We start from the raw sequence: 115,343 nt of genomic DNA, 5'->3' as shown, positions 1-115,343 counted from the left end.
ATTTTACAACCCACCAGTCTTGTAAACACTAAAATCGGAGAACAATATGCAGGTATTCGCGGGGCAGCAGGTAACCATTTAACCTATCGCGCACGACTTTCATTTATGCGAACCAATAATCAACCACTGTTCCCAACTTCAAGGTCTTCTTTAGAAGGTAGGTTCTTTGATGTCTTTGTAGAGCCTGAGATGGATATCGTACAGTTACATGGTGAGATCGGTTATACTTTACAAGAGAAATTATCTTTAGTGGGTGGGCTGACGTATCGTCAATTCACGTCACTTCAAAAAGCGGAAAAAGCATGGGGATTATTGCCTTTGGAGGTAACAGGTGCTTTACGCTGGAAAATGTTCAAAGATTTGCAACTGAAAGCCGATATCTTTTTGTGGGATGGAAGCCATTACCGAAACGTAAATCAAACCACATTAAAGTTAGATCCTGCTGCTGATCTCAATATCGGTGCTGAATTCTCAGTGATGCCTAAATTGAATCTGTGGATACAACTGAACAATGTATTGAATAATAGATATCAACGCTGGAATCAATATGAAGTTCTGGGCTTGAATGTTTTGGGGGGAGTTGTATATTCGTTCCGGTAAATAGGCATCATGATACAACAGATACTGATCAAATACCTGATACAACATGGCCGATTGGGCATACCGGAGATCGGTATGTTTCAAGTTAAGCGTATTCCTGCTCAAGTCATCGCCGATGGCTCAGCGATCAAAGGTCCTGAATCTGTAATCACCTATCAATCCGAACCTGTTGCTGCGGATAAACATTTGTTTGAGTTTTTGTCCATGGAAACGTCCACTGATGAAGTCACAGTGATCGGACAATTCAATGAATGGACACAGGAATTAAAACATAAGATATTCAATCATCAAACTGTTGAATTACCCTTCATTGGTAAGCTTTTGTTAGATGAGGAGGGTAATATCTCACATATAGCTCCGGAATCAGCGATTGGATACAACACTGTCTCATTGCCGGAAGGAGTCGTATTTGATTCAACATTGACGGGAGAAAGGGAAGGAGCTGAGCAGTCTGATGCTTCCTGGTGGATCTATGCTATTATTTTATTTTTATTAGGTGCGGCTGCCATCGCCTATTATTATTTATAAAGTTTTGACCGCATGAGCGCAAGCCTCATTTATTATCAGGATTGTCCTTTTTGTCATAGTCAGGATATTCACCCTTTACTGGTCGCCAAAGATCATACAGTGAGTAAAGAAAACTTTGAGATATGGCATTGCGGTCAATGTACCAATCGATTCACACAATCCATTCCGGATCTACATCATATAGGACCTTATTATCATGCAGAAGCGTATGTCTCGCATACAGATACAAATAAAGGGTTGATCAATCAACTCTATCATTGGGTTCGTTCCTATACATTGGGTAATAAACGCAGGCTGATCAAAAGTATCAGTGGACTGCAAGCCGGAAGTTTGTTGGACATCGGTGCGGGTACCGGTGCTTTTGCGCATACGATGTCGGTCGCGGGATGGAATGTAACGGCCTTGGAACCGGATGCGGTTGCACGAGAGAATGCAGCCAATAAATATGGATTAAAACTTCAAGCTGCTGATGAGATCTATACCTTGCCGGAAAACGCTTTTGATGTGATCACTCTCTGGCATGTATTGGAACATGTACATGATATCCATGGATATTTCGAACGTTTTCGGAAATTATTAAAGCCTCATGGTAAATTGGTCATAGCAGTTCCTAATTATACCAGTAAAGATGCAACTGTGTATGGTCAACATTGGGCAGCATGGGATGTGCCCAGACATTTATATCATTTTTCACCTGCCGGTATGCAGCATTTGGCACACTTGAAAGGATTCAATGTAACGGAAATGTATCCGATGTGGTTTGATGCTTTTTATGTGTCCATGTTGAGTGAACAATACAAAACTGGTAGTTCTCAGCTTGTATCTGCCTTTTGGAATGGACTTAGATCTAATATTCGAGCACTGGGTGATAAGCGTAAGTGTAGTTCCGTGATCTATATCATGAGCCGCAACTCATAGTCGTATTACATTAATTCAGTTTGATCTCGTACAATGCTGGCCATCTTTTACCGGTAACATAAAAACTATTGTTCGCCGGGTTGAAGGCAATACCATTCAATACATCCGTGTTTTCAGTTATTGGCTGTCCGGTTTTCTGTAAGATAGAAGTGAGGTCAATTCGGCCTTCAACCAGACCTGTTTCAGGATTGATCTTCGCGATATAGTCTTTTAAATAAACATTGGCGTAAATAGTTCCATTCACAAATTCAAGTTCATTCAAATTAGATAGATAACCGTTGTTGTCATATACACCCAATGTTTTCTCAATGGCAAAGGTTTCAGGATTTACAAAGTAAATATTGCTATCACCTGTGCTGATCAGTAATTGTTTACCGTTATGCGAAATGCCCCATCCTTGTAAATTCCAATCAAACTCTTTGATCTTTTTGAAAGTGGCAAGATCATAGACAAAGACTTTATGGTCTTCCCAGGTTAGTTGATAAATTTTATCATTGAGGATGGTAATTCCTTCTCCAAAATATTCACTTGGAATATCTATTTTTTGTGTTGACTTTCCGGTTTCGATATCAATTTTCATTAATCGACTTTCTCCCTCAAGTCCTGTTCCTTCATACAAGGTATTGTTGAACCAGATCAATCCTTGTGTATAGGAGGTGACATCATGCGGATAGACCTTTACGATATTATATCCAATATTCGCCGGTGTAGGAATAGCAGCTGTTGTATTATCAGATGTTGATTCTTCTTTTGTGTCATTACAAGCCAGCATCAAAACCGGCAAAAGGAGCAGGGATATTTTTTTCATATCAATAGGTTCACTTCAAAAATAGAATAACAAACAATAGCAGTAAGTTAAAAATCCTGCAAAACGCTGTTGGCTACTTGTTCAGCCATCATAGGTGTCAATGCCACACCCATTCCATTGCAAGCCAAAGCCAAATAAACACCTTTATTGGTACGTCCGCAATAGGGTTTTTTGTCTTTTGTAAAACCCATGATCCCGCTCCACGAATCTGCGATCTCAAACTGAATAGAAGGATGGAGGTGTTTTCTGAGGAAAGCCAGTAGTGCATTTTTTATAGTGGCAGACCCTTCCATCGATAAAGTGTTTTCCCCTTCAAAATCCATATTTCTGGCGCCTCCTAACAATATACGATCACCTATATGACGCCAATAGTAGAATCCTTCATCAAAATGAAAAGTGCCCTTCATGGTAAGATGGGGGATGGGTGTGGTTAGAATGATCTGACCTCTACCGGGTTCCACTATAGACTCTTGTAAAAGCGTATCTGTAAACGCATTGGTGCAAAAGATCAATCGTTTTGCTGAAAGACTTATGCCTTCTGTATTGGTTACCACGGCCTGATCATGATCTGCTTCCCAATACCCCACACTAAAACCATCCAGTATCGTAACCCCTAATGAACGCACCAATGCTGTTAATGCCTGTACCAGTTTACCGCTATGTAATGCAGCTTCAGAACTGTTTTCGATCAATAGATCAAAACCTACCAATCCTAAGCCAGACATTTTTTGTCCTGCATATTTGAAGATGGATCTTTGTCCAGTGATATCCTTTAGTAATTTATTCAATTGACTCACCCTGTCATCAAAAGCATACCAGTACCTTGAGTCTTGATTGATGCATTCATACCCACCGCAGTGCTCATAACCAATGGCGCCCTCACTGAAATGTGATTTGATCTTTTCAATACCCTTGAAACGCATTTCAACAATACGCAGCATTTCCTCATTTCCCATAGATTCCATATCACTCATTAGTTCCGTGGGACTCCCAAAACAAGCGAAACCTGCATTACGGGTCGATGCTCCCAATGGGGTGGTGTTTCTTTCTACAATAGTGATATTTAGTTGGGGACTTTTTTTCTTGAGTTCATAGGCTGTCCAAAGACCCATGAGTCCTGCGCCAATGATGATGATATCCTGTGGAGCATAAAAGGATTCTTTCTCCCAAATAGACAAGCTGATCATGTCACGAAGTTAGTGGGTCTCTGATAAAAAAAGGCACGGACAATGATGCCGTGCCTTTCATAGATCGATGGATATCATTAAACGTTGAATCGGAAATGCATCACATCTCCGTCTTTCACGATGTATTCTTTTCCTTCAATTCTTAATCGACCATTATCACGACAAGCAGCTTCACTGCCGTACTTGATAAAATCATCGTAAGCAATTACTTCTGCTTTGATGAACCCTTTTTCAAAATCTGTGTGGATCACACTGGCAGCTTGTGGTGCTTTCCAGCCTTTATGAATGGTCCAGGCCCTAACTTCCTGAACACCTGCGGTAAAATAGGTGTCGAGGTTCAATAATTTATAAGCGCTGCGAATCAATCTGTTCAAAGCAGGTTCGGTCATTTTGTATTCTTCCATGAACATCTGCTTGTCTTCTTCTGATTCCATTTCAGCGATCTGGGCTTCGATATTATTACACATCACGATCACTTCAGCACCTTCATTTTTTACTGCTTCTTTCAATTGCTCAGAAAACTTATTGCCGGTATGCATACTTGCTTCATCTACATTGGCAACATACAATACAGGTTTATCTGTTAGTAAGAAAAGATCAGCAACTGCTACTTTTTCTTCTTTGGATAATCCAAGCGAATAAATACTCTTACCGGTTTCTAAATGTGCTTTACAGCGGGAGAGAATCTCAAACTCTGCTTTTGCCTTTGCATCGGTTCCTACACGTGCCATTTTCTCTACACGCTGCATTTTCTTTTCAACACTTTCCAGATCCTTCAGTTGTAATTCAGTATCGATGATCTCTTTATCACTTACCGGATTAATGGCACCTTCTTCACGCAAAACATTTTCATCTTCAAAACAACGGATCACATGAATGATCGCATCTACTTCACGGATATTACCCAGGAATTTATTACCCAGTCCTTCGCCCTTACTGGCACCTTTTACCAGTCCTGCAATATCCACGATCTCCATTTGAGTAGGAACGATCCTGTTCGGAACCACCAATTCTGCAAGTTTGGCCAAACGTTCATCTGGAACATCAACCAATCCCACATTTGGTTCAATGGTACAGAAACGATAGTTACTCGCCTGAGCCTTTGCACTATTACTCACCGCATTAAAAAGGGTTGATTTCCCCACATTGGGCAATCCCACGATACCTGCTTGTAAAGCCATACATGTTTTTTTCGAGCCGCAAATATAGGGCATTGTCCATAGTCCATGGCCGATAGCCTATAGTTAATACGAGATATTCTTCCTATCGACTATGGACCATCGGCCATGGACTAACCCCCTTTTCTCCCTATATTCACCCCATAATTCATTGTCATGGCACTCAATATTGTATGGATCGCTTTTTTTGTCATTGCATTCGTTATTGCGTTGTATAAATTCATTTTTTTGAATGATACTGAGATCTTTAAAACCCTGGTGGATGGGATGTTTGATAGTGCCAAAAGTTCTGTGGTGGATGTCGCTTTTCCGTTGACAGGAGCTATGGTGTTCTTTTTAGGGTTAATGAGTATCGCAGAAAAAGCCGGCGCCATCAATTGGCTCGCACGGATACTGAATCCATTTATGAAGAGATTGTTTCCGGGTGTTCCGGAAAAACACCCTGCTATGGGACAAATGGTCATGAATTTCAGTGCGAATATGTTGGGGCTCGATAATGCAGCCACTCCATTCGGATTGAAAGCAATGGAAAGTCTGCAGTCTATCAATCCTGAAAAAGAGAAGGCTTCCAATGCGCAGATCATGTTTTTGGTCTTGCATACGAGTGGACTTACACTCATTCCGCTAACGATCATTTCATACCGTTTGGCATCCGGATCCAAAGAATCTGCGAGTGTATTCATTCCATTGGTATTAGCTACTATTTGTACAACGCTTGCGTCAATTTTTATTGTAGGATTTTGGCAGAAACTAAAATGGGATAAAGTACTCTTTGGATGGATCGGAGCCTTGTTAGCATTGGTTGCGATGATGTTGTACTGGGTGCAATCCATGGGGCCTGCAGAAAAAGAAATATTTAGTCGCATAACCGGTAATCTATTGTTATTGGTGATCGTTGTTGCGATCATACTCGGAGGGGTTTGGAAAAAAGTAAATGTGTTTGATGCTTTTATTGATGGAGCAAAGGGTGGCTTCGATGTGATCCTGAAAATTGTACCTTATTTGGTTGGTATGTTGGTAGCTATTCGCATTTTTCGTGATAGCGGTGCATTGGGATATATCGTAGAAGGAATATCCTGGGTACTGATGCAAACGGGTATGAATACTGAATTCACTCCGGCATTACCGGTAGCTATTATGAAACCCTTTAGTGGCAGTGGTGCCCGCGGCTTGATGCTGGATGTTATGCAGGTATATGGGCCAGACTCATTTGCTGGTAAACTTGCGTCTACATTCCAAGGCTCTGCTGATACTACTTTTTATATTATCGCACTGTATTTTGGAAGTGTAGGAATCAAAAAAGTACGTTACGCTATCTGGGCAGGAATGCTTGCTGATCTGCTAGGAGTGGTGATGGCGATTGTGATTGGTTACATCTTTTTTAAATAAGAAATAGGAAACAAAAAATAAAAAACACGAAATAGGTAAGTAAGTGAAATATACTTTCTCATTTCTTATTTTCCAGCAACAGCCGCTGCAGTGTTTTCACCCCTTCTGATGCAGTTGTTTCAATGGGTGTGATAAAATTTGTATCTACAGCCGGTATTTTTTTGTCGATGATATATTTGGGTATAGATCGATGTACATAGTCCAATAATCCGGCGGCGGGATAAACTACGAGTGAAGTTCCTATAACCACAAAAATATCTGCTGTTCGGGCGATATCGATGGCTTCTGCAATTTTGGGAACCGGTTCTTCAAACCAAACAATGAATGGACGTAGCTGGTGACCATCTTCTGCAGTGTCACCTGGTTTTATATCGTTGCGAATAGGATAGATCAGTGATTCATCCAGCTCACTGCGCATTTTAAAGATCTCGCCATGTAAGTGTAGTACATGGGTGCTGCCACCTCTTTCATGTAGATCATCAATATTTTGAGTGATGATCTGAACATCGAAATATTGTTCTAGTTCAGCGAGTCCTTTGTGTGCATCATTGGGTAGGGCATTGGCAATATCTCTGCGTCTCTGGTTATAAAATTCCAAGACAAGTGCAGGATCTTTTTTCCATCCGCGAGGAGAAGCTACTTCATAAACATCATGTCCTTCCCATAATCCATCACTGTCACGAAAAGTCTTGATACCACTCTCTGCACTGATGCCAGCGCCTGTAAGTACCACCAATTTCTGTTTCTTTCCCATGCTTCACTGAATTTACTATCGCTGCGTCTTTCTTTCTCAGCGACAAAATCGCCGCATCGAACAAGAGAAAAGAAGGTGCACAGCGTATTTATTTTGTACCGGAAAGTTCCATCACGATCTTCCATTCCTCTTCTGTGACCGGCTGTACGGATAATCTTCCTAAACGCACCAGCGCCATATTCGACAATCGCTTATCGGTTTTGATTTGAGCAAGTCCAACCGGCTTTTTTAATTTCTTAAAAGGAGCGAAGTCAACAGCCGACCAGGTTTCATCATCAATGGTAGGGTCGGGGTATGCTTCTTTGATTACTTTAGCAATACCAACGATCTCAAGACCTTCATTGCTATGGTACCAGAAAGCGAGATCTCCTTTTTTCATGGCACGTAAATTATTTCGGGCAGCATAGTTTCTAACGCCGTCCCAAAAAGTACTACCATCTTTTTCAAATTGTTCCCAGCTGTATTTGAAGGGTTCTGATTTAATAAGCCAGTAAGCCATAGTAGGATGAATATTTTATGATCAATCAAATGATGCTAATACATCTGCTAAGTGTAAAACTTTTAATCCGGATCCTTTGTGTTTGATACATCCATCAATATGCATCAAACAACTCATATCGGTACTAATGATATAGTCTGCTTCAGTTGCTGAAGCATTGGTGATCTTCTGGTCACCCATTGCAATACTGATGGGTTCAAACTTTACCGCAAAGCTGCCTCCAAAACCACAGCAGGTTTCATTGTCAGCCATTTCCACCAGTTCAAGTCCTTTTACGTGTCGTAACAGCTTTCTAGGTTCTTCTTTGATCTTACACTCGCGTAAAGCAGCACAACTATCGTGATAGGTTACTTTGCCCTTAAAGGAAGCGCCAAGATCTTCTACTTTCAGCACATTCACCAGGAAATCAGATAATTCAAAAATGCGTTCGCTTGTTTTTTTGGCTGCCTGTTGCAGTGCCGATGTTTCAAATAATTTTTGATAGTAGTTTCTTACAAAACCAACACAACTAGCACTGGGAGCGACGATGTATGCTGATCCATTAAAATCTTCAATGAATTTGGTACAAACATCTTTGGCCTCACCCCAGAATCCTGCGTTGAATGCAGGCTGACCACAGCAAGTTTGATTGGGATTATAGGTAACTGTACAACCTGCTTTTTCCAACACTTTCACCATATTAAAAGCAACTGTTGGATATAATTGATCTACAAAACAGGGTACAAATAACTGAACTTGCATCTTTTATTTTTGGTTCATCAATTTACGATTCAGGGCGATCATTTTAATAGCCGTGATAGCCGCTTCTTCACCTTTATGCCCATGGTTACCACCTATTCTTTCAATGGCTTGTAATTCGTTATCAACGGTCAATACACCAAATACAACAGGTACATCCAGTGTAAGGTTCAGTTGAACAACGCCATCGGTCACTGCTTTACACACATAATCAAAATGTGGGGTATCCCCACGAATGACTGTGCCTAGTGTGATATAGGCATCTGGGGGTGTTTCACTATATGCATAATGATTTTTTACAGCGAATGGAATTTCAAAAGCACCCGGTACTACCAGTGTTTTGAAACCAACACCTTGCGCTTTCAATATTTTTTTGACACCTGCTTCCAGCTTATTGATGATATGCGCGTTCCACTCGGTTTTCACGATAACAACAAAGGCATCCTTTATAACGGGGATGCCTTTGTTTAATGAAGTATTTCCTTTTGTTGCCATTAGTTAGCTCCCAGGTCGTTTTTTTCAATGCTTAAACGATAAATATATCTGTCTGCCTGAAAACCTTTGTCGGTTTTAGGGAATTTCGTTTGAATTTCTTTGAAGATTTCCAATGCTTCTGCTGTTTTACCTTTTGTCTCCAGTAAAAGAGCAGCACGGAAAAGATATTCAGCAGAGTTGTTGTCATCTTTTTCGAAGATCGATCCGGCTTTTTTATAATAGCTTACTGCATCATCTGTTTTGCCTTGTTCTGCATATGCATCACCCAAAGCACCATAAGCCAATAATTGAATCTGCTGTGCATCTGTTGAGAAGTCTTTCAAATACTTCACAGCGTTGTTGAAATCGCCCAATTTCAGGTAGCTGATACCGGCATAGTAATGAGCCAGGTTCGCTGCTTTGGTACCGCCAAAATTTTTGATCACGTACAATGCACCGCGGGTTTGACCATCACCATTCAATACAAGATTCGAAGAATCCATTCTGAAATATTCTTCTGCTTTGAAAAGGGCTTCAGCAGCTTTTTCTTCTTTAGGCTTCACAATAAATTCGCCGTATGCAAACCAGCCACCAAAACCGATCACCACAGCGGCAATACCACCGATGATGATTTTCTGGTACTGTTTCCAAAATCCTTGTGCTTTTGCGAGGGCCTGATTGTCTTGCATCACTTCATGCTTATCACTCATGTTAGTTAGTTGTTCGTTTTTGAATGGGATATATTTCTAAAAAAAAATTAATCAACAATGAAAGGGTAGTTCTGATCGATATACACATCTTTCAATACTTCGCTGTCATCCGGCCATGGGCTTTCTTCTGCAAAGCGTACGCTTTCTTCTACAACAGCGTCAATGCGTTTATCGATATCATTGAGGAACTCTTCAGTAGCAAAACCATTTTCTAGAATGGTATTACGCACTTTTGTGATCGGGTCTTGCTCTTTGTACTCATCAACTTCTTCCTTCGAACGATATTTCTGAGGATCTGAGATAGAGTGTCCTTTGTAGCGATAGGTTTTCATTTCCAACAATGTTGGACCTTCACCTTCGCGCGCTCTTTTCACAGCTCTTGCGATACCTTCATGTACTGCTTCCGCTGTCATGCCATCTACTTTATCAGCAGGCATATCGTATGCATCAGCCAGTTTATAGATGTCAGTTACGTTACTGGTACGTTCGATAGAAGTACCCATCGCGTAGTTATTGTTCTCACAAATAAAGATCACAGGTAATTTCCAAGTCATGGCCAGGTTGAAGGTCTCATGTAGCATACCTTGTCTTGCGGCACCATCACCAAAATAACAAAGCACAACATTTTGTGTACCTCTGTATTTTTCTGCGAATGCAAGTCCTGCGCCTGTTCCGATCTGTGCACCTACGATACCATGTCCACCAAAGAATTTATGTTCCAGACTAAAGAAGTGCATACTACCGCCTTTTCCTTTCGCACAACCTGTTGCTTTACCATAGAGCTCAGCCATACATGCGTTAGCGCTGACACCCTTAGCTAAAGCCAGACCATGATCACGGTAGGCAGTAATGAATGGATCATCTGGTTGCGTAGCGGTCATACATCCTGCAGCAATAGCTTCCTGTCCAACATAGGCATGGAAGAAACCGCGGATCTTTCCCGCCATTTTATACATTTCCTCGGCTTTCAATTCAAACTGGCGGATCAGCTGCATCAGCTCATACCAGTAGAGATAGGTTTCTTTTGAGAATTTAGTCGGCACTTGGTCAAATTTTGAGCAGCAAATATAGGGGTTAAAACCCAAAAATGTCAGCAGGGTGGGTAAGAGCTTAGGAGGGTCAGAAACAGGGGGAATTCATTGAAACTCAGGACCTGTATCACAAAATAAACCCGGTCACCTCTTTTGGATAACCGGGTTTAGCATATTTAATAGACTTCCGCAGGTAATGGTACTTGTTTTTGGTCAAATGCCGGTAAGGGGATCTGTTCGATCAACTGCTCCTCCAATACATCAGCATAGGTTCTGAAGTAAAGAATCACATCTTCCCGTTTATTTCTTTTCAACCAGCGGAATCCTCCCGGTAATGCCTGTAAAACGGTTTTGTCTTCCAAGTATTCCAGATTGTGAATATCGGTAGGGGTTAGACCGGTCTCCTGTAATTTTTTCAATAACAAACTTACGGGCGCATCTGTAACACCACAATATTCTTCTGCCAATTCTGTCCATTCACCGATGCCAGTATGTGCATAGGTCAATATTTCTTCTTTCGACAGATCAGTGATCACCTGTAATAAATTTCCACAATTGCAGGAGCCATGATTACCCCATGCGTAATGTGCTCCGTCTTCTAAACGCTTAGCCGTTTCGCGAAGCGCTCCGATCAATGCTAAACTTGGATAGGCCATCTGAGTTATTTTTTCTAAGATAACATTTTTGAGAGAAGAATGGTTGAGCGGTGGGGGTGTTAGGTGTTAGGTGCTGGGTGCTAGGTACTGGGTTTTAGGTGAAATATTTATTTGACGTGTTGCACAATGATCATTAACACCTCAAAGCTTTACCTATCACCTAGTACCTAGTGCCCAGCACCCATGTTTAACCTAACTCTCTAAAAAATACCAAAGCTTCAACAGCAGTGTTAAAAAATTAAAAAAGAAAATTTTAATCGAACTGTTTGAAGATGCTACCTGTAATCATTCACAAACTATAAAAACTCAAAACATGAAAATGAAATTTTTCTCTTTTGCCATCGCTTTATTGATGGGTGCATTTGTTACCGTATCTGCTCAGAAAACTGTTGTTGATGTAGCTGTTGGTTCTAAAGCTCACACTACACTGGTTGCTGCTGTAAAAGCTGCAGGATTGGTTGAGACATTACAGGGAGCTGGTCCATTCACAGTATTTGCTCCTGTTAATGAAGCATTCGGTAAACTTCCTGCCGGTACTGTTGATAATTTATTGAAGCCTGAAAACAAAGCTCAGTTGGTTAAGATCCTGACTTACCATGTTGTTGCTGGTAACTTGGATGCTGCAGCTGTTGTAAAAGCAATCAAAGATGGTAAAGGTAAAGTAGTAGTAAAAACAGTAAGCGGTGGTTCTTTAACTGCTTCTTTGAAAGATGGAAAAGTAATTCTTACTGATGAGAATGGTGGTGTATCTACTGTAACTGCTACAGATCTGAAAGCTGGTAACGGTGTGATCCACGTGATTGATAGTGTTGTGTTGCCAAAATAGTTTTTTGCAGACAGTTGATAGTTGACAGAAGGAAGGCGTTATTTTGATTGATGATTTGTATTAGCGGCAATATCGGAATATAGGATTGTTATTTATAACGCTCAATTTTCAATAAAAGAAAGAGGCGAACAAATACTTTGTTCGCCTCTTTCTTTTATCTGTCAACTGTTAACTATCATCTGTCAACTCTCAACTCTCTTATTGTTCTCCCATAAACGGATACGTATAATCCACCGGTGGGTTATAGGTTTCCTTAATGGTTCTTGCACTTAACCAACGATACAGATTCAACATACTACCTGCTTTATCATTGGTACCTGAAGCTCTTGCGCCACCGAATGGTTGTTGACCTACTACGGCTCCTGTTGGTTTGTCGTTGATGTAGAAGTTGCCCGCTGCATTACGCAGTTTGTTGGTGGCTAATTCTACAGCAGCTCTGTCTTGTGATAAAACAGCACCTGTCAATGCATATGCAGAAGTATTGTTGACAAGATCCAATGTTTTTTCAAATTCATTGGCTTTGTAAGTATAGATGGTCAATACCGGTCCAAAGATCTCTTCACACATGGTTCTGTATTTCGGATCAGTGGTTTCAATGACAGTTGGTTCAATGAAGTATCCGTCTTTTTTGCTGTAATTACCACCTACCAGGATCTTTGCTTTTTTATCTTTTTTTGCACCATCAATATATTTTGTGATGCTGTTGAAAGCTTTCTCATCGATCACTGCATTGATGAAGTTGGTAAAGTCTTCTACCGTACCCATTTTCATGCTCTTTACAGTGGCTACTAATTTCTGTTTTACTTCTGCAGCAATATTATCCGGTAAATATGCACGTGATGCAGCAGAACATTTTTGTCCCTGGTATTCGAAAGCACCTCTTGCCAACGCTGTTACAACAGCATCAACATTTGCACTTGCATGTGCAATCACAAAATCTTTACCACCGGTTTCACCAACGATGCGTGGATAAGAACGATACTTGCTGATATTCTCACCGATCACTTTCCACATATTGTTAAAGACACCTGTTGAACCGGTGAAGTGAACACCTGCAAATTCAGGGTGATTGAAACATACTTTTCCGATGGTAGGGCCATCCACATAGATGAGGTTGATCACACCATCCGGTAAGCCTGCTTCTTTCAGGATACGCATGAACAATTGTGCCGAATAGATCTGTGTATTCGCTGGTTTCCATACTACCACATTGCCACACATTGCAGCAGAAGTAGGAAGGTTGCCGCCAATAGCAGTGAAGTTAAATGGCGTAACAGCCAGCACAAATCCTTCCAATGCACGCCATTCCATGCGGTTATGCATACCGGGCGCAGATACGGGCTGTTGCTTATAGATCTCACTTAAGAAGTGAACATTGAAACGTAAGAAGTCGATCAACTCACAAGTACTATCGATCTCAGACTGATATGCATTTTTACTTTGCCCAAGCATCGTACTTGCATTCATTACATAACGATATTTGGTAGCGAGCAGATCAGCCGCTTTTAAAAAGATATGAGCTCTGTTCTCCCAGCTCATAGATGTCCAGGCATCTTTGGCTTTTAAAGCAGCATCGATCGCTTGGTTCACGTGTTTTTCTTCACCTGCATGAAAATGACCCAATGTATGTGCAATTTCATGTGGAGGATGGATCGCCACTTTTTTACCGGTCTTCACAGATTTACCGCCGATATACATCGGAATATCCAATGTTTTCTTTTTGAGATCTGCGATCGCTTTTTTCAAAGCCGCTTTTTCGGGAGTCCCCGGAGCATAACTATTAACAGGCTCATTGGCCGGACTAGGATAAGAGAAAGTTCCAAAACTCATATGAATAGATTTTGAGGCTGCAAGGTACGGGAAAAGTGAAAAGTTAAAAGTCAAAAGTGAAAAGGGGAGATGCCGCTGAACACTTTTTGCTTTTGTTCTTGAAAACAGTTGGTAGATTAGGTCTAAATACCACCCTTATGATACGATTCCTCTGCCTTTTATTGGGCATCTCTGTTTCGGTCATTGCATTTACCAAACCCAATCCTGTACCCGTTTTAGTAGAAGCCCAGTGGTTGAAAGAACATCAGGCGGATAAAGATCTGGTTATTTTGCAAACCAATTTTATCCGGCTCGATTTTGAAAGAGAACATATTGCTGGCGCCCGCTTTTTATGGCCTGATTGGCTGGCCGCCCATTCGCCGGAAGGGAACTTCAATGCTCCTGGTATTGAAGCTGCCAATCGTGTGTTACAATCATTAGGGATCAATAAAGAATCTCATGTAGTGCTGGTATTTACCAAAGCAGATATTACAGTCACGGCCAGAATGTTCCTCACCCTCGAACATTTGGGGTTATATGGACAGGTAAGTTTATTGAACGGTGGATTAGAAGCATGGAAATATTTTGGTTTCGAAGTGATAGCAGGGGCTTCTCCCGTTGTGAAGAATGGCAACTTCACTGCTGCCTATCAACAGTTATTGGTTGATAAGAACTATGTGCAAAATGCCTTACTCAAAAAAGATAAACTTGTGGTAGATGCCCGATTGAAAAGATTTTATGATGGTGATCCAACAGGCAATCCCCGCGACGGACATATCACTGGTGCACTCAACTTGCCTTTCCCGGATCTGATCGATAGCTTCACCTGTATCAAACCTATTGCTGAGTTACAAGTGTATTTTGATAAAGTAAATACAGATAAGCATAAAGAAATGATCGGGTATTGTTTTATCGGACAAACCGCCAGTGTCGTGTATTTAGCCGGACGTTTATTAGGTTATCCGATGCGCATCTATGACGGATCTTTACAAGAATGGAGCAGGTTGCCGGAATTGCCGATGGAGAAGAGTAAGCAGTAATATTTTTATTTATTGCCACAGAGGACACAGAGAAACACAGAAATTTTTTCAGTGGTTTGCAGTGTCCTCTGTGGCAAAAAAAAGTCCTTGAACGAAAGCTCAAGGACTTTTTCACAAAGAGTTTGTTTTATTCTTCAGGTAACAAAACCAACTTCACCATATTATTCTCATTAAATAATTTATTTGCCAATTCTTTGGTCTTATCCACGGTGATCAGTTTGATCTTATCTGCTGTTTGCAAGATCTGAGTAGGGTCTGTACCACGGAAGAAGTTCTGTTCCAATCTAAAACGCCAGAAATTATTCTCTTTGATATCATTTTCTAAACTCCTGGTTTGTTCTGCTACTACTTTCTCAATGTTCACAGCCGGCACACCGTTGGCTTTGGTGTTTTTGATCTCTTCCATGACCAGCGCTACCAGTTTGTCTACATTCTCCGGAGCACAACCAAACTGAATCGTGATACCATAACTGTTGATAGGTTCACGGTTGAAACCACCGCCAACACCTACACCATATACGCCACCGGCATCTTCGCGTAATACTTCTCTTAGTTTGATCGCTAGTGCTTTGGTCAATTGTCCTACCTGCATTTCATCGAGATCACTGATCTCATTCACTTCTCCTGTGAATGCCAAGCGAACACTGGCTTTGGGTTCTTTTCCTTTTCTGATCACTTTATTGATCACTCCTTTCGGATAACGGATGCCTACATCTTTCCACTGTTCTTTTTGAGGGGTGGATGGGAGAGAAGCAATATATTTTTCGACCAATGATTTGATATTCTCCAGCTCAAAATTTCCAACAAAAGTGAATGTGAATTGTCCGGCATTACTGAATCGCTCTTTGTAAATAGCGAATGCACGATCGAGTTCCAACTGTTGCATGGTTTCTGTGGAGAATGGCTTTCTTCTTGGGTGATAGTTGCCCATGATATAGTTCACAGAATCAGCAAAAACAGATGCAGGGTCTTTGTCTTTATTCGCCAATTGCACTTTCATTTGTTGTTTGATCACTTCAAACATGTTGGCATCTTTTCTGGGAGCCACAAAATAACCATGCAATAACTGGAAAGCAGTTTCCAGATCTTTGGTAGTACTGTTTCCATTCAATCCCTGCATATAATTGGCAACCGAAGGCGACACAAAACAATTCTTACCTGCCAGCTCTTTTTGTAATGCTTGTATATCAAATTCGCCGATACCGCCAATCGAAGCGATCACCGAAGAGTTTGCGGCATTCACATAATCTTTATCACTGTACAAAGAAGATCCTCCCCAGCTGATCGCAGAAAACTGAACTTCATCATTTTTGAATTGCGTTGGTTTTAAGATCACTCTGGCACCATTGGATAATGTCCATTCAGTGGTTTCAATGGAAGGATATTTTTTTTCACTCACCACTTTTCCTGCAACAGGTTCAACCGGTAACAAAGCGCCTTTGGTTACTTTGTCTACATAAGCATCCAGTTTACCAATTGGTTTGTTCAGTAATGCGGTAACCTGATCGGCTGTCATCAGATCTGCTTTTTCTTTTTCAGGCGCAGTGATCACAACTGATCTGTTCTGGGTGGTGATCCAATCTTTGATCAATGCATTCACTTCTGCCAGTTGAATCGTAGGCAGGTATTTTTGGTGCATTTCGAATTCTTTTTCAATACCCGGAATCGATTCTTGTTTTAAATAATTTCTTACATACTCCTGTAAGAGCTCAACTGATTTGGTTTTGTCTCTTTCATTGTACATATTCTCCATGCGCGACAATGTACTTTTCACCGCACGGTCTAATTCTGTTTGTGCAAAACCATATTGTTTGACTCTTTCATTCTCTGTCAGTAATGTTTTGATCGATGCTTCTATGTCTTTGGCTGTTTTGGCAACAGCGATCAAACTAAAAGCATCTTTATCTCCAATGAATGAACCATAGCTGCTGCTTCCAAACAGGAATGGAGCTTCCGGTTTTTGAGCAATCTCTTCCAGACGGCTACTGATCATCTGGTTGAACAGGTTTCTGACCATACTAGCCCTGTATTCTTTTTCAGTTTTAGAAGCAGGGATCTCCGGACGTAAATAATATACCTGTACTACATTATACGGTTGTTCTGCATCAGTAAGAATGGATGCTCTCGTTTCAGGGAAGGCAGGTACGCCGAATTTGGTTCTGGGCTTAGGTGTTTTCGAAGCCGGTATCTTACCAAAATGTTCTTTGATCATTTTTTCAGTCTCTGCGATATCAATATCACCCACAATGATCACAGCCTGCAGATCCGGACGATACCAGTCTTTATAAAATTTGGTCAGTTCACTGTAAGGAGATTTCTCAATACTTTCTTTGGTACCAATGGGTAAACGTTTGGCATATTGAGAACCTTTGAGGATCACCGGAAAGAATTTATCACGCAGTCTGGCATCCGCACCTCTTCCCAGTCTCCACTCTTCAACGATCACACCTCTTTCTTTATCGATCTCGATCGGTTCAAAACTTACCTGATGCGCCCAGTCTTCGAGTATTTGCATGGCTTTTTTAAAAATTTGAATACTATCCGTAGGGACTTGTAATTCATACACTGTTTCATCAAAGCTGGTATATGCATTCAGATCTGCGCCGAAGTTGACGCCGCTTTTCTCAAGGAAATCAACCAGTTCTTGTTTCTTGAAATTCTTTGTGCCATTGAATGCCATATGTTCCACAAAATGCGCCAGCCCTAATTGCTTGTCTGACTCAAGTATTGATCCCGCATTCACCACCAGTCTTAGTTCAGCACGATTTTTTGGTTCGATGTTCTTTCGGAGATAATAGGTAAGTCCATTATTCAGTTTGCCAATTTTGACTTTCGGATCGATACCTAGTTTGGCATCAAGTCCTGTTTGGGCTTGCACCATAAGGGTTACAAGCAGTAAGAGCAGTGTTTGTCTGATACGCAACATGACAAAGGGTTTAAAATGATCAATGATATTCAGGAACAATATCCTGAATCAATAGTGCATTATACAATCGTGTTGAACGATTGGGAGGGATAACTAAGATAGGGATTTTATTGCCACTGAGGGCACTGAGGTCCACTGAAATTTTTCTGTGTATTTCTGTGCCTTCAGCGGCAATTCCTTACAACTGAAACCCCAGATTACGGATCAAAGCTTCCGGTAATGCAGGTAGTTTTTTTCTTTCGATCAAATAGGTGGATAAACCGGAAAGATCTCTATAAACATAATGTTTGTTCAAAGCACCTTCCAGATAACCGGCGCCGGAAGTATTGCCGGTTCCTACACGCATACCGATCATACGGCGCACCATGATGAGGTGTTTATGACGCCAGTTACTCATCAGGTGGTCGATCTCGATCAACGCATCCAATACTTGATAGGAAGTCTGGAACAGCGGAAAATCACGATACAACATAATGAACAATGCAGAACGTAAAGCGGTAGGAGAGAAACTGGTCTTCAAAGCACTGATTTGTTCTTCAGAAAAACCGGATGCATTGTCTTCAAAGAATACAAGATCAAACTCATGGATCTTATTCTTTTCTCGCTCGGTTAATCCTGCTGCGTATACTGCACGATAATCGTTCCAAAAAGGATGGTGTTTGCCATTCGAGCTTTTTGAAACATAACCTTGCCAGAAATCTTCTCTGAAAAAAGGAATACGCTCTAACCAGTTATTGACCAGTGTCAGCAAATGTGGTTTTTCTTCGGTATCAGTAATATGCTGATAATCGTTTTGCGTAAAACCACCTTCATTGGTACGTTTATAATAATCTTTATGATGACGATTGTCCAATTCCAATCCCAATCTCGCTTCGATCAATCTGAATTGTTTGCTTTGAAAGCCCGATGATGGTGTCAACAGGTTCCTGAATTCCAAGAAATCAAGTGGGGTCATGGTATCCAATACTTCAACCTGCTTATTCAATAATTGAAGAATATGAATGATACGATGCAGTCTGTGACGCACCAGATTCATATCTTCAGAATTGTCATTGATCTTCTCTTTGCTGAAAACACCGGTGATATAATCCAGTTCAAATAGTATTTGTTTGAACCACAACTCATAGGCCTGATGAATAATAATGAACAACATCTCATCATGTGCAGGTTCATTCCCGGGCTGAAAACTTACGGGATGTTGCGCATCTAATACCTTATCCAATCCCAGATAAGTGCCATAATACATCGGTTGTTTTTCCATTCTGAAGGGTTTAGGTGCAAGATATGAAACATGAAATAAGGAATGAGAAATAAGAAATAAGGGCCAAACCCTAAATGATCTTATGTCAGCCTTTCTGATTTCTTATTTCTCATTTCTTATTTCTTATTTTTGTGCATGACCCGCCAAGAACTCGTCGAACAAATACGTTCCAAGCAATCTTATCTCTGTGTTGGACTCGATACTGACCCGTTGAAAATCCCCAAACATTTGCAAGGACATCCTGATGGGGTGTTATCATTCAATAAGGCCATTATTGATGCTACGAAAGACCATTGTGTTTCTTATAAGATCAATACTGCTTTTTATGAATCGCAAGGAATCAAAGGCTGGGAGATCATGCAAGAAACATTGGCGTATATCCCATCTACACATTTCACCATCGCTGATGCTAAACGTGGAGATATCGGTAATACTTCTTCTCAATACGCAAAGACCTTCTTTGAGATATTACCTTTTGATGCGGTAACCGTTGCTCCTTATATGGGAGAAGATAGTGTTCGTCCGTTCTTAGAATACAAAGACAAATGGACGATCGTTCTTGGGCTCACTTCCAATGCCGGTAGTTTTGATTTTCAACGTTTATCATTAGCAGCACAACAAGGGAAGCAATTGTACGAGCAAGTATTGGAAACCACTTGTAAATGGGGCAGTCCGGATAATCTCATGTTTGTAGTAGGTGCTACTAGAGCCAGTGATCTGGCTGATATCCGTAAAATCATTCCTGATCATTTTTTACTGGTACCCGGTGTTGGAGCGCAAGGAGGGAGTTTGGAAGATGTATCCAAATACGGATTAAACACAGATGCAGGATTATTGGTCAATGCCAGCAGGGCCATCATTTTTGCAGATGGCGGAGAAGATTTTGCTGAAGCAGCGACCAAAGTAGCGGCTGGTTATCAGCAGGAGATGGCTAGTTATTTGCAATAATTTTTTCTATTACTACAGACTATTATAATTGCGTTAGTCTTATCGATCACTCTGATATTTTAAATGCTTTTACTCCCGGGCCGAATGGCCCCGTCCCAGTTTCCGGGCTGCATTGGCCTCTGATCAGATCTGCTGCGCTAGATCTGATCTGTCTTCGCTGCGCTTGACACCGAACCCAATGAGGCCCGTCCACCGGGACTGATGAAAAATATCTACCCTAACAGGTTCCATGTTTTGAATTTATATTTTGATAACCGATCAGTTAACAGCTCATGAATTGATTTTGTAACTTTCCAATTCAATTCTTTTCATGAATAGAAGAAGCTTTCTCCAACAATCAGCGTTATCAGCTGCAGCAGTTTCCGCTTTGCCTTTGACCGGATTGGCTTCCACCAATGCCAAACCCTCTATTCGTTTTGCTTTTATGTCGGATGTGCATATCAAAGCAGGCGCTATTCCGGAGCAGGGAATGCAGCGAGCATTTCGACACGTGAATGCATTCAAACCTAAAGTTGATTTTATTCTCAATGGTGGCGATGCCATCATGGATGCGATGAAAGCCACCAAAGCCAAAGTAGAAGAACAATGGGCTTTGTGGAATAAGATACTGGCAGAGGAAAATAAACTACCGATCTACCATTGTATCGGTAACCATGATGCATGGGGTTGGCAGATGACGGAGCCTGAGATCAAAGCAGATCCTTTATACAACAAAACATGGGCAGTACAACAACACCAAATGCCTAATCGCTATTATAGCTTCATCAAAGAAAACTGGAAATTCATCGTGCTGGATAGTGCGCATGAAAACAATGGAGGATACATTGCCAAAGTAGACCCGGAACAAATGCAATGGTTGCAAAAAGAATTGACTGCTACGGATAAGGAGATGCATATCTGTATCGCTTCGCATATTCCGATTGTTTCTTTTGTATCGGGTTTCTTTTTTGATAAGACAGAAGACAATGGGGATCGCAAAATTTCAAGAGCATTGCTGCATACCGATTCTTTCACCTTAACAGAATTATTCCGCAATCATCCAAATATTCGCTGCTGTTTAAGCGGACATATCCACTTACAAGATATCGTTGAATACCGCGGTATCCACTATTACTGCAATGGCGCTATCAGCGGTAACTGGTGGGGCGGAGCCTTCAAAGGATTCAATCCAGCCTATGCAATCTTCGAATTCTACAAAGACGGATCGGTAAAGCGAGAAATGATCGAGTATGATCTTTATCTCTGATTTTTTGATCTTTGATTTTTTGATTTCTTGATTTTTTTTGACTTTTTACTTTTGAATTTTGATTTTCTTCAATCAAGAAATCACAGATCAAAAAATCAAAGATTCCTCTCAATAGTGCTTGCTACTTTCTCTGCCCAAACTGCATGAGATTTCGCGGAGTAGTGGAGTTTGTCGGATGCCAGTAGCTGCTCATCATTCTTCGCCAATCTTGTTTGTGTAGTGATATTGATAAAGTGTCCGCCTAGTTTTTTTACTTTGTCTTCACATACTTTATTGAAGGCATCGATCTCAGAACTGATTTTATTACCATCTCTTTCAGCTGCAAAAGGAGTGACGCCCCAATCTGGAATCGATAACACGATCACTCTTTCAGGTTTATTGCCCGCGAAATAGATGGCTTTCTTCAGCAGGTATTCAAAATCATTTTCAAATTCTGTGATCGATAATCCTCTGTATTGATTATTCACTCCAATCAGCAAGCTCACGAAATCATAGTGTTCATTGAGTGAGGTATGAAGGATATGATCGGCTAATTCAAAACTGGTCCAGCCGGTCTTTGCTACTACTTCCGGCGCATGAAAATGCAATCCCTTTTTTCGCAACAGCTGTACAACTTGATAAGGGAACCCTTCATGCAATGGCACTGATTCGCCAATGGTATATGAATCGCCTAAAGCGAGATAGCTGAAATAGTGTTTTGTCATACCTGTTTTTTTTCTGTGTTCTTCAGTGCCTTCAGTGGCATTTATTTGCCACTGAAGGCACTGAGATACACTGAAGTTAGAAATTGGTCTTTAGAATTTCATAAAAACGATATACATCTTCAAAGCTGCAATACATCGGAGCGGGGGCAACGCGGATCACGCCGGGTTCACGATAGTCTACGATGATGCCACTACTGATCATCTTATCATGGATCTCTTTTCCTCTTTCTCTGAAATACAAACACAACTGTGCGCCTCTCTGTTCCGGATCGGATGGTGTAATGATCTCAAAATTCAAATGCGGTAACTGTTGTAATAAATATTCCAGGTATGCAGTTAAATGCAAACTCTTCTTTCGTAGGTTTTCTATACCCGCTTTTTCAAATAATTCCAGGGAAGCTTTCAATGCGGCTGTATTGAATACCTGTGAAGTACTGATATTCCATCCGCTGGCATCTGTTTTGGGGATGAAACCTTTTTCCATTTTAAAACGTGTCTTTTCATCATTGCCCCACCAGCCGGCAAGTCTGGGCGTGTCTGCATTACCTGCATGTTTTTCATGCACGAACACACCACCGATCGCACCCGGACCTGCATTCAAATATTTATAAGAACACCATACTGCGAAGTCTACCTTCCAGTCATGCAATTGCATCGGTACGTTACCAGCCACATGGGCCAGGTCGAAACCGGCGATGGCGCCAACAGCATGTGCCGACTTTGTGATGGCGGCGAGATCAAAAAGTTGTCCGGTATAATAATTAATACCACCAAACAATACCATGGCTAAAGAGTCGCCGGTGGAATGGATCGTCGTAAGAATATCTTCTGTGCGTACTATTTTTTCACCTGCTCTTGGTGCGATCTCAATGATCGCATCATCAGGATCAAAGCCAAAATGTTTCACCAATGTTTCTACTGCATACTGATCAGAAGGGAAAGCGCCCGCTTCCATGATCACTTTATAACGGGAGGGGGTAGGTTTATAAAAACTCAGCATTAATAAATGCAGGTTCACCGTTAATGCATTCATCACCGTGATCTCATTGTCTTTAGCACCCATCATTTTTGCAAGGGTAGGAATACAATACTGGTGATAATACAACCAAGGATTTTTACCGTTGAAATAGCCACCCACCGCCAGCTCACGCCAGGTGTTCAGTTCTGTTTCAATAGCTGCTTGTACGGAATGCGGTTGTAACCCGAGCGAGTTACCGCAGAAATAGATCACTTCACGACCATCCTTTACGGGAAAATGAAATTCTTTTTTATATCCGGCCAATCTATCTGCAGCATCAGCTTGTTGTGCATATGCGGGTTCTGTGGTAAAAGCAAACATCGTCTTGAATTTGGGCGTAAAATAGTGTTTTTGGGTGATCGGGTGATTGGGGTATCGGGTGATTGGGTGATCGGGTTATCAGGTGATCGGGGGATCGGGTGGTTTTGTATAGGATAGTACTCATACCTTTTCGCAACCACCCGATATCCCGATATCCCAATTACCCGATCACCCAATCACCCGATAACCTGATTCCCCGCCCCCTTCACCGAATTTTCATACATCTGATTGGGTTGTTTAATGGGTTTCGCCTAATTTTCAGCTCCTCAAAAACGTAATAACTGTATGAGAAAGTTCCTGCTGTTGTCAGTATGGCTGCTATTAGCTTTTGCCGTAACTGCACAACAAACCCCCGTTACCAAGGCCAATTATGCAATGGCGGCCCGTTTTTCACCAAAGAAATTGAGTAAGATGATCTTCAGTACCGCTGTTGATCCGCATTGGCTCAAGAATTCTGACAAATTCTGGTATATGTATGAGACCACTGAAGGTAAGAAGTGGTACATCGTTGATCCGGTAAAAGGTGAGAAAAAAGAGTTGTTCAACAATGCTGATCTGGCTGCTAAGATCACCCGTATCGTGAAAGATCCTTTCGATGCGCAAAACCTTGGATTAGACAGTATGCGTTTTGTGCGCGATGAAAACTGGATCCAGTTTGAAGTGAAGAGCACACAGGATGAGACAAAGAAAGATACCGCCACAACCGGTCGCCGCGGCGCTGCCGGTGCAGCTGCAACACCTGCCAAGAAAGTATTCTATTTTGAATACAACCTGCAGACAGGTGAGTTGATCGAATTGCCTGATTTCAAAAAACCAAAAAGAAAACCCAACTGGGCGAATATCTCTCCTGATGGAAACGTGATCATTTTTGGAAAGAATTATAACGTTTACTGGATGGACAAAGCCAATTATGAAAAGGCTTTGAAAAATGAAAATGATTCTACCATTGTTGAATATGCATTGACAAAAGATGGTAATGATGATTATGGTTATTACAACGACGGAAATCTTTCCGGAAGTGGTATGACCGATGATGAAAAAGAAAAAGAGTCTAAAAGAAGAAGACCCATTTTTGCACTCTGGTCGCCTGATTCAAAATATTTCACACTGCGTCGTGTAGACAACCGCAAAGTGAAAAATCTTTGGGTGATCAATAGCGTGGCGAATCCTCGTCCAACACTAGAGACCTACAAATATTGGATGCCGGGTGAAAAAGAATCACCTGTAGATCATTTATACCTCTTCGATGTTGTTAACAAAAGCAGCAAAGAACTGAATGTGTCAATGTTCAAAGACCAGGCGGTTGCGGTATGGTCTGATCCGGGAAAAGTAAATACCCGTGATGATGACTGGAGACCTTCTGTATGGTTAGGTACTAAAGATAAATTCTACTTCACACGTACCAGTCGCGATCAGAAGCGTATTGATGTATGTGTAGCTGATGTGGCTACCGGTACAGTGAAACCTGTAGTAGAAGAGCGTTTCAATACCTATATCGAGATCAACCGTATCGGATTGATCAATGGCGGTAAAGAATTCATTCACTGGAGTGAGCGTGATGGCTGGGCTCATTTTTATCTGTATGATGAAAATGGTAAGCTGAAAAATCAGATCACATCCGGTGCTTTCCATTGTGAAGACATCCTGGGTATCGATGAAACCAAGCGTGTGCTGTATTTCTCTGCGAATGGAAAAGAAGCAGGAGAAGATCCTTACTACTTACATGCATACCGTGTCAACTTTGATGGTACCGGTCTGAAACTCCTGAATGCAGGTGATTTCGATCATGCGATGCGTATGAACGATGGCAATAGTTTCTTTATCGATAACTATTCTCGCGTAAACACTGTTCCTAAATCTGTATTGTACAATGCAGAGGGTAAGAAGATCATGGATCTTGAAACGGCTGATTTCAGCTCGCTGTTTGCATCCGGATACAAATTCCCTGAGATCTTTAAAGCAAAAGCGGATGATGGTATCACTGATATTTATGGTGTGATGTACAAACCATTTGATTTCGATAGCACCAAGAAATATCCTTTGATCGAGTACGTATATCCGGGCCCTCAAACAGAAGCAGTGAATAAAGCTTTTGGTCGTGGTTTTGATAGAACAGATCGCCTCGCACAAATGGGTTTTGTGGTGATCACTTTGGGTAACCGTGGTGGACACCCTGCTCGCAGCAAATGGTACCACAACTATGGTTATGGTAACCTGCGCGATTATGGTTTAGCAGATAAAAAAGCCGTTGCAGAACAATTGGCTGATCGTTATAAGTACATTGATATCGATAGAGTAGGTATCCATGGTCACTCAGGTGGTGGCTTTATGAGTACGGCTGCGATGTTGGTATATCCTGATTTCTTTAAAGTAGCAGTATCTTCTGCAGGTAACCATGATAACTCCGTATACAACCGTTGGTGGAGTGAACAACACCATGGTGTGAAAGAAGTGATCAGCGATAAAGGCGATACTTCTTTCTTATACAGCATCGAAAAAAATCCTGATCTGGCTAAAAACCTGAAAGGTAAACTGATGTTGTCTCATGGTGATATCGATAACAACGTACACCCTGCGAATACCATTCGTATGGCCAATGCATTGATCCGTGCCAACAAACGTTTTGACCTGGTGATCTTACCCGGACAACGCCATGGTTATGGTGATATGACCGAATATTTCTTCTGGAGACAAGCAGACTATTTTGCTGAACACCTCTTAGGAGATAAAACCGGACGTTCTGAAACAGATATTGAAGAGATGAATAAAGAAGTGGAGCAGAATGGACGTAGTGGTGGTAGGAGGAATTAGGTGCTAGGTACTGGGTACTAGGTATATTTTTTTGCTGTGGCTCTCTTTGAGGGGGCCACAGTTTTTTTTGGAGGGGGTGTGGATAATTTCTGTTGATACTTGGTTTTGTGTTGTTGGGTTGATTTTTTTATTCAATTGAACAGGGTAGTTGTTGTGTAAGTTTTTGGTGGTGGATGTGAGGGATGGTTTGATTTTGTAATGCTCTATTTTAGTTGCATCGTCATCATTCTATTCATCAATCGTATACTCATCATGAGCCATTCAGTCAGGAAAAGAATCCTTGTTTATTTTATTTGTTTGCTTTTTCTTTCGTTCAGTAGTCAAGCCCAATCTCAATTATTGGATAGCCTGATCCGTGCCAACAGATCATATTTCTCTTATGATCAAACTTTTTCCGGTATGGGTTGGACGCAACTCATGGAGCGGGTGAATCAGTCGCATTATGTATTGATCGGAGAAGATCATTTTATTCGTGAAATACCCTTGTTCACCCAAGCATTGATCCGTGCATCTTCGTTTCAGAATTATGTTGCAGAACTGGATCCTTGGATGATGCAGCTCTTTCAAGACAAGATCACAAGATTAAGCAATGCTGAGTTGCAACGATGGATCGACAGCAACTACAATTGTTTTTCTTTCTTTCAAAAACAGCCCGACTTCGATCTGCTAAAGACCTTGGTTCAAAAGAAGATCCGGTTATTGGGATTGGAGCAAATTTGTTTGACCTCTACCAGTGTCATCTTTCAATATTTGTATGAAACAGGTAGTCCACAAAATCGAAAACAATACGCAGCTCTCAGAGATTCTTCTTCAGCAGTGAACGAAGTGTTTTTTAAAGATCTTGCTAAACCCTACTTTTTCAAATCGCCCTCTTTTGCCAAACAGATGGCGGGATTGGATCGCAGTAGCATGCAAAAGGATGAAAAGGAAGTGGTTGATGCATTGATGATCAGTCAAAAGATCTATCAAACAGGAAGCCATAGTCAGCGCATCAAACTGATGCAGCAAAATTTTCTGCAATACTATACGCCCTATATGAAAGGGAAAAGAAGTTTGTTCAGATTTGGTGCGAATCATGCGATGAAAGGGGAGAGCTATCTGCCGGTCTATGATATTGGAACAACGGCACATGTGCTGGCGCAAAGTGAGCAGGTAGAATCGTATCATATCCTCGTATTGCCGAAATCAGGACTCAAGGCCGGCTTTTTGAATGGAACAGAGCCGGTAGACCTGAGTGATGATCTGTTCAAATCCTTATCACCCTTTTTTACAGCGGCTTCTGATACAGCATGGACCTTCATTACATTGGATAAGATTCGAAGAGTGCTAAATAACAAAAGCTATCATATACCTGATGCCAACTTGGAGAAAACCATCAAAGGATATGATGCCATCATCATTATTCCGGTAGCAACACCTGCGCCCGCATTGAGGTGACGTGCGTGTCATGCCGACGAAGGAGGCATCTCCCACCGCTAGGATATACGCTAATCGTTTTGTTTTGTTCATAACTGCTAGAGGTGGGAGACCCCTCCTGACGTCGGGGTGACGAACGCGTCATGCCGACGAAGGAGGCATCTCCCACCGCTAGGGTGTATGTTCATCGTTTTGTTTTTTGCTTACCTGTTGGAGGTGGGAGACCCCTCCTGACGTCGGGGTGACGAACGCGTCATGCCGACGAAGGAGGCATCTCCCACCGCTAGGATATACGCTAATCGTTTTGTTTTGTTCATAACTGCTAGAGGTGGGAGACCCCTCCTGACGTCGGGGTGACGAACGCGTCATGCCGACGAAGGAGGCATCTCCCACCGCTCGGATGTACGTTAATCGTTTTGTTTTTTGCTTACCTGTTGGAGGTGGGAGACCCCTCCTGACGTCGAGGTGACGAACGCGTCATGCCGACGAAGGAGGCATCTCCCACCGCTAGGGTGTATGTTCATCGTTTTGTTTTTTGCTTACCTGTTGGAGGTGGGAGACCCCTCCTGACGTCGAGGTGACGAACGCGTCATGCCGACGAAGGAGGCATCTCCCACCGCTAGGGTGTATGTTCATTGTTTTGTTTTACGCATAATTGTTGCAGGTGTGAGACCTCTCCTTCGTCGAGGTGCCCTTCGCTGCGCTCAGGGTGACAAGGGTCATGCCGACGTCAGGAGGCATCTCTCACCGCTGGGGTGTATGTTCATTGTTTTGTTTTACGCATAATTGTTGCATGTGTGAGACCTTACCGATGCTTCGATCGGCATCCTGCGGACTCCTTACGTCGAGGTGACGGGGGGGGGCTATTCTTAGGATCCCTAGCTATTAAAAATGACCTGCAACAATTCCTCATCCAAAGGTTTGTGCAGTATTGATATAATATGTGGATTTTCTTCTGCTCTTTTCTTATCATTCTCATCAATACTCGAAGTGAGTAAATGAATATGAACATGCGAGAAGACTTCGGGTTTTGTGTTTTCTATTTTCTGTATGAGATCCCATCCTGAGATCAAAGGCATATTGATATCCAGTAAGATCAATGTTTTGTCATCAGCGTTATCGATGTGATCTGAGAGCAAATATCCGATTGCCTTTTCAGGATCCGAAAAAGGTACGATCGTTAAACTGGCATCAAAAAATGATAATATCTCACTATTCAGAAAATTGGTGATATTATCATCATCAATTAAAATGACTTTAGAACATTTCATTTGATTAGGGTTGTATGATGGGGAAACAAATGATAATGTGCGTGCCTTCGCCTACACGGCTTTTTAATTCGATCGTTCCATTCAAAGTCTCTACCTGGTTCTTCACCATAAATAATCCAACACCTCTTCCTTCGGATTGCAGATTGAATCTTTTATACAAACCAAAAAGCTGATCCTGATAACGATCGGTATCAATGCCTTCTCCGTTATCGATACAGTGGATCACGATCGTCTGATCTCTTTTTTCTGTCCATATGCGAATTTCAGGTTGAACATTGGGTCTGCTGAATTTGATACTGTTTCGAATGATTTGTGTAAAGATGTTCAGCAAATAAGGTCGTACACTATAGATTCTGTCTACCTGACTGAAGTCTGCTGAGAACATGACTTTTTTCTCTTGTATGATCGCTTCTTTTACTTTCAGGATATCTCTGATGATGTCTTCAAATAAGATCCACTCAAATTTATCTGTGATCTGTCTTCTGATCCTAAGGGTTTCATCCAGGTCAATGATCACATCATCGAGTTTTTTTGCGGAATCGATCAACCCGTCTATTACCCTTGGTAAAGAAGAAGCATTGAACCGGTCAGATTTGAATAAATAGGTCAACCCCAAAATATTTGTAACAGGCGCTCGTAAATTATGTGATACGATATAAGCGAACTGTTCCAGATCACGGTTGCGCTGCATGAGATCCGTGATCAATTTATGACGCTCTAATTCATTCAATTTTTTATCTGTGATATCAATGGCTGCTATGATAAAACCGATGATGGTATTTTCTTCAAGAACAGGGGAGATGTTGACAGTGAAATACTCTTTGCTTCCTTGATGCTCATATTCCGATTCATAGATCACAGATCTTTTTTCTGCTCTGACACGATTGATCACATCTTCCAGTCTGAGTTTTTTATTGTAGATCAGCAACTCATTCCAGTTAAGTCCTTTCTTCAGATCAAAACCCGTAAGTCTTTTATATCCATTGGCAATGGCTTTGTTGAATTCAAGGATGGAAAGATCGTTGTCTACCAATGAGTATCCGATATCTGTATTGTTGAACACCGTTAACAAGTTGGCTTGTGTCTTCTTAAGGGTATTAAAAATGTAGTTTTTATTGTAATGCACCGTTAAGAGATCGGCGATCGTACGAAGCAGCTGAATTTCCTCTGCCAAAAAGGGAATGCTTTGGGTACTGTCGTAACAGATCTCAATACTTCCTTTTTTTTGATTGAGGGTTGTAAAAGTTTCTTCTATTCTATTCTGAGAATGGCGATAATTTGGAGACTTGTATTCTGCTCCATCAAAACGAACGCAAGCATGACAGATCGTATCATATTGCCAGCCTTTCGGCAATAGGGCCGCCAGCTTTTCCAGTACTTCATCGATCGTCAGGGAATCATTTTTCAGAACCAATTCAAAATCATGTAAAGTGCGCATTTCTTTCACTCGCTCATTCAAATCATAGAGTGCTTTGTCTTTTTCCAATCGATGATTGATACTGATGATCGATTTGGTAATGGTTTTTACGATCTGTTCCAGGATCTCTACTTCTGCTTCATCAAAAGCATTGATATCATGCGAATAAATATTCAGACACGCTCTTTTATCATTGATGAGCAATGGCAATACCAATGATGAACAGATACCATGTTTGGATGCAATGGCAAGCCAGGGTTGAAAGTAATCGGATATGGTAACATTATTGGTCACCACTGTTTTGCCTGTTCTCAAACAGGTAATGGTAGGGCCACGCTGTTGTTGTTCATTTGCCATGGAGATACTGATCTCTTGTAAGTATCGTAATTCTCCAAAAGCATATTGGGGATGAATTGTTTGATCGGGATGATGACTGTCCGGTTCTTGACCGATCCATGCCAGTTTATATTCTCCATCTTCAACGATGGAGGTACAAACTTTTCTCAGCATGCTACCTATCGTATTCTCTTCATTGACGATGGTGTTGATCTTATGGAGCAGTAATAATTTATGGTTCGCCTTTTTAAGCTTGATCTCCGTTTTCTTTTGGGTATTGATATCTCTTGCTGCTAACAGCACTCCGATACAAGACTGCTGTGTATCATATACGGGATTCACTTTGTAGCGGTACCAATTCGAGAAGGTTTCATTGGTGGTCTCATGTTCTACTTCAATGGTTTCTCCATTCAATGCCCTGGTATAGGATGCGGTGAAGAGTTCCATACTTTGAGGAACCACAAAAGCCCTGTAATCATCACCCGGTTGAATGGTTCTGCCAAAAAAAGAAAATAGAGATCGGGTCATTTCGTTATTGCAATACAGCACACGAAAATCCTTATCCAGCAGTACCATGTTCTCTTGGATGCTGTCAAGAATAGCAGGAAATATCTCAGGGTTGATGGTCATGGGGTTATTTCAATAGGAAATTAAGGAATAAAAGGATATGGTGGTAGTGGGTGCTGGGTGCTAGGTACTAGGTATTAGGTATTAGGTGTGTCATGCCGACGTAAGGAGGCATCTCCCACCGCTGGGGTGTATGTTCATCGTTTTGTTTTTGGCAAACCTGTTGTAGGTGAGAGCCCTACCGATGCTTTGATCGGCATCCTGCGGACACCTTACGTCGAGGTGATGCTAAGACAGGTGCCTGACAAGGTACTGACTACTCCCTGACACTACTACGAGCATCCTAAGGAAAAGATACGAGGGGGTTACGAGCGTCATAAGAGAACCATAAGAGAATGATAGTGATTTCATAGGGAAACCATAGTGAAAGCATAGTGAAATGATAAGGTGTTAGGTGCTGGGTACTAGGTACTAGGTACTAGGTTATGGGTAATTGGGGGGAATGGGGCTTTAAATGCGTTTTGATTTTTTAGTCATAGGAAGGATGAAACCCAGATTTTTGATGATGATGATGTTGATCTGCGAGCAAAGGCTAAGAATATTCGTTGATTTTGCATTTTGCTAAAATTGCTAAAAGAGATAAGGACTACAATACCGTATGTATACGGTATCCCCTCCGTATCCCCTGGGTATCCCCTTTGTATGGGTTGGGTATCATTGGGTGAAGTGTACTATATCGCTAAGAAAAGATGCCTGCATGTATAAAGCCAAGGGTAGTTTTATCGAATAAAAATCGAGGATCTTTTCGTTTTTGAGGGTTGCTGTGTTTTTGAAAATACAGCGGCTCTATGGGTTTTAAATGCGTTTTGATTTTTTTTAAGTGCCAGTAATTGTTGGATGGCAGCTATCGGATCTCTAATTGAGTCCCCTTCATCCTGAGCGTAGCGAAGGATGGTACACTGATATTCTTAGCAGTTTCGAAATTTTTTCGAAGAAAGTAGACCAACATATCAAAAAAGAACTATATTAGTATTCCCCATCTTTTTTTCCCTCCCCATAGAGAAAATTGCATTGTTGATTTCAATACTTGTGTATGAAACTATTCAAACAACAGGAAGCGCAATCTATTGTAGTGCATGGCAAAAACCTGGTATGTCCGCATTGCAATCATGACCGTTTTTGGACCAAAAAAGTGTTACTCAACAGCTCTATCAGTACCTTTTTTGGTTTTGATTGGGCAGACCGTGCTGCAAACTGCTTCGCTTGTGAAGAGTGTGGGAGATTGGAGTGGTTTGTGAGGCAGTGAGGTTGTATTTACGAAGCAGGGTAGTAGGGTTGTATATTTTATAACATACTGATTCATTAAACTTTAATTCAGATTGTGAAATTGGTCAAGAGTTTTAGAGGTGCGTATATTAATTAGTTAGCTGCGATTTTAACAACAATAACAACACACATAATATTATGAAGATTGACAGAATTTGTATTTTGAACTATAAAACGCTTGAGAATATTGATATTCCTATCAACACCTATTACACAGCTATTTGTGGAAAAAATAACGCAGGGAAGTCTAGTCTAATCCAAGCAATACGGACAATTTTAGGTTCAGAAAGTTCTGACCCATTTGACTATAGCTCTGACTTTGAAGTAACTCATAAGACTGATTTTACTAAATGGAAGGCTGAGAAAATTGACCCTATTTCATTTTGTTTATACTTAAGTTTAGACAAGAGTTTAGATACTGGTCTTATAAAATTCATTGAAAAGTTCTTGAAGAAGAACGAGGGTGAAATTGTCGAAGAAAAAGATCATTACATACTTCAAATTTCTATCAAGTTTCACCAAGATAAAAGCAATCCAGAAATTGGCGTCCAGTTCGATGAAGATATCTTGGATGATTTTGGTTCTCGAGAAGTACTTTCAAAAATCAGAACATCAAAAGCCTTAATATTTCATAACTCAACCGAAGTCGCAAGAAGATACAGTCCCTATCATGGATGGTTTGACGATTTCACAGAAAACGAAAGAATTTCAGTAAAAAGTAAAAGAGAAATTCTGCAAAAAGAATTCAAGAAAATCTCTGACCGTCATAAGAAAGACTTGACAGATCTTTTAGGAAGACTTAGTGAAAAATATGATATAAATCTTACTGTTCCTGGTTTTAGTTTTGAGAAGGTTCCTTACGAAATCTCCTTGGGCGAAAAAGACTTTGATATACCCCTAGATAATTGGGGTAGCGGTACAAAAAATAGAACACTCATCTTAAAAAGCCTGTTTAATGCAAAAAAGTTTCTTGAGACTTCTGAAAGCTCAAGAAAAATAGCTCCAATTGTTTTAATTGAAGAGCCAGAAAGCTTCCTTCATCCATCAGCGCAAGCAGAATTTGGCAAACTTCTTCAAGACTTGGCTACTGAATTTAAAATTCAAATAATCACTACAACACACAGCCCATTTATTCTTTCAAATTTAGATGACCCGACTGCAAATATTTTATTAGATCGTCAATTTGATAAAAAGAAACCAAGAGCTACAATTAAAGTTGAAACTACTGGTAAGGACTGGAAAAAACCATTTGCATTAGCTTTAGGAATTGACAGTCCTGAGTTTGACAATATCAGAAGTGTTTTCTTTAGTACATCTAACTCTATTCTTTTGGTTGAAGGTGAAACAGACAAAGAATATCTTGAGTTACTTAAAGATGAACGTCATGGAAAACATAAGTTGGATTTTGATGGAGAGATTTATTCTTACGGAGGATTTGGCACTTTGAATAGTACAGTAATGCTAAAGTTTTTAATAGAAAAGTATAATAAACTTGTAATAACATTTGACTTGGACGCTTTCAGGCATGTTAGGAAAAGTTTGGAGTCTCTAAGATTACAAGACGAAAAAGATTTCTTTAAGGTGGGAATTGATAGTGGTGGAAAAAGAGCAATTGAAGGGCTGTTACCAGGCAATATTTTTAACAAAGTTTGGTCAGCAAATACTGAATTAGTTCAACAATCTCAATCTGATAATAAAGAAGAAGCTGAGAGTGCAAAAGATAGACTTAAAAAGCTTTATCTAGATGAGTTTAAACAAAATGCACAGCCGGGTGAGGAATATTACGGTCAATTCTACAAGTTAACAGCTAAACTTAATAAAGCATTTAAAAACAAATAAAACCGTAGCTAACAAAAGGTTTGGCAATATTGGGGGGACGGAATAAACTTAAACTTTTGTAATATTATTTTCCTGTCGTCACCAACTCGACAGAACGCTTTTCAGCTTTTGTAATCACAATCAACATTAGTAAGTATATTTAATTTTAGTTCAAGCGTTACGAAACGCTGTTGCCTCAACATCGCCAAGCCCAGAACGTTATGCAAAATGCTAAAGAGTTCACCAAACTAACTATAGACAACTTGACAAAAAAAGGTTTAAAATACGAACGAAGACTAATTGCTTTTATTGACATTCTTGGTTTCAAAGATATTGTCAAGCAATCCGAGACAGACTCTTCCAAAATTGAGTTAATCTATTTGGTACTTGAATATTTGAAGGACTGGGAAAAGACAGAAAAGTGGGATTTAAAGTTTTTGGAAATTGAAGAAGATGCTCAAAAGAAAGGTGTAAGCAATTTTGACCTTCGTGGAAAGACAAATATAACTTCCTTTTCGGACAGTATCGTTGTTTCTGTTAGTGTTGACTCGAACATTAATGAAATGGCTTCAACGTTAATTGTAAATCTGGCATACATTGGGACAGTGTTATTGGAAAAAGGCATTCTTTTTCGTGGAGGACTAACAATTGGAAATATCATTCATATTGACAACGGGACTGTATTCGGACAAGGATTAATAGACGCTTTCATGCTAGAAACAAGAAGTGCAAAATATCCAAGAATTATACTTTCTGACAAATTATTGAAGGAATTAAACTATCCATTAGAAACAAAGAGAAGTCGGTATCCATACCACCAGTACTTAGATAGATTTGAGGACGGTTGTGTTGGCTTTCACCAATTAATATATTATCAGGTGATTGAAAGTTGGACTGAAATCACTCCTGAATTACTAGCTGAATCGTTAAGGAAAGTTCGTAAGGTTATAATTAATGGACTTGATGTAAGTTTTGAAAATGTAGAAGTGTTCGAAAAATACAAGTGGCTTAAAGACCAATATAATAAATTGATAATTCTGAGCGACTATGATTTCGAAACAAAAACAGAAGAACACATAAAGCAAAAAATAAGGGACCTGAATGATGGAATTTCTGAACACAATATTCACTTCTCTTATACAGATAATTTTTATGAAAGTCGACGACTGAAAAATGACTGATTCTTTCTTCGCAATGTCTCCGAGGTACGAGGGGACGTTGCGTGTTACACACCCAGAGTGATTGTGTTTAGTAGTACGTTTAGAAATGCTACATCAAAGTGCGAATGAACTTTTGGAAAGTTTCGAAACTTTCCAAAAGTTTTTTATGATCGTCGGAATAGATCATGAACAATCATGAGAATCATCAAAATCTGTGTTCCATCCTTCTTTCATGAAGCCGATGCTGGGAAAATACCGATCTTTATTCATCTTAAATGAACCTTATGAAAAAGGCATACTTGTTTTTACTGTCGCTAATTGTCTTTACGTCTATTAAAGCAACTCCGAACACCGATACAACATCCACTCCTTTCAACCTCACCACACCAACAGGCAACATCATGGGTACCTTACTCATGCCCGGTGCTTCCTCAAAAGTACCTGTGGTGCTCATCATTGCCGGCTCCGGGCCAACAGACCGCAATGGCAATAACCCGATGATGAAGAATGAAAGTCTGCACATGTTGGCGCAGGGATTGGCTGCAAAAGGAATTGCCAGTGTTCGTTTTGATAAAAGAGGGATTGCTGCCAGTGCATCAGCCGGAAAAAAAGAAGCTGATCTTCGCTTTGATGATTATATACAAGATGCCATTGCATGGATCGAGCTGCTGAAAAAAGATTCCCGTTTTTCAAAAGTGATTGTTGCCGGTCATAGTGAAGGTTCATTGATCGGTATGGTTGCAGCCAATGGGAGAGCGGATGGATTTGTTTCGATCGCCGGTGCGGGTAAAGCTGCAGATCGTATTCTTAAAGACCAATTGGCTACACAGCCTGCAATGGTGAAAGATCCTTCTTATCGTATCATCGATAGTCTGGTGCAGGGGAAAACAGTGACTGATGTATCGCCTATGTTGTTCTCTTTGTTTCGTCCCAGTGTACAGCCTTATATGATCTCCTGGTTTCAATATGATCCTATCAAAGAAATTACAAAACTGAATATCCCGGTATTGATCGTGCAAGGCACCCATGATCTGCAGATCACCACTGCAGATGCGGATGCATTGGCAGTGGCAAAACCCAACGCTAAGAAAGTAGTGATTCAAAAAATGAATCACGTATTGAAGATCGTAGAAGGAGGACAAGCAGAGAATATCGCCTCGTATAGTAATCCTTCTTTACCGGTGAGTGAAGCGTTGGTGGCGGAGGTGGTGAGTTTTGTGTTAGGTATCTAGTAGGATAGTACGCAGATTTTTATGATTGATTATGATCGATAATAAAAATCATAACCCATCATAAAAATCTGCGTTCTATCCTTCGCTTTGCTCATCCTTCGCTGCGCTCAGGATGACGGGGTTGGTCCAATCATCAGACATCCGACAATTGTCATCTGCGATCTGTCATTTATTTATCTCTTAAAAGATGCGCTAAGAATTTCAATAAGTTATCTTGGTGGTTCTTTATAGCAGCACCTATATATTATACGCTTATATCCTTTTGAAGTTAAAGTGATGATTATTTCATTTATCATAACGTAATTTCATTACAATATCTTTACAGTTGGTTACATTGATAAACTCTTCTTCGAATTGAGTCCACTCTGCATTGCTGATGCCTGATTTTAATGCGCATTGTTTGAAATATTCGTAATCTGTCTTTGTATTTCTTTCATTGAGTATTACTTGTAAGAACGAATATATTTTATTAATACCAACGATCTTTTCAAGACCAACAATCAAAAATGGGGCATATGTATATCTATAGAATGCTGATATTTGTTCAGGATGAGTGATCTTATTTAGTGGGATCACTCTCGAATTTGCAAAAGTTTCTTCTGGTATTTTCATATATGCTCTTCGATAGGAGTTTCCATAAAAATGTTCTGTTGCTTTAAATGACATATATTCTGCTAGTGATTCGGAGAAAAACCAAAATAAATTATCATTAGGCATTAGAACAGTTCCGAAATAATAGTGAGCTAGTTCATGCGCATATAACTTGTGCGTTGCTGTGTCATTAAATCTGTTTGTTTTAGTATCAATTTGACTATTGAAACCTTTGCCTGCAATTGCAAAAGTTGGGTATGTTACAAAACCCCATGTTGCCTTCGGATGCATGGGTTTAATAGGTTGGTGTTCTAGGAAAACAAGATTTTGCGTATATGGTAAGTTTAGTTTCTTAACATAAAATTCCTGTATTGATTTTATAATACTTGTAAAAACTTTTTGTTCGGCACTTGAAATGTTGGTATTGAGAAGTGTTAATCCACTCTCTTTTTTTACTGAATAATCACCAATAAATAATAAAAGAGGTGTTGGGATAGATGAACTAACCTGTGCGGTATTCGAAGTGACCGGGTCTGATCCATTCATAAAAATATTTGAACAATCTGTACATTTAACATGTAAATCATAGGTTACATTAGCAAGCATTCTATCATTGATTTTGTCATAGATTACAGGATACCAAAGTGATTGTTCTGCTGCTCTTAAAGTTTTTCCATTAAAGGCAATTAACCCTTTGAAATCAAATGAATGCAATGTGTCTGTGTATACTGGAAACCCTCCTGTGTAGGAGACATAAAATTTTGATGGTAACGGTAAGGTGTCTGCATACATTCCCAGTTTGTAGATTTGACCATCACGTCTCATTTTGCCATCGTACCAACCGGAGTAAGTTAATACTTTGCCTGTGCTGTCTTTGAAGAATTTAATATTCATGCCTTTGTTGAGCAGAATTTCATATTGATGTTTAATATCTGGTAATTGGGATATAGTGAGGTTACATGTTAGTTGTCCTGTTTTAGTTGAGATGAGCACATCGCCAGTTATATGAGGTGATTGTTGCGCAATTGAAGAAATATTTGAACAGAAGAAGGACACAAAAAGGGCAAATAATAAAACACGGTTTTTATTTCTCTTTCGTTGCTTTTTAAGTTGAATAGGCATCATTAAAATTTTGATTAGACATTATTATCTAATCGACTTCTCTTGATAATTGTTACACTGTAATGAATTGTTTTTATGAAATTTAAGTGATTGTATAAGACCGTGTTGAATTGTAAAGTCTACTAATGACGTGTTTGGTGTGTTGAATGTATGCTTTTGATGTTTAGATGCTTAATTGTATTTTTTTTCCGCAGAGTCCTCTCTCACCTCTGGCGTGTTTGCGAATTGTTTTGATTTAAACATGCCTGTTAGCGGTGTGAGACCCCTCCTTCGTCGGGGTGACTTTTCGAGACACTTTTATATTAGAGATCCTTGCTTCGTTCATCCTTCGCTGCGCCCATCCTTTGCTGCGCTCAGGATGACAGGGTAGTTGAATGTGCTATTAATCTATCCGCCTTCTGACTCCTTCAAACGTCATCTTCACACGGCGAATACTTCCATCTTCATTGAAGTACAATCGATCGATACAAGTTACCCGATGATCTCTATCCAAATTGGGAATGGGTCTGCGATGATATACGATGTACCATTCATCGGTTCCGGGAATATTGAGTACAGAATGATGTCCGGCGCCGGTGGCAATGCTGCTATCGGCTTCTAGTATCGTAGCTTCTCTTTCAAAGGGACCAAAGATGGAATTAGATTTGGCATAGGCTACTTTGTAGGTGCCATTTGTCCATCCACCTTCAGACCACATGAGATAGTATGTTCCTTTTCGAATAAAAGCGGTAGGACCTTCTACATATCCTTTGGGTGTGATCTCCTGCACCAATGATCCATTGGGGAAGGGCACTAGTGCGGTAAAGTCTGCATTGAGTTTACCGATATTACAACGTCCCCATCCACCGTAGATAATGTAGTATTGTCCGTCAGTGTCTTTAAAAACATATTGATCGATCGGCTGTGCATCATTGTAAAATTGATTGATCAATGGTTTGCCTAAATGATCTTTATAAGGGCCTTCGGGTTTGTCAGCAACAGCAATACCAATTCCGCCATTGTGATCATCATTCTTGCCGTTTCTTTTTTTGCTTTGGATATCATTCGCAGAGAAGAATACATAATAGCGATGGTCTTTCTCAACAATTGACGGCGCCCACATGGCCATATACGCCCATTTGATGATAGACGTATCCAGTACGCGGGGATGTTTTGTCCAGTTCACAAGATCTTTGGAGGAGAAGGCATCGAGGAAAACCTGGTCTTTGTATTTGGCAGAGAAAGTAGGGAAGATCCAATATTGTTTATTGAGGATCACTCCTTCAGGATCAGCGTACCAACCTTCGATGACAGGATTGCCGGGGGCTTTCTGTTGAGCATTGAGTGTGGTGGCTAAGAATAGACAGAGTAGGGAGTAGCAGATGAGTTGTTTCATGGGTGTGTTGATGGTTAACAAATATAAGGATGTAGGATGGCAGATGGCAGATGTGGGATAGCCTTCGTCGCTTTGATCAAATATTTCTCTCATCCTCTGTTGTGATTTTGTGCTGATATTAACCGCTGAGAATAAGCGAGTAGGATGGAACGCAGATTTTTATGATGTGTTATGATCATAACCTATCATGAAAATCTGCGTTCCATCCTTCGTTTGGTCAACAATAATTTTAGTATCTTAAATGCAAAATACATCTATGCATCCCGATATCCATTCTTATAACCAACAACAGTTACCCGCTGAACAATCTATCTGTGAATTGCTAGCGAAAGAAATTGATGGCGTATTGAAAAAAGCAGAGAGTAAGATCTGGCATGCACATCCAGTTTGGTTCCTGGAGGGGAATCCGATTGTAGGGTATAGTAAATTGAAGGATGGGATACGCTTGTTGTTCTGGAGTGGACAATCATTCGATGAAGAGGGGTTGCAAAAAGAAGGGAAATTCAAAGCGGCAGAAAAAAGATATGCCACCGTGGCAGATATCAATACCAAAGACCTAAAGCGTTGGCTTAAAAAAGCAATCGATATTCAGTGGGATTATAAAAATCTGGTGAAGCGAAAAGGGGTATTAGAAAGACTATATTGACTCTTCGCTTTGATCAAAAGAATATCAGGTTATTATAAGGAATCATAGCATGCTAGTGGTGCATCTCCTTCGTCGCAGTTTCTGACTTCGTCAGAAAGCGACTCAGGGTGACAAGATGGGAACGTAAAGGAATAAGAGCGTAGGATAGGACGCAGATTTTTATGATTGATTATGATCGATTAGTAAAATCATAACCTATCATAAAAATCTGCGTACCATCCTTCGCGGTGCTCAGGATGACGGGGTAGTCTAATCAGACATTCTTTATCAGCAATCTGACATCTGTCATCAAACAATTTCCTCCACATATTCCTTCTCACTCTTCGCGATCACTAAGGTGGCTACACCATTGCCGATGATATTGGTGATGGCCCTTGCTTCGCTCATGAATTTGTCTACACCTAGTAGGAATGCAAGTCCTTCAAGTGGAATGGTTTTGATGGCCGCGAGAGTAGAAGCCAATACGATAAAGCCACTGCCTGTAACACCTGCCGCACCTTTTGAAGTGAGCATCAGTACCAGTAAGATGGTGAGTAATTCACCCGGACTTAAATGGATATTGTATAGTTGCGCCAGAAAAATAGCGGCCATGGATAAGTAAATGGAAGTGCCGTCCAGGTTAAAAGAATAGCCGGTGGGGATGACGAGTCCAACAACAGATTTACTGCATCCCATTTTTTCCATCTTGCGCATAATGGAAGGAAGTGCTGCTTCAGAAGAGGATGTTCCCAACACGATCAATAATTCTTCTTTGATGGATTTTAAAAAGGAAACGATGCTGAATCCATAATAACGCATGATACTTCCCAGAATAAAGAAGATGAAAAGAAACATGGTCAGGTATACACAGGCCATCAGTTTTCCCAATGGCACCAATGTTTGTAAACCAAATTTTCCGATCGTATATGCCATACCACCGAAAGCGCCGAGTGGTGCCAGGTACATGACATATTTCAATGCAAGGAAAACGTAGTGAGCTGCGCGCCCCAGCCAGTGAATGATCTTAAGACGGTGTTTGGAATAATTGAGAATGATACCTATGATAATCGCTACTGCCAGTACTTGTAAAGTGAGATTGGATTTGAAAAATGCTGTCCAGCTGAAACTACTCCCGGCTTGGTTGGTATACTTGCTTGCGTCCTGCAATTGTAATCCGGTTCTATCGATATTACCCGGCTGAACAATCAATGCCACAACGATACCAATACCCAATGCCAAAGTGGTGACGATCTCAAAATAGATCAATGATTTGATTCCGATGCGTCCTACTTTCTTCAGGTTACCAATACTACTAATACCGAGTACGATGGTTAAGAAAATGATCGGAGCGATGAATAGTTTGATGATGTCAACAAATGTCTTTCCAATCCATTCTGTCTTCATTGCTGTGGTCGGAAAGTAATGTCCAATCAGTATTCCGGTAATGATGGCGATCAACACATAAAATGTGAGATTGGTAAATAAACTATGTTGCCAGCTTTTCTTAATATAGGGTGATTGCTCGTTCAATTTTTTTGTTCTTGGCGATGAAGGTAAGGAAAGGAGTTGGGTGCTAGGTGCTAGGTGCTGGGTACTAGGTACTGGGTTTTTATGGGTGTTTGGAGAAAGTAAGTTGTTACATGGTAATTACCAATCCCCAATTCGCAATGCTTCCTTCATACCTTGCACCTAGTACCTAGTACCCAGTACCTAAGACTTTGGTTTACCCGGTACAAAGCTTCCGGTTGGTGCAGTGTACCAGGGTCTGATATCAGCGATCAATCTGCCTGCTGCAATCGCAGGATCTGTTTTTAATAAATTTTCTACTTCTTCCTTTGTAGCACAATCAAAAATGAAAATGCCTTGCCAATCTTTACCATCACCAAATGGACCGGCCACTTTCAATTTGCCATCGTAATACATTTTATCCATGTTGTCTAAATGTCCTCGCTGGATCTTTGCAGCGGTAGCGGAATCCTGGTTACGTACCGGACCTTTCAATAATAGCACAAACCAGTATTTTCTGATTTGCTCTTCAGGTTTTGGATTGTTTTGGGCGTTAGCGATACTGCATATAGCTGCCAGAAAAACAAGTAAGAGGACTTTTTTCATAAACGTAGATTTCTATTGTAAGATAAGAAATCTGTTTGTGATGGGTGCTGGGTACTGGGTGCTAGGTATTAGGTAATAGGTGATGGGTGACAGGGTTGGAGTGCTTTGAGTTCCATACTCACTCCTGATACCCAATACCCAGTACCTAGCACCTAGCACCCAGCACCTAATACCCCGCACCTCACATCAACCGTACCGAACCAAAATTACTTTTGATCTGGATGTTCATGCCTGCACCATTTCCGATCTTACCTACATAATGTCTGTTGGAACGGAAACTGATTCTTTGTCCGGGTGAACTGGGGTTTTCTTCTTCCAGTACAATATCTCCTTTACCTGTAGCGGTGGCATTGTTTGTAGTGATATCATAACTGATGCCATTGCCTTTTGGTAATAAGAGATACAGGCTTGTATGGTTGTTCTTCAAATCAATATTCTTCACACTGCCGTTGATCGGGAGATCAATACTGTTGCAAAAATTGATCGTGCCTTTTAAGTCGCCGGTCACTTCATCGATATCGATCTTTGTATGATTGAACGTTACTTCTGTATTACCCAATTTGGCAATTCTTGCCTTGCCAAAATTTACTTTTAATGATTTCAGGTTGGATAGATGTCCGGCCGTAAGTGTACCATGACTACTGGTGATATTTGCTTCACCACTGTAATCACCCAGTTCCATGGGGCCAAAGCTATTGCTGGCATTTAGTTTTGCTTTAGCAGGAACATATACCGTATAGTCGATATTCATTTTACTGCTTTGGTTGCTGCTCCATCCTTTTTTTTCATCGCCGATCTGTGTTTTGAAACGGATCTCCTCCGTTGTTTTTTCGTCTTTCACTTGAATGGCATCCAATAGACTGCTGGCAAAAGCTTCTTCCTGGGTGGAGACAACGATCTTGACATCTACTTTGATCTCATTTTTATCCCAGGTTTTGATCTCCATTTTTCCGAATTGATTGCTCAGTGAAATGGTTTCATTTCCAATAGGATAGGATTTGCTGTAATCCTTTTGTTTGGTTACGGCCCATTTATAATTATCCTGAGCTTGTGTGGAGTTGTTGTTGATCAGGACTGTGAAAATGATCATGCACAGTGCCGAACGGAATGATGATTTCATACTGCGGGTTGTTTTTTCAGGAATAAGAGTAGGATCCCCGAAAAAGGTTGGAAATAGTGGCTTTCTGTGAATGTTAAAAACTTGAAAACAAATAAAAGTGCCACAAAAACGGACTTAGAAGGCACATCCCTGTAAATTTGCCGCGTTAACAGGCGACCGAACCTAACGAACGAAATAAAAATTACAACACATGGCTGCCAGAACCGATCTATTCCAATCGCCCGATTATTATCAATTGGATGAATTATTATCAGAAGAGCATAAACTTATCCGTGAATCTGTTCGGAATTATGTGAAGAAGGAAATATCTCCGATCATCGAAGACTATGCGCAACGTGCAGAATTCCCGGAACATATCGTGAAGCAATTGGGTGAACTGGGATGTTTTGGTCCAACAGTACCTGTTGAATATGGCGGTGGTGGATTGGATTATATCAGTTATGGTTTGATGATGCAGGAATTGGAGCGTGGTGATAGTGGTGTTCGCAGTACAGCCAGCGTACAGGGAAGTCTGGTGATGTTTCCGATCTATGCATATGGTAATGAAGCGCAGCGTCATAAATATTTACCTAAACTGGCGAGTGGTGAGTGGTTGGGTTGTTTTGGTTTAACAGAGCCTGATCATGGAAGTAATCCGGCGGGCATGTTGACCAATATCAAAGATGCAGGCGATCATGTGATCCTGAATGGTGCCAAGATGTGGATCAGTAATGCACCTTTTGCGCAAGTGGCGGTGGTATGGGCAAAAAATGAAGAGGGGGATATTCAAGGTGTGATCGTTGAGCGTGGAATGGAAGGCTTCAGTACACCTACTACACATGGTAAATGGAGTTTGCGCGCTTCTGCTACCGGAGAGCTGGTGTTTGACAATGTAAAAGTTCCGAAAGAAAATATTCTACCCAATGTCAAAGGATTAAAAGGTCCATTGGGCTGTTTAACCAAAGCCCGTTATGGTATTGCATGGGGAGCATTGGGAGCTGCGATGGATTGTTATGATACCGCCTTGCGTTACAGCAAAGAAAGAGTGCAGTTCGATCGTCCGATCGGCGGTTTCCAGTTACAGCAAAAGAAATTGGCAGAAATGGTGACAGAGATCACCAAAGCGCAGTTAATGGTATGGCGATTGGGGGTATTGATGAATGAAGGGAAAGCCACTCCACAACAGGTAAGTATGGCCAAAAGAAATAGTTGTGAGATCGCAACCAATATCGCCAGAGATGCACGTCAGATGTTAGGTGGAATGGGCATCACCGGCGAATACAGTATCATGCGTCACATGATGAATCTAGAAAGTGTCATCACCTACGAAGGCACCCACGACATCCATTTGCTGATCACAGGGATGGATGTTACGGGGTTGAATGCGTTTAAATAGTGAATTGTGAATTGTCAATTGTGAATAAATAGCAGAATGCTAATCATCGGTATTGGGTTCTTATTTACCATTCTCAATTGACAATTGACAATTCCCCATTGACAATTCACAATTGACAATTCACCATTCACAATGAAAATATTCCTCATAGGTATGATGGGCTCCGGTAAGTCTTTTTGGAGCAAGCATTTGGCGAAGAAGCTGAAGACGGGAGGCTATGATCTTGATTTCTTGATCGAATCTCATGAAGAAAAAACCATCCCTGAAATATTTGCTGAGGATGGGGAAGATTATTTCAGAAAATCAGAGGGTAAGATCTTGCGTTGGTTCAAAGAAAAGAAAACCTTTGTTCTCGCCACAGGCGGTGGAACGCCCTGTTTTGATGATAATATGGATTGGATGAATCAACACGGCATCACGATATGGTTGGATGAACCGGTTACAACATTGGTGGAAAGATTATTGCCGGAAAAAGAACATCGTCCATTGATCCGTTCTTTATCGGAACCCGAATTGGTGCAATTCCTTACCCATAAATTAAAAGAGCGGGAGCCTTTTTATACAAAAGCCAAACATCGATTGACCGGTAAGGAGATCAACGATCTTTCATTCAAAAAAATCATTCAACAATATGCATAAAGGATATTTGGTCATCGCATCATTTTTAGGGGCATTCTCAGTGGTACTGGGTGCTTTTGGTGCACATGGCTTAAAGAAAATTGTATCTGCTGAAGCGCTCGTTACTTATGAAACAGCTGTACGTTATCAATTCTATCATGTATTTGCTTTGGCATTGACGGGACTGGTATTCGCATCCGGACAACCCTCTTTCATGAAAGCCGCGGGTGTGTTGTTTATGGTGGGCATGTTGTTGTTCAGCGGATCGCTCTATCTCCTCACGTATAAATCAGCAGCCCAAATACAGGGACTATCATGGGTTGGCCCTGTAACACCACTTGGCGGAACATTGCTGGTGGCAGGGTGGATCTGTCTGGCATTGGGTATCAGCAAAGGTGCCTGATGAAAAGTGGAAAACTCTGGGGCTGTATACCAGTTTTGCACATAGGTGGGTAGTAAGGTTGGGTAGGCATTGCCTTGACTTATATTTGTTTTCATGGCAAACCGCTTGAAGAAAAAAACACCACCGCCTCCTAATCCGGAAGAACTAACACCTGATAAAGAGCCTGAAGTCACGGTTACGGAAGTCGTGAAAGATGAACGTACTACCAAGATCATTGGTGCTTCCAGTTTATTGTTGACCATCTTCTTGTTCGTAGCCTTCACATCCTATTTATTTACCTGGCAGGAAGATCAGGATAAAGTGCATCAATTCGGTATTCGGATCTTTGCTACCGATGATGTGAAAGTGAATAACCTGCTCGGAGTTTTGGGAGCTTATGTAGCACATACACTTTTCTATAAAGGTTTTGGACTTGCTTCTTATCTGTTCTGTACTTTCTTTTTTGTACTCGGTGTGAATTTATTGTTCGGTAAGAAATTATTCAGCCTTGTGCGTAACCTCCGTTATGTGATCGTAGGATTGGTGGTACTGAGCATGGCATTTGCATTTGTATCACGTGCCAGTGCTTTTTCATGGGGTGGAGGTGTTGGGGAGTTACTCAATGCGTGGTTTGTAAAATGGATCGGTAATGTAGGAACAGGGGCATTATTGTTTTTATCTGTATTCAGTTATGTGATCTGGCGTTTCAATCCCACTTTCAAATGGCCGGAATGGAATTTTTCATCTCCGACAGTCAATAAATCTCATGAAGATGATTTCAAATTATCAATCGATGATGAAATAGCTGTGAAGCAAGAGTGGGATGAAACAGGTGCGATACAGGATGAGCCGGAAGAAGCTTTACCGGTAAGTCAAAATAAACTCAAATCAGATGCAGCAGGTGTAGTGGTCATCATGCCCAAAGAAGAGGAAGCAGTAGAGGATCCGCTGAATGAATTTGATGTAGTAGAGAAAGGAGAAGAGGAAGAGGAAATCGAAGAGGAAGAGGAGGAAGAAGAAGAAGATACCATTGTTGACATGGAAGAGGAAGTGATCACAAAGCCTGAACCACTGATCAATGTGATTCCTCCTAAAAAAGTAAATGTAGATACTGAAGGACTCGAACTGGAGATCAAAGAAACACCTGAGGAAGAAGAAGAGTTAGAAGTGGCGCCGGTTGCAACACCCGGTAAGTTGAATACCAAATACGATGCAACACTGGATCTAAAAGATTACAAATATCCGGGATTGGATCTACTAGAGACCCATGGTAGTGAGAAGATCGTTCATGACCCAACAGAACTGGAAACCAATAAAAACCAGATCATTGCTACACTCAAAAACTACGATATCGCGATCCAGCGTATTGCAGCAACTGTGGGTCCTACCGTTACCTTATACGAAATAGTACCAGCACCGGGTGTGCGTATCAGTCGGATCAAAAACCTGGAAGATGATATTGCATTGAGTCTTGCAGCCCTTGGTATTCGTATCATTGCGCCCATTCCGGGTAAGGGTACCATTGGTATCGAAGTACCGAATGTGAGAAAGACGGTTGTGAGTATGAAAACATTGTTGGCGAGTGACAAATTCCAAAACAGTGCTTTTTCATTACCGATCGCCATTGGTAAAAAGATCGATAATGAGAATTTCATCGTGGATCTGGCCAGTATGCCTCACTTATTGATGGCGGGTGCGACCGGACAAGGTAAGTCTGTTGGATTGAATGCGATCCTTGTTTCTTTATTGTATAAAAAGCATCCATCACAACTCAAATTCGTTCTTGTAGATCCCAAAAAAGTAGAACTGAGTTTGTACCGTGTCATTGAAAAACATTTTCTGGCAAAATTGCCGGGCGAAGAAGAGTCGATCATTACAGATACCAAAAAAGTGGTGCATACACTGAATGCATTGTGTATCGAAATGGATAATCGATATGATCTGTTGAAAGAAGCAGGATGTAGAAATATTCGTGAGTACAATGAGAAGTTCACGGCCCGAAAACTGAATCCTGAAAAAGGACATCAATATCTGCCATTCATCGTATTGGTAGTGGATGAGTTTGCAGATCTGATCATGACAGCGGGTAAGGAAGTAGAAATGCCGATCGCCCGATTAGCACAGCTGGCACGAGCCATCGGTATCCACTTGATCATTGCGACGCAGCGTCCGTCGGTGAATATCATCACCGGTACCATCAAAGCGAATTTCCCTGCACGTATTGCATTCAAGGTTTCCAGTAAGATCGATAGTAGAACCATTCTGGATGCAGGTGGTGCAGAACAACTGATCGGAAAAGGGGATATGTTGGTGAGTTACAATGGTGAGATCACCCGTTTACAATGTGCGTTTGTAGATACGCCTGAAGTAGAGAATGTTTGTGAATTCATTGGTGATCAGCGTGGCTATCCGCAAGCATTCCTGTTACCGGAATATGTGGATGAGAAGGAGATGGAAGGCAAGGATTTTGATGCGAGTGAAAGAGATCCACTGTTTGAAGATGCAGCCCGACTCATTGTGCAAAGTCAGATGGGCTCTACCTCTTTGATACAAAGAAGAATGAAACTCGGCTATAACCGTGCAGGCCGATTGATGGATCAATTGGAAGCTGCCGGTGTTGTTGGACCTAATCAAGGTAGTAAAGCCCGAGAAGTATTATTCAAAACAGATATGGAGCTTCAGGAATTCCTGGATACTATGTCATAATTCTGCCATTTCACCGATTTATTATAGCATCTTAACCTCTTGCCTGTAAACTAATTGGCATGCTTTCTGTCATACAAGGCAGTAAAACTTATATTTGCGCCCTCAAATGAAACGAATGAAGAAATTATACGCGATTGTATTGCTGCCATTGGCTATGATGTTACAGGTTCAGGCCCAGAATGATCCCAATGCAAAAAAGATACTCGATGCGGTGAGCAATACCGTAAAAACCTATAAAACCATTTCAGCAGGATTTACCATTACTTCCGTTACCAGTAAAGGAAAAAATAATGGCACGAAGAAAGGTACCATTGTTACCAAAGGATCCAAATACGTGTTGAAAGAAGGTAAGAATGAGATTTTATGTGATGGTGCTAAAATTTACAACTATGATGGCGCCAAGACCATCACGGTTTCTAATGTGGAAGAGGGTGGACAAACATTGAGTCCACAAAAGATCCTGTCCGGTGCTTACGATAAAGACTTCACATATAAGCTGATCGCTACAAAAGGTAATTTTCATGAGATCGAAATGAAGCCGCTGGATAACAGAAAGAATTTTTCCAAAGTGAACGTATTTGTAGACAAGACAAAGAATATGATTGCCCGTGCAGTTATCTTGGATAAAGGAAATAATACTGTTCAGGTAAGTTTTACCAATATTGTTCCAAATAAAGCGGTGGCTGATAATGTATTCGTGTTCAGTGCAGCTAAATACCCTAAGGATGTAGAAATACTAGATTAAACCTTCGGTGGTGACTGAAATAAGCCACAGATGCACAGATTAGTTTAAAATAATCTGTGCATCTGTGGCTTATTTTTTAACTATTTCGATCTGATATACACACAAGAGTTTTGTATTTTCAAAACATGAAGCAACTGATTTTATTATTCGCTGTTCTCTTCGCAATGGAATCAAAAGCACAGTTCACGGTTCGTTTGATTGTGAATTCCGTTGCTACTAAAGAGAATGATGATATTTATGTCGCAGGCAATTTCAACAATTGGAATCCTAAAGATGAAAACTATAAGCTCAAACCTTTTGGAGGCTCCAGAAAAAGTGTGGTTTTGCGTGGGATGGCTGCCGGTACATATGCATTCAAATTTACACGCGGCGGATTCGATAAAGTAGAAACCACTGCTGATGGTAGAGATATTGCTGATCGTGTATTGGAAGTCAGTGACGACTTAACGCAGGAATTTTCCATACCGGGTTGGAAAGATGAATATCCGGAAAAACCCAAACGATATACTGCGAGTCCGCAAGTACGTATCATCGATACTGCTTTTAAAATTCCACAACTCAATCGCACACGGAGGATCTGGGTGTATTTACCCAAAGGGTATGCAACATCCAATAAAACTTATCCGGTGATCTATATGCAAGACGGACAAAACCTGTTCAATGAACAAACCGCTTTTATGGGTGAATGGGGAGTGGATGAATGTTTGGATACTTTGCAGCAGCAGTTAAAGAAAGAAGCTATCATCGTGGGTATTGATAATGGGGGAGAGAAAAGAATGCAGGAATACAATCCTTTTGATCACCCTCAATACGGTAAAGGCGAAGGAAAAGTATATGCAGAGTTCCTGGCAAAAACTTTAAAGCCTTACATCGATGCCAAGTACAGGACATACAAGTCGGCGGAGAATAATTATGTGGTGGGTAGTAGTATGGGTGGACTGATCAGTTTATATACCGTGTTGCAATATCCGGATGTGTTTGGCGCCGCGGGTGTTTTTTCTCCTTCTTTATGGATATCGAAAGACATTTATACACTCGCTGAAAATTTTAGTACACCGGGTATGCCTGCTTTTTATTTTTATACCGGTAGCAAAGAAGGCGGATCATCAGTGACCGATCTTCAAAAGATGAGTGATATCCTGCAGAAAAAACAACGTTATATCATTCGAACCGTTGTTAATCCGCTTGGACAACACAACGAAACATACTGGCGGCAAGAGTTTCGTGATTTTTATAAATGGATAGTTTCTATTGGAAGCCATTAATAGGCCGCAGATTTTTATGATCGGTTATGATCATAATCAATCATAAAAATCTGCGGTACATACTACGATTGAATGAAAAGTTTAAATCAAATAAGTCGTTCCTTCGATTGCGAGTTGTGTATTCGGAAATACAGATTGTGCTTCAGTGAGAAAGTCATCCAGTAGTTCATATTTGCTGCTGAAATGTCCGATCAATAATTTCTGGACCTCTGCTTGTTGTGCAATAGCAGCTGCTTGGATCGTAGTAGAATGGTATCGTGCTGCAGCTCTTTCTTCCAGGTCTTTCAAGTAAGTGGCTTCATGGTATAACACTGTGACGCCTTTTGTTTTTTCTGCGATTTGCGGATCATAGATCGTGTCTGCAGAGAATGCATAACTTCTGCCGGGTGTATTGGGAAAAGTGACCCATTCATTTTTGATGATCTTTCCATCTCTGGTTTCATAATCATCTCCGTTTTTCAAACGCTCATAATACACGGATGGAATTTCATAAGCTATTGCAGCATCTTTATTGATCTTTCTGGCTTTCTTCTTTTCACGAATAATAAAACCAAAGCAGGGGATGCGATGTTGGGTTTTGAAACATTCAACCGAAAACTTTGGATGATCAAGGATCAACCCTTCTTCTTCCAAACCATAAAAATGTAATGCATAGGGAAGGGTGGTGGCTGCCACATCCAATTGTAGTTGTATGATGTCCTTTAATTGAGGTGGTCCGTACACATGCAGATCTTGCTCACGGCCTAAGAGTCCCATACTCGTCAGTAGTCCGATCAGCCCAAAATAATGATCTCCATGGAGGTGTGAGATGAAAATATGGTTGATGCGGCCACGACGAACTTTGTATTTGGCGAGTTGCATTTGAGTGCCTTCTCCACAGTCGATCAGGAATAACTGTTCATTCAGGGTAATGGCCTGAGCAGTAGGATGCCTGTCATAGGCCGGTAGGGCAGAATTATTCCCAAGAATCGTGACTCCAAACATGAAAAAGACTTTGCTAGTACAACAAAATAAAAGATATTCTGTTGTAAATCAATAAATTAGTTACAATTTCCCCTGAAAGGGGGAGTTGGCAAACAACATTTTTCAGCCGATGAACAGTTACGGGGAGGATCCTGTGTACGCCGGACGACAAATCGGGTTAAAAATCAGGATTTAAAATTATCAAAATTCCATGATATTAACTACCTTTGCAGCCGATAAAAATAAAGAGGAAAACATTCCGGAGTCTATTAAACATTTTCAGATGTCTCATTTAACAACAGAAAAAAAAGCCAGCATTTTTGCTGAATTCGGTGGTAAAGCCACTAACACGGGTTCAATTGAAGGTCAGGTAGCATTGCTGACTGAGCGTATTGCCCACATTTCTAAGCACTTACAAGCCAACAAAAAAGATTATTCCACTCACCGTGGTTTGATGCAGATGGTAGGTCAGCGTAAGCGTTTGTTGACTTATATGCAGAAGAATAACCTGCAGGGCTATCGTGCACTCATCGAGAAACTGGGTCTGAGAAAATAATTTTTCAGTCTATGATACATGCTATTCCCAACTGATATTATTAACGGTTGGGAATAGTTATTTGTGTCTATACCTGTTTTTCGGTAAAATCCCTTTTAACCAAGATCCTTTCAGCACGATTTCCCGCCTTGTGTCTGATCGAGGTCTTCACAAATTTTGTTTATGTTATCACAACCATTAAGTGTAAGTTTCGATATCGGTGGTAACCGTATCGTTACCATAGAAACCGGTAAGTTGGCCCGTCAGGCTGATGGAGCCGTAACTGTTCGTCAGGGTAATTGCGTATTGCTTGCAACAGTTGTTGCCAATAAAGAACCTAAAGAAGGACAAGACTTCTTCCCATTGAGTGTAGACTATCAGGAGAAATTTGCTTCTGCCGGTCGTATCCCTGGTTCATTCTTCAAGCGTGAAGCACGTTTGAATGATTATGAGATCCTGACCAGCCGATTGATCGATCGTGCTTTGCGTCCATTGTTTCCTGAAGATTATCTCTGTGATGTACAGGTATTGGTGAGTTTGATCTCCAGCGATGATGAAGTAATGCCTGATTCACTTGCTTGTTTAGCAGCATCAGCGGCATTGGCTGTTTCTGATATTCCTATCAAAGAGATCATCAGTGAAGTTCGTGTTGGACGTATCAATGGTGAATATATCATCAACCCAACCCGTTCAGAATTAGAGAAGTCTGAATTGGAATTCATCGTAGCGGCTACCGATAAGAACCTGATGATGGTGGAAGGTGAAGCAAAAGAGTGTTCTGAAGCAGATCTGATCAAAGTATTGGAAATGGCTCATGATGCCATTCGTGTTCATATCAAAGCACAAGCTGAATTACGTGCGAAGAAAGGTATCACTACCGTTCGCGATTACAAAAAGCCTGAGCAGAATGAAGAACTTCGTGAGAAAGTATATGCATTTGCTAAACAGCGTGTATATGAGATCTCTCGTAAAGGATCGGCCAAACATGAACGCAGCGATGCTTACAGTGCATTGAAAGATGAACTGATCGCTAGTCTGGGTGAAGAAGCAACTGATCTCGATAAAAAATTAGCAAAAAAATACTACGAAGACCTGAAGTGGGAAGTAGTGCGTAGCATGATCATCGATGATCGTTTCCGCTTGGATGGCCGTAAATTGGATGAAGTTCGTCCATTGGCAATGGAAGTAGATCCATTACCAACCCCACACGGTTCTGCATTGTTCACCCGTGGTGAAACGCAGTCTTTAACTACGGTTACTTTTGGTACAGCATTGGATGAATTGCTGGTAGAGAGTGCAGCGAAATCTGTAGAGTCTAAGTTTTTCTTACACTATAATTTCCCTCCATTCAGTACGGGTGAAGTGAAAATGATGCGTGGACAAAGCCGTCGTGAAGTTGGACATGGTAACCTGGCACAACGTTCATTGAAGCAGATGATGCCGGATACCAGTACGTATGCTTACACGGTTCGTGTGGTGAGTGATATTTTAGAAAGTAATGGTTCCTCTTCAATGGCTACAGTATGTGCCGGTTCATTGGCGCTGATGGATGCAGGTGTACCTGTTCCTAAACACGTGAGTGGTGTAGCAATGGGATTGATCACCCGTGAAGATGGTAAATATGCGATCTTGACCGATATCCTGGGTGATGAAGATCATCTGGGTGATATGGATTTCAAAGTAACCGGTACCCGTGATGGTATTTGTGGTGTGCAGATGGATATTAAAGTAGACGGATTGAGCATGGAAGTAATGCGTGAAGCATTGGAGCAAGCGAGAAAAGGACGTTTACATATCCTGGATGCGATGTATGAATGTATTCCGGCACATCGTCCGGATGTGAAGCCGCATGCACCGCGTATGGTGAAATTGGTGATAGACAAAGAATTCATCGGTGCGGTGATCGGACCGGGTGGTAAAGTGATCCAGGAGATCCAGCGTGAGACAGGCACTACCATCAATATCGAAGAAGTAGGTAATACCGGTGAGGTAAGTATCTTCTCTGCGAATAAAGAATCTGTAGAAAAAGCAGTTAGATGGGTACGTGGTATCACGGCAGTTCCTCAGATCGGAGAAGTATATGAAGGACCTGTAAAAGGGATCAAAGAATTCGGCGCTTTTGTAGAATTCATGCCGGGTAAACAAGGCTTGTTGCACATCAGTGAGATCAGCTGGAAACGTTTGGAAAGCATGGAAGGCTTATTCAATGAAGGTGATATGGTGAAAGTGAAATTGGTAGGACTTGATCCAAAGACCGGAAAGTTCAAATTGAGCCGTAAGGTATTGATGCCAAGACCAGAAGGGCAGAAGCCAAGAGAGGATCAGGCTGCTGAACCAAAAGGAGAATAATTCAAAAAAATCATATGGTCAAGAGGCATTCCCCAAAAAGAATGCCTCTTTTCTTTATTAAAAATGGAGCGGTTATGAGCGATAATGTATCTGTTGAAGTTGCCATTCAAGTAGCGGATCCTGCTATCCGAGAAGCGTTGATCGCAGCATTGTCTGCAAACGGATTTGATGGATTTGAGGAACTGGATGATGCTTTGAAAGCATATGCTCAGGAAGGAAATATTGATTGGAATAATATTGAATTAATATTGAATCAATATTCATTAACTTATTCAAAATCAATTATTGAAAAGCAAAATTGGAATGCACTTTGGGAATCCAACTTTGAGCCTGTTCAGGTAGCTGATTTTGTGGGAGTCAGGGCCGGGTTTCATCCGCCCATGACAGGTGTGCGGCATGAGATCATCATAACACCCAAGATGAGTTTCGGGACCGGTCACCACGGAACCACTTTTTCCGTCATGAAATTGATGGAATCCATTGATTTTCAAGGGAAGTCGGTCTTTGATTTTGGCACAGGTACGGGTATTCTGGCTATTCTGGCTGAGCGGTTAGGGGCTACTGAGATACTGGCCGTGGATAACGATCCCTGGTGTATTGAAAATGCTTCAGAAAATAGTTTAATTAATCAATGTAAAAACATTGGTATTCAACTATTTGATACTGCTAAAACAAATCAACAGTACGATATTGTGATAGCCAATATTAACAAGAATATCATACTTGATAACCTGAGCCTGTTGGGCAAAGCAGTGAAGCCGGGAGGTGATATCTTACTCAGTGGATTACTGGTGATGGACGAATCCGACATACTAACTGCTTGTAAAACATTGGGTTGGTCGCATCAGCAGACCCTCACCAAAGAGGGGTGGATAGCTTTACACCTGAAGAACTGATTTTCCCCATTCGGTCTGTTAAGAAATCATTATCTTCATTTTAGCTATATTTGTAGCTCCAAACTTCAACCACCCCCCGATGAACGAATTATTGCTCATTGTACTGGCATATTTAATTGGATCGGTTCCCACCGCTATTTGGGTCAGCAAACGTTTTTTTGGTATTGATATCAGAGATTACGGAAGCGGCAATGCAGGCGCTACGAACACTTTTCGTGTGTTAGGTTCTAAATGGGGCAGTTTCGTGATGATGGTAGATGTAATCAAAGGTGTGGTCGCTACTTCTCTGTATATCCTCCTTCCTTATTATTTAACCAATGAATGGGATAGAACCAATCTGATGATCGGATTGGGCCTTGCCTCTGTTTTAGGTCATATTTTCCCGATCTGGGCAAATTTCCGTGGAGGTAAAGGCGTGGCAACTTTGCTGGGTATGGCTGTGGCCATTCAACCTGTTGTAGCACTCTGTTGTATCGGCGTATTCCTGATCGTTCTTTACCTGACCCGTTTTGTTTCCTTAAGTTCTATTCTGGCAGGTATCTCTTTTATGGTTTTTATTCTATTCATCTTCAATGAAGAAGAAACCCTATATCGCATTTTCGCAGTTCTCGTTGCCTTGATGGTGGTATTGACCCATCAAAAGAATATTTCTCGTATCCTCAAAGGCACAGAAAGCAAAGTCCCCATCCTTCGCTACCGCGACAAACGTAGATTGAGAAGAGATCGGTTTAAGCAATAGTCCATAGTCGATAGTCCATGGACCATGGTCTATCAACTATGGTCTACCACTATCTTTGGCAAGATTTTTTCTTACTTATGACTAAATGATGTCCTATGCAGAAGTGTATCACATCGCTATTCGTTATGGCTTTGGTTTTCTCGGCTTGTCATCGTAATGCGATCACCGGTCGTAACCAATTGAATTTGATCCCCGAATCAGAAGTACAGGCGATGGCTTTTACGCAGTACAAAGAGTTTATGACTGCGAATCCTGCTGTGCCCCTGAATACCAATAAAGATGCAGTGATGGTGAAGAATGTAGGCGATCGCATCATCAGCGCCATCAAAAAATATTACACCGAAAAAGGACTTGAAAAAGAACTCGAAAATTTCCAGTGGGAAGTCAATCTGGTCAATAACAAAGAACCCAATGCCTGGTGTATGCCGGGTGGAAAAATTGTTGTGTATACCGGTATCCTTCCTTATACCTTGAATGAGGCGGGACTGGCAGTGGTGATGGGGCATGAAGTTGCGCATGCATTGGCCAGACATGGAAATGAGCGCATGAGTCAGGGTATGTTCCAGCAGTTAGGCGGGATGGCTTTGTCGGCAGCACTCGCTTCGAAACCTGCAGAGACGCAGAATTTGTTTATGATGTCCTATGGAATTGGGTCAAACGTAGGTGTGATGTTGCCTTTCAGTCGTAAAAATGAATTAGAAGCAGATAGATTAGGTCTCATGTTCTCCGCATTGGCAGGTTATGACCCTCGTGAGTCCATCGCTTTCTGGAAAAGAATGGCTGCAGCATCCGGAGGGAATAAACCACCCGAGTTCCTAAGCACACACCCGGCAGACGAGACACGTATAAACGAACTCCAAAAGATCATGGATCAGACAGTGATGCAATATTATCGGAAGTAGTGAATGGTGAATGGTCAATGATGAATTTAACATAGGTTACCTATTGACAATTCACCATTCACTTGACAATACGCACTCACATTGTAATTTTCAAATATATCTCAGTTAAATCAGCCTTTTTGTGTTAAAAAATAGGCGACAACACAAAATACCCGCCATTTGTTTGCGGAAAGCGGTAACATTTTTTTAACTTTGCACTTCTTTTGTTCATCCTCGTAAATTTCTCTTTAGGCATGTCAAATCAGACTATGTTGGAAAAATTACAGCTGAAGGATGAGAAGAACCTCCTAATCCAGGGTCTTCCTTCAGCGATCGAAAAACAGTTTGCTAAATTAACCTACGCTAAAAATGTTACCCCACTACTGAGAAGTAAAAAGGTAGACTTTGCATTGGTTTTTGCGATCAGTCAACAACAACTGAATACTGTTTTGTGTGAAGTGATACCGGCCTTACATGAAGACAGCAAATTATGGGTGGCATATCCCAAAACAACCAGCAAAATTGTTAGCGATCTGAATCGTGATTGCAGCTGGGATTGTTTGACCAAAAAAGAATATGAATCTGTTCGTCAGGTGGCATTGGACCATGTGTGGAGCGCAATCCGCTTCAAGAAAACAGATAAGATTCCTAACCGTTCAAGAGCTTTTTCGGAAGTGAAGAGTCAGGAAATGGGGGTGGATTTTGAAAAACGCCTGGTGGTAGCTCCGGTAGAACTGGAAAGACTGTTCACCAAGCATGAAGAAGCAAAAGAATTTTTCAGCTCTTTATCTTTTACCAACCAGAAGGAATACGTAACCTGGATCCAGGGCGCTAAAAAAGAGGAGACCCGTAAAAGAAGACTGGAAACTGCATTAGAAAAATTACTGGCAGGGAAGAAGAACCCTTCGGAGAAATAATCAACATCCAAACCTGGAATAAAAAATGTCGAACATAGCCATATGTTCGACATTTTTTTACGATGATCTTTAGTCTATTGCGCTTGATTAAAAGCTTTTTCGATCTTCTTTTTTTGGTCTTCCGTCAATGTCTCATCACTGTGCATATGTTTGGCATGCTTAGTGATGAATCTAGATTGTTGCTCGAATAACCTGCATAAACTACAAATCGTCATATGCGTGCGCAACTGGATACTTTCGATCCAGTTCAACTTACCTTCTTCCTTTTTAGAAACCAGATAAGTAGCTTTTTTACAACTGATAGTAAATAGTCCCATGTTGATCAGGTTATTATTTCAGGTTGATCCAGTTTTTCTCCAGACAGGCCCTCAGTCCTAATTTGGCTCTGTGTATCAATACCCAATAGTTAGACGGTGTAATGTTCAATGCCTTACAGATATCCGCTGCATCTAGGTCTTCCATGTATTTCATGACAAATACGGCCTGCTGCAGATGCTGCAATTTTTTCTTACATCCTTCCAATACCGTAAAAAATTCTTTTTGTTGCAGTGAGTCCAATCCATCTACTCCCCAGCTTAAAGGCTGGTCCTTGTCAGTCCAGTGGTCTGCCTGGTTAAAGAAGTCATCCGTTGCATCCTTTTCTGATGCAGACTGAATGATCTCCTTACTTTTTTTACGATAATGGTCAATGATCTTATTTTTCAAGATCGTGAATAACCAACTTTTCTCCGAAGCTTCCCCTTTAAATCCATCTCTCGCTTTCCATGCACTTAAAAATGTTTCCTGCACCAGATCTTCAGCTAACTGTGCATCATTCACCCTTGGCTTTGCATACGCATACAATGCATCAGCGTAATTCGATATCCAGTCAGAGGGGGAGAGGTTCATTTTGATCTATGAATTTTTGATGTTTGATTTCTTGATTTGTTTTTTTGACTCCCTTTCATTTCTCACTTTTGACTTTTGACTTTTCAAATTAAATCAATAAATCAAAGATTCCCCAACGCTTTCACCAATGCATCCAGTTCATCCAGTGTTGTATATACATTGGGCGTGATTCGACAACCCTGCACATTGGCAGTTGGATTATCAATAGCGACGGTATAGATCTTATATTGATTCAAGAGTGTAGCTGCCAGGTCTGCCGGTTTCATTCCCTTGATACCTACATTAGCGATCGCACAACAGCGATCAGGATCTTCCGGTGTATTCATGATCACTTTCGGCAACTTACGAACTTTTGTGGTCCAATACTGCTGCAGGTATTTCAGTCTTGCTTCTTTTCTTTCTCTTCCGATCATCTGATAATGCTGAATCGCATATGGAATGGTAATGTCGGTTGCAACAGGATGGGTACCGGTATGATTCAATCTTGCAATGCTTGTTTCTTCTCCTTCTGAAGGTCCGAGTAATGGCCAATTCTGATGTATCAGGTCTTTCTTCACATACAAAATACCCGCACCCAATGGCACGCTTAACCATTTGTGTAAACTGGCGCCGTAATAGTCGCAATGCAGATCCGGTATTTTAAAATTCAGTTGTGCAAATGCATGCGCACCATCAACCAATACCTGAACACCTTTACTGTGTGCCATATCACTGATCTTACGAACCGGCATCACTTGTCCGGTGATATTGATGACATGACAAACCATCAACAATTTGGTCTTGGGTGTAATGGCATTGGCATAAAGTTGAACGATCTCTTCATCAGACTGTGGGTTATTGGGAACAGAAATGATCTTATTTACCACGCCATGTCTTTTTGCAACCAGACGAAACATATCCAGCATGGCGCCATAGTCCTGATAAGCCATCACAGCTTCATCACCCGGTTGCCAGGGATAACCGCCAATGATGGTATCTAACGATTCGGTGGTATTTCTTGTGATGATCAATTCCTCGGCACTACATCCAGCCAATTCAGCAAGTTGTGCTGCACTTTTCTTTTTGTTATCACCCTGCACCGTACGCATGTAAAATGCCCCTTGCTTGTTCACCTCTCTGATATTATTGATATAGGCTTCCAGAATATTCTGGGGTAGGAAATTATAATAGCCGTTTTCCAAATTGATATAATCAGATTTCAATACATACCCGGAACGGATTACCGACCAGAAATCTTCTTCAGTAGCCAATTGATCAGCAGACATGGCTTCATATTTGTTCGCCCACTGTTCCATAGCGAGTCCACTAAAAGGTAAAGCAATACCTGCCAATGAAAGGGATTTCAGGAAATCGCGCTTGTGCATAGATTTGTTTTTACCAAGGTATTGAATCTTGGATTATCTTTTACATGGAATGATGTGTAATATCCTTAAAATAGCATCTATATCAAAAATAGGGATGATGAAAGTGTATTTCACCATGATACTGATCTGTGTGGTTGCTTTTACAGATGCCCAGGATACCACTTTTATCAAAAGAACGGTAGCCGATACGCCATATGCATTTTATCATGCCATCTTTATTGATAAAAGTGATACTTCTCTATTTAGAAAACACATCACCGAGTATCAATTTGATCATTTTGATTCCAGTACTTATTTTGATGGGTTACGTTGTCTGGAAAGACCTGTACAAAAAGTTTACGGTAAGCCGAGTAAAGAATTGCCCCGAAATTGGGTGCAGCTTTATCGCTATAAAGGGCGATACTATACCTACCATGCTTCAGATGGGTGTTGTATTTTTCGATTTCGTATTACCGATACCACCACCATCGATCATACAGTAGAAGGACCGGAGCCTTCCTGGATTAAACGCATAAAGTATCATGGGAGAGATACATTTACCATCGAGCGGAATAGTCGTTATGGTGGGGATAAAGTAACTATTCAAATCATTCAAAAGAAACATGGGATCGCTATGATCCATTTCACGCCATCAAGATATGGTAGTGGTAGAAAAATATTAATGGTTGATGCGGCAAAAGCGCATTTGTTTCCTACGATTGTTAATTATTGTCCAACAGAGAGGGTGGAGGAATTTGAATTTGAAGAGATTGATTTTCCTAAAATAAAAAAGTAATTCATTTAAAATGCCGATGCTCATATATAAATCACAAAAAATCCAATCAAAATCAGATTGCAGTAATCAGGTTTGATTGGATTTTTTGTGGGCTCTTTTTTTAAACAGCTGAGCTGCTAACTTCCGAAAAATAAATACTTCAATGGTTACTTCTTTTGTACCCTAAAGTTAAGTGTTCCACTATAAGAAGAAAGCTCTAGTCGTATTTTCCAAATGCCGGATACTCCCACATTGGTTGTCTCATCACCCGTAACTTTTAAATCTGATGTTAATACAGTCGTTCCGTTTTTGTCGATGATCGTAACTTTTGCAGTTCCGGCATTGAGTACCCCTGATTTATTGATGGTAGCCATTGAGCCTGAATTTGTCCAGTTGTAATCAATAGTAGTAGTTGTTGATGTAACATTTGTAGTTTGTAATTGAAAATTATCTGCTGCATTTGTTATCTCAGGTTGAAAGGCTGCTAAACTATTATTGTCTTTAGCGCAACCTGAAAGGAGTATGAGGCAAATCATGCCTAAGCATACGAACTGATGGAGTTTGTTTTTCATAAAAGGATTTTAGATGATTGGATTTAATAAATAAATTTCGACATGAAATTTGAAATGTAAAATTACGACTGATTAATATTGCAATAAGTTAAAGTGTCTTTGTATCTAGTTGGTAACTGATGCTTGGTCATTTTTAACATTCCTACTACTGTTAGCAGCAAGTATAAATGCCTAATAACCCTGGTCAATAGATGTAATCTGCTGTAATAATATGATAAACTAAACTGGTCTCTTGTAGTAAATATTCCTTTGTATGATACACTTGGTACTACAAGAATTCTTGTAAAGTCTATTCGCACAACTGCAAAAAAAAAGCAGCAAATGAATTGCTGCTTTTGTGCCCAGAACAGGAATCGAACCTGCACTACCTTGCGATAACCAGATTTTGAGTCTAGCGCGTCTACCAGTTCCGCCATCTGGGCTTTTTATCGGGCTGCAATGATACGATAAAATTTGAAAATTTTACACTTTTCAAATTTTATCCAAATACTTCTTTTTAAAATAGTACTCCTTTACTTGCAACAACTCTTTTTCGGTAGTAATACCCTCCTGATAATTTGTAATAATCGCTTCCACGGGTTCATAGATCTGTGTTTTCAATTGATCAATAGTAGCAGTAATATTGTCAGTATCACCCTCTTCCCGGAGCTCATTCAGCTCCATTACTTCCATTAAAAAATCGGGGGATAACTGGTATTTTTCCTCCTCTTCCAATAATCCCTTCAATTGTAATACATATTTGATGGTCTCATCACGGTCTTTCAGCGTTTTAAATGCTTTATTGATCTGTGCCGAGACCTGCAACGCTTCTTCCTGCTCCTCCTCCGTAGCCTGTACATAACGATCCGGATGATACTTTCGCTGTAACTCAAAATATTGCTTCGACAGCTGACTCGTATCAGGTTGCAGGGTAATGGGCAGGTTGAATAATTCGAAATGGTTCATATAAGTAGTGAGTGGTGAGTAGCGAGTAATCAATGGTGAGTGGAGTACTTTTCATAAAATACTCACTATTGACTACTCACTACTCACTATCTTGCCCAAAATTACTCCAATGCTCGTTATCGGACTTATCAGAGAGGGAAAAATTCCGGCGGATAATCGTGTGGCGCTGACGCCCGGACAATGCAAGTGGTTGCAGAAGAACATTCCTGATTTGAAGATAAGGGTACAGCAGTCGCCTAATCGCTGCTTTACGGATCAGGAGTATATCGATGCCGGTATTGAAGTGACCGAAGACCTGTCTGACTGTTCAATTCTGCTGGGTATCAAAGAAGTACCCGTGAACATGCTGATCCCTAATAAAACCTACCTGTTCTTTTCACATACCAAGAAAAAACAACCCTACAATCAGGCTTTATTACATGCGATGATGGATCAAAACATCACATTGGTAGATTATGAGTGCCTGGAACATACCGATGGACAACGCATCATTGGTTTTGGGTTTTTTGCCGGAATCGTAGGAGCGCATAATGGTATCCTATGTTATGGGAATAGAACAGGAGCCTATCATTTGAACAGGGTAGTGGAAGTAAAAGACTATCGTGAACTGATCCATACTTATTTTGGTCTCAAGCTACCCAATATCAAAATTGCAGTTACGGGTAGTGGGCGTGTAGCACATGGTATCTTAGAGATCATGAATTTGATGGATGTTCAGGAAGTAGAACCTGATGAATACCTGAATCGTTCTTTTACCTATCCGGTCTATGTACACCTTAAGGGAAGTGATCTGTACAGACATAAGATCAATCGAACGTATCAGCGGGATCATTTTCATCATCATCCGGAAGAATATGAGTGCATCTTCAAACAATATTGTGCGGATACAGATATTCTGATGAACGGGATTTATTGGGATCATCATATTCCTCGTTTGTTTGAAATGGATGATTTACGTGCAGCTGATTTTCGTATTCAAACCATAGCAGATATCACTGATGATAAAGGTGGGAGTGTTCCTTGTAATTTAGGGGATGGTAGTATTGAAGATCCTGTTTATGGCGTGGATCGATCTTCATTTGAAAAAACGGCACCTTATTTATCTAACAGTATAGATGTAATGGCAGTGGGCAATTTGCCGAATGAATTGCCTCGCGATGCCAGTAAATATTTTGGTGAACAACTGATCAAATATGTGTTGGAAGACATCAGAAAAGGCGGCAGTGAAACCATTGATCGTGCTACGATTCTTGCAAAAGGGAAACTGACTGCGCATTTTGATTATTTAGCGGATTATGCGGCGCATTGATTTTTTATTGCCACTGAAAACACAGAAGCGCACTGAATCGTTTCTGTGTTTTCAGTGGCAACTAAAATGCCAAATAATAATCTTTCAGCAGCTCAATAAAAGCCTCTGTATACGTTCCATTCTCTTTGATGCGAATGTTCTTCGCTTCACCGACAGTCTTAGCTTTTTCAAACCAAAACATTACCCTAAACGCAGTATGTTTTTCTGTCTGACAAACCTGCATCGTTTCCGTGGCGGTGAGTCCCCATTGTTTTGCTAAGTCAATAGCTTCCTTACCTCGGAATGCGGGTAGAAGCAATGCGAATTTGCCATTGGGTTTGAGTAATCGAATTACATTTTCGAATAAGGATAGCAGGGTTAATCCGGTATCGTGTAAAGCAAGATTTCGTTGACTATCCGGACTTTTTAAATCATGCTCATAAAAAGGAGGATTGGATAAAATGAGATCATAAGCTTCCGCCTGCCATTCTGTAAGATCTGCATGATGTATATGCAGATGGTTGCTCCACGGTGAATTACCGGCATTCTCGGAAGCCTGTTGTGCGGCATCCGGTTGAATATCGATGGCATCGATGGTACCATCAAATTTTTGCGCCAGCATAAGTGCCAATAAGCCAGTACCTGTTCCAATATCCAAAGCCCTACGATCACTCTTACTGTCATCTGTCAACGGTCTACTTCCCATTTTCCTTGCCACCCATGCACCAAACAAACAAGCATCGGTACAAACCTTCATCGCACACTGATCCTGATGAATGGTGAATTGCTTGAATTGGAAATAGGAGTTAGGCATCATGCAAAGGTAATGTTGCAAGGTTTTGAAAAGGACTTATTATCTTAGAGAAGATGAAAGCAACGTTTTTCGGTAGATACAAGACGGTGGGATTGTATGGTCTGGCACTCGCTATTCTTTTATTGTTATTGAGGTGGCTGGAATTGAAGTTCCTCATCTATCAACATTCTTTTGAGATCTATGCGGGCATGATCGCTCTTTTTTTTACCGGACTGGGTATCTGGCTTTCCAGAAAACTGACCCAACCCAAAACCGAAACCCGCATCATTGAAAGAACCATCTATCGTGATCCATCGCTGCCTTTTGAAGTGAATAAAAAAGAAATGGAAAGCTTAGGGATCAGTGAACGGGAATTGGAAGTGCTGCAGTTAATGTCGCGGGGGATGAGTAATCAGGAAATTGGTGCCACTTTGTTTGTCTCTCTCAACACAGTAAAGACCCATGCAGCCCGAATCTTTGAGAAGCTGGATGTACAAAGAAGAACACAGGCCGTTGAAAAGGCTAAAAAGATCGGTTTGATCGCATGATCCTTCATGCTTTTGGATGATTCCAACAGAATAGCGGCAAAATCACCCGAAAGTATGAATGAAAAAAAGGACCGGTATCCGATTTTAGCACTTCATTTTTCACCCTAAACCCACACAATATGAAAAAAGTTGTTCTTGTCAATGGAATCATCGCCGGATTGATCGTAAGTGTCTTGATGGTTGCATCGACCATGTATTTTAAGTCTTCCGGCGATCATGAAAATGGAATGATCTATGGGTATGCATCCATGATCCTGGCTTTTGCTTTTATTTTCGTAGGAATTAAAAGTTTCCGTGACCGATACAACAATGGTGTGATCAGTTTTGGAAAAGCATTTAAGATCGGTTTATTGATTGCGCTGATCGCCTCTACTTTTTATGTTGTCACCTGGCTGATAGAATATTTTTATTTTTTCCCTGATTTCGCTGAGAAATATGCTGCAATAGAACTTGCCAAAGCGAAAGCGGCAGGAGCGACCGAGGCTGAGCTGGCCAAACAAACAGCCGAAATGGCCAGTTTCGCAAAATGGTATAAAAATCCTCTTTTTAATGCCCTGATGACCTATGCAGAAATCTTACCGGTAGGATTGCTTGTTTCTTTAATTAGTGCTTTGTTGTTGAAGAGAAAGTAGAGGTGCAAGCTGTAAGCTACAAGCTGCAAGCGCCAAGCTGCAAGTGTATGTTGATAGATCTTTCTTATGAATATAATAAAAGAAGAGCGCATCTGGTATTCAGATGCGCTCTTCTTTTATTACTTGCAGCTTGAAGCTAGCAGCTGTTTACTCCGCTGTCAAACTCGCCATCAAATATTCCTGATTCAAGCGAGCGATATTGCTGATGGAAATTTCTTTTGGACAGGTAGCTTCACAAGCACCAGTATTGGTACATGCGCCAAAACCTTCTTTATCCATTTGAGCAACCATGTTCATTACACGAGTTTTGCGTTCAGGAGCGCCTTGTGGCAATAGTGCCAGGTGTGATACCTTAGCGCTGAGGAACAACATCGCTGAACTGTTCTTACATGCAGCAACACATGCTCCACAACCAATACACATGGCAGCAGCAAATGCGTTGTCAGCTTTATCTTTTTCAATAGGTAAGGCGTTGCCGTCAACGGCGTTACCGGTATTTACACTGATATATCCACCTGCTTGAATGATACGATCGAATGCAGAACGGTCTACCATCAGGTCTTTGATCACAGGGAATGCATTGGCTCTCCATGGCTCAACAACGATGGTATCACCATCTTTAAAAGCACGCATGTGCAATTGACAAGTGGTATTTGCTTGCCATGGACCATGTGGTTTTCCGTTGATGTACATCGAACAAGCACCACAGATACCTTCACGGCAATCATGGTCAAACGTAACCGGATCTTCTCCGTCACGGATCAATTGCTCGTTCAGCACATCGAACATTTCCAGAAAACTCATTTCTGAAGAAATGTTTTCAACTCTGTACAGTTTAAACTCTCCTTTGCTGGCATTATTTTTTTGCCTCCATACTTTGAGATTCAGATTCATGTGATAATGTTCCATATGCCGATGTTATAAGTGTTTCTTGTATTTATTACTGAAGACCTTTCTCTTAAACTGGGGTGTTTTCCCAAAGTTAAGCAAGAGTCCGACTTCAATGTTAGTTGCTTTCAAATAATTGATCAATTGCGCTTCGTGTATCTCAATCAATCCTTCCGCGGTTTTGACCTCAATGATAACTTCATTCTCAACAATTATATCCGCAAAATAATCACCTACTTCTATTTGATTATAAAACACTTTCAATTGAGTTTGTCTGGTGGCACTTAAGCCTTCTTTTCTAAGTTCAATTAAAAGTGATTTTTCATAAACCTTCTCTAAAAAACCAAATCCCAGTTGATTATAAACTGTATAAAAGCATCTTATAATTTTATTTGTAAGAGCTGTGTGCTTAAAATTATCATCCATTGATCAGAAATTTATGGTAAGTAATAGATTACTACCCTTTTCTTTCTTATGGACTATTTATTAACCGCAGATTTTTATGATTGATTATGATTTTTTACCATCATAATCAATCATAAAAATCTGCGGTCTCATTCTACTTGTAATTACGCTGACTTGGCTTAATTACATCATAATTCAATGCCTCTTTATGTAATTCCCACTGGTGTTCGGCTTTGAACTCCCATGCAGCTACATACATATAGTTAGCATCGTCACGTAAAGCTTCACCTTCTTCTGTTTGAGATTCTTCACGGAAGTGACCGCCACAGCTTTCATTACGATTCAATGCATCGATACACATCAATTCTCCTAACTCAATAAAATCGGCGACACGATTGGCTTTATCCAGCTCCGGATTCATTTGTTCAATTTCACCAGGGATACGAACATCGCTCCAGAATTCTTTTTTCAATGCCTGGATCTCAGCGATCGCTTGTTTCAAGCCTTGCTCATTTCTAGCCATACCGCATTTATCCCACATGATCTTACCCAAACGCTTATGGAAACTTTCTACAGATTGTTTTCCTTTAATGTTCATCAACTGATGAATACGATCGTTCACTGCTTTTTCAGCTTCTGCAAACGCAGGATGATCTGTAGAGATGGCTTTGCTGTAGATCTCATCAGCAAGATAGTTACCGATGGTATATGGAATTACAAAGTAACCGTCTGCCAATCCCTGCATCAGGGCAGAAGCACCTAAACGGTTGGCTCCATGATCACTAAAGTTCGCTTCACCCAAAGCATATAATCCAGGAACAGTGGTTTGCAGTTCATAGTCTACCCATAATCCACCCATGGTATAGTGAACAGCAGGGTAGATGCGCATGGGTACTTCGTATGGATTTTCACCGGTGATCTTTTCATACATATCAAACAGGTTGCCATACTTTTCCTTTACCACTTCTTTACCCATGGCAATGATCTCGTCCATGCTGGCATTGTTCTTACCTTGTTTATTGGCTTCGGTACGTCCATATCTTTCAATCGCAGAAGCATAATCAAGATAAACCGCCTGTTTAGAAGAACCTACACCATAGCCTGCATCACATCTTTCTTTAGCAGCACGTGATGCTACATCTCTTGGTACAAGGTTACCGAAAGCCGGATATCTTCTTTCCAGATAGTAATCACGCTCTTCCTCTGGAATATCGGTTGCTTTTCTGGTATCGTTTTGTTTTTTAGGAACCCAGATACGTCCGTCATTACGGAGTGACTCTGACATCAATGTCAATTTAGACTGATGGTCTCCACTTACTGGGATACAGGTAGGGTGAATTTGTGTAAAGCAAGGGTTGCCGAACAGAGCACCTTGTTTGTGTGCTTTCCATGCAGCCGTTACATTGCTACCCATCGCATTGGTGGATAAGTAGAATACGTTACCGTAACCACCTGAGCAAAGCAATACAGCATGACCGAAATGGCGTTCCAATTTACCATTCACGAGATCACGTGCAATGATACCACGAGCCTTACCATCGATCTTAACGATCTCAAGCATTTCATGGCGGCTATACATTTTCACATTACCCAAAGCCACCTGACGCTCTAAAGCCTGGTATGCACCTATCAATAATTGCTGTCCGGTTTGTCCGGCAGCATAGAATGTTCTTTGTACTTGTGTACCACCGAAAGAGCGGTTACTCAATAATCCACCATATTCACGTGCAAAGGGAACACCTTGTGCCACGCACTGGTCAATGATATTCGCACTCACTTCAGCCAAACGGTGAACGTTTGCTTCACGTGCACGGTAGTCACCACCTTTAATAGTATCATAGAAGAGACGGAAAACGCTGTCGCCATCGTTTTGATAGTTCTTAGCAGCATTGATACCTCCTTGTGCAGCAATAGAGTGAGCACGGCGAGGTGAATCCTGAAAGCAAAATGCTTTCACTTTATAACCCAGTTCTCCCAGGGATGCTGCGGCAGATGCGCCGGCAAGACCGGTACCTACAACAATCACTTCCAGCTTACGCTTGTTGGCAGGATTCACCAACTTACAATGTCCTTTGTAATCTGTCCATTTACTTTCTAGAGGTCCTGCGGGAATTTTCGCATTCAGCATACGAGACGATTTTTGAAGTGAAAAAGTGAGTGGTGAATTGTCAATTGTGAATTGTGAAAATTATTACTACTCTATTCACAATTGACCATTCACCTATTGAATCCATTTAAAATAAAAACTGATAGGCATCATTGCGAAAACCAGTGGTACGATCACTGAGAATCCGTATCCAATGCTTACCAGCATTCTATTGTATTTTTTATTGTGTACTCCTAAAGTTTTGAACGCACTCTGAAAACCGTGTGCCAGGTGATAAGCCAATGAGATGCAACCGATCACATATACGATCACAACCCACAGAACACTGAATTCAGTTTTCATTTTTTCATACAGGTTGATCTCTGGGCCTAATAGAAATCCTTGGTTAGATCTGTTTGGAAACCAGAAATGAGACATGTGCATGATCAGGAATAACAGGATCAGTGTGCCCAGTAATCCCATGCTGCGGCTATACCATTTGCTGCCATCACTGTATGCTACTGCGTAACCAACAGAACGTTTCTTTCTGTTTTCAAGGGTCAGGAGATAGCCTTGGTAGATATGCAGGATAAAACCTACAAAAAGACCGATCTCAAGAATGCGGGGAACCCAGTTGCCACCCATGAAGTGGGCTGCATGTAAAAACATTTCACCACCGTCATTGGCCCAGATACAGGCATTCAATCCGGCATGAACGATCAGAAAGAGGATCAGGAAAATACCGGTTAGTCCCATGACCAACTTCTTTCCAACTGATGAAATAAATACTTGTTTCCAGGTCATATCGCAAGTTTATGTTTTAAGAAATCGCTGCAAAAATAGCACAGAAGGTGATAGCTATTTCTCAAACGAAAAACTTTTTTCATGCATATTGTTGATAAACAACATGAAATGAGCAATTGTTCTCGCTTTTAAGCCAGTTTTTTATGTTGTTGAACTTGGAATAGCCTTGTTCTCCTCCTCTTTGAACATTTCCTTCATTACCTGTGGGATACGTCCTGATTTATCCATCATTCCACCCATAAAATTCTCTCGATCGATTCCTGTTGACACCTTACATTTGGATATGTTTAAACTGCTTAGCATATTATGGAATAGTTTCCGAATGGCGCTTCAGGAGTTGAGGGTCAATAAACTACGTACCTTCTTGTCGCTGTTTGGGATCACCATTGGCATTTTCTGTATCATCGGCGTTCTGGCTACCGTTGATAGCTTGGAAAGGAAAGTACAGAACGATATCAAAGCATTTGGCAGTAATACCATTTATATCGATAAATGGGATTATAGTGGCGGTGGACCTGATTATCCCTGGTGGAAGTTTGTAAAGCGCCCACCCATGAAAGAATCAGAAATGAGTTTCATTAAAACAAAAAGTCAGCTCGCCAGCAATATTGCTTTTTTTGTCAACACTACTTCCAATATCAGCTATAAAGACAATATCCTCAGCAATATCAATCTTTATGGCATTACACAAGAATACAATGCTATTCAAACCATTGATATCGATCAGGGGCGTTATTTAAATGAGGCTGAATTTTTACGTGGCACCACATCGGCGGTCATTGGTTTTTTTGTAGCGGAACAATTATTCGGTTCACCTCAAAAGGCGGTCGGTAAGCAAATCAGTTATAATGGTAAACGATTGAATGTAGTAGGTGTTGTAAAAAAACAAGGTCAAAGTTTCATAGGAGGCTTTGATTATGACCAATCCGTATTGGTTTCTTATAATTATTTCGCAAGTGTATACAATCCGGATCTGAATAGTCCTGTGATCATGGTACAGGGCAAACCCAATATATCTTCCGCAGCGTTGGCAGATGAATTGACCGGCGTTATGCGACAACTCAGAAGACTTAGTCCTGCTGAGGAAAATAATTTCTCTTGTAATGATGTAGCACAATTCAGTGAACAGGTAAGTGGTTTCTTTGGTCAGGTGAGTGCCGGAGGATGGGCCATTGCCGGATTGAGTTTGATTGTTGGTGCATTCGGTGTGGCCAATATCATGTTCGTGACCGTTCGTGAACGAACCAGTCAGATCGGATTGAAAAAAGCCATCGGTGCAAAGAAGAGAACCATTTTAACTGAGTTCTTATTGGAAAGTGCATTTCTCTGTATCATCGGTGGATTGATCGGATTGGCCTTGGTATGGTTGATGTCGTTGGTCTTGAGTGCTGTACTTCCTTTCCCAATATATATCGCACCCAATATTATCATTCTCGCATTAAGCATTTGTATTGGATTGGGAATCATTTCCGGGATCATTCCAGCTTCTATTGCTGCAAGAATGGATCCGGTAGTGGCGATCAGAACAAAATAATAGGCCGCAACTCTTTTCTTAGCGTTAATTTTGCAGACTCATTTAAAGTATAGAGTCATCAGTTCATCAATTACCATATTAGCTATTGAATCATCCTGCGATGAAACCTCTGCATCGGTATGTAAGGATGGAAAGATAGCATCGAACTTCATCGCAAACCAATCAGTACATGAGCAGTATGGTGGTGTAGTGCCTGAATTGGCAAGTCGTGCTCACATGCAGAATATAGTTCCGGTGGTACAGCAAGCGCTGTCTGCTGCTAACTGTCAACTCTCAAGTATCAATGCTATTGCATTTACACAGGCTCCCGGTCTTATCGGAAGCTTGTTGGTAGGAGCTCAGTTTGCAAAATCAATGGCATTATCCTTACATGTTCCACTGATCGGCGTACATCATATGCAGGCACATGTTTTGGCTAACTTGATCATGGAACCGTCTCCATCCTTTCCTTTTTTATGCTTAACGGTAAGTGGTGGACATACACAGATCGTATTGGCCCGCTCGCCACTGGATCTGGAAGTGATTGGAGAAACGATCGATGATGCCGCTGGTGAAGCATTTGATAAAACCGCAAAATTATTGGGCTTGCCTTATCCCGGCGGACCTTTGATCGATCAGTATGCAAAAACAGGAAACCCCAAGGCGTTCAGTTTTGCAGAACCCAAGATCCCCGAACTGAATTTTAGTTTCAGTGGCTTGAAAACATCTGTATTGTATTTCTTACAGAAGCAACAGCCCGGATTCATCCAAGATCATCTTCCTGATCTCTGTGCTTCTATTCAGTTTACCATCGTGAATATTCTGATCAAAAAATTGAAGCTGGCGGTACAACAGACAGGCATTAAACAAGTATGCATTGCCGGTGGAGTGAGTGCAAACAGCGGCCTGAGACAAGCTTTAAAAGATGCAGGTCAAAAACATGGATGGCAAACCTATGTACCTTCTTTTGAATATTGTACGGATAATGCGGCGATGATCGCTATCACGGCATATCATAAATATTTACAGAAAGATTTTGTGGATTTAGATGCAGGACCCAGTGCCAGAGCAATATGGTAATACTCATTGTTTTTGTGTAATCTGCAGTGAAATTCCTCACAAGTAGTATTTATTGTTATCTTTTCATTTGAAAACTGACATGAGAAAATGACCTATGACATTTCATTGGGTGCTTATCATTTGCCCCGTCTAAAAGGACCTTCTTTTTTTGCGACCATTTTTTTCTTTTCTGATCTTAACTCCCATACATGCAAATGATCAGGTGTATTTTATTGATCACCTGTATCTGCTTTTCTGTTTTTGTTCCGGCACAACAAAAACGATTGGATAGTTTAATACAAGTGAACAAGTCTTATAAAGCGCAGGATTCACTTAAAGTGATCCACTACCGAAATATATTTCGCCAATATGGTGCCATGCGAAATTATCCAATGGCAGTGGTTTATGTAGACAGCGCAGTTGCGTTGGCGGAGCGATTAAAAAAGTATCCGCTCATGGTTGATTTGTATGAACGTTTGGGTCGACTGTTTCATGGCTCTTCTCAATATTTTGAAGCATTGAACTATTATCAGAAAGCGTATGAAACCTCACTCAAATATAATTATGCACGCGGGGAAGCCGGCATACTCCTGAATATCGGTGCGCTGTATATGGATGTTAAAGATTATGGTAAGTCACTTGAAACACTTCAACAGGCCATTCAATTAAATGAGCAATTAGGTGTGATGGGTAATGTGGTCAGTTCTTATATGAACATTGCGCTGGTTTATATAGAACTCAACCAAATTGTGCAGGCGCTGCCTTATTTGACAAAAGCACTCAATGCATTTGAAGCGGATGATCCGAAAGGTAGAGGTGTTGCAGTTGCTAGTCAGGCATTGGCCACAGCGTATATGAAGGCAACGGAAAAAGAATTGGTTGCCATGGGTATTACCCCCGTAAAACGGTACTCGCTGGCATTGAGTGCACTAAACAAAGCACTACCGATTGCCTTTAATGTAGATGATTTACCGTCAGCAGCAACCATCTATGCGGATATGGCAGATATCTATGAAGCTTCCGGCGAAAAAGAGAAAGCGAGGACCTATTTCAAGAAAGCTGTAGAAATCGATCAGCAGCATGAAACACATGCTGTAGCTGCAGATAATTTAGTGCGAATAGGGATGCATTATCTGAGAACAAAGGAGCAGGTGAATGGATTTTTATCAATTCAAAAGGGAATCCTGTTAGCAGAAGACTGTAAATCACTAACCACACTGCGAACAGGATATGAGCAATTAAGCCGTTTTTATGAAGAAGCGAATAACTATGATAGTTCCTTGGTTTACTATAAGAAATTCATAGTTATTCGGGATAGTATTTATGGTGTTGAAAAAGAAAAAGAGATCTCATTAAAACAAGTTTCGCTGAATTATGAATTAAAGGAAAGAGATTATGAGTATAGTAAGCAGCAAGTTGACAATGAATTAAAACAACAAGTGCTTTTGGCAGAACAAAGAAAGAATCAGCTGGCTTTGGCAGAAAAAGAAAAAAGTGTTCAACGATTGCTGTTTCTCCAACAAAGAGCCAAATTGGAGAATGAAGCGCTGCTTCAGTCAAATGCATTCCAACAACAAAAAGATAAGCTTGCCTATGAACAGGCTATTTCAAAAAAGCAGATCGATAATCAAACCCTCGAGATCAGGTTCAACAAGTATTTGAATTTATTCTTTCTGGCTTCTGTGATCGTATTGATCATTGGAGGTACTATTATTTTCTTTAGTCAACGCCGTACAAAAAAACTGAATCAGATCATTTCTGATCAAAAAGATTCACTTCAGGAATTGGTGCATGTGAAGGATCAGTTGTTAGGAACCATTAGCCATGACATGCGCACGCCGATCAATTCACTGATGGCGTTCACATACCTGCTCGAAAATCAAACACTGTCACAAGAAAAGCTGCGTGTATACACCCATCAGTTGAAAAATACGCTTGGTTATACTCAAGAATTATTGGATAATCTTCTTAAATGGGCCAGTACTCAAATGAAAGGATTTGCGCCACAACTGACCCCATTAGAACTCAACAGTATCTTGCAACATGCTCTTTCGGGCTTTTCGGATAGTATTACACAAAAACAACTGAAGATCGAACAGGATGTTGATGCAAACGTAAATGTATTGGCAGATCGGGAAATGTTGTTATCTGTTATCAGGAACCTGATCAGTAATGCGATAAAATTTAGTCATGTAAATGGTACGATCCATATTTGTATCGGTAAGGATTCGAATAGCAGCCATGTCATCATCGAAGATGATGGAATCGGTATTGCAGATGAGAAATTACAATTGATCAATGATCCTGTTGCAAAACTTGTCAACTCTTCTCTGGGAACCAGCCAGGAAAAAGGAAATGGGTTAGGAGTGCTATTGTGTAAATCCTTTGTACAACTGATGAATGGATCTATTCAATTCAGTAGTGAAGTAGGAAAGGGGACGCGGGCAAGGATCGAATTGGTCAGTGTCAATGATATCAGTCACCAAAACGTTTGAGTAATTTTTTTTCTAAAACAGACTCTACCAGATTTTGTCTATAAGAAACACTCAGCGGAATTACATTTTTATCATCCAATACGATCTCATTACCATTGATCGTATTCGCATGCAGGATATTGATGATAAACTGACGATGTATACGTTTGAATATTTTTTGAGATAGTTGCTTCTCTATGTTTTTCAGATTGACAAGAACAACAAATTTCTTTTGTCCGATGGTATGTATCCTAGAAAAGTCTCCCATACTTTCAATGAAAGTGATTTCCTGAATATTGAGTTTTGTATAATTATTGTTTTCGCGTATAAAGAAGAAACCGTCTGTTGAGATATGGCTTCCGATCTCATGAAGTTCCTGTCCGCTTGTTAAACGATCTGTATCAATATGAACGCGATTTTTTATTTCAATATATTCAATGGCTTTGTCAATTGATTTTTGTACACGCTCTAATGAGGCAGGTTTCACGATGTAATCAACCGCATCCAGATTATAGCTTTCCGCTGCATACTCTGTATACGATGAAATAAATATGAACACCGGGTGTTTTTTCAATTCTTTCATTAAACCAATTCCGCTGATACCCGGCATATCGATATCTGATAAAACGATATCAACAGTTGATTCTTTCAAGTATTTGAGGGCTTCTTCACCAGAGCTGCAAATTGCTACCACTTTTATTTTTTCAATGGAGGAAAGGTGCATGAAGAGAAGGTCTCTTTCAATGATATTATCGTCGGCAATCAAACATCGGTACATTGAAGGGATATTAGTCTTTTGTGTAAATATAGGTCACCGATAATCGAATGAAGCGAAAAAAATCTTGTTTTTACTTAAACCTAAGAACCTTAAATATCCATTTAAATTAGTATATCTCGTTTTTTTACAAGCTTAGAAAATTGCTCATCTACTTAAAAGGTCTATTCATCTACTATATGTCGACACTATTCGAATTGTCTACATACAAATAAAAATATTATTGATATTGTTCCTAAATCCATATCTGCCGCCAGATATGGATTTTTATTTATGCTATTCTGTTAATCGGTTCACCAGAGCAATTTTCAGAATGGATTTATTAACCTACTAACTAAACATCATGAGAAAATTGATGCTTCAGGCAATCAGCTTAGGTATGATTGTCTTTTTCCTTGCTACCAATGCCGGTGCCCAAACCGGAAGGGAGAGAACAAGGATCCCTGTTCCAGTTCAGGAAGGATTCGCTCCTCCGGGTAAACAAGAACAGATCAAAAATTTCCAAGAGAAAGTATTACCCCGAGTACAGCTTTCTCAAACTCAGAAAGTAAAAGTTGCAAAGATCTACGATGATTTTTTCAGCACGATTGACGCGCAAAAAAAATCAGGAGCCCGTATTTCTAAAGAGTTAATGGATAAGACCATTGCAGCAAAAGACGCACAATTAAAAGCTACACTGAATCCTGAGCAGATCAAAGATTTGGTCAGAGCTGAAAGAAGTCTTCCTGTTGCCAGACCTCATGAACAAATGCAGGAATACATGAAAAAGCAGGGAGCTCCTAAAAATGCGCAAATGCGTAAGCCTGTAAAAGGATAACGGGCGCCTGTTTATTTACAATTAAATCTTTTGCAATGAAAAAAATATTACACATAACCGCTTGTCTCATACTATTTATGATGCAGGCTCAACAAACCCTAGCCCAGGCTGGTACTTTGGATAACAGTTTCAATGGCAATGGAATAAAAGTTATACCAAGTAGCAGTTATGGTAATGCTACTGACGTAGCGGTACAGGCTGACGGAAAGTCTGTACTGGTGGGTCGTTTAGATGATAATTACAATTCGCAATACCCTTTTACGATCGTAAGATTAAATCAGGATGGAACCGAAGACCAAAGTTTCGGTACCAATGGTAGAGCAACTGTAAATATTTATGCCAATAACTATAACTATTATTACTACAACTACAGCGAAGCAAAATCTGTAGCTATACAAAGTGATGGTAAAATTGTAGTTGCAGGAAACGCATACTATCAGGATTACTATTACAACTATGGTTATTATGTTTTTACGGTTGTTAGATTGAACAGTAACGGAACCATCGACAATACTTTTGGTGGAGGTGATGGTATCGTTCAATTCAATCCGTCCAATAATAACTATGGATCAGATGTTGCAGATGTCGCCATTCAAAATGATGGAAGAATTTTAGTTGCTGGCTCTGCTTATGATTATACCTATAACTATTATGGATACTCAAGTTGGTCTTATGCCATGGTTCGATTCAATCCGGATGGTAGCCATGATAATACCTATAACAATGGTACAGGTGTTTTCAGACATTCTTTTGATCAGAATAATTATTATGATCCTTACTATGGTTATTACTATTCTCCATACGCATACTGTTACGATATTGCTATAGGTAATGATGGTAAAGTAGTGATGAATGGGGTAACACGTACCAGCAATAATCAGTACTACTATTATTACTATTACTATCGCTACTCTTATGGAGTTGTGAGGGTAAATACAGATGGAACATTGGATCAGTCTTTTAATGGAACAGGTTCTATTAAACTTGATGTTTTCCCGAATGATTACAACTATTACTACAGTTATGCTGAAGGACGCGGTATCGCTGTTCAGGCAGATAACAAAATTGTTGTTTCAGGTTACGGATATGATTACAACAATGGCGGAAATACGAGAGACTATTATGTAGCCGGTGTGTTCCGTTTGAATGTGAATGGTAGTTTGGACAATACTTTTGATGGTGATGGACAAAAGAACTTCAGTTTAAGAAGGGGTGAGTTGACAAATAACTATGATTACAATTCGTACACTTATAGTTATCCTTATGCAGTATTGATTCAAAACGATCAGAAGATATTGGTAGGGGGTAGTTCTGATGGTCAGCTGTATGACCCTCAATTTGGGTATACTTATCGTCAAGGATTTTCATTGGCCAGACTTAATGTTGATGGCTCACTGGATAATACTTTTGGCCCGAATCAGAATGGTGTAAATACCTATAATCTGCACCCAAATAATAATTATAACAATAGCTATTCATGGTCAGAGTCTATGGCAAAAGCACCTGATGGTCGTATTGTAATGGCCGGAAGATCGAATGATTATTCTACCGGAGAAAAAATGGGTGCTATTCGTGTGTTAGTGAATAATGATTGTCCTGCATCTGTTTCAGTAAATGCACCAGCAAATGCATGTTCAACAGTTGTGAACAATATTGCCTCTCATTTTGAGTTGAAAGAAGGAGAAGTATTAGGCTTGGTTACGTATGTGATCACTGGTGTAACAACCGGTTCAGGAGAAGGTGATGCCAGTGGTACCACCTTCAATTTGGGAACTTCTTATATCACTTATACAGCCAATATCATGGGAGCTGATGAGCAGTATTATCAGCGACAGTGTACGTTTAGTGTTACTGTAAAAGATGTTACACCTCCGGTTATGACCTGTCTCCCTGAAATTCGTGTTTCAGTTCAGCCTGGTTATAATTATGTGATGTTGTCAAGTCTGACTGCTCCTGTAGCCACTGATCTTTGTGGTACTGTAACTGTTAACAGCAATAATTATCCATATTTATACGCAGGTGATAATTACGTGAACTGGATAGCTACTGATGCAGCAGGTAATACAACCACTTGCACTCAAAAAGTAGTGGTGGTGCTGGATAATGAGCCTCCGGTTATTACATGTCCTGTACCTATTGTAGTGAATGCAGGTGAAGGTTGCGCCACCAATGTAACATATCAGGCTACTGCAACAGATAACAGCGGCTCTGTAAATCTTTCATACAGTATTGCTTCAGGTAGTTCGTTCTCTAAAGGCGTTACTACAGTTACCGTTACAGCTACTGATGCTGTAGGAAATCAGTCTACTTGTAGCTTTACCGTTACAGTGAATGATAATACTGCACCTGTATTTACAAGTACGCCAAGTGCGGTGACAGTATCAAACAATACAGGTCTGTGTGGAGCGACTGTTGCATTGACAGCGCCATCTGCATCCGATAATTGTGGAGTGGCATCAGTTACAAGCAATGCTCCTGCTACATTCCCAATCGGTACCACAGTGGTAACCTGGACTGCAACTGATGTGAATGGTAATACTAGTACCATTTCTCAATCAGTTACAGTGAATGATACAGAAGCACCTGTTGCTAAATGTCAGCCGGTAACTGTTAACCTGCAAAATGGTACTGCATCTATCACCGCTGCCGATATCAACAATGGAAGCACTGATAACTGTGGTATTGCAAGCATGACTATTTCTAAATCTAGTTTCAGTTGTGCAGAGATCGGAACACACAATGTGATCTTAACTGTAACTGATGTGAATGGTAATCAGTCTACCTGTACAACACAGGTAACAGTAACGGGTAGTATTCCAACTGCAACCATTACGGCTGTTCCATCATCGAATGTGTATACAGGTGGAGTGCCAACCACTATTTACTTGGGTTATGGTGCTCAGAGCGTGACCTTAGCTGTGAGTGCATCAAATGGGGCACCATACACTTACCAGTGGACAGGTAACGGTACTTTAAGTAATACCAATACTGCGAATCCGGTATTTGCACCAACTGCTGCGGGTAATTATACATTCACTGTTCTGGTAACCAATGCCAATGGTTGTGTAACAACTGCCACGATCCGCATTTGTGTGAAAGATATCCGCGTACCAGGTACGGCAGGTAAGAAAGTGTATGTATGCCATGTGCCTCCTGGTAACAGTGGTAATCCACAGACACTGGAGATCAGTGTGAATGCAGTTTCAGCACATATCGGAGCTCATTCTCTGGATAAGCTTGGTAGCTGTAGTGATCAGGGTTGTGCAGTGGTAACCAATGCACCTCAGTCGACTACTCCGAAAGCGCAGGCATTGACTGAAACCATTCAAAAAGCCGGTGAAGAAACGGAGTTGAAAGTGGTAGTTATGCCAAATCCAAGTTCAGATGCCTTCACGCTTAGATTAGAAAGCAAAATGCAGGCTCCGGTTCAAATGCGCATTACTGACGCATCTGGAAGAGCTGTAGAAAGCAGGGCTAATCTGGCTCCGAATAGTACGCTGAGAGTAGGTTCAAACTTCCTGAGTGGTACTTATTATGCAGAATTCATACAAGCCAATCAGCGTAAGGTGGTTCAGCTGATCAAGGTAAAACGATAATTTTCTCGTAACCCCTACATAAGGGCTGCCAGCAATGGTGGCCCTTTTTGTTATGTATACCCGTATTCATTGTATAGAAGATGGAAATACCGTTTAATCAGCGTAATTTTGCCGCCTGAAAAACATAGCAATCTAATGATCAGCGCAAGAAATATCACCCTGGCTTACGGTAAAAGGGTATTGTTCGATGAGGTAAATATCAATTTCGTAAAAGGAAATTGTTATGGTGTGATTGGAGCCAATGGTGCCGGTAAATCCACTTTTCTCAAAATCCTTAGCGGAGAAATAGAGCCGAATAAAGGATCTGTTGAAATTACGCCGGGAGAACGTATGTCATTCCTCAAGCAAAACCAGTTTGAGTTTGATGAATGTACCGTACTGAATACCGTATTGATGGGACACAAAAAAATGTGGGATATCATGCATGAGCGTGAAGCTATCTACGCGAAAGCTGATTTTTCTGAAGAAGATGGTATCCGTGCCGGTGAATTGGAAGCTGAATTTGGTGAAATGGGAGGCTATACTGCTGAGAGTGATGCCGCCACTTTATTGAGTAGTCTGGGGATCAAAGATGATATGCATACCAGTCTGATGAAAGATATTCCTTCCAATATGAAAGTACGTGTGCTCCTGGCACAGGCTTTATTTGGGAATCCGGATATCTTATTGTTGGATGAGCCTACCAACGGTCTGGATATCGAAACCATCGGTTGGTTAGAAAATTTTCTGGCTGATTATGAGAATATTGTATTGGTGGTGAGTCACGACCGACATTTTCTCGATACTGTTTGTACACACGTAGCGGATGTGGATCGCTCCAAGATCAAAGTATTTACCGGTAACTATACATTCTGGTATGAGTCATCGCAGTTGATGAGCAGACAGATCAATGATAAGAATAAGAAAGTAGAAGAAAAGCGTCAGGCATTATTAGACTTTATCGCCCGATTCTCTGCAAATGCATCGAAAAGTAAGCAGGCAACTTCCAGAAAGAAAGCGTTGGAAAAATTAACGATTGAAGAGATCGAACCATCGAACCGTAAATATCCGGGTATTATATTCCAGCCTTTGCGTGAAGTAGGTAATCAGATCTTGAATGTAGAGAACTTAAAGAAAGCAGTGGATGGACGTGTGTTGTTTGATAAAGTAAGTTTCAGTATCAACAAAGGAGAGAAGATCGCTTTTTTAAGCAAGGATCCATTGGCGGTGACCAGTTTCTTCGAGATCATTAATGAGAAAATGCAAGCAGATGCAGGTAAGTATGAGTGGGGTACTACCATCACAAAAGCCTATTTGCCTGTTGAGAATAGCGAATTTTTCACTGATGGATTCAATCTCATGGATTGGTTACGTCAATTTGTTCCCTCGCATGTAACAGATGCGGATGAACCATTCATTCGTGGATTTTTAGGTAAAATGTTATTCAGTGGTGATGATATCATGAAGAAGACCAATGTACTCAGTGGAGGAGAGAAAGTGCGTTGTATGGTGAGTAGAATGATGCTGCAGAATCCGAACCTGATTGTATTGGATCAACCTACCAACCACCTGGACCTCGAAAGCATTCAAAGCTTTAACGAAGGTTGTATCAGTTTTCCGGGTATCGTTTTGTTAACTTCTCATGACCACACGTTCATGCAAACAGTGGCCAATCGTATCATTGAACTCACGCCGAAGGGTATTATTGATCGATTGATGACATTTGATGAATACATGGAAGACAAGCGAGTGAAGGAATTGAGAGAAGAAATGTACGCCTAATTCGCCTCTCACGAATTACGTTACCGTATATCCCGCAAATCTTTTTGGAAGGGTTGTTTAGAAGTAAATACTATTTAGTTTAGCTTTCAAACAACCCTTTTATATGTCTGTTATAAAAATTCCATTACTGTTCACTGGATCACTAGGGGAAAAAAGAATATATACTTTGTTTGATAGTGGAGCCAACCTTTCTTGTATCCATCCTGATTTTGTATCCGGATTAGAAGTACCTACTGAATTAAGTGCAACTCGCAAGCTTTTGACTGCTAGTCAAGGTCACTATATCGAAGTTTCACAGCGTATTATTGTTGATTTCTGGATACATGATGTGTATGTAAGTGATGAGTTCTTAATAGTGCCTGGTTTAACAGAAGAAGCTGTGATAGGTGCGGTCACCATGCAGAAATGGCGTATGAAATTGGATTTTGATCATGATACGGTTCATGTTGATCCTAAAGTGATGATCATGCAATTGATCTGATTTCTTTTTGTATTCACCTAATTGGCCATTCGATTCAAGGATGGCTTTTTTGTTTTTACTATCTTAGGCAACTTAAATAGCCATCATGAGAAATTTGCTTTTAGCCTTTGCGCTGCTATGTACGGTTGGTTTACAGGCGCAAAATCTGGATTATTACTTGCCTAAAAATGTTCGTTACAACCCTTCTATTCCCACTCCTGCTTCAGTGATTGGACATGAAGTAGGAGAGTGGCATGTAACACATGATCGTTTGGTGAACTACATGAAAGCGATCGATGCTGCATCAGATCGTGTGACCTTACAACAATTGGGTACAACCTATGAGGGGCGCCCACAACTGGCGCTGATCATTACATCCCCCAAGAATCATCAGAACTTAGAACAGATCCGTCAGCAACATGTTCAACTGACGCAGGCAAATCAATCTGCTAATTTGAATGTAAATGATATGCCTTCGGTTGTTTGGATCGGACATAGCATTCACGGTAATGAAAGCAGCGGTTCCAATGCATCACTATTGACCACCTATTATTTGGCCGCCGCACAAGGCCCTGAGATCGATGCTTTATTAGATAAAACAGTGATCCTGCTTGATCCATCTTTCAATCCCGACGGATTGAATCGCTTTGCAACATGGGCCAATATGCATAAAAGTCAAACATTGGTATCAGATCCTCAGGCAAGAGAGTTCAATGAAGTTTGGCCGGGCGGAAGATTCAATCATTATTGGTTTGATTTGAATCGTGATTGGTTGCCTGCACAGCATAGAGAAAGTCAGAATCGTTTGCAGTTGTTCCATCAATGGAAACCCAATATTCTTACAGATCATCATGAAATGGGAAGTAATGCGACTTTCTTTTTTCAGCCCGGTGTGCCATCAAGAGTGAATCCCAATACACCTGCCAAGAATCAAGAGTTAACTGCAGCAATTGGAAATTATCATGCTAAATTCTTTGATAGCATTGGTTCTTTGTATTTCACTAAAGAAGGGTATGATGACTTCTACTATGGAAAAGGATCTACCTATCCGGATATCAATGGTGGCGTCGGTATTCTTTTTGAACAAGCAAGTAGTCGTGGTCATGCACAGGATACAGAAAATGGATTACTGACCTTCCCTTTCACTGTTCGCAATCAGTTTACTGCAGCGCTGTCTACCTTGGAAGCTGCCAAACAATTGCGCGTGGATATGCTCAAATACCAGCGTGATTTTTATAAAGAGGTGGAAAAAGAAGCTGCTGCTTATCCGGTCAAAGCTTTTGTGATAGGAGATCAGTTTGATCAAACACGTACCAATATTTTCGTTCAGATGTTATTGAGACATCAGGTAGATATCTTTCAGTTGAAGCAAGATCTTACTGCTGATGGAAAACAATTCAAAGCAGGTAAAGCTTTTGTAATTCCGGCTGCACAACAACAATTCAAGATCATTAAAACTGTTTTTGAAAAAACCTTTGAGTACAAAGACAGTTTATTTTATGATGTTACTGCATGGACCATGTCGCTTGCTTTTGGTATGCCAACTGCAGAACTCAAAACAGGTTTTGATCAGCTGCTGGGAGCCAAAGTGATCAATGCTGTGCCATTGAGTCAGCCACTGATGAATTTATCAGCTAATGCAGCTGCCTATGCTTTTCGTTGGGATGATTACAATGCGCCAAAGCTGTTGTTCCAGTTACAATCCAAAGGCATCAAAGCAAAAGTGGCTACACAGAAATTCAAGATGATGGTTGATGGCAAAGAGGAGTCATTCGATTATGGAACCATCGTCATTCCTATGGGAACACAAACCTCTAAAGGAAAAGAACTGGCAACACTGATCGGTTCTGTTGCTGCAGGTACAGGCGTAGAAGTATTTGCGATCCCGACCGGATTGGCGGCAGGAGGCATTGATCTGGGAAGTGCCAGTTTGAATAATGTAAAAACGCCGCGTATCATGATGTTTGGCGGAACAGGAACCAGTGCTACGGATGTAGGAGAGATCTGGCATATGATTGATATCCGTTATCAAATGCCGGTGAGTATCGTAGATGTTGAGCGTTTTAATTCCATCAATGCAGACAAATACAATGTCATCATCATGCCATCAGGTACCTATAACAATTTAAATAAACCTGCACAGGATAAGCTTAGAGAGTGGATCAGTGCAGGAGGTACGCTTGTTGCAACAGAAGATGCAACGAAATGGCTTGCTACCAATGGGTTTACTAAAGTGATCTTCAGAAATGCGGAGGAAAAAAGGGATTCTACCTTACAGTTGCCTTATTATCTGCGTTCAGATGAGCAACGTGCAAAAGATATGGCCGGCTCATTGTTTGAAGCGCAGTTAGATCTTACACACCCATTGGCATATGGTTATCGCCATCCATCGGTAAGTATCTTTAAATCCAATACATTGTTCATGGATCAGAACAATAATCCTTACGATTCACCGGTGATGTATACGGATAATCCATTGCAAAGCGGGTATTTGTATAGGGGCTATAAGGAAGTGGTGAAGAAAAGTGCTGCCATCAATATTGATGCAGTAGGCAGGGGAAAGGTAATTTCTATGGTAGATAATCTCAATTTCAGAGCATTCTGGTTGGGAACTTCGAAACTATTCATGAATGCTGTGTTTTTCGGAGACATTATCAGACTTTAAAACTTATTTCTGTGATTTTCAGTGTTTTCTGTGGCAATAAATGCCACTGAGGACACAGAAAATCACAGATTTTTTTTAGAAATCAGGGTACTAAGAAGGTGAAATGTGGAAAAACCAGCTCAAAAAATTAGTCCCAAATGAAATTTATACGGGTAGTGTGAACAAATTCATTAAAAAAAGAGAATTTCGTATGGATTTTTTGGAGCATTTCCCTACCTTTGCCGTCCCGAAAAAAATTGAGTCATGGCAAGAGTATGTCAGGTTACTGGAAAAAAGCCGATCGTAGGAAATAGTGTTTCTCACTCAAACATTAAGACCAAGCGTCGTTTTTTACCCAATTTACAAAAGAAGCGTTTCTTTTTTGCTGAGGAAGACCGTTGGGTAACCCTGAAGGTTTCAACTGATGCTTTAAGAACCATCAACAAAAATGGTTTGGCAACTGTGATCAAAGAAATGAGAGCCCAGGGCGCTAAGATCTAATTAACAAAAGAAAAAACTACCTAATACAATGGCAAAGAAAGGTAACAGGGTACAGGTGATTTTGGAATGCACTGAGCATAAGACCACAGGTCTGCCAGGCACAAGCCGTTATATCACTACCAAAAACAAGAAAAATACGCCTGAGCGTATGGAACTGAAGAAGTTCAATCCAATTTTGAAAAAAGTAACCGTTCATAAAGAAATCAAATAATCATGGCAAAAGCAGCTTCCAAAAACGCGAAAGTAAAAGACCAGAAAGCAGCCGCTGAAGCTAAGAACTGGACTAAAGTGATCAGAGCGGTACGTAGCCCAAAGACAGGTGCATACACCTTCAAAGAAGCTATTGTACACAAAGACAAGGTTAAAGACTTCATGTCAGAGAAGTAATCTTTCTGACCTTATCATATTAAAAGCTTTCTCTTACACGGGAAGGCTTTTTGTATTTAATTGCATCCATAAAATCAGGTAGTATGGGTTTGTTTGATAAATTATTTGGGAAGAAAGAAAAGGAAAGTCTGGATCACGGTTTACAAAAGACCAAAGAAGGATTCTTTTCCAAGATCACCAAAGCAATTGCCGGTAAAACAACTGTTGATGATGAAGTATTGGATAACCTTGAAGAAGCTTTGGTAAGTGCCGATGTTGGGATCGACACCACCATCAAGATCATTGAAAGGATTGAAAAAAGAGTAAAGCAGGATAAATATGTAAACACAGCGGAACTCAATCAGTTATTGCAGGAAGAAATTGCTGCACTACTGGTAGATGCACCTGAACTTTCTTATCAGGATTTTGAGATCCCCGAAGGAAAGAAACCATACGTCATCTTGGTGGTAGGTGTAAATGGTGTTGGAAAAACAACGACCATCGGAAAACTAGCACACAATTATAAAAAAGCAGGTAAAGAAGTGGTATTGGGCGCAGCAGATACCTTTCGTGCCGCTGCTGTTGATCAACTGACCATTTGGAGTGAGCGGGTAGGTGTTCCCATCGTTAAACAAGCCATGGGGTCAGATCCCAGCGCGGTTGCCTTTGATACCGTTAAAAGCGCTGTGGCCCGCAACGCAGATGTTGTGATCATTGACACTGCAGGTCGTTTGCACAATAAGCTTCACCTGATGGATGAACTCAGTAAGATCAAACGTGTTATCCAAAAAGTAATTCCTGATGCACCACATGAAGTGATGCTTGTATTAGATGGTTCTACCGGACAAAATGCATTAGAACAAGCCAGACAATTCACCGCTACAACTGAGGTATCTGCTTTATCTATCACCAAATTGGATGGTACTGCGAAAGGGGGAGTTGTACTGGCGATCGCTGATCAATTCAAAATTCCTGTTAAGTATATTGGTGTAGGAGAAAAAATTGATGACCTGATCATCTTTGATAAACACGCTTTTGTAAGCAGCCTGTTTAGTGTAGCAGAAAAATAAAAAGCAAAAAGTAAGAAATAGGAAATAAAAAGTGAACTCTATTTTCCCAATATTTATTTCCTATTTCTTGTTTATTATTTCCAGGTCTCGTACTTAAAAAGTATACCTGATACCAATTCCACCCCAACCACCTTCAAAGTAGTTGTATCCGATAAAATTGAACGAAGGTTGCCAGTCGAAACTAAGGTTTAATGGAGCGCCTTTGATTTTGTAATCAACACCCAATACGCCATCCATACCAATAGCAAGTCCATCATTACGTGTTGGATAACGATTGCGCCAGCTATCACTCCATACACCGATATGTCCACCACCACCGATATACCATTTCAATCCTTCTACACCATTAAAATTTCCATGGTATTCATATAAACCCGTTAAACGAAATCCATCATTGGAGATATAACCAAGTCCTTCCAGTGCTACATTGCTTTTAGTAAAATGCTTGACACTGATGGCTCCGGGATATACTTTTACCCCCAATGCGGTTTTATAGGTAGAGCCGGTACTTTGAGACATAGCCGCATTCGCAGCCAAAACGATCAGGGTTAACAGAACTATTCTTTTCATAACAGTGTTTTTGTCTGTATAAGATAAAATCGTGCCAAAAATAATCCTGTGATTCCGGAAGGAATAGTTAAGGTTGCTTTTGGTTTTATATTTAGGTTTGTATTATGCACAGTTTTAAAGATTTAGTAACAGAATTCGGCAATCATTTCGCTACCAGACATTTTCCTGAACAGCCTGCCAGTTTGTATGAACCCAATGAGTATTTCTTATCATGGGGAGGGAAAAGGATCAGACCTGTGATGTGTTTGATGGGCAATGAATTGTTTGACGAGATCCATCCGGATAGCTGGGAATTGGCAACAGCGATAGAACTATTCCACAACTTCACGCTGATTCATGATGATATCATGGATGAAGCCCCCTTGCGTAGAGGGATGGAAACAGTTCACATGAAATACGGGTTAAGCACTGCTTTATTGGCCGGGGATGTGATGTTGATCAAAGCCTATGATTATTTGAACAAGATTCAACCTCAATACATTCATCGGATACTTCACTTATTCAATACCACTGCAAGAGAAGTATGTGAAGGTCAGCAAATGGATATGGATTTTGAACGCAACAGTTCTGTGTCGCTGGATGATTATATTCATATGATCAGCTTAAAGACATCTGTACTATTGGCTGCCAGTTTGGAAATGGGTGCTATCATTGGGGGAGCCAGCGAAGGCAATTGTAAACACCTGTATGAATTTGGTAAAAATTTAGGGATCGCCTTTCAAGTACAAGATGATTATCTGGATGCTTTTGGTGATCCTGAAAAATTTGGAAAGGATGTTGGAGGAGATATTCGCCAGAATAAAAAGACCTTCCTGATGTTACATGCATTGGAAGTCGCCAATACCGATCAGAAAAACCGACTATTTCAGTTGATGCAAATGAATCCACCGGATAAGGTGGAACAAGTGTTGCAAATATTCCGTGATTGCAATATTGATGCATGGGCGAAAGAGTTGAAAGATACCTACCTGCAAACGGCGCTACAGCATTTGGATGCTATTGCGGTTCGTTCGGTGCGGAAAGAACCTTTGAAGGAATTAGCCAATTTTCTGATACAGCGTGAATATTAAAAGATTCGTTTATCTTGTCATCCATAGCAAATAGGGAAAGCCATTTGCATTCATTCAGATTGCTTTATACCAAAACCAACGAGCATGTCAGGTTCTTTATTCAGAAGAAAATCAATCGACAGAATCGCTGCTGAAGCAGCAGCCGGTCATACCGACGGTCATGGAACCGGATTGAAAAAAATATTGGGAGTACGTGACCTTACTTTCATGGGTATCGCTGCTGTAATCGGCGCAGGTATCTTTTCAACCATCGGAACCGCTGCATATAATGGTGGACCCGGCATTGCTGTCCTTTTTATTATTACTGCGATCACCTGTGGATTCAGTGCGCTTTGTTATGCTGAATTTGCAAGTCGAATTCCCATAGCCGGAAGTGCATATACTTATGCCTATGTTTCATTTGGAGAAGTGATCGCCTGGATCATCGGATGGGCATTGATCCTCGAATACTCCATTGGTAATATTGTTGTGGCTATCAGTTGGAGCGGCTACTTCAATAACTTGTTGGAAGGATTTGGGATTCATCTGCCCGGCTGGCTCGCTACCAATGCTTCAAATGCTCAGTTGGGTTATGAAGAAGCCATGAAAGGGATGGCCGAAGGAAAGACATTGGAAAGTTTGACCAATCATGCCAGAATGGGATATGATGCCATAATGAATGCGCCTGTCATCGCGGGATGGAAAATGATCATCAATATCCCTGCTTTTATGATCGTTGCCCTTATCACAGTATTGGCTTATATCGGTATCAAAGAAAGTAAGAAGAGCACCAATGCAATGGTGATGTTCAAAATCGGAGTGATCATTTTTGTGATCGTGATGGGCTTCTTTTATGTAGATACCGATAACTGGACTCCTTTTATGCCCAACGGATTTGGAGGGGTATTAGCAGGTGTATCCGCGGTATTCTATGCCTATATTGGCTTTGACGCTATTTCTACCACTGCAGAAGAATGTAAAAATCCACAACGAGACCTTCCTAAAGGAATGATCTATTCTTTGTTGATCTGCACGGGCTTGTACATATTGATCGCACTGGTACTTACCGGAATGGTTCATTACAGTGAATTGAAAGTCGACGATCCATTAGCCTATGTCTTCGATAAATTACACATGAATAAAGTAGGCTACATCATTTCTGTGAGTGCTGTGGTGGCGACCACCAGTGTATTATTAGTATTCGCACTCGGACAGCCTCGTATATGGATGAGCATGAGTAGAGATGGATTGTTGCCCAAAAAATTTGCACAAGTACATCCAAAATTTCAGACGCCTTCTTTTGCTACGATCTTAACAGGATTGATGGCAGGAGTTCCTGCATTGTTTGTATCAAGCGGCACCATGACAGATCTTACCAGTATCGGTACTTTATTCGCATTTGTGTTGGTTTGTTTTGGCGTGTTGGCATTACCTCGCATCGCCAAAGCCAAAGGGAGCAATGCTTTTAGTCTGCCTTATATCAATGGTAAGTTATTGATACCTGCGGTTGTTGGTGTTTTTGTATATTTTTCATGGAGCCGTATCATGGCTGCTTTTCAAAATATTGGTACAGAAGGATATCAGGAAATCTTATTCCTTGTATTCGTTCTTATTTCATTGGTGACTGCGGTATATAGCTTTCTGAGAAATCATTCATTGATACCCGTACTGGGAGCATTGTGCTGCTTGTATCTGATGATCGAAATACCGGCGGTTAGCTGGCTCTGGTTCTTTGTTTGGATGGGGGTTGGACTGGCCATCTACTTTTTGTATGGACGTAAACGCAGCAGATTGAATACAGAATCCTGATAGGATCTGATTAACTTTGCAGCGAAATTGAGAGACATGAAGTACCAGGTTGGTGATGATATAATCGTATTGCACAGCAATGAAGAGGGAAAAGTTATTGAACTGATCAATGACAAGATGGTCATGATCGAAGTGAGGGGTGTGAAATTTCCTGCTTACATGGATCAGATCGATTTTCCTTATTTCTATCGGTTTACAAAAAAGAAGCAGGAGCCCGAAAAGAAAGTTGCACCTAAACAATACATTGACCAGGTTCCAAAAGAAAAGCCTAAACCCAATCAAATACAAGTGGCTGATGGAGTATGGCTTTCATTTATACCCAAGTTTGCTTTGGATGATTTTAATGATGAAGTGGTTGAATTGTTGAAAGTACATCTGGTCAATAAAACTCCGGACACTTATCAATTCACTTACAAACAATTTTTTCTGCACGACCTCGACTTTGAATTGGTAAATCAGGTGCAAGGCTTTCATGATTTTTATCTTCATGACATCGATTTTGAAAAAGTGAATGATAGTCCTTCATTCTCCGTTGATTTTTCTCTGCTTCAACCCAAAAAAGGGAAAGCTGCACATTATGAAGCACAATTGAAACTGAAGCCAAAGCAGATCTTTCAAAAGATTGAAGCATTGAAGGAAAACAATGAGCCCACTTTTTCTTATCAATTATTCAAAGAGTATCCTGAGAAGGATTCATCCGAAGATTATGTAGATCTATCTAAATTATCTAATAAAGGCTATAAAATCTATGATGCATCGAAAGTGCGTCAACATTTACCGCCAGCCAGATCGGTGATTGATCTTCATATTGAAAAGTTAACCGACACATACGATCATCTCAGTAATATCGAAATCATCGGTATCCAGCTAGCCGAATTTGAAAAATGGTTTGATCTGGCCATTGCACATCGTCAACCTTCCTTGATCGTCATTCATGGTGTTGGCAAAGGGCGTTTACGTGAAGAAATACATGATATCCTCAAAACAAAAAGAGAAGTAAAGCATTTCATCAATCAATACGACCCCCGTTTCGGATATGGGGCGACGGAAGTGTTTTTTCAGTACTGATTGAAAAGCCAAAAGTCAAAACAATATCCCGTTTTGACTTTTTAATTTTGACTTTTGATTTCTTATTCTCACGCGCCCATTTTTAAATTACCTTTGCACTTGCATAAGCTCGAACCATCGCCTCTACAGCAATGTGGGGGAGGAAAGTCTGGACAGCATAGGGCAACCCACCGGTGAATAGCCGGCTCCCGACGATTCTGTCGGGACGAGAAAGTGCCACAGAAAATAACCGTCCCCGCAGTAATGTGGGGGTAAGGGTGAAAATGTGAGGTAAGAGCTCACGTTCTGTTTTGGTAACAAAATAGAAGGGTAAACCTTGGGTGCTGTAATGCCATGTATAGGAGTCTTTGAGAGCGGCTCGTTCAATTCTATCTTGCCTTAGGCGAGACGGGAAGATTCCAGGGTAGGCAGCAAGATCCCTGTAGTAATGCAGGGGCTAGATAAATGATGGTGTAGAAACAGAATCCGGCTTACGAGGCTTATGTTTTTGATCTTTGATTTCTTGATTTTTTGATTTCTTGATTTGATTTCAAGAGTCAAAAAGTCAAAAATCACAGATCAAGAAATCACAGATCAAAAAAATCAAAGATTGAAATGACACAAGAACAAATCAAGAGTATGAGGGACCGTGTGGTGGTCCTGAGGAGGTTTCTTTGACGTCGATAATCGTAACTATAAAGTAGAAACGGATCGACAACTCTCTCTCTCGCCTGGCTTCTGGGATGATAATACCCGCGCTACGGCCATCATGAAAGAAATAAAAGTGAATGAGTACTGGCTGCGACTTTACAAACAAGTAGAGACTGCAGTGGAGGATTTTGCTGTGCTTTTTGAATTCTGGAAAGGCGGTGATGCCAGTGAAGAAGAAACCAAACAATCTTATGAACAGGCATTGGCAGCGATTGAAGATGCTGAGTTCAAGAGTACTTTGAATAAACCGGAAGACGAATTACCCGCCATCGTACAGATCAACTCAGGTGCAGGAGGAACAGAAAGTCAGGATTGGGCCGAAATGCTCTTACGCATGTATCGCATGTATGGTGATAAGCAAGGATGGAAAGTGACTGAATTAGATTTTCAAGAAGGAGATGGTGCCGGTATTAAAAGTGCTACCCTTCAATTTGATGGTGACTTTGCTTATGGGTTTTTAAAAGCAGAAAGTGGTGTTCATCGATTGGTACGTATCTCTCCATTTGATAGTAATGCCCGTCGTCATACTTCTTTTGCATCTGTATTTGTATATCCTTTGATCGATGATAGTATTGAGATCAATGTAAACCCCGGAGATCTGGAATGGGCTTTTTATAGAAGTGGGGGTAGTGGTGGACAGAACGTGAATAAGGTTGAAACTGCGGTACGATTGAAACATATTCCGAGTGGTTTCATTGTTGAATGTCAGCAGGCAAGGACACAGGGCGAGAACCGTGAATTGGCCTTAAAGATGTTGAAGAGTCGGTTGTATGAAGAAGAATTACGGAAACGTCAAGAGGCCATGAATGCAACCAATGCCAACAAAAAGAAGATCGAGTGGGGTAGTCAGATCAGAAGTTATGTCTTCCATCCCTATAAGATGATCAAAGATCATCGTACCGATTACGAAGTAGGTAATGTGGGCCCTGTAATGGATGGTGAGATCGATGGATTCATCAAAGCTTATTTGATGATGGAAAAAGAAGGTTAGTCTAGTAAGAAACAAGAAATAGGAAACAGGAAATAGGAAACAGGAAATAGGAAACAGGAAATTTTCAAGAGTTACTATACACGTTCAAATAGGGCCTGATTTCAGTCCGGCGTGAGGCCTGAGAGAAAGTAAGTTCATTCTTATTTACAATTTCTTAGCCAAACATATCCGGCAAACATCGCAATCAGTGATGCTAATAAGACTGATATTTTAGCGATGTCCTGTTCTGCAGGATTACTGAATGCAAGGGTAGAGATGAAAATACTCATCGTAAACCCAATACCTGCGAGTAGCCCTCCACCAATCATTTTCATCCAATTTGTACCTGAAGGAAGTTCAGCTAGTTTTCTTGAAACCAGAAAATAGCAGGCTGCTGTGATACCTACAGGTTTACCGATACACAACCCGATGATGATACCCCAGCTTAGACTGCTATTCAATGCACTAAGACTATCACTTGGAAATCCAATCGCAGTATTGGCTAATGCGAAAATGGGCATAATGATAAAATAAACCGGGGTATGGAATTTCAATTCATAAGCTTCCAGATTTTTGACTGGAACCATGAATGCAAAGATCACACCTGCTACAGTAGCATGGATACCTGAATTGAACATCATATACCAAAGCAGGATGCCCAATATCCAATGTATGATTCCAAATGAAACCTTTCTTTTATTCAAGAACCAAAGTAGGGTAATGATGGATGCAGCACCTATGAGATAGCCAATGGCGATTTCGCCACCATAAAAAAGTGCGATCACTACAATGGCTCCAAGATCATCGATGATCGCTAATGCGGTGAGGAATATTTTCAAAGCAACGGGTACTCTTTTACCCAATAAAGAAGCAATTCCTAAAGTAAAAGCGATATCTGTTGCAGTAGGTACAGCCCATCCTTCCATATAGGGCGTTCCTTTATTGAATAACCCGAATAAGAGTGCAGGCGCAAGCATTCCACCAATAGCTCCGAATACCGGTAAAGCGGATTTTTTAATGGAAGCTAATTCGCCACATACCAATTCTCTTTTGATCTCCATGCCTGCCAAGAAAAAGAAAGCAGCCATCAATGCATCGTTGATGATCAACAGCGGAGAATTCGGTAATGATAAATAACCAAGATGAGCATGGTGGGTATTGGTTCCGTCAAAACTGATATTCCACATGCTTCTATATGCCTCACCCCAATCACCCCAATTCGCTGCGATCAAGGATACAGCAGTGCATACCAATAGTGTGATACCAATGGCTCTACTATCATGTATAAATTGTCTAAGTGGATGAATCAGTCTTGTATGAACAAACTTAGGTAAGATCATACGGCAATTTACGAAAAACTGTGGGAAGGCTATTGAGAGGAGAGGATATCGTATCGGCTCTTAGGTCGTCGATCATCCATCCATTTGAAATTTCTGAGCTTTAACTCTTCATGGTTTACTTTTCGCATCGGATACATGGTGCCATCTACGCCATTGATCAGTAACACACGTTTCGCTTTGCCATCCGCAAACCTGATCTCTACTACATCAGAACTGTTCTTATTAACACCAATAAAGTTGCCACCTTCATCTGTGGCATAATATACATTTTCAGAATTCCCTTTCGATCGTAAAAAATGTATCTGTCCGGTCGTATCAAAATATGCATTGATCGTATTACCCTTTACCTGATTGAAATAGATCGTACTGTCTACCTGACTCAATGCCATTGCATTTTCGAATACGTACAAACGTTCCGGTTTGCTTTTTTTCAGGTACATATAGATCGTATCACCTGTGACCTGATTCGACTGCGCCCATACCACAGGGGATTTGAATAAGCGAAATACAGAATCTTTCAAAGCATAAAACAAACTGTCACCAACACTTTGCATGGAGTCTGAAAAGATCTTCACGTTATAGTATGCTTCGAAATATTTATCAGTACTGTCTTCTTTTGTTGAGTCGGGCAAAAAAGTAAAATCAACACTATCTCTTACCCTGGGTACATTTTTGATCTTTAGCAGATCAGAAAGTTTTGCGGAGTAAAATGTATCTGCGGCGATGTAAATTGAGTCACGGGCTTGCTTTAACAGCAATAAAGGGCTCTGTGTAGCCAGTAATGAATTTTTCTTGTTGTTGGTTTTGATATTATTAGCAATCAGATCAAAACCTTTTGCTGAATCTTTACCTCGATAAACAGCATTGCCTCTGAATTCACTCAATCCGCTGATACTATCCAATGCCATATCATCTGCCGTCATGGTATAAGTGCTGTCATCAATTACTGGACGTTTGTATAATTCGGCTCGTTTATTTTTCAGGTCATAAAATCCTGATCTTGTTTTGATGACCAGTTTTTTATCATTTCTGATGGTTGTCGGACTCGTAAATGTAGTGATCTCCGTATCTGTATTGTATTGAAGCGTATCTGTATCGATTTTATAATCGGGATTTACCAAACGAACCTTTCTTTTAAAAATGATATCTCGTGTATCACCATAATAATATCCTTCGGTACTTGTAAGGGTTGTTTTTTCGTTTACAACTTTACCACCTTTAAGATATGTACCGATTTTAACGGTAACATCATATTCTAGTTCATCAGTGGTCAGTGTGCTTTTTCCATCAGTAAGTCTGACCTTTTTTTTCAGAAAAGCTTGTTTTTCTTTTGCCAGATATTTCAGGTATTGGGCATAGGTATGAACACTGTCTGCATCATTGATATGAATATTACCAAAAGCTTCAAAAATGTTGGTCACAGGATTTACTACGGCACTATCGGCATAAAAAAGTGTTTTACCCTGTTTGATCTTGACATTACCTGCGTAGGAGATAAATTGATTGCTGTCGATCTTTTTAATATTATTTCTATCCGCTTTCAGGAACTCGAGTAGTTGTCCTGTACCGGGTTGAGTAGTCGTATCTACTTTTTGTTGGGCATAAGTTGCCGATATGCTAAGCAATATGATCCCAAATATGAACAGACAGATATAGTGAACCCTTTTTCGCATTATTGTTTGGCCTTAGTAGAATCTAATGGAGCCATTAGCGGACCAGTTTTGTCTTTTTTACCGAACACTGAAATGTTTACATAACGCTTTGGATGAACACGCAGATCATCCATTAAAATATTTGCACTCCTTACAGTGTTGGTCAGATTATCGTACAAAGCTTTATCATTCAGGAGCTTTCCGAGAGACCCATCGGTTGAAGACATTTTTCCTAAAATGGTATTGAGGGTTTCAATTGAATTCTTTAGTTGTGCAATCGTTCCATCGATATCTGCTTTTGAAAGATTTTCGGTGGTTTTCTCAACATTGCCCAGCATCCTGGTTACTTTGTCGTTGTTATCTGCCAGATTTTTCGTGAAACTATTCACATTATTCATCGAGGCGGTAATTGCACCTGTTTGCTGATTTAGCATGGCTTGTATCGAAGCAGAAGATACAACCAGACTGGCAGTGGTCTTATTGATATTGGCGATTACTTCCTGTAAGTTATTCTTAGTAGCAGGATCGAAAATAGTATTGATGTTTTTCAGTACACTATCCAATGAGCCAACGGTGGCTTTGATCTGATCACCTACGGGACCTAGCTTATTCATGACATCACCCAACAAACCCGCATTGGATGCCGTTAAAATGGTGTCACCGGATTTTACATAGGTAGTGGCATCACCTAATGCGATAGTGATACTTGCATTGCCTAATGGATTGTCTTTGATGCTTGCAATGGAGTTGGCAGGGATATTATAGTTGTCTTTCAACTTGATGGCTACGACAATAGCAGAAAGATTCTTATCTGCGTTTTCAATATCGTACACCGAACCCACCTGAAAACCATTAATGAATACACCATTGGATACCATGATACCTTTGGTGTCGGTATATTTTGCGTAGATAATATTACCGGTTTTGAAGAGTGTTTTTCCTTTCAGAAAATTAAAGCCCAGTATCAATAAAGTAATGGCCACAGCCGTAAGTGCACCAACTTTTGTTTCGTTCGAGATCTTCATATACCACAAAACTAAGGTTTATTGTGCTATCGGTTTGGGTACTATGTTAAAGGGAACTTATTTTCGAGAACCGGTATTCGTACCGATGCCTACCTGATTCTCCAATGAGAATTTATACAAGCGGATAGAACGGGTAATTACTTCACAGATCTCTATCTGGCCTTGTTCACTATTCAGGTAATCTTCTTCATCCGGATTCGAGATAAAACCCGTTTCAACCAAAACCGCAGGCATATTCACAGCTTGTAATACCCAAATTCCTTTTTTTCGTTGTTGTGCCTGTCTGCTGATACGTCCCACTTTCTGAAATTCTTCTTCGATGGTAAGCGCGAGTTTAGCACTGCGTTGAAAATATTGCTGGGTAAGAATATTCGCCAACATGGTCTTGGTAGGGTCGTTGACGTCAGACGTTTTTCTGGCCTGTAATATCTTGAGGGAAACACTATCGAGGTATTCATCAAGTCCTTCAGTAGCCACAGCCTTGCGTTCATCGGTCTTATCAACCCCATAGATATAGGTCTCTGTTCCTTTAGCAGGATTGGGGGTTGTCCAGGTTCTGTAATCTTTAACTCTTTGTTTAACAGACTTACCTTTTCTCCTGACAGTGATGGTTTTATAACCTACAAACTCTCTTCGACGGGATGGGGCAGCGGAGTTCACGTGGATACAAACAAAAAGATCTCCCTTTGCCTGATTGGCGATATCTGCTTTCTGGATGACCGAGTGGAAAACGTCTGTCCGACGTGTCATAACGATATCTACATCAGGTAAAGCAGCCTGTAGCATCTTTTCGAGCTTGAGGGCAACTTCCAATGAAATTTGGCTTTCTGTGGAATATCGACCCCTGGCCCCAACATCTTCTCCACCATGTCCGGCATCAATAATGATCCTTTTAAGTACCTGTTTTTGCTGGGGTTTGCCTACCGGACCAGTAAATGCACTCAAAAAAGCGATCCCTAAACTTAACAAAACAAAAGCAGCATATTTAACACGCATCATATCAATTCGTTAAAGGATTATACCCAGAGTTCGGTTTACACGCTTCAAACACTATTTTTGTCGAGTGAATATGAGCAAACGCTGTAAAATTAACGCAAAAACCATGCTTCCTATTGTGGCGTGTGGATATTTGCTCATATTAACATTTCTTAAGCAGGCCGGTGCTACGAACTATCATGCACCTGTGGGTCTCATTCAGCCAGCATATGATACGGTTCCTCGTCTTCAAAAAATAGATACGTCCCGTACGAAATCTAATAGTCTTGCTCAAAAAAAACAAAGACCCGATTCAATTTCCAAAGTAGATACCATCAGAATTTCCAAGGATTCCATTGACGCGCCTATCAAATATGCGGCAACAGATTCAGGTGTTCTGATCATTGATACCAAAGAGTTTTTATTGTACGGTAAAGCAAAGACCGAGTACAAAGACCTTCAAATGGAAGCGGCCACGATCCGCTATGATCAGCAGACACAAATGGTGAAAGCATATGGATCACTTGATTCTACGGGTAATCCAATGAGTAAACCTCAGTTTACCCAAGGTGAAATGAAATCGGTCAGCGACTCTATCTTTTATGATATGCGAACGGCGAAAGGTCTGACCAAGAATACTTTTTTTCAAGAAGGAGAGATCTATGTCAATGCACAAAAACTGAAAAAAGTAAGTGCTACTGAGGTCTTCGCCAGTAAAGCCCGTTTCACCACATGTAATCTAGATACGCCGCATTTTGCTTTTCGGACCAGCAGAATGAAGATCGTCAATAATAAGTTGGGTATTTCAAGTGCGGCCTTTCCTGAATTTGAAGGTGTGCCAATGCCCATCGGGATTCCCTTTGGCATCTTCCCATTAAATAAAACACCTCAATCCGGTTTAATGGCACCTGCATTTACTGCCAGTGAAGATTTTGGATTGGGATTAGAAGGATTGGGTTATTATTTTCTCATTAGTGATTACGTTGACCTAACCACCCGAACCAATTTGTATTCTTATGGTGGTTGGATGGTGAATTTCAATTCCAAGTATATCAAACGTTATACTTTCACCGGTAATCTTAATTTGACCATTCAAAATACCAGAGCACTCAACAGGGGTGGTATTTCAAAAGAAGAGTTCAATAAGAGTCGCTCATTCATGATCAACTGGTCACATACCCGTGATAGCCGAGCTAGACCCGGTACCAGTTTCTCAGGTAACGTGAATTTTGGTAGTACCCGTTTCAATCAAAATTTGTTGAATAACCCTTTTCAGAATTTCCAGAACCAGTTAAGTTCTTCGATCAATTTTACCAAGGATTGGAGAGGTAAATACAATCTTTCTGTAAATGCCAATCACAACCAAAATAACAATACCCGTTTGGTGAATTTGAATTTACCGACTGTGAACTTTAACGTGGTTACTTTTTACCCGTTTCAACGTAAAGAACAAGTAGGGGCGTCGAAATGGTATGAAAAAATTGGTATTGGCTATAGTGGTAATCTGCAGAATCAGTTGTCGTTCTATGATACTGCCTACAACTTTAGGCGAATGCTGGATACACTCCAATGGGGTGCGCAACACAATATTCCCATAACGCTCTCTTTGCCTTCTTTAGGCCCTGTTACAGTAGCGCCGAGTGTTTCTTATGAAGAACGCTGGTATGGGCAACGTATTTTCAGAAGTTGGAATAGTGCAGCTAAAAGAGTGGATACTACTATTCAACGAGGTTTTTACGCAGCCAGACAAATGGCTTTTGGTATCAGTGCCAATACACGAATTTTCGGTACGTATAACATTAAGTCGAAAGATGGAGGAAGGACCATCAGGCATGAAGTAAGACCCAGTCTTTCGATCAACTATCGACCGGATATGGCTAAAAAGTATTACTACAATACGCAAGTTGATAGCACCGGAAGACAATTGCGATTCTCTCAATTTGAAGGCGGGATCATCGGTGCATTTTCAGAAGGTACTTTTGGAGGACTTTCATTCGGTATCGATAACCTACTTGAAATGAAAGTGAAGGATAAAACAGATAGTACCGGTAAGGCCACTAAGAAAATAAAACTGATCGATGGTTTTGGTTTTAACTCATCGTATAATTTTTTAGCAGACAGTTTTGCTTTGGGCAATTTTAATATTTATGCCCGTAGTACATTGTTTGATAAGATCAATATCACTGCAGGAATGAATCTGGATCCATATGATGTTGACCGACAAGGATATCGTGTGAATCGTATCCTTTTTGATCCTGCCAAATTGAAATTTGGAAGAATTACCAGTGGTAATCTGGCCGTGTCTACCTCTTTCACCAGTAAGCCCAAAGATGGAAGTACAGATGAAAAAAGAGAGATGCCGATCGATCCGTTCATGACCCCTGAAGAACAACAGAGACAATTACAGTTTGCAAGAGCAAATCCTGCTGAGTTCACGGATTTCAATATTCCATGGAGTTTGAATCTGGGGTATTCACTCAATTTTAATCGTGTGCTAAAGCCTGATTTTACAGGATTTGAAACACAATTATTTTCAAGCATCAACTTCAATGGAGATTTTAGTCTGACCGATAAATGGAAGTTAGGAGGTAATGGATATTATGATATCTCACAAGGTGGATTACAACAATTCAGTATGTTCATTACCCGTGAAATGCATTGTTGGCAATTGTCAGTGAATGTAACACCGATTGGATTATTCCGCTCTTTCAATATTACGATCAACCCTAAGTCAGGTATTCTGCGCGACCTTCGGATCAATCGAAGCCGGGTGTTTTCTAATTCTGGATTTTGATCAGGTTACGCATGTTCCTGATAATAATTCCACATGATCGAAAACAATTCTTCTTTTAACGCAACAGCAGATTTGCCTTCTGATGAAACAGGAGGGAGAAAATGCATTTCCAGTTGATGAGGCATCAGATAGAAGAAGATATTTGCGGGTAAGACTTTTTTCGTGTGTAATAATATCACGGGTAGAACGGGCTTTCCGGTATCAACAGCCAGCCTGAATGCCCCGTCATAAAAGCTTTTCAAAGGATCTCCGGTTCTGTTTCTTGTTCCTTCAGGATAGATCAGCATATCTAAACCAATGGCTAACATCCGTTTCATTTCCTCATAACTTTTTCTACGACTTTCATCACTTTTTCTGTCTACCAGTACACTCCCGAAAGTATAGATCCATCCAAAAAGCGGGATCTTAGCAAAACTTTTTTTGGCAATTGTTTTATTCGGTCGTGGCATGAATGGCGTGCTGACAGGTACATCCATCAAACTATTATGATTGCAGACAATCACATAATTTGTATGCTTGATGAAATGTTCTTTTCCTTTTACTTTCAGTGGGCAGCCGATCAGATGTAAATAGATCCACATCCACACACGTGATACATGTCTATGCCAGCTTGCTTTTGCAGGATCATCCAATAAAAAACAAGGCAGATAAAAAATAATTGCGGGTAACATCGTAAGGATAAAAAGAATCAACGCCCATACTGCAAAGATTCTTCCTAACACCAATTTCCAGAAAGGAGTATTGTTTTCTTTTTTCATCATTTTTCTACTTCAGTTGATAAATCCCAGTCGATCGGTGACAGCCCTTGCTTCATTAATAACTCATTGGTTCTGCTGAAATGTTTACATCCGAAAAAACCTTTATCTGCGCTGAAAGGGGATGGGTGTGCAGCTTTCAGCACATAATGTTTAGTTTCATCGATCAGAATTTGTTTTTCTTGTGCGAATCTTCCCCACAATAAAAAAACAATCCCCTTTTTTTCATCGGATATTTTTCTGATGACAGCATCCGTAAAATCCATCCATCCAATTTTTGCATGACTGGCAGGTTCATTCGCTCTAACAGTTAGCACCGCATTCAATAGCAAAACGCCTTGTTTGGCCCACTTGGTCAGATCACCCGTTTTTGGGATAGGCATTCCAATATCCTTATTGAGCTCTTTATAAATATTACCGAGTGAGGGTGGAGGAGGTACGCCTTCCGGAACTGAAAAACTTAAACCGTGTGCTTGTCCAGGCCCATGATAGGGATCCTGACCCAAGATCACCACTTTTAACTCATCGAAAGGGGTTGTAAAAAAAGCATGGAAGATCAGAGAGCCCGGTGGATAGATCACTGCACCAGTAGCTCTTTCTGTTTTCAGGTGCGTGGCAACCTGTAAAAAGTAAGGCTTGGTGAATTCATGTTTCAGAACTGCTTTCCAGGATTCTTCTATTTTGACATCCATAAGGCTTTGTGCTTATGCAGCGAAAATACAGAATCATTCAGGGAAATAGCTTTAGTATATCACGGTAACGGTACCGGAGATCGGCTTTAACCTAGGGGATGCCTTAATCAGATAATAATACACACCAACCGGAACAACACTTCCATCATTCGCTTTTCCATCCCAAACACGTGTATAACCTTTCGATCGATAGATCGACTGACCATTACGCGTAAATATTTCAATGGTTGACTCAGGATAATAATCGATCAAAGGGATGAGCCAGTAATCATTGATCCCATCACCATTGGGAGAAAAAATATTTGCAGGCAGAATATCCGCATCATCAATATTGACATTGACCGGTTGCACTACAGTACAGCCTTCATTACTGGTCGCTTTTATAAAGTATGTTCCTGACTTTAAAACACGTTCAGGGCTGAATAAGGTTTTGGTGGTGGCACTATCTTCCCAATAGGTATACCTCCAGTTCTGACTAAATGGAACAGCCGTGGTTAAGTTTACGGTTCTCGGTATCTTAACTGTTGGTGGATCAGTGACGATAAAATCCGGATATGGATGTATGGTCACTGTAGCAGGACGAATCACACTACATCCGCCTATGGATGTGACTTTCACAAACAGATTAGTCGTGTTGGTAAAAATATTATCATCCTGAATTCTATTTGCTCTAGCGGCTGCATCTAGCCAATAAGAAACAGTTGCTGTTGGATCACTGCCCGCGGCTAAGTTTGCGGTTGACAATGAAAGAGAGCCACAAACGGCAGCATTGTTGACCACAGTTAAAGGTGGGGCGGTGATCGCAATATTGATGGCTTGTATTACAGAACATTTGAATGGATCTGTAGCCTGAATAAAATACGTGCCTGTTTTTGAAACAGAAGAAGCATTCAACAAAGGTTTGGTGGCTTTGAGATCCTCCCAAAAACTATAACTGAGGTCTGACCTGTTACCGGCAACAAGTGCAGGGTCAAGAAGATTAACGGTATTCGGGATACATTCAGCAATGCTAGTTGGAATACGAATAGACGGATTATCCCTGATCGTAACATTCACAGGTTTCGTATCCGTACAACCCGCTTTATTACTTGCCTTGATATAGTAAGTACTACTATTGATAATAGCTTTCGGGTTTACGACAAAGACCGATTCATCAAAGTCTACAAAATAGGCATAGTTCATGTCAGGAGTACTGCCTTTCGTGATATCTGCGTGCGTGAGATCCAATCCGGGGTTTCTACATGCATCAATATTTGATGTTACATTGAATACAAAAGGATCCAATGATTTGGTGATCGTTGTGTACAAAGTATCAAGACAGCCCTGGTTGGGGAATGGCGTGATCTCTAATGCCAATCTTGTTCCAGGAAGTGGCGCAGGATTGATTTTTAAAGTATTTTTTTCACCCAATGTTTTAGAAAAATCATCCGTAAACCAACGATATCCCTGAAAGCCATAGGGTGCCGTTAAAGTCATGTTGGTAACATCCGTACAAAAAACATTACCGGTGATCGGTGTAGTACAGTTCTCATTGATATCAATATACGCATACCCAAAATGGCCGCCCAGTGTACAATCATTGACCGTGAATTCCAAGCGAAGGGTTTTATCTTCAAAGCCGGGTAATCTCAAAGTGATCGGCGCCCAATCTTTATAGTATACATTCGGGCGACCTGAATTTGAAAGTTTGAATCCGGGAAGATTTGCCGCAGCTATGAATTGAAAGGAGCCGCAGCTTTCATATTTATTATCAGTGACATTGAACACTTTTACACTGAACAAAGGTTGTTCATGCGGTTGGTGGGGTGGATTTTCCAATACCACAGCATAATTGTAGATGATACTAAAATCTCCGGATGTTCTTGGAACCGTAAATGTGTAGTTCAATCCATGTGCATCTCTACCACCTGTTGCTGTTCCCAGTTTGACGGAGTATCCACTTCCATTGGGACAAACAACAGGAAAACCACCAAATTCATCTGTATATTTTCCATCTGCAGCAGCGCTCATCAAAACATGGTTAAAAGGATCGGGTACCTGAGAAGACATGGTAATATTACCCGCTCCATCAATACTGCCTTTTAATGTTTCCCAATTATCAAAATTGCCTTTTTCGAAACCGATATTCGGAGGACATTGTGCATATGTGAAGCTATTGATGCCTATCATCAATACCATGAAAAGCCCAATCACCTTTTTTTTACTATACCAATAATCAAACAAAGACATCATTGCGTTTTACTTCTGATACATACATTAGTCAGACAATTCAATTGTCTAAAGAGTTGCATAAGTTGGATTTCAGGCAGGGTAGGGTATCCTTTCAATGATAGCCGCGTTTCTAAATTAACTAAATTTCATACATAAATGCCATATCTGTGTAATGTATTGCCGGTTTTTGGGATGATTGGTTTATCATTCAATATAGCAGGTTAAAAGGGACGGATTATTACATAAATCTCCCTGCCGGATAAATTTGGCATCATTTTTTCAAAGGCTTTTTTAGTCAAATCGTCTTATATGAGAAAGCCTGTCGTTTTTCTGTTTATTATATCAGTTCTTTTGATCCAATCCTGTAAAAAGGAAGCATCCACTGTGGTTCTATCTGGGCCTGTTGGCATCAATGACAATAGAAATGTAGGTGCTTCAGCTGCAGAGTTATTGGCGTCTGATAATTATACATCGCTCACGGTTGAGGTACAATACAGTCCGGGTATGCAGTTGCAGGAGCAAACATTTACCAATCTGCAAAGTTTTTTGGAACAAAGACTGAATAAACCCGGGGGTATTACGCTACAACGCAAACAGGTAGCATCTATTGGTAAACCGGTAGTGTCAATAGCTGACATTACTTCTTTCACTGATCAAAATAGAACTGCATATACGGATGGAAATCGAATCACGGTCTATGTTTACATTGCTGATGCAAATTTTGATAAGGATAATGTAGTAGGGGTTGCCTATAGAAATACTGCCATTTGTTTATTTGGTAAAACGATACAATCGAATAGCGGAGGGATCAATCAGGCCAGTAGGGTGAAAGTGGAGTCAGGTGTATTGTTGCATGAGATCGGGCATTTACTCGGGTTGGTCAATAATGGAACCGGAATGGTAACGCCACATGAAGATGGTGATAACCGTGCGCATTGCACCAATACCAATTGTTTGATGTATTATACCATTGAGACAACCGGATTAATGAATATGTTGAACAATGCTATCCCGCAATTAGATGCTAACTGCATCAATGATTTGAGGGCAAATGGAGGGAAATGATTTTCCAATAGCTATGAGCTTAAGCCCGTGACCATTCGACTAAGTGTTGGATACCTAAATTACTTGACCAGGAGGTGTTTATATGATGAAAAAAACGTAAATTAGTTCTCTAACTGCTTTGTGTCCTGAACCCGGGAGTTTGGTTGGCAGATCTATGTCTGATACCGCACTAAATGGTAGTCTGACCAAAACCTGAGTGTATGCGTTTTTTTGTTGTTTTACTCTTTCTCTGTATTTCCCTTGCAATCAAGGCAAATGATACTTGTGTCACTTTAAAGTCTTCCATGTATGAAGATGTCAAAGAGTTGTATTTAACCAACAAAGATGGCTGGTTATTTAAAAAGGGGAATGATTCTTCCTATATAAATGGGCAAGGTTGGCAACCCCTTAAGCCGGTGCAGCTTTCTGCGAAAATGGCTGACAATAATGGTAGATTGGAAGGTTGGTTTCGTTTTCGATTCAAAGTAGATACGAGTATTTCCAATCAACCTCACTATTTCTATTTAGGAAGAAATGCCTCTTTTGAAGTGTTTCTGGATGGACAAAAAATTGCACAAGTAGGTAATGTCAATGGAGTGAATAGGTTAGAAGTTGAGTCTTTTGAATTCGAACGAATTCCTTTTTATGTGAAACTTATTTCCGATAAGGAATATTTACTTTCTATTCACATGGTGGATTATGTCATTCCTGCCAAGCCACTCTTGACTTTTAAAAAAGATTCCTTGGTTTTGATGTCTGAAGTTGGCGAATTAAAAAATCTTTTTGAACTGAATAGTGTAGATTTTTTAAAATTTCATACTGAGAACTTAAGCTTCATGAAGAAGTTTTTGATGGCTATCATGACGGTTTGCATTATTTTAGCACTGCTATTTGTATTGTTGTTTTTCTTCAATACCAAAGAACAGCAGTTATTATTATTTGCAAGTCTTTGTTTACTGGTAGCATTCTCTATCCTTGGAGCTACTCCGTATCTCTTATTTGTAGCTTCTCCTTTGGATCTACAGGTGTTGTTTTCTTATCTGGCTGATTTTTGTTTTATTGCTATTCTGGTGTTGATGCCTGTGATTATTGCTAATATTTATCATTATTCATTAAGTAAGTATCAATATTTTCTGCTACTAATATTGATTGTTTGGGATGTATATATTCATTATGACACAGCGGATAAATCAATCGTACTGATTCCTACGATCTCCTTTTTATTATTGCTATGGATTATTATTGGTACTCCAAAAAGATTTGAAGGTCCCAATAAGGTGGTTATGATGGGTTTGTTATTCACTGTTTTGGCTCAAACGAGCTTTGGAATTGTACCTAATGAGTGGTTTAACGGTTATCATAAGTATAAATTAGCTACGCTGGTTAGTATATATACACTTTCTTTTCCTGTAAGCTTATTAATTTATACTGCTATGCGCTTTAAACAAATGATTCATGAGGTGGAAGCTCGTGCAGCTGAAGTGATTAAACTGTCAGAAGAGAAAAAAGAACAAGCATTGCGTCAAAAAGAAATTTTGCAGGAAGAAGTAAATACGCAAACTGCAGAACTGCGTACAACTCTTGCGAACCTGCAAGCCACACAAACACAATTGATTCAGGCAGAAAAAATGGCTTCTCTAGGTGAACTTACTGCAGGTATTGCACACGAAATTCAAAATCCGTTGAACTTTATCAATAATTTTTCTGAAGTCAATCAGGATCTGCTTGCTGAATTGAAAACTGCTGTGGAAAAAGGTGACTGGGATGAAGTAAAACTATTGGCAGCAGATGTTCAAGCCAATGAAGATAAGATTACACATCACGGTAAAAGAGCAGATGCGATCGTAAAGGGAATGTTGCAACATAGCAGACATAGCACAGGACAAAAAGAAGCGACAGATATCAATGCACTTTGTGATGAGTATTTACGATTGGCTTATCATGGATTAAGAGCCAGTGATAAAGGATTCAATGCGCAACTTTCTACCTCACTTGATCCTGCAGTGGGTGTAGTAGATGTCATGGTACAAGAACTAGGTAGAGTCGTTTTGAATCTCATCAACAATGCCTTTTATGCTGTACATGAACGAAAACAGAAAGAAGGTGCGGATTTTATTCCTCAAGTGACTATCACTACCCAAAGAGTCGACGATCAGATCATGATAAAAGTTGCTGATAATGGAGGTGGTATTCCTGCAGCAGTAAGAGAAAAAATATTCCAGCCCTTTTTTACTACTAAACCCACGGGTAAGGGAACAGGCCTGGGATTAAGTCTGAGTTATGACATCATTACCAAAGGTCATCAAGGGAAAATAGAGTTGGAGACAAAAGAGGGGGTTGGAACTACATTCACCATCATACTTCCTGTAAAATAAACCATGGCATTGACGAAGGCATTGAAAGAGAAAATTATCAGCAGGCATAATGAAATGTTTGAAGCATTTCTGCGAGGTGATATTGAAGGATTTACTGCCTGGTGGACTGATGATATCGTGATATATGGCACAGCTATTAGTGAAGTGTTTACCAGTAAACAAGTTGCCTTTGATTTTTACAAGTCTACCAGTGATCAGGTGACCGGTTTGGTAAAAATGGAAAATAAAAAGATCAATGTACATGAGCAAGATGGGTATCTCATTTTAACTGAGGAATCGGATTTTCATGTCAAGATAGGTGACGAATGGATGTTTTATCATCATAGTAGACTGACCGGAGTTTGGTCTGAAATCAATGGTGAATGGTATACTACACATGTACATATTTCTTATCCGGATGGTTATTCAAGTGAAGGACAGCAGATCAACCCTGAACAACTGCGGTCGGAAAATATTAAACTGCTGGCAGCAGTAGAAGAAAGAACAGCAGAATTAGCGCAAAAAAATCGTGAACTGGAAATAGAGATTGCACTTGATAAAATTCGAACACGTTCCCTCTCTATGCACCATAGCAATGAGATTCTCGAAGTGGCGTATCTGGTTTCCGAAAAGCTGAAAGAACTATCATTGGGTATTGATGCCGTAGCGATATTGTTGCTTCACGAAGACCATTATGAATATTGGATTGCTAATGATGAAGGGGCTTACACTACTAAGATTATCGATGATAAGATTCATGCAAATCCTTCTGCTATTGCCAGGAATTTTTATACCTATAGTCAAAAAGCGGAGGATTTTACAAAGTGTTATTCTGGAGATGAGAAGCGGAAACATTGGGAATATCTATTCACTAATACTGGATTCAGCATTGTCCCTGAAGAACGAAAAGCATTTATTCTATCACAATCTTATTATAATATTTGCGTCTCTTTTCATGACAGCATCTCACTTGCCATAGTACGTTATAATGATCGTGATTATAGTGAGGCAGAGCAAAGTATTGTCAAGAAGTTCTGTAAGGTATTTGCACAGGCCTATACCCGTTTTATGGATTTGTATACTGCGGAAAAGCAGGCTAAAGAAGCCAGGATAGAAGCGGCACTCGAAAAAGTACGAAGCCGTTCATTGATCATGCGCAGTTCTGATGAATTGAGTGAAGTGGTGAAGACCGTTTTTGATAATCTGCGCGACCTGGAATTTAATTTATCAGATTCTGCTGTTGTGATCAACTTATTTCAGGAAGATTCTGATGATATCGTACAATGGATTACTGATAATGAACAAACCTATCCAAGAAGCTTTAGACACCCTCATTTTGATAATCCAATACTGAATGATATAAAGTCGGCTATAAAAAGGGGGGTAGATTACTTTTCTGCTACTTATTCATTTGAAGATAAGAATGCTTTCTGGAACTACTATTTTGAACATACAGACTTTAGTCGATTTCCCGATCATATTAAGCAAGATATCTTGCAGAGAAAAAGCTATGCGCAAAGCATGGCTTTGCAACAGTTTACGGGAATACTGTTTCCTAATATAGAAGGAAGAGTGTTAGATAATGAGGAAGGACAAATTTTAAAGCGATTTTCCATTGTATTCGAGCAAGCTTATATCCGTTTTCTGGATTTAAAAAAAGCAGAAGAGCAAGCACGCGAAGCACAAATAGAAGCCGCATTGGAGAAAGTCCGGTCAGTCTCTTTATCAATGCAGAAAAGTGAGGATTTGCCAATAGTCGTAGAAACAGTTGAAGAAAAACTACTGGAATTAGGACTCAAAGTATCCGGAGGAATTTCTATCACCATTTTTGTGGAAGGCACAAAAGACTTCTTGAACTGTCTATTGATGCTGGATAGAAAAGAAAAAGCTACATTTTATTACCAAAACTATTTTGATACCCAAGCTTTCCGTGATTTTTATGAGGCTAGAGCCAATGGCGAAACCTATATCAATAAAGTGTATAATGAAGTGGATTCGCGTGAACATATTGATTCAATATTAGCACAAGAGTCTTTCCAGCAAGCAGACTATGAAGTCAGACAGTGGATGCAAAGCAAGGATGTCTACGCCTATGCTGCTGCTCTCATGAAGTATACAGGATTGTTTGTGTTTTATTTTGATAGAGAATATTTATCTCAGGATTTTGCTTCCATTTTACAACGTTTTGCCAATGCATTTGAACAGGCGTATATCCGTTTTCTGGATCTAAAAAAAGCAGAAGAACAAGCCCGTGAAGCAAAAGTGGAAGCAGCATTAGAGCGTGTGAGAAGCAGAACAATGGCGATGCAACGAAGTGAGGAATTGTCTGCTGTTGCCCATTTGTTGTTTGAAGAATTTAAAGCTTTGTATACAGATGCTGGTCACGTATTATCCAGGGCTTTTGTGATTACTGTTGATGAACAAACAGAGCGGTTTACTTTTTTTATTACCACTACAGATGGTGAGTACCTGCAAACAGCTTACCCTTTGCCATTTGATGAACCAACAAACGGAGCCCCCTTGTTCCGGTGTTGGAAAAATCAAAATGATCTATTGGTAAATGAATTGGAAGGTGATGTCTATAAGTTGTGGTTGAATTATTTGGACAGTATTCACTTGTACGTAAGCTCTGAAGTTCGTCAAATGAATAAACGAGTAAATAATTATGCTCGTTTTGCTAAGGGATTCATAGGAATTACATCAGTAGATAAATTAACCGATCTAGGATTGTCAATACTACAACGCTTTACCAAAGTATTTGACCAAACCTATACTCGTTTTCTTGATTTACAGGTAGCAGAAGCTAATAAAAAATCAGCAGTTAAGCAAGCGGCTATTGATAGAATCCGTGCAGATATAGCATCTATGCGTTCTGTGGAAGATTTGGATCGCGTAATACCTCTGATCTGGAACGAGCTCCATACACTACAGATACCTTTTTTACGCTGTGGAATTTTTATCATGAATGAGCAGGAACAAACGATCAATACATTCTTATCGACCCCCGATGGGAAATCTATTGCTTCTTTTCCCTTGTCCTATCAGGCATCAGACAATATTAATGATGTGGTGAGTCATTGGCAGCGAGGTGAATTGTATATCAATCAATGGAGTATAGATGCTTTTCACAGTTTAGCCGATTCTCTGTTGGAGCGTAATATCATTGAGCATAGAGAACAATACTTGGCCTCTATTCCTGATAAAGGGATGTATCTGCATTTTGTTCCTTTTTTACAAGGAATGTTGTATGTAGGTAATGCAGAGACCTTATCCGAAGAAGAGCTAGATGTTTTGCAATCAGTCTCCAGTGCTTTTTCTACTGCCTATGCACGTTATCAGGATTTCAGCAATTTGGAAGCTGCAAAAAAGGAAATTGAAAAAACATTACAAGATCTCAAGCAAACACAGCAACAGTTAATACAAGCAGAGAAGATGGCTTCATTAGGAGAGCTCACAGCCGGTATTGCCCATGAAATACAAAACCCATTGAATTTCGTCAATAATTTCAGTGAAGTGAGTCAAGAGTTGATGGATGAAATGAAAGTAGAGATAGCCAATGGCAACTATAAGGATGCTGACCAATTGGCTACAGATATCAAAGAGAATCTCAATAAGATCCACCACCATGGGAAAAGAGCAGATGCTATTGTAAAAGGGATGTTGCAGCACAGCAGAACTAGTTCAGGCAAAAAAGAACTTGCTGATATCAATACTTTATGTGATGAGTATCTACGATTGGCTTATCATGGGCTAAGAGCTAAGGATAAAAATTTCAATATCAAATTTGAAACAAAGCTTGATAGTACAATAGGTTTGATTCAACTCATACCGCAGGATATCGGTCGTGTTCTTTTGAACCTAATTAATAATGCATTTTATGCGACGAATGAAAGAAAGAAAAAGGATGAGCCTGGCTATGAGCCTATGGTGAAGGTTACCACTGAGAAATCAAATGACTCGATCCGAATTTCTGTAATCGATAATGGTTTGGGTATTCCTGATTCAATCAAAGAGAAAATATTTCAACCTTTTTTTACCACCAAACCAACCGGACAAGGAACTGGTTTAGGACTCAGTCTTAGTTATGATATCATAACCAAAGGTCATGGGGGTGAATTACAGTGTACAAGCAACTATTTATCAGATGAATCAGCTATGACTCAGGCTGGAACAGTATTTACAATCATATTACCGTATAAGTACTCATGAAAAAATTAGTTACTACCATATCATTTCTTTGTATCATGGTTGCTGTGATAGGGCAGCATGCTTTTTCTAATTATAAAGTAGTGCATTACAATTCCAAAAATGGGATGCCTACTGACTTTATCATGAATGCATATCAGACCAAAGATGGTTTTATATGGATGAATACCTATGAAGCTTACCTCAGATTTGATGGTCGGCAGTTTGTGAATTTTAATTCATCGAATACACCCCTGATAAAAACCAATAACAATACGAGTTTATTTTGGGAAGCAAAGGACAGCACACTATGGTTGCCAACCGGACGCGGTTTGTTATCCTATAAAAATGGACAATTCAAATCTTATTTGCCGGATTTCTCAAATTTATTTTTAGAGGGAACAACACAAAAAGGAGAACTATTACTGTATTCATCGTCTAACAATCGAAGAGGGGTATACATAAAATTTGATCCTTCTACAGCAAGATATGATACGGGATCTGTGCAGATGTTTTTTGCAAACTATTACAAAACAGGACAGAGTGCAGGCGCTGAATCACAAAACTGGTCAGTTAGACGAAGCAAAATTGTACATCGTGAAAAAGATGGTAGCTGGAGAGTTATAGGAGCGGATGAAGGAATCAAAGATGATATGCTCTTTAGTCGCGATGATATTTTTGTAGATAGTAAGAACAGGGTGTGGGTCACTTCAATTTATGGATTGTTTTTTTGGGATGGTAAAAAGTTCATTGTATATCCTGGTATGGAGGCTTCGAAAGTTCCATCGCCGAATCCAAGTATGGCGCGGATGGCTGAAGATCAGCAAAAAGGTATTTGGGCACCTGTTGGTAATACCATCGCTTATCTTGCTGATGGCGAAACAAGATTTCAATTCTTTCCAGAGCAGCAATTACATATTCAGACATTACACAACATCAGTATAGATCGAGAACAAAATATCTGGCTCTCTACTGACAGAGGATTGTATAAGATCTATAAAACAAAAGTGGTGAATTATGCAGAGGCAGAAGGGATAGACAATAACAGGGTATCGGGTATTTGTGAAGTGTCCCCGGGGAAGTTTCTAGTTAGCAGTGCCAATAGCCAATTGTATTGGTTGGAAAATCAAAAGATCACCCCCTATAAGCCTCGATCCCCTAAATTATTGGAGTCACTGACCAATTTTATCTGTATCAAAAAAGATTCAAAGGGGAATATCTGGATCGGACATCAGGCCGGTGTGCTCAAGATCACATCAAAAGGGGAGATCAATATTCCAACATCTAGACAAGTAAGGTTCATTGAGGAGTCTCCTGATGGTAAGATTTATCTCGCAATTTCTTTTACCGGCATCGGTGTAGTGAATGATAAAGACCAGATTGATATGTTGCCATATCCTGGAGTAGATTTTTCTACCAGTTATTTTAGTTCATTGCGACATCTTAAAGATGGGGCCCTTTTACTTACGACTTATCGTACCGGAGCTTATATCCTAAGAAAAGATGGTAAAAAGCAGGTACTAGATCTTTTCAATGGGGTAGAAGATGTAGGGATCTTTAATGCTTATGTAAAAGAAAATGGTGCAATATGGTTTGCTACTCAAAATGGACTTGTCAAGTGGGATAATGGACACATTGACCATGTGGATGCTACTCGTTCAGGTCTTCCACAAACAGCCATATTCGATATACTGGAAGACCAAAAAGGGAATTGGTGGATGCCTTCTAATAATGGGGTGATCTATGCTCCATTTAATCAAATCGAACAACACATAAAAAACAGGACAAACGAAATCCCGTGGCGATTGATCGATGAGTCGGATGGAATGAATAACAGGCAATGTGTGGGTGCGCGTTATTCCCGTGTATCAAAAGATGGGAAACTTTATATTGTTAGTATTGGAGGACTGGTGGAGATCGATCCGGCAAAGTTGACCACCAATAAAGTACCGCCTATTGTTCGCATCAATCATTTACGGGTGGATGATTCTTTACACTATTCAAATGGTGTGGATGAGATCATACCGGGAAATCACAGGTATGTATTCGATTACAGTGTATTGAGTTTGGTAGCGCCAGAAAGAAATGCCATCTACTTTAGATTGGTTGGTCAGGATGATAAATGGATCAGATCAAGTGGTGATAATCGTGCCTTCTACACAAACTTACCTCCGGGAACTTATCGTTTTGAAGTAAAAGCAACCAATAATGATGGCGTATGGTGTGAAACGCCTGCTTTTTATGAGTTTACAGTGTTACCTCATTTTTATCAAACAGTATGGTTTAAGATCATCTGCATTTTATTGTTATTGTTAGCAATATGGCTTTTGATCAGATGGCGAACCAGCGCGGCAAAACTGCAAACTAAAAAGCTCGAACAGCAGGTTGAAGAAAGAACCAGAGAATTGACGCAATCCCTTAGCCAGCTAAAGTCAACACAGTCGCAATTGATACAATCCGAAAAAATGGCTTCGTTAGGGGAGTTGACTGCCGGCATTGCTCATGAGATTCAAAACCCATTGAACTTTGTAAATAATTTCAGTGAAGTGAGTGTTGAGTTACTTCAGGAAATGAAGATGGAGTTAGAGAAAGGAGATGCCAATGAAGCTAAAGTTATTGCCAATGATGTGATACAAAATCTGGAAAAAATCACTTATCATGGTAAAAGAGCGGACAGTATTGTAAAAGGGATGCTACAACATAGTAGAAGTAGCACAAGCCAGAAAGAATTGGCAGATATCAATGCTTTATGTGAAGAATATCTTCGATTGGCGTATCATGGCTTGCGAGCAAAGGATAAATCATTCAATGCCAATTTTGAAATGAAGCCTGATATGAACTTGCCTAAATTAATGGTGGTGCAACAGGAAATTGGCAGGGTGATTTTGAATCTTATCAGCAATGCGTTTTATGCAGTC

At 40.5% G+C, this 115,343-nt stretch carries 95 protein-coding genes, 1 tRNA gene and 1 other RNA gene (2 of these 97 only partly in view); 53 read left to right on the top strand and 44 right to left on the bottom strand.

Features of this window, described 5'->3' with window-relative positions:
* The 3 genes in view from ABXG83_RS03715 to ABXG83_RS03705 are tightly spaced (at most 12 nt apart) and all read left to right on the top strand, a layout consistent with a single transcriptional unit that may run on beyond the window.
* Positions 1 to 600: the end of a hypothetical protein gene (locus ABXG83_RS03715; protein WP_353550144.1), read on the top strand. 1,143 nt of this gene lie to the left of the window's left edge; the window shows 600 of its 1,743 coding nt (coding positions 1,144-1,743); its start codon lies off the left edge, out of view; it ends in the stop codon at positions 598 to 600.
* A gap of 9 nt (positions 601 to 609) precedes the next feature.
* The gene (locus tag ABXG83_RS03710; RefSeq protein WP_353550143.1) at positions 610 to 1,128 is read left to right on the top strand and encodes a hypothetical protein; all 519 of its coding nucleotides are present in this window, start codon (positions 610 to 612) and stop codon (positions 1,126 to 1,128) included.
* A gap of 12 nt (positions 1,129 to 1,140) precedes the next feature.
* Positions 1,141 to 2,046 carry a class I SAM-dependent methyltransferase gene (locus ABXG83_RS03705; protein ID WP_353550142.1) on the top strand — a complete coding sequence of 302 codons (906 nt, stop codon included), beginning with the start codon at positions 1,141 to 1,143 and terminating at the stop codon, positions 2,044 to 2,046.
* Positions 2,047 to 2,056: 10 nt separating this feature from the next.
* Here the strand turns inward: ABXG83_RS03705 and ABXG83_RS03700 are convergent, their stop codons facing one another.
* From ABXG83_RS03700 to ychF, 3 genes are all read right to left on the bottom strand, one after another.
* Positions 2,057 to 2,854 carry a glutaminyl-peptide cyclotransferase gene (locus ABXG83_RS03700; protein WP_353550141.1) on the bottom strand — a complete coding sequence of 266 codons (798 nt, stop codon included), beginning with the start codon at positions 2,852 to 2,854 and terminating at the stop codon, positions 2,057 to 2,059.
* A 47-nt stretch (positions 2,855 to 2,901) separates the two neighbouring features.
* Positions 2,902 to 4,041: an FAD-dependent oxidoreductase gene (locus ABXG83_RS03695; RefSeq protein WP_353550140.1), complete on the bottom strand. Its 1,140-nt coding sequence runs from the start codon at positions 4,039 to 4,041 to the stop codon at positions 2,902 to 2,904.
* 77 nt (positions 4,042 to 4,118) lie between these two features.
* Positions 4,119 to 5,222 carry a redox-regulated ATPase YchF gene (gene ychF, locus ABXG83_RS03690; protein WP_353550139.1) on the bottom strand — a complete coding sequence of 368 codons (1,104 nt, stop codon included), beginning with the start codon at positions 5,220 to 5,222 and terminating at the stop codon, positions 4,119 to 4,121.
* A 153-nt stretch (positions 5,223 to 5,375) separates the two neighbouring features.
* On the opposite strand from ychF, the gene ABXG83_RS03685 reads away from it, so the two are divergent.
* Entirely contained in the window at positions 5,376 to 6,608 is a 1,233-nt protein-coding gene (locus ABXG83_RS03685; RefSeq protein ID WP_353550138.1) for a nucleoside recognition domain-containing protein, read from the top strand.
* A gap of 58 nt (positions 6,609 to 6,666) precedes the next feature.
* Here the strand turns inward: ABXG83_RS03685 and ABXG83_RS03680 are convergent, their stop codons facing one another.
* The 7 genes from ABXG83_RS03680 to ABXG83_RS03650 form a co-directional block, all read right to left on the bottom strand.
* On the bottom strand, positions 6,667 to 7,362 hold the full coding sequence (locus ABXG83_RS03680; protein ID WP_353550137.1) for an NAD-dependent deacylase: 696 nt from the start codon (positions 7,360 to 7,362) through the stop codon (positions 6,667 to 6,669).
* Positions 7,363 to 7,450: 88 nt separating this feature from the next.
* The gene (locus ABXG83_RS03675; protein WP_353550136.1) at positions 7,451 to 7,861 is read right to left on the bottom strand and encodes an EVE domain-containing protein; all 411 of its coding nucleotides are present in this window, start codon (positions 7,859 to 7,861) and stop codon (positions 7,451 to 7,453) included.
* Between the two features lie 21 nt (positions 7,862 to 7,882).
* Positions 7,883 to 8,602, bottom strand: a complete 720-nt coding sequence (locus ABXG83_RS03670; protein WP_353550135.1) for a (Fe-S)-binding protein — start codon at positions 8,600 to 8,602, stop codon at positions 7,883 to 7,885.
* Positions 8,603 to 8,605: 3 nt separating this feature from the next.
* On the bottom strand, positions 8,606 to 9,094 hold the full coding sequence (gene ribH / locus ABXG83_RS03665) for a 6,7-dimethyl-8-ribityllumazine synthase (protein ID WP_353550134.1): 489 nt from the start codon (positions 9,092 to 9,094) through the stop codon (positions 8,606 to 8,608).
* The gene (locus tag ABXG83_RS03660) at positions 9,094 to 9,783 is read right to left on the bottom strand and encodes a tetratricopeptide repeat protein (RefSeq protein ID WP_353550133.1); all 690 of its coding nucleotides are present in this window, start codon (positions 9,781 to 9,783) and stop codon (positions 9,094 to 9,096) included. Before ABXG83_RS03660 ends, ribH begins: the two co-directional genes overlap by 1 nt.
* A gap of 47 nt (positions 9,784 to 9,830) precedes the next feature.
* Positions 9,831 to 10,826: a pyruvate dehydrogenase (acetyl-transferring) E1 component subunit alpha gene (gene pdhA, locus ABXG83_RS03655; protein WP_353550132.1), complete on the bottom strand. Its 996-nt coding sequence runs from the start codon at positions 10,824 to 10,826 to the stop codon at positions 9,831 to 9,833.
* Positions 10,827 to 10,990: 164 nt separating this feature from the next.
* Positions 10,991 to 11,470, bottom strand: a complete 480-nt coding sequence (locus ABXG83_RS03650; protein ID WP_353550131.1) for a hypothetical protein — start codon at positions 11,468 to 11,470, stop codon at positions 10,991 to 10,993.
* Positions 11,471 to 11,783: 313 nt separating this feature from the next.
* Here ABXG83_RS03650 and ABXG83_RS03645 point away from each other — a divergent pair, with 313 nt between their 5' ends.
* Entirely contained in the window at positions 11,784 to 12,296 is a 513-nt protein-coding gene (locus tag ABXG83_RS03645; RefSeq protein ID WP_353550130.1) for a fasciclin domain-containing protein, read from the top strand.
* Positions 12,297 to 12,494: 198 nt separating this feature from the next.
* On the opposite strand, the gene pruA is transcribed toward ABXG83_RS03645, so the two are convergent.
* Entirely contained in the window at positions 12,495 to 14,126 is a 1,632-nt protein-coding gene (gene pruA, locus ABXG83_RS03640; RefSeq protein WP_353550129.1) for an L-glutamate gamma-semialdehyde dehydrogenase, read from the bottom strand.
* Between the two features lie 137 nt (positions 14,127 to 14,263).
* Between pruA and ABXG83_RS03635 the strand changes: the two genes are divergently transcribed.
* A complete protein-coding gene (locus tag ABXG83_RS03635) occupies positions 14,264 to 15,145 on the top strand; it encodes a rhodanese-like domain-containing protein (protein ID WP_353550128.1) in 882 nt (293 codons plus the stop codon).
* Positions 15,146 to 15,272: 127 nt separating this feature from the next.
* Here the strand turns inward: ABXG83_RS03635 and ABXG83_RS03630 are convergent, their stop codons facing one another.
* On the bottom strand, positions 15,273 to 18,071 hold the full coding sequence (locus tag ABXG83_RS03630) for an insulinase family protein (protein ID WP_353550127.1): 2,799 nt from the start codon (positions 18,069 to 18,071) through the stop codon (positions 15,273 to 15,275).
* A 178-nt stretch (positions 18,072 to 18,249) separates the two neighbouring features.
* Positions 18,250 to 19,332 (bottom strand): tryptophan 2,3-dioxygenase family protein, encoded by a 1,083-nt coding sequence (locus tag ABXG83_RS03625; RefSeq protein ID WP_353550126.1) that lies wholly within the window; start codon positions 19,330 to 19,332, stop codon positions 18,250 to 18,252.
* 135 nt (positions 19,333 to 19,467) lie between these two features.
* Between ABXG83_RS03625 and pyrF the strand changes: the two genes are divergently transcribed.
* Together pyrF and ABXG83_RS03615 are read left to right on the top strand one after the other, a co-directional pair.
* Positions 19,468 to 20,280, top strand: a complete 813-nt coding sequence (gene pyrF / locus ABXG83_RS03620) for an orotidine-5'-phosphate decarboxylase (RefSeq protein WP_353550125.1) — start codon at positions 19,468 to 19,470, stop codon at positions 20,278 to 20,280.
* Between the two features lie 310 nt (positions 20,281 to 20,590).
* Positions 20,591 to 21,526, top strand: a complete 936-nt coding sequence (locus ABXG83_RS03615; RefSeq protein ID WP_353550124.1) for a metallophosphoesterase — start codon at positions 20,591 to 20,593, stop codon at positions 21,524 to 21,526.
* 95 nt (positions 21,527 to 21,621) lie between these two features.
* Here ABXG83_RS03615 and ABXG83_RS03610 read toward each other — a convergent pair whose 3' ends face one another.
* Positions 21,622 to 22,230 carry an SGNH/GDSL hydrolase family protein gene (locus ABXG83_RS03610; RefSeq protein WP_353550123.1) on the bottom strand — a complete coding sequence of 203 codons (609 nt, stop codon included), beginning with the start codon at positions 22,228 to 22,230 and terminating at the stop codon, positions 21,622 to 21,624.
* 76 nt (positions 22,231 to 22,306) lie between these two features.
* Positions 22,307 to 23,569 carry a kynureninase gene (gene kynU, locus ABXG83_RS03605; RefSeq protein WP_353550122.1) on the bottom strand — a complete coding sequence of 421 codons (1,263 nt, stop codon included), beginning with the start codon at positions 23,567 to 23,569 and terminating at the stop codon, positions 22,307 to 22,309.
* 285 nt (positions 23,570 to 23,854) lie between these two features.
* Between kynU and ABXG83_RS03600 the strand changes: the two genes are divergently transcribed.
* Positions 23,855 to 26,380 carry a DPP IV N-terminal domain-containing protein gene (locus tag ABXG83_RS03600; RefSeq protein ID WP_353550121.1) on the top strand — a complete coding sequence of 842 codons (2,526 nt, stop codon included), beginning with the start codon at positions 23,855 to 23,857 and terminating at the stop codon, positions 26,378 to 26,380.
* Positions 26,381 to 26,632: 252 nt separating this feature from the next.
* Positions 26,633 to 27,817, top strand: a complete 1,185-nt coding sequence (locus ABXG83_RS03595) for a hypothetical protein (protein ID WP_353550120.1) — start codon at positions 26,633 to 26,635, stop codon at positions 27,815 to 27,817.
* An 857-nt stretch (positions 27,818 to 28,674) separates the two neighbouring features.
* Here ABXG83_RS03595 and ABXG83_RS03590 read toward each other — a convergent pair.
* On the bottom strand, positions 28,675 to 29,067 hold the full coding sequence (locus ABXG83_RS03590) for a response regulator (protein WP_353550119.1): 393 nt from the start codon (positions 29,065 to 29,067) through the stop codon (positions 28,675 to 28,677).
* Between the two features lie 4 nt (positions 29,068 to 29,071).
* A complete protein-coding gene (locus ABXG83_RS03585; protein ID WP_353550118.1) occupies positions 29,072 to 31,450 on the bottom strand; it encodes a PAS domain-containing protein in 2,379 nt (792 codons plus the stop codon).
* Between the two features lie 1,030 nt (positions 31,451 to 32,480).
* Between ABXG83_RS03585 and ABXG83_RS03580 the strand changes: the two genes are divergently transcribed.
* The 4 genes from ABXG83_RS03580 to ABXG83_RS03565 all read left to right on the top strand — a co-directional run bounded on the left by ABXG83_RS03580 (position 32,481) and on the right by ABXG83_RS03565 (position 36,923).
* Positions 32,481 to 32,693, top strand: coding sequence for a hypothetical protein (locus ABXG83_RS03580; protein WP_353550117.1), 213 nt, complete (start codon positions 32,481 to 32,483; stop codon positions 32,691 to 32,693).
* A 158-nt stretch (positions 32,694 to 32,851) separates the two neighbouring features.
* Positions 32,852 to 34,552: an AAA family ATPase gene (locus ABXG83_RS03575; protein WP_353550116.1), complete on the top strand. Its 1,701-nt coding sequence runs from the start codon at positions 32,852 to 32,854 to the stop codon at positions 34,550 to 34,552.
* A 200-nt stretch (positions 34,553 to 34,752) separates the two neighbouring features.
* On the top strand, positions 34,753 to 35,712 hold the full coding sequence (locus tag ABXG83_RS03570; protein ID WP_353550115.1) for a hypothetical protein: 960 nt from the start codon (positions 34,753 to 34,755) through the stop codon (positions 35,710 to 35,712).
* Positions 35,713 to 35,975: 263 nt separating this feature from the next.
* Positions 35,976 to 36,923 carry an alpha/beta hydrolase gene (locus ABXG83_RS03565; protein ID WP_353550114.1) on the top strand — a complete coding sequence of 316 codons (948 nt, stop codon included), beginning with the start codon at positions 35,976 to 35,978 and terminating at the stop codon, positions 36,921 to 36,923.
* Positions 36,924 to 37,208: 285 nt separating this feature from the next.
* Here the strand turns inward: ABXG83_RS03565 and ABXG83_RS03560 are convergent, their stop codons facing one another.
* Positions 37,209 to 38,636: a M1 family aminopeptidase gene (locus tag ABXG83_RS03560; protein WP_353550113.1), complete on the bottom strand. Its 1,428-nt coding sequence runs from the start codon at positions 38,634 to 38,636 to the stop codon at positions 37,209 to 37,211.
* Positions 38,637 to 39,018: 382 nt separating this feature from the next.
* The gene (locus ABXG83_RS03555) at positions 39,019 to 40,011 is read right to left on the bottom strand and encodes a glycoside hydrolase family 43 protein (RefSeq protein ID WP_353550112.1); all 993 of its coding nucleotides are present in this window, start codon (positions 40,009 to 40,011) and stop codon (positions 39,019 to 39,021) included.
* A gap of 256 nt (positions 40,012 to 40,267) precedes the next feature.
* Between ABXG83_RS03555 and ABXG83_RS03550 the strand changes: the two genes are divergently transcribed.
* The gene (locus tag ABXG83_RS03550; protein WP_353550111.1) at positions 40,268 to 40,657 is read left to right on the top strand and encodes a DUF1801 domain-containing protein; all 390 of its coding nucleotides are present in this window, start codon (positions 40,268 to 40,270) and stop codon (positions 40,655 to 40,657) included.
* A gap of 288 nt (positions 40,658 to 40,945) precedes the next feature.
* On the opposite strand, the gene ABXG83_RS03545 is transcribed toward ABXG83_RS03550, so the two are convergent.
* The 3 genes from ABXG83_RS03545 to ABXG83_RS03535 form a co-directional block, all read right to left on the bottom strand.
* Positions 40,946 to 42,166, bottom strand: a complete 1,221-nt coding sequence (locus tag ABXG83_RS03545) for a cation:dicarboxylase symporter family transporter (protein ID WP_353550110.1) — start codon at positions 42,164 to 42,166, stop codon at positions 40,946 to 40,948.
* Between the two features lie 180 nt (positions 42,167 to 42,346).
* Positions 42,347 to 42,748 carry a YciI family protein gene (locus ABXG83_RS03540; RefSeq protein WP_353550109.1) on the bottom strand — a complete coding sequence of 134 codons (402 nt, stop codon included), beginning with the start codon at positions 42,746 to 42,748 and terminating at the stop codon, positions 42,347 to 42,349.
* 181 nt (positions 42,749 to 42,929) lie between these two features.
* A complete protein-coding gene (locus ABXG83_RS03535) occupies positions 42,930 to 43,868 on the bottom strand; it encodes a hypothetical protein (protein ID WP_353550108.1) in 939 nt (312 codons plus the stop codon).
* Between the two features lie 190 nt (positions 43,869 to 44,058).
* On the opposite strand from ABXG83_RS03535, the gene ABXG83_RS03530 reads away from it, so the two are divergent.
* From ABXG83_RS03530 to ABXG83_RS03505, 6 genes are all read left to right on the top strand, one after another.
* A complete protein-coding gene (locus ABXG83_RS03530) occupies positions 44,059 to 45,243 on the top strand; it encodes an acyl-CoA dehydrogenase family protein (protein ID WP_353550107.1) in 1,185 nt (394 codons plus the stop codon).
* 132 nt (positions 45,244 to 45,375) lie between these two features.
* Positions 45,376 to 45,882, top strand: coding sequence for a shikimate kinase (locus ABXG83_RS03525; RefSeq protein WP_353550106.1), 507 nt, complete (start codon positions 45,376 to 45,378; stop codon positions 45,880 to 45,882).
* The gene (locus tag ABXG83_RS03520; RefSeq protein ID WP_353550105.1) at positions 45,875 to 46,264 is read left to right on the top strand and encodes a DUF423 domain-containing protein; all 390 of its coding nucleotides are present in this window, start codon (positions 45,875 to 45,877) and stop codon (positions 46,262 to 46,264) included. Before ABXG83_RS03525 ends, ABXG83_RS03520 begins: the two co-directional genes overlap by 8 nt.
* Positions 46,265 to 46,357: 93 nt before the next feature.
* Positions 46,358 to 48,949 carry a DNA translocase FtsK gene (locus ABXG83_RS03515; protein WP_353550104.1) on the top strand — a complete coding sequence of 864 codons (2,592 nt, stop codon included), beginning with the start codon at positions 46,358 to 46,360 and terminating at the stop codon, positions 48,947 to 48,949.
* A 115-nt stretch (positions 48,950 to 49,064) separates the two neighbouring features.
* Positions 49,065 to 49,694, top strand: coding sequence for an outer membrane lipoprotein carrier protein LolA (locus tag ABXG83_RS03510; RefSeq protein WP_353550103.1), 630 nt, complete (start codon positions 49,065 to 49,067; stop codon positions 49,692 to 49,694).
* 125 nt (positions 49,695 to 49,819) lie between these two features.
* Positions 49,820 to 50,959 carry an alpha/beta hydrolase-fold protein gene (locus ABXG83_RS03505; RefSeq protein WP_353550102.1) on the top strand — a complete coding sequence of 380 codons (1,140 nt, stop codon included), beginning with the start codon at positions 49,820 to 49,822 and terminating at the stop codon, positions 50,957 to 50,959.
* An 81-nt stretch (positions 50,960 to 51,040) separates the two neighbouring features.
* Here the strand turns inward: ABXG83_RS03505 and ABXG83_RS03500 are convergent, their stop codons facing one another.
* Entirely contained in the window at positions 51,041 to 51,943 is a 903-nt protein-coding gene (locus ABXG83_RS03500; RefSeq protein WP_353550101.1) for a ribonuclease Z, read from the bottom strand.
* Between the two features lie 262 nt (positions 51,944 to 52,205).
* On the opposite strand from ABXG83_RS03500, the gene rpsO reads away from it, so the two are divergent.
* From rpsO to ABXG83_RS03470, 6 genes are all read left to right on the top strand, one after another.
* Positions 52,206 to 52,478, top strand: a complete 273-nt coding sequence (gene rpsO, locus ABXG83_RS03495) for a 30S ribosomal protein S15 (protein WP_353550754.1) — start codon at positions 52,206 to 52,208, stop codon at positions 52,476 to 52,478.
* 162 nt (positions 52,479 to 52,640) lie between these two features.
* The gene (pnp, locus tag ABXG83_RS03490; RefSeq protein WP_353550100.1) at positions 52,641 to 54,806 is read left to right on the top strand and encodes a polyribonucleotide nucleotidyltransferase; all 2,166 of its coding nucleotides are present in this window, start codon (positions 52,641 to 52,643) and stop codon (positions 54,804 to 54,806) included.
* Between the two features lie 74 nt (positions 54,807 to 54,880).
* The gene (prmA, locus tag ABXG83_RS03485) at positions 54,881 to 55,702 is read left to right on the top strand and encodes a 50S ribosomal protein L11 methyltransferase (protein ID WP_353550099.1); all 822 of its coding nucleotides are present in this window, start codon (positions 54,881 to 54,883) and stop codon (positions 55,700 to 55,702) included.
* Positions 55,703 to 55,781: 79 nt separating this feature from the next.
* Positions 55,782 to 56,441 (top strand): glycerol-3-phosphate 1-O-acyltransferase PlsY, encoded by a 660-nt coding sequence (plsY, locus tag ABXG83_RS03480; RefSeq protein ID WP_353550098.1) that lies wholly within the window; start codon positions 55,782 to 55,784, stop codon positions 56,439 to 56,441.
* A gap of 95 nt (positions 56,442 to 56,536) precedes the next feature.
* Entirely contained in the window at positions 56,537 to 57,343 is an 807-nt protein-coding gene (locus ABXG83_RS03475; RefSeq protein WP_353550097.1) for a M48 family metallopeptidase, read from the top strand.
* A gap of 233 nt (positions 57,344 to 57,576) precedes the next feature.
* Complete coding sequence (locus ABXG83_RS03470) at positions 57,577 to 58,239, top strand: YdeI/OmpD-associated family protein (protein WP_353550096.1); 663 nt, start codon at positions 57,577 to 57,579, stop codon at positions 58,237 to 58,239.
* 74 nt (positions 58,240 to 58,313) lie between these two features.
* Here the strand turns inward: ABXG83_RS03470 and ABXG83_RS03465 are convergent, their stop codons facing one another.
* The 3 genes from ABXG83_RS03465 to ABXG83_RS03455 form a co-directional block, all read right to left on the bottom strand.
* Positions 58,314 to 58,556 carry a hypothetical protein gene (locus ABXG83_RS03465; protein WP_353550095.1) on the bottom strand — a complete coding sequence of 81 codons (243 nt, stop codon included), beginning with the start codon at positions 58,554 to 58,556 and terminating at the stop codon, positions 58,314 to 58,316.
* Between the two features lie 13 nt (positions 58,557 to 58,569).
* Positions 58,570 to 59,127: a sigma-70 family RNA polymerase sigma factor gene (locus ABXG83_RS03460; protein ID WP_353550094.1), complete on the bottom strand. Its 558-nt coding sequence runs from the start codon at positions 59,125 to 59,127 to the stop codon at positions 58,570 to 58,572.
* A 101-nt stretch (positions 59,128 to 59,228) separates the two neighbouring features.
* On the bottom strand, positions 59,229 to 60,491 hold the full coding sequence (locus tag ABXG83_RS03455) for an aminotransferase class V-fold PLP-dependent enzyme (RefSeq protein WP_353550093.1): 1,263 nt from the start codon (positions 60,489 to 60,491) through the stop codon (positions 59,229 to 59,231).
* Between the two features lie 97 nt (positions 60,492 to 60,588).
* On the opposite strand from ABXG83_RS03455, the gene ABXG83_RS03450 reads away from it, so the two are divergent.
* A complete protein-coding gene (locus ABXG83_RS03450; RefSeq protein ID WP_353550092.1) occupies positions 60,589 to 61,266 on the top strand; it encodes a hypothetical protein in 678 nt (225 codons plus the stop codon).
* Between the two features lie 146 nt (positions 61,267 to 61,412).
* Here ABXG83_RS03450 and ABXG83_RS03445 read toward each other — a convergent pair whose 3' ends face one another.
* From ABXG83_RS03445 to hscB, 3 genes are all read right to left on the bottom strand, one after another.
* Positions 61,413 to 61,817, bottom strand: a complete 405-nt coding sequence (locus ABXG83_RS03445; RefSeq protein ID WP_353550091.1) for a hypothetical protein — start codon at positions 61,815 to 61,817, stop codon at positions 61,413 to 61,415.
* 338 nt (positions 61,818 to 62,155) lie between these two features.
* Positions 62,156 to 62,239 (bottom strand) — tRNA-Leu (locus tag ABXG83_RS03440).
* 49 nt (positions 62,240 to 62,288) lie between these two features.
* Positions 62,289 to 62,762, bottom strand: a complete 474-nt coding sequence (gene hscB, locus ABXG83_RS03435; RefSeq protein WP_353550090.1) for a Fe-S protein assembly co-chaperone HscB — start codon at positions 62,760 to 62,762, stop codon at positions 62,289 to 62,291.
* Positions 62,763 to 62,871: 109 nt separating this feature from the next.
* Here hscB and ABXG83_RS03430 point away from each other — a divergent pair, with 109 nt between their 5' ends.
* On the top strand, positions 62,872 to 64,071 hold the full coding sequence (locus ABXG83_RS03430; RefSeq protein WP_353550089.1) for an NAD(P)-dependent oxidoreductase: 1,200 nt from the start codon (positions 62,872 to 62,874) through the stop codon (positions 64,069 to 64,071).
* 61 nt (positions 64,072 to 64,132) lie between these two features.
* Here ABXG83_RS03430 and ABXG83_RS03425 read toward each other — a convergent pair whose 3' ends face one another.
* The gene (locus ABXG83_RS03425) at positions 64,133 to 64,864 is read right to left on the bottom strand and encodes a methyltransferase (protein WP_353550088.1); all 732 of its coding nucleotides are present in this window, start codon (positions 64,862 to 64,864) and stop codon (positions 64,133 to 64,135) included.
* 53 nt (positions 64,865 to 64,917) lie between these two features.
* Between ABXG83_RS03425 and ABXG83_RS03420 the strand changes: the two genes are divergently transcribed.
* Together ABXG83_RS03420 and ABXG83_RS03415 are read left to right on the top strand one after the other, a co-directional pair.
* Positions 64,918 to 65,391: a LuxR C-terminal-related transcriptional regulator gene (locus ABXG83_RS03420; protein WP_353550087.1), complete on the top strand. Its 474-nt coding sequence runs from the start codon at positions 64,918 to 64,920 to the stop codon at positions 65,389 to 65,391.
* Positions 65,392 to 65,510: 119 nt separating this feature from the next.
* Positions 65,511 to 66,023, top strand: a complete 513-nt coding sequence (locus ABXG83_RS03415) for a DUF4199 domain-containing protein (RefSeq protein WP_353550086.1) — start codon at positions 65,511 to 65,513, stop codon at positions 66,021 to 66,023.
* A gap of 147 nt (positions 66,024 to 66,170) precedes the next feature.
* Here the strand turns inward: ABXG83_RS03415 and ABXG83_RS03410 are convergent, their stop codons facing one another.
* The 5 genes from ABXG83_RS03410 to ABXG83_RS03390 form a co-directional block, all read right to left on the bottom strand.
* Positions 66,171 to 66,932, bottom strand: coding sequence for a succinate dehydrogenase/fumarate reductase iron-sulfur subunit (locus ABXG83_RS03410; RefSeq protein WP_353550085.1), 762 nt, complete (start codon positions 66,930 to 66,932; stop codon positions 66,171 to 66,173).
* 9 nt (positions 66,933 to 66,941) lie between these two features.
* Positions 66,942 to 67,337: a GxxExxY protein gene (locus ABXG83_RS03405; protein ID WP_353550084.1), complete on the bottom strand. Its 396-nt coding sequence runs from the start codon at positions 67,335 to 67,337 to the stop codon at positions 66,942 to 66,944.
* Positions 67,338 to 67,470: 133 nt separating this feature from the next.
* On the bottom strand, positions 67,471 to 69,444 hold the full coding sequence (locus ABXG83_RS03400) for a fumarate reductase/succinate dehydrogenase flavoprotein subunit (protein ID WP_353550083.1): 1,974 nt from the start codon (positions 69,442 to 69,444) through the stop codon (positions 67,471 to 67,473).
* Between the two features lie 93 nt (positions 69,445 to 69,537).
* Positions 69,538 to 70,206 carry a succinate dehydrogenase cytochrome b subunit gene (locus tag ABXG83_RS03395; RefSeq protein ID WP_353550082.1) on the bottom strand — a complete coding sequence of 223 codons (669 nt, stop codon included), beginning with the start codon at positions 70,204 to 70,206 and terminating at the stop codon, positions 69,538 to 69,540.
* 141 nt (positions 70,207 to 70,347) lie between these two features.
* Entirely contained in the window at positions 70,348 to 70,476 is a 129-nt protein-coding gene (locus ABXG83_RS03390; protein ID WP_353550081.1) for a hypothetical protein, read from the bottom strand.
* Between the two features lie 13 nt (positions 70,477 to 70,489).
* Here ABXG83_RS03390 and ABXG83_RS03385 point away from each other — a divergent pair, with 13 nt between their 5' ends.
* The 3 genes from ABXG83_RS03385 (at position 70,490) to ABXG83_RS03375 (ending at position 75,273) form a co-directional block, all read left to right on the top strand.
* Positions 70,490 to 71,740: an ABC transporter permease gene (locus ABXG83_RS03385; RefSeq protein WP_353550080.1), complete on the top strand. Its 1,251-nt coding sequence runs from the start codon at positions 70,490 to 70,492 to the stop codon at positions 71,738 to 71,740.
* Positions 71,741 to 71,770: 30 nt separating this feature from the next.
* Complete coding sequence (gene tsaD / locus ABXG83_RS03380; protein WP_353550079.1) at positions 71,771 to 72,799, top strand: tRNA (adenosine(37)-N6)-threonylcarbamoyltransferase complex transferase subunit TsaD; 1,029 nt, start codon at positions 71,771 to 71,773, stop codon at positions 72,797 to 72,799.
* 188 nt (positions 72,800 to 72,987) lie between these two features.
* Positions 72,988 to 75,273, top strand: a complete 2,286-nt coding sequence (locus ABXG83_RS03375; RefSeq protein WP_353550078.1) for a tetratricopeptide repeat protein — start codon at positions 72,988 to 72,990, stop codon at positions 75,271 to 75,273.
* On the opposite strand, the gene ABXG83_RS03370 is transcribed toward ABXG83_RS03375, so the two are convergent.
* Positions 75,254 to 76,030, bottom strand: coding sequence for a LytTR family DNA-binding domain-containing protein (locus ABXG83_RS03370; RefSeq protein WP_353550077.1), 777 nt, complete (start codon positions 76,028 to 76,030; stop codon positions 75,254 to 75,256). The two genes, ABXG83_RS03375 and ABXG83_RS03370, sit on opposite strands and share 20 nt — an antisense overlap.
* A gap of 340 nt (positions 76,031 to 76,370) precedes the next feature.
* Between ABXG83_RS03370 and ABXG83_RS03365 the strand changes: the two genes are divergently transcribed.
* From ABXG83_RS03365 to ftsY, 9 genes are all read left to right on the top strand, one after another.
* Complete coding sequence (locus ABXG83_RS03365; protein WP_353550076.1) at positions 76,371 to 76,844, top strand: hypothetical protein; 474 nt, start codon at positions 76,371 to 76,373, stop codon at positions 76,842 to 76,844.
* A gap of 35 nt (positions 76,845 to 76,879) precedes the next feature.
* The gene (locus tag ABXG83_RS03360; protein ID WP_353550075.1) at positions 76,880 to 80,440 is read left to right on the top strand and encodes an HYR domain-containing protein; all 3,561 of its coding nucleotides are present in this window, start codon (positions 76,880 to 76,882) and stop codon (positions 80,438 to 80,440) included.
* Between the two features lie 135 nt (positions 80,441 to 80,575).
* Positions 80,576 to 82,201 carry an ATP-binding cassette domain-containing protein gene (locus tag ABXG83_RS03355; RefSeq protein WP_353550074.1) on the top strand — a complete coding sequence of 542 codons (1,626 nt, stop codon included), beginning with the start codon at positions 80,576 to 80,578 and terminating at the stop codon, positions 82,199 to 82,201.
* A 103-nt stretch (positions 82,202 to 82,304) separates the two neighbouring features.
* Positions 82,305 to 82,682, top strand: a complete 378-nt coding sequence (locus ABXG83_RS03350) for a retropepsin-like aspartic protease (RefSeq protein WP_353550073.1) — start codon at positions 82,305 to 82,307, stop codon at positions 82,680 to 82,682.
* An 85-nt stretch (positions 82,683 to 82,767) separates the two neighbouring features.
* Entirely contained in the window at positions 82,768 to 85,326 is a 2,559-nt protein-coding gene (locus ABXG83_RS03345) for a M14 metallopeptidase family protein (protein WP_353550072.1), read from the top strand.
* A 243-nt stretch (positions 85,327 to 85,569) separates the two neighbouring features.
* On the top strand, positions 85,570 to 85,806 hold the full coding sequence (gene rpmB, locus ABXG83_RS03340) for a 50S ribosomal protein L28 (RefSeq protein ID WP_178889158.1): 237 nt from the start codon (positions 85,570 to 85,572) through the stop codon (positions 85,804 to 85,806).
* Between the two features lie 28 nt (positions 85,807 to 85,834).
* Complete coding sequence (rpmG, locus tag ABXG83_RS03335; protein ID WP_133472563.1) at positions 85,835 to 86,017, top strand: 50S ribosomal protein L33; 183 nt, start codon at positions 85,835 to 85,837, stop codon at positions 86,015 to 86,017.
* 2 nt (positions 86,018 to 86,019) lie between these two features.
* A complete protein-coding gene (locus tag ABXG83_RS03330; protein WP_178889157.1) occupies positions 86,020 to 86,193 on the top strand; it encodes a DUF4295 domain-containing protein in 174 nt (57 codons plus the stop codon).
* Positions 86,194 to 86,276: 83 nt separating this feature from the next.
* The gene (ftsY, locus tag ABXG83_RS03325; protein WP_353550071.1) at positions 86,277 to 87,242 is read left to right on the top strand and encodes a signal recognition particle-docking protein FtsY; all 966 of its coding nucleotides are present in this window, start codon (positions 86,277 to 86,279) and stop codon (positions 87,240 to 87,242) included.
* Positions 87,243 to 87,335: 93 nt separating this feature from the next.
* On the opposite strand, the gene ABXG83_RS03320 is transcribed toward ftsY, so the two are convergent.
* Complete coding sequence (locus ABXG83_RS03320; protein WP_353550070.1) at positions 87,336 to 87,812, bottom strand: hypothetical protein; 477 nt, start codon at positions 87,810 to 87,812, stop codon at positions 87,336 to 87,338.
* Between the two features lie 104 nt (positions 87,813 to 87,916).
* On the opposite strand from ABXG83_RS03320, the gene ABXG83_RS03315 reads away from it, so the two are divergent.
* The 5 genes from ABXG83_RS03315 (at position 87,917) to prfB (ending at position 93,419) form a co-directional block, all read left to right on the top strand.
* On the top strand, positions 87,917 to 88,882 hold the full coding sequence (locus ABXG83_RS03315; protein ID WP_353550069.1) for a polyprenyl synthetase family protein: 966 nt from the start codon (positions 87,917 to 87,919) through the stop codon (positions 88,880 to 88,882).
* 84 nt (positions 88,883 to 88,966) lie between these two features.
* Positions 88,967 to 90,670, top strand: a complete 1,704-nt coding sequence (locus ABXG83_RS03310) for an amino acid permease (RefSeq protein ID WP_353550068.1) — start codon at positions 88,967 to 88,969, stop codon at positions 90,668 to 90,670.
* A 36-nt stretch (positions 90,671 to 90,706) separates the two neighbouring features.
* A complete protein-coding gene (locus ABXG83_RS03305) occupies positions 90,707 to 91,738 on the top strand; it encodes a Smr/MutS family protein (protein WP_353550067.1) in 1,032 nt (343 codons plus the stop codon).
* Between the two features lie 101 nt (positions 91,739 to 91,839).
* Positions 91,840 to 92,227, top strand: an RNA gene (gene rnpB, locus ABXG83_RS03300) — RNase P RNA component class A.
* Between the two features lie 105 nt (positions 92,228 to 92,332).
* Positions 92,333 to 93,419, top strand: a protein-coding gene (gene prfB, locus ABXG83_RS03295) for a peptide chain release factor 2 (protein ID WP_353550066.1) whose coding sequence is annotated in 2 segments (ribosomal slippage) — positions 92,333 to 92,392 and positions 92,394 to 93,419 — 1,086 coding nt in all. Because the reading frame shifts where the segments join, the coding sequence is not laid out codon by codon here.
* Between the two features lie 140 nt (positions 93,420 to 93,559).
* Here the strand turns inward: prfB and nhaA are convergent.
* Genes nhaA through ABXG83_RS03275 form a run of 4 tightly spaced genes read right to left on the bottom strand, consistent with a single transcriptional unit; the run spans position 93,560 to position 98,414 of the window.
* Positions 93,560 to 94,738 (bottom strand): Na+/H+ antiporter NhaA, encoded by a 1,179-nt coding sequence (gene nhaA / locus ABXG83_RS03290; protein ID WP_353550065.1) that lies wholly within the window; start codon positions 94,736 to 94,738, stop codon positions 93,560 to 93,562.
* Between the two features lie 29 nt (positions 94,739 to 94,767).
* Positions 94,768 to 96,411, bottom strand: coding sequence for an OstA-like protein (locus ABXG83_RS03285; protein ID WP_353550064.1), 1,644 nt, complete (start codon positions 96,409 to 96,411; stop codon positions 94,768 to 94,770).
* Positions 96,411 to 97,415: an MlaD family protein gene (locus ABXG83_RS03280; RefSeq protein ID WP_353550063.1), complete on the bottom strand. Its 1,005-nt coding sequence runs from the start codon at positions 97,413 to 97,415 to the stop codon at positions 96,411 to 96,413. Before ABXG83_RS03280 ends, ABXG83_RS03285 begins: the two co-directional genes overlap by 1 nt.
* Positions 97,416 to 97,472: 57 nt before the next feature.
* The gene (locus ABXG83_RS03275; RefSeq protein ID WP_353550062.1) at positions 97,473 to 98,414 is read right to left on the bottom strand and encodes an N-acetylmuramoyl-L-alanine amidase; all 942 of its coding nucleotides are present in this window, start codon (positions 98,412 to 98,414) and stop codon (positions 97,473 to 97,475) included.
* A 103-nt stretch (positions 98,415 to 98,517) separates the two neighbouring features.
* Between ABXG83_RS03275 and ABXG83_RS03270 the strand changes: the two genes are divergently transcribed.
* The gene (locus ABXG83_RS03270) at positions 98,518 to 101,184 is read left to right on the top strand and encodes a putative LPS assembly protein LptD (protein ID WP_353550061.1); all 2,667 of its coding nucleotides are present in this window, start codon (positions 98,518 to 98,520) and stop codon (positions 101,182 to 101,184) included.
* Between the two features lie 5 nt (positions 101,185 to 101,189).
* Here ABXG83_RS03270 and ABXG83_RS03265 read toward each other — a convergent pair whose 3' ends face one another.
* The 3 genes from ABXG83_RS03265 to ABXG83_RS03255 are packed head-to-tail and all read right to left on the bottom strand — an operon-like array spanning position 101,190 to position 104,860.
* Positions 101,190 to 101,945: a lysophospholipid acyltransferase family protein gene (locus ABXG83_RS03265; protein WP_353550060.1), complete on the bottom strand. Its 756-nt coding sequence runs from the start codon at positions 101,943 to 101,945 to the stop codon at positions 101,190 to 101,192.
* A complete protein-coding gene (ung, locus tag ABXG83_RS03260) occupies positions 101,942 to 102,631 on the bottom strand; it encodes a uracil-DNA glycosylase (RefSeq protein ID WP_353550059.1) in 690 nt (229 codons plus the stop codon). The genes ABXG83_RS03265 and ung overlap by 4 nt, the downstream gene beginning before the upstream one ends.
* 51 nt (positions 102,632 to 102,682) lie before the next feature.
* Entirely contained in the window at positions 102,683 to 104,860 is a 2,178-nt protein-coding gene (locus ABXG83_RS03255) for a gliding motility-associated C-terminal domain-containing protein (RefSeq protein ID WP_353550058.1), read from the bottom strand.
* 291 nt (positions 104,861 to 105,151) lie between these two features.
* On the opposite strand from ABXG83_RS03255, the gene ABXG83_RS03250 reads away from it, so the two are divergent.
* The 4 genes from ABXG83_RS03250 to ABXG83_RS03235 form a co-directional block, all read left to right on the top strand.
* Positions 105,152 to 105,907: a hypothetical protein gene (locus tag ABXG83_RS03250; protein WP_353550057.1), complete on the top strand. Its 756-nt coding sequence runs from the start codon at positions 105,152 to 105,154 to the stop codon at positions 105,905 to 105,907.
* Between the two features lie 200 nt (positions 105,908 to 106,107).
* On the top strand, positions 106,108 to 108,261 hold the full coding sequence (locus ABXG83_RS03245; protein WP_353550056.1) for an ATP-binding protein: 2,154 nt from the start codon (positions 106,108 to 106,110) through the stop codon (positions 108,259 to 108,261).
* Between the two features lie 3 nt (positions 108,262 to 108,264).
* Complete coding sequence (locus ABXG83_RS03240) at positions 108,265 to 112,449, top strand: ATP-binding protein (RefSeq protein ID WP_353550055.1); 4,185 nt, start codon at positions 108,265 to 108,267, stop codon at positions 112,447 to 112,449.
* Positions 112,446 to 115,343, top strand: the 5' portion of a protein-coding gene (locus ABXG83_RS03235; protein WP_353550054.1) for an ATP-binding protein. Its footprint extends 291 nt past the window's final position; 2,898 of the gene's 3,189 nt are visible here — the first part of the coding sequence; the start codon lies at positions 112,446 to 112,448; the stop codon falls past the right edge of the window. Before ABXG83_RS03240 ends, ABXG83_RS03235 begins: the two co-directional genes overlap by 4 nt.

Origin of the sequence: Sediminibacterium sp. KACHI17, from assembly GCF_040362915.1 — a bacterium.
Taxonomy (GTDB): Bacteria; Bacteroidota; Bacteroidia; order Chitinophagales; family Chitinophagaceae; genus Sediminibacterium.
The sequence above is the reverse complement of the archived record's forward strand: the minus strand, read 5'-3'. Positions and strand labels throughout refer to the sequence as shown.

Excerpts from the sequence above, each read along its gene's own strand:
- ABXG83_RS03710 (WP_353550143.1), top strand. The coding sequence starts at position 610 with ATGATACAACAGATACTGATCAAATACCTGATACAACATGGCCGATTG.
- ABXG83_RS03705 (WP_353550142.1), top strand. The coding sequence starts at position 1,141 with ATGAGCGCAAGCCTCATTTATTATCAGGATTGTCCTTTTTGTCATAGT.
- ABXG83_RS03700 (WP_353550141.1), bottom strand. The coding sequence starts at position 2,854 with ATGAAAAAAATATCCCTGCTCCTTTTGCCGGTTTTGATGCTGGCTTGT.
- ABXG83_RS03695 (WP_353550140.1), bottom strand. The coding sequence starts at position 4,041 with ATGATCAGCTTGTCTATTTGGGAGAAAGAATCCTTTTATGCTCCACAG.
- ychF (WP_353550139.1), bottom strand. The coding sequence starts at position 5,222 with ATGGCTTTACAAGCAGGTATCGTGGGATTGCCCAATGTGGGGAAATCA.
- ABXG83_RS03685 (WP_353550138.1), top strand. The coding sequence starts at position 5,376 with ATGGCACTCAATATTGTATGGATCGCTTTTTTTGTCATTGCATTCGTT.
- ABXG83_RS03680 (WP_353550137.1), bottom strand. The coding sequence starts at position 7,362 with ATGGGAAAGAAACAGAAATTGGTGGTACTTACAGGCGCTGGCATCAGT.
- ABXG83_RS03675 (WP_353550136.1), bottom strand. The coding sequence starts at position 7,861 with ATGGCTTACTGGCTTATTAAATCAGAACCCTTCAAATACAGCTGGGAA.
- ABXG83_RS03670 (WP_353550135.1), bottom strand. The coding sequence starts at position 8,602 with ATGCAAGTTCAGTTATTTGTACCCTGTTTTGTAGATCAATTATATCCA.
- ribH (WP_353550134.1), bottom strand. The coding sequence starts at position 9,094 with ATGGCAACAAAAGGAAATACTTCATTAAACAAAGGCATCCCCGTTATA.
- ABXG83_RS03660 (WP_353550133.1), bottom strand. The coding sequence starts at position 9,783 with ATGAGTGATAAGCATGAAGTGATGCAAGACAATCAGGCCCTCGCAAAA.
- ABXG83_RS03650 (WP_353550131.1), bottom strand. The coding sequence starts at position 11,470 with ATGGCCTATCCAAGTTTAGCATTGATCGGAGCGCTTCGCGAAACGGCT.
- ABXG83_RS03645 (WP_353550130.1), top strand. The coding sequence starts at position 11,784 with ATGAAAATGAAATTTTTCTCTTTTGCCATCGCTTTATTGATGGGTGCA.
- pruA (WP_353550129.1), bottom strand. The coding sequence starts at position 14,126 with ATGAGTTTTGGAACTTTCTCTTATCCTAGTCCGGCCAATGAGCCTGTT.
- ABXG83_RS03635 (WP_353550128.1), top strand. The coding sequence starts at position 14,264 with ATGATACGATTCCTCTGCCTTTTATTGGGCATCTCTGTTTCGGTCATT.
- ABXG83_RS03630 (WP_353550127.1), bottom strand. The coding sequence starts at position 18,071 with ATGTTGCGTATCAGACAAACACTGCTCTTACTGCTTGTAACCCTTATG.
- ABXG83_RS03625 (WP_353550126.1), bottom strand. The coding sequence starts at position 19,332 with ATGGAAAAACAACCGATGTATTATGGCACTTATCTGGGATTGGATAAG.
- pyrF (WP_353550125.1), top strand. The coding sequence starts at position 19,468 with ATGACCCGCCAAGAACTCGTCGAACAAATACGTTCCAAGCAATCTTAT.
- ABXG83_RS03615 (WP_353550124.1), top strand. The coding sequence starts at position 20,591 with ATGAATAGAAGAAGCTTTCTCCAACAATCAGCGTTATCAGCTGCAGCA.
- ABXG83_RS03610 (WP_353550123.1), bottom strand. The coding sequence starts at position 22,230 with ATGACAAAACACTATTTCAGCTATCTCGCTTTAGGCGATTCATATACC.
- kynU (WP_353550122.1), bottom strand. The coding sequence starts at position 23,569 with ATGTTTGCTTTTACCACAGAACCCGCATATGCACAACAAGCTGATGCT.
- ABXG83_RS03600 (WP_353550121.1), top strand. The coding sequence starts at position 23,855 with ATGAGAAAGTTCCTGCTGTTGTCAGTATGGCTGCTATTAGCTTTTGCC.
- ABXG83_RS03595 (WP_353550120.1), top strand. The coding sequence starts at position 26,633 with ATGAGCCATTCAGTCAGGAAAAGAATCCTTGTTTATTTTATTTGTTTG.
- ABXG83_RS03590 (WP_353550119.1), bottom strand. The coding sequence starts at position 29,067 with ATGAAATGTTCTAAAGTCATTTTAATTGATGATGATAATATCACCAAT.
- ABXG83_RS03585 (WP_353550118.1), bottom strand. The coding sequence starts at position 31,450 with ATGACCATCAACCCTGAGATATTTCCTGCTATTCTTGACAGCATCCAA.
- ABXG83_RS03580 (WP_353550117.1), top strand. The coding sequence starts at position 32,481 with ATGAAACTATTCAAACAACAGGAAGCGCAATCTATTGTAGTGCATGGC.
- ABXG83_RS03575 (WP_353550116.1), top strand. The coding sequence starts at position 32,852 with ATGAAGATTGACAGAATTTGTATTTTGAACTATAAAACGCTTGAGAAT.
- ABXG83_RS03570 (WP_353550115.1), top strand. The coding sequence starts at position 34,753 with ATGCAAAATGCTAAAGAGTTCACCAAACTAACTATAGACAACTTGACA.
- ABXG83_RS03565 (WP_353550114.1), top strand. The coding sequence starts at position 35,976 with ATGAAAAAGGCATACTTGTTTTTACTGTCGCTAATTGTCTTTACGTCT.
- ABXG83_RS03560 (WP_353550113.1), bottom strand. The coding sequence starts at position 38,636 with ATGCCTATTCAACTTAAAAAGCAACGAAAGAGAAATAAAAACCGTGTT.
- ABXG83_RS03555 (WP_353550112.1), bottom strand. The coding sequence starts at position 40,011 with ATGAAACAACTCATCTGCTACTCCCTACTCTGTCTATTCTTAGCCACC.
- ABXG83_RS03550 (WP_353550111.1), top strand. The coding sequence starts at position 40,268 with ATGCATCCCGATATCCATTCTTATAACCAACAACAGTTACCCGCTGAA.
- ABXG83_RS03540 (WP_353550109.1), bottom strand. The coding sequence starts at position 42,748 with ATGAAAAAAGTCCTCTTACTTGTTTTTCTGGCAGCTATATGCAGTATC.
- ABXG83_RS03535 (WP_353550108.1), bottom strand. The coding sequence starts at position 43,868 with ATGAAATCATCATTCCGTTCGGCACTGTGCATGATCATTTTCACAGTC.
- ABXG83_RS03530 (WP_353550107.1), top strand. The coding sequence starts at position 44,059 with ATGGCTGCCAGAACCGATCTATTCCAATCGCCCGATTATTATCAATTG.
- ABXG83_RS03525 (WP_353550106.1), top strand. The coding sequence starts at position 45,376 with ATGAAAATATTCCTCATAGGTATGATGGGCTCCGGTAAGTCTTTTTGG.
- ABXG83_RS03520 (WP_353550105.1), top strand. The coding sequence starts at position 45,875 with ATGCATAAAGGATATTTGGTCATCGCATCATTTTTAGGGGCATTCTCA.
- ABXG83_RS03515 (WP_353550104.1), top strand. The coding sequence starts at position 46,358 with ATGGCAAACCGCTTGAAGAAAAAAACACCACCGCCTCCTAATCCGGAA.
- ABXG83_RS03510 (WP_353550103.1), top strand. The coding sequence starts at position 49,065 with ATGAAGAAATTATACGCGATTGTATTGCTGCCATTGGCTATGATGTTA.
- ABXG83_RS03505 (WP_353550102.1), top strand. The coding sequence starts at position 49,820 with ATGAAGCAACTGATTTTATTATTCGCTGTTCTCTTCGCAATGGAATCA.
- ABXG83_RS03500 (WP_353550101.1), bottom strand. The coding sequence starts at position 51,943 with ATGTTTGGAGTCACGATTCTTGGGAATAATTCTGCCCTACCGGCCTAT.
- rpsO (WP_353550754.1), top strand. The coding sequence starts at position 52,206 with ATGTCTCATTTAACAACAGAAAAAAAAGCCAGCATTTTTGCTGAATTC.
- pnp (WP_353550100.1), top strand. The coding sequence starts at position 52,641 with ATGTTATCACAACCATTAAGTGTAAGTTTCGATATCGGTGGTAACCGT.
- prmA (WP_353550099.1), top strand. The coding sequence starts at position 54,881 with ATGAGCGATAATGTATCTGTTGAAGTTGCCATTCAAGTAGCGGATCCT.
- plsY (WP_353550098.1), top strand. The coding sequence starts at position 55,782 with ATGAACGAATTATTGCTCATTGTACTGGCATATTTAATTGGATCGGTT.
- ABXG83_RS03475 (WP_353550097.1), top strand. The coding sequence starts at position 56,537 with ATGCAGAAGTGTATCACATCGCTATTCGTTATGGCTTTGGTTTTCTCG.
- ABXG83_RS03470 (WP_353550096.1), top strand. The coding sequence starts at position 57,577 with ATGTCAAATCAGACTATGTTGGAAAAATTACAGCTGAAGGATGAGAAG.
- ABXG83_RS03465 (WP_353550095.1), bottom strand. The coding sequence starts at position 58,556 with ATGGGACTATTTACTATCAGTTGTAAAAAAGCTACTTATCTGGTTTCT.
- ABXG83_RS03460 (WP_353550094.1), bottom strand. The coding sequence starts at position 59,127 with ATGAACCTCTCCCCCTCTGACTGGATATCGAATTACGCTGATGCATTG.
- ABXG83_RS03455 (WP_353550093.1), bottom strand. The coding sequence starts at position 60,491 with ATGCACAAGCGCGATTTCCTGAAATCCCTTTCATTGGCAGGTATTGCT.
- ABXG83_RS03450 (WP_353550092.1), top strand. The coding sequence starts at position 60,589 with ATGAAAGTGTATTTCACCATGATACTGATCTGTGTGGTTGCTTTTACA.
- ABXG83_RS03445 (WP_353550091.1), bottom strand. The coding sequence starts at position 61,817 with ATGAAAAACAAACTCCATCAGTTCGTATGCTTAGGCATGATTTGCCTC.
- hscB (WP_353550090.1), bottom strand. The coding sequence starts at position 62,762 with ATGAACCATTTCGAATTATTCAACCTGCCCATTACCCTGCAACCTGAT.
- ABXG83_RS03430 (WP_353550089.1), top strand. The coding sequence starts at position 62,872 with ATGCTCGTTATCGGACTTATCAGAGAGGGAAAAATTCCGGCGGATAAT.
- ABXG83_RS03425 (WP_353550088.1), bottom strand. The coding sequence starts at position 64,864 with ATGCCTAACTCCTATTTCCAATTCAAGCAATTCACCATTCATCAGGAT.
- ABXG83_RS03420 (WP_353550087.1), top strand. The coding sequence starts at position 64,918 with ATGAAAGCAACGTTTTTCGGTAGATACAAGACGGTGGGATTGTATGGT.
- ABXG83_RS03415 (WP_353550086.1), top strand. The coding sequence starts at position 65,511 with ATGAAAAAAGTTGTTCTTGTCAATGGAATCATCGCCGGATTGATCGTA.
- ABXG83_RS03410 (WP_353550085.1), bottom strand. The coding sequence starts at position 66,932 with ATGGAACATTATCACATGAATCTGAATCTCAAAGTATGGAGGCAAAAA.
- ABXG83_RS03405 (WP_353550084.1), bottom strand. The coding sequence starts at position 67,337 with ATGGATGATAATTTTAAGCACACAGCTCTTACAAATAAAATTATAAGA.
- ABXG83_RS03400 (WP_353550083.1), bottom strand. The coding sequence starts at position 69,444 with ATGCTGAATGCGAAAATTCCCGCAGGACCTCTAGAAAGTAAATGGACA.
- ABXG83_RS03395 (WP_353550082.1), bottom strand. The coding sequence starts at position 70,206 with ATGACCTGGAAACAAGTATTTATTTCATCAGTTGGAAAGAAGTTGGTC.
- ABXG83_RS03385 (WP_353550080.1), top strand. The coding sequence starts at position 70,490 with ATGTTTAAACTGCTTAGCATATTATGGAATAGTTTCCGAATGGCGCTT.
- ABXG83_RS03375 (WP_353550078.1), top strand. The coding sequence starts at position 72,988 with ATGCAAATGATCAGGTGTATTTTATTGATCACCTGTATCTGCTTTTCT.
- ABXG83_RS03370 (WP_353550077.1), bottom strand. The coding sequence starts at position 76,030 with ATGTACCGATGTTTGATTGCCGACGATAATATCATTGAAAGAGACCTT.
- ABXG83_RS03365 (WP_353550076.1), top strand. The coding sequence starts at position 76,371 with ATGAGAAAATTGATGCTTCAGGCAATCAGCTTAGGTATGATTGTCTTT.
- ABXG83_RS03360 (WP_353550075.1), top strand. The coding sequence starts at position 76,880 with ATGAAAAAAATATTACACATAACCGCTTGTCTCATACTATTTATGATG.
- ABXG83_RS03355 (WP_353550074.1), top strand. The coding sequence starts at position 80,576 with ATGATCAGCGCAAGAAATATCACCCTGGCTTACGGTAAAAGGGTATTG.
- ABXG83_RS03350 (WP_353550073.1), top strand. The coding sequence starts at position 82,305 with ATGTCTGTTATAAAAATTCCATTACTGTTCACTGGATCACTAGGGGAA.
- ABXG83_RS03345 (WP_353550072.1), top strand. The coding sequence starts at position 82,768 with ATGAGAAATTTGCTTTTAGCCTTTGCGCTGCTATGTACGGTTGGTTTA.
- rpmB (WP_178889158.1), top strand. The coding sequence starts at position 85,570 with ATGGCAAGAGTATGTCAGGTTACTGGAAAAAAGCCGATCGTAGGAAAT.
- rpmG (WP_133472563.1), top strand. The coding sequence starts at position 85,835 with ATGGCAAAGAAAGGTAACAGGGTACAGGTGATTTTGGAATGCACTGAG.
- ABXG83_RS03330 (WP_178889157.1), top strand. The coding sequence starts at position 86,020 with ATGGCAAAAGCAGCTTCCAAAAACGCGAAAGTAAAAGACCAGAAAGCA.
- ftsY (WP_353550071.1), top strand. The coding sequence starts at position 86,277 with ATGGGTTTGTTTGATAAATTATTTGGGAAGAAAGAAAAGGAAAGTCTG.
- ABXG83_RS03320 (WP_353550070.1), bottom strand. The coding sequence starts at position 87,812 with ATGAAAAGAATAGTTCTGTTAACCCTGATCGTTTTGGCTGCGAATGCG.
- ABXG83_RS03315 (WP_353550069.1), top strand. The coding sequence starts at position 87,917 with ATGCACAGTTTTAAAGATTTAGTAACAGAATTCGGCAATCATTTCGCT.
- ABXG83_RS03310 (WP_353550068.1), top strand. The coding sequence starts at position 88,967 with ATGTCAGGTTCTTTATTCAGAAGAAAATCAATCGACAGAATCGCTGCT.
- ABXG83_RS03305 (WP_353550067.1), top strand. The coding sequence starts at position 90,707 with ATGAAGTACCAGGTTGGTGATGATATAATCGTATTGCACAGCAATGAA.
- nhaA (WP_353550065.1), bottom strand. The coding sequence starts at position 94,738 with ATGATCTTACCTAAGTTTGTTCATACAAGACTGATTCATCCACTTAGA.
- ABXG83_RS03285 (WP_353550064.1), bottom strand. The coding sequence starts at position 96,411 with ATGCGAAAAAGGGTTCACTATATCTGTCTGTTCATATTTGGGATCATA.
- ABXG83_RS03280 (WP_353550063.1), bottom strand. The coding sequence starts at position 97,415 with ATGAAGATCTCGAACGAAACAAAAGTTGGTGCACTTACGGCTGTGGCC.
- ABXG83_RS03275 (WP_353550062.1), bottom strand. The coding sequence starts at position 98,414 with ATGATGCGTGTTAAATATGCTGCTTTTGTTTTGTTAAGTTTAGGGATC.
- ABXG83_RS03270 (WP_353550061.1), top strand. The coding sequence starts at position 98,518 with ATGCTTCCTATTGTGGCGTGTGGATATTTGCTCATATTAACATTTCTT.
- ABXG83_RS03265 (WP_353550060.1), bottom strand. The coding sequence starts at position 101,945 with ATGATGAAAAAAGAAAACAATACTCCTTTCTGGAAATTGGTGTTAGGA.
- ung (WP_353550059.1), bottom strand. The coding sequence starts at position 102,631 with ATGGATGTCAAAATAGAAGAATCCTGGAAAGCAGTTCTGAAACATGAA.
- ABXG83_RS03255 (WP_353550058.1), bottom strand. The coding sequence starts at position 104,860 with ATGTCTTTGTTTGATTATTGGTATAGTAAAAAAAAGGTGATTGGGCTT.
- ABXG83_RS03250 (WP_353550057.1), top strand. The coding sequence starts at position 105,152 with ATGAGAAAGCCTGTCGTTTTTCTGTTTATTATATCAGTTCTTTTGATC.
- ABXG83_RS03245 (WP_353550056.1), top strand. The coding sequence starts at position 106,108 with ATGCGTTTTTTTGTTGTTTTACTCTTTCTCTGTATTTCCCTTGCAATC.
- ABXG83_RS03240 (WP_353550055.1), top strand. The coding sequence starts at position 108,265 with ATGGCATTGACGAAGGCATTGAAAGAGAAAATTATCAGCAGGCATAAT.